The organism is Streptomyces sp. NPDC088553, assembly GCF_044752965.1.
Taxonomy (GTDB): domain Bacteria; phylum Actinomycetota; class Actinomycetes; order Streptomycetales; family Streptomycetaceae; genus Streptomyces.
This window is the reverse complement of the sequence record NZ_JBIVMG010000001.1, coordinates 1-111,133: the sequence shown is the minus strand read 5'-3', so window position 1 is coordinate 111,133 and position 111,133 is coordinate 1. Positions and strand designations below refer to the sequence as shown.

At 71.2% G+C, this 111,133-nt stretch carries 101 protein-coding genes and 8 pseudogenes; 45 read left to right on the top strand and 64 right to left on the bottom strand.

Annotated features, from left to right (window positions below; genetic code table 11):
- The first annotated feature begins 116 nt into the window (after positions 1-116).
- The 3 genes from ACIP8Z_RS00545 to ACIP8Z_RS00535 all read left to right on the top strand — a co-directional run bounded on the left by ACIP8Z_RS00545 (position 117) and on the right by ACIP8Z_RS00535 (position 2,620).
- Positions 117-830 (top strand): TetR/AcrR family transcriptional regulator, encoded by a 714-nt coding sequence (locus ACIP8Z_RS00545; RefSeq protein WP_402076898.1) that lies wholly within the window; start codon positions 117-119, stop codon positions 828-830.
- A gap of 276 nt (positions 831-1,106) precedes the next feature.
- Positions 1,107-1,751, top strand: a complete 645-nt coding sequence (locus tag ACIP8Z_RS00540; RefSeq protein WP_402076895.1) for a GAP family protein — start codon at positions 1,107-1,109, stop codon at positions 1,749-1,751.
- A gap of 320 nt (positions 1,752-2,071) precedes the next feature.
- Positions 2,072-2,620, top strand: a complete 549-nt coding sequence (locus tag ACIP8Z_RS00535; protein ID WP_402076892.1) for a DUF1062 domain-containing protein — start codon at positions 2,072-2,074, stop codon at positions 2,618-2,620.
- Between the two features lie 254 nt (positions 2,621-2,874).
- Here the strand turns inward: ACIP8Z_RS00535 and ACIP8Z_RS00530 are convergent, their stop codons facing one another.
- Positions 2,875-3,471 (bottom strand): hypothetical protein, encoded by a 597-nt coding sequence (locus ACIP8Z_RS00530; RefSeq protein WP_402076890.1) that lies wholly within the window; start codon positions 3,469-3,471, stop codon positions 2,875-2,877.
- Positions 3,472-3,609: 138 nt separating this feature from the next.
- Positions 3,610-4,818 carry a hypothetical protein gene (locus tag ACIP8Z_RS00525; protein ID WP_402076887.1) on the bottom strand — a complete coding sequence of 403 codons (1,209 nt, stop codon included), beginning with the start codon at positions 4,816-4,818 and terminating at the stop codon, positions 3,610-3,612.
- Positions 4,819-4,906: 88 nt separating this feature from the next.
- Here ACIP8Z_RS00525 and ACIP8Z_RS00520 point away from each other — a divergent pair, with 88 nt between their 5' ends.
- The gene (locus ACIP8Z_RS00520) at positions 4,907-5,773 is read left to right on the top strand and encodes an arginase family protein (RefSeq protein WP_402076884.1); all 867 of its coding nucleotides are present in this window, start codon (positions 4,907-4,909) and stop codon (positions 5,771-5,773) included.
- A 300-nt stretch (positions 5,774-6,073) separates the two neighbouring features.
- Here ACIP8Z_RS00520 and ACIP8Z_RS00515 read toward each other — a convergent pair whose 3' ends face one another.
- Entirely contained in the window at positions 6,074-6,715 is a 642-nt protein-coding gene (locus tag ACIP8Z_RS00515; protein ID WP_402076882.1) for a hypothetical protein, read from the bottom strand.
- Between the two features lie 257 nt (positions 6,716-6,972).
- Positions 6,973-9,036 carry an RICIN domain-containing protein gene (locus ACIP8Z_RS00510; RefSeq protein ID WP_402076879.1) on the bottom strand — a complete coding sequence of 688 codons (2,064 nt, stop codon included), beginning with the start codon at positions 9,034-9,036 and terminating at the stop codon, positions 6,973-6,975.
- 642 nt (positions 9,037-9,678) lie between these two features.
- On the opposite strand from ACIP8Z_RS00510, the pseudogene ACIP8Z_RS00505 reads away from it, so the two are divergent.
- The 3 genes and pseudogenes from ACIP8Z_RS00505 to ACIP8Z_RS00495 all read left to right on the top strand — a co-directional run.
- A pseudogene (locus ACIP8Z_RS00505) lies at positions 9,679-10,212 on the top strand (ATP-binding cassette domain-containing protein); the annotation flags it as partial.
- Between the two features lie 222 nt (positions 10,213-10,434).
- Positions 10,435-11,535, top strand: a pseudogene (locus tag ACIP8Z_RS00500) (SpoIIE family protein phosphatase); the annotation flags it as partial.
- Between the two features lie 572 nt (positions 11,536-12,107).
- Entirely contained in the window at positions 12,108-13,910 is a 1,803-nt protein-coding gene (locus ACIP8Z_RS00495) for an NAD-binding lipoprotein (protein WP_402076877.1), read from the top strand.
- A 74-nt stretch (positions 13,911-13,984) separates the two neighbouring features.
- Here ACIP8Z_RS00495 and ACIP8Z_RS00490 read toward each other — a convergent pair whose 3' ends face one another.
- Together ACIP8Z_RS00490 and ACIP8Z_RS00485 are read right to left on the bottom strand one after the other, a co-directional pair.
- A complete protein-coding gene (locus tag ACIP8Z_RS00490; RefSeq protein ID WP_402076875.1) occupies positions 13,985-14,980 on the bottom strand; it encodes an NEW3 domain-containing protein in 996 nt (331 codons plus the stop codon).
- A gap of 31 nt (positions 14,981-15,011) precedes the next feature.
- Entirely contained in the window at positions 15,012-16,451 is a 1,440-nt protein-coding gene (locus ACIP8Z_RS00485) for a Gfo/Idh/MocA family protein (protein WP_402076873.1), read from the bottom strand.
- Between the two features lie 533 nt (positions 16,452-16,984).
- Between ACIP8Z_RS00485 and ACIP8Z_RS00480 the strand changes: the two genes are divergently transcribed.
- Positions 16,985-17,305, top strand: a complete 321-nt coding sequence (locus tag ACIP8Z_RS00480; protein ID WP_402076871.1) for a hypothetical protein — start codon at positions 16,985-16,987, stop codon at positions 17,303-17,305.
- A gap of 236 nt (positions 17,306-17,541) precedes the next feature.
- On the opposite strand, the gene ACIP8Z_RS00475 is transcribed toward ACIP8Z_RS00480, so the two are convergent.
- Positions 17,542-18,177: a TetR/AcrR family transcriptional regulator gene (locus ACIP8Z_RS00475; RefSeq protein WP_402076868.1), complete on the bottom strand. Its 636-nt coding sequence runs from the start codon at positions 18,175-18,177 to the stop codon at positions 17,542-17,544.
- A gap of 64 nt (positions 18,178-18,241) precedes the next feature.
- Here ACIP8Z_RS00475 and ACIP8Z_RS00470 point away from each other — a divergent pair, with 64 nt between their 5' ends.
- Both ACIP8Z_RS00470 and ACIP8Z_RS00465 read left to right on the top strand, forming a co-directional pair.
- On the top strand, positions 18,242-19,852 hold the full coding sequence (locus tag ACIP8Z_RS00470; RefSeq protein ID WP_402076866.1) for an FAD-binding oxidoreductase: 1,611 nt from the start codon (positions 18,242-18,244) through the stop codon (positions 19,850-19,852).
- A gap of 418 nt (positions 19,853-20,270) precedes the next feature.
- The gene (locus ACIP8Z_RS00465) at positions 20,271-20,690 is read left to right on the top strand and encodes a hypothetical protein (protein ID WP_402076863.1); all 420 of its coding nucleotides are present in this window, start codon (positions 20,271-20,273) and stop codon (positions 20,688-20,690) included.
- Positions 20,691-21,018: 328 nt separating this feature from the next.
- Here the strand turns inward: ACIP8Z_RS00465 and ACIP8Z_RS00460 are convergent, their stop codons facing one another.
- Both ACIP8Z_RS00460 and ACIP8Z_RS00455 read right to left on the bottom strand, forming a co-directional pair.
- A complete protein-coding gene (locus tag ACIP8Z_RS00460) occupies positions 21,019-21,549 on the bottom strand; it encodes a hypothetical protein (RefSeq protein ID WP_402076862.1) in 531 nt (176 codons plus the stop codon).
- Between the two features lie 232 nt (positions 21,550-21,781).
- Positions 21,782-22,062 (bottom strand): annotated as a pseudogene (locus ACIP8Z_RS00455) (hypothetical protein); the annotation flags it as partial.
- A 156-nt stretch (positions 22,063-22,218) separates the two neighbouring features.
- Here ACIP8Z_RS00455 and ACIP8Z_RS00450 point away from each other — a divergent pair.
- Entirely contained in the window at positions 22,219-22,716 is a 498-nt protein-coding gene (locus ACIP8Z_RS00450) for a hypothetical protein (protein ID WP_402076859.1), read from the top strand.
- 73 nt (positions 22,717-22,789) lie between these two features.
- Here ACIP8Z_RS00450 and ACIP8Z_RS00445 read toward each other — a convergent pair whose 3' ends face one another.
- Entirely contained in the window at positions 22,790-23,185 is a 396-nt protein-coding gene (locus ACIP8Z_RS00445) for a hypothetical protein (protein WP_350716650.1), read from the bottom strand.
- Positions 23,186-23,749: 564 nt separating this feature from the next.
- Between ACIP8Z_RS00445 and ACIP8Z_RS00440 the strand changes: the two genes are divergently transcribed.
- Complete coding sequence (locus tag ACIP8Z_RS00440) at positions 23,750-24,490, top strand: class I SAM-dependent methyltransferase (RefSeq protein WP_402076856.1); 741 nt, start codon at positions 23,750-23,752, stop codon at positions 24,488-24,490.
- Positions 24,491-24,714: 224 nt separating this feature from the next.
- Positions 24,715-25,077, top strand: a pseudogene (locus tag ACIP8Z_RS00435) (DUF6221 family protein); the annotation flags it as partial.
- Here the strand turns inward: ACIP8Z_RS00435 and ACIP8Z_RS00430 are convergent.
- Positions 25,034-25,438, bottom strand: coding sequence for a type II toxin-antitoxin system PemK/MazF family toxin (locus tag ACIP8Z_RS00430; RefSeq protein WP_402076853.1), 405 nt, complete (start codon positions 25,436-25,438; stop codon positions 25,034-25,036). The pseudogene ACIP8Z_RS00435 and the gene ACIP8Z_RS00430 sit on opposite strands and share 44 nt — an antisense overlap.
- Before the next feature lie 231 nt (positions 25,439-25,669).
- Between ACIP8Z_RS00430 and ACIP8Z_RS00425 the strand changes: the two are divergent.
- Positions 25,670-26,002: pseudogene (locus tag ACIP8Z_RS00425) on the top strand (transposase); the annotation flags it as partial.
- 39 nt (positions 26,003-26,041) lie between these two features.
- Here the strand turns inward: ACIP8Z_RS00425 and ACIP8Z_RS00420 are convergent.
- Positions 26,042-26,659: a hypothetical protein gene (locus tag ACIP8Z_RS00420; protein WP_402076851.1), complete on the bottom strand. Its 618-nt coding sequence runs from the start codon at positions 26,657-26,659 to the stop codon at positions 26,042-26,044.
- Between the two features lie 58 nt (positions 26,660-26,717).
- On the opposite strand from ACIP8Z_RS00420, the pseudogene ACIP8Z_RS00415 reads away from it, so the two are divergent.
- A pseudogene (locus ACIP8Z_RS00415) lies at positions 26,718-27,270 on the top strand (transposase); the annotation flags it as partial.
- Between the two features lie 219 nt (positions 27,271-27,489).
- Here the strand turns inward: ACIP8Z_RS00415 and ACIP8Z_RS00410 are convergent.
- A complete protein-coding gene (locus tag ACIP8Z_RS00410) occupies positions 27,490-28,395 on the bottom strand; it encodes a S41 family peptidase (protein WP_402076849.1) in 906 nt (301 codons plus the stop codon).
- A gap of 57 nt (positions 28,396-28,452) precedes the next feature.
- Here ACIP8Z_RS00410 and ACIP8Z_RS00405 point away from each other — a divergent pair, with 57 nt between their 5' ends.
- Positions 28,453-29,040 (top strand): ArsR/SmtB family transcription factor, encoded by a 588-nt coding sequence (locus ACIP8Z_RS00405; protein WP_402076846.1) that lies wholly within the window; start codon positions 28,453-28,455, stop codon positions 29,038-29,040.
- Between the two features lie 126 nt (positions 29,041-29,166).
- Here the strand turns inward: ACIP8Z_RS00405 and ACIP8Z_RS00400 are convergent, their stop codons facing one another.
- Positions 29,167-30,342 carry an MFS transporter gene (locus ACIP8Z_RS00400; protein ID WP_402076844.1) on the bottom strand — a complete coding sequence of 392 codons (1,176 nt, stop codon included), beginning with the start codon at positions 30,340-30,342 and terminating at the stop codon, positions 29,167-29,169.
- A gap of 55 nt (positions 30,343-30,397) precedes the next feature.
- On the opposite strand from ACIP8Z_RS00400, the pseudogene ACIP8Z_RS00395 reads away from it, so the two are divergent.
- The 3 genes and pseudogenes from ACIP8Z_RS00395 (at position 30,398) to ACIP8Z_RS00385 (ending at position 34,506) form a co-directional block, all read left to right on the top strand.
- A pseudogene (locus ACIP8Z_RS00395) lies at positions 30,398-31,140 on the top strand (AraC family transcriptional regulator).
- A 307-nt stretch (positions 31,141-31,447) separates the two neighbouring features.
- Complete coding sequence (locus tag ACIP8Z_RS00390; RefSeq protein ID WP_402076841.1) at positions 31,448-33,142, top strand: alkaline phosphatase D family protein; 1,695 nt, start codon at positions 31,448-31,450, stop codon at positions 33,140-33,142.
- 143 nt (positions 33,143-33,285) lie between these two features.
- On the top strand, positions 33,286-34,506 hold the full coding sequence (locus ACIP8Z_RS00385) for a metallophosphoesterase (RefSeq protein WP_402076839.1): 1,221 nt from the start codon (positions 33,286-33,288) through the stop codon (positions 34,504-34,506).
- A 173-nt stretch (positions 34,507-34,679) separates the two neighbouring features.
- Here the strand turns inward: ACIP8Z_RS00385 and ACIP8Z_RS00380 are convergent, their stop codons facing one another.
- The 4 genes from ACIP8Z_RS00380 to ACIP8Z_RS00365 all read right to left on the bottom strand — a co-directional run bounded on the left by ACIP8Z_RS00380 (position 34,680) and on the right by ACIP8Z_RS00365 (position 41,702).
- Positions 34,680-36,158, bottom strand: coding sequence for a hypothetical protein (locus tag ACIP8Z_RS00380; RefSeq protein ID WP_402076836.1), 1,479 nt, complete (start codon positions 36,156-36,158; stop codon positions 34,680-34,682).
- 237 nt (positions 36,159-36,395) lie between these two features.
- Positions 36,396-37,499 (bottom strand): phosphatidylserine/phosphatidylglycerophosphate/cardiolipin synthase family protein, encoded by a 1,104-nt coding sequence (locus ACIP8Z_RS00375; RefSeq protein WP_402076834.1) that lies wholly within the window; start codon positions 37,497-37,499, stop codon positions 36,396-36,398.
- A 418-nt stretch (positions 37,500-37,917) separates the two neighbouring features.
- Positions 37,918-40,269, bottom strand: coding sequence for a collagenase (locus ACIP8Z_RS00370; protein WP_402076831.1), 2,352 nt, complete (start codon positions 40,267-40,269; stop codon positions 37,918-37,920).
- Between the two features lie 686 nt (positions 40,270-40,955).
- Positions 40,956-41,702, bottom strand: coding sequence for a phosphotransferase family protein (locus tag ACIP8Z_RS00365; RefSeq protein WP_402078836.1), 747 nt, complete (start codon positions 41,700-41,702; stop codon positions 40,956-40,958).
- Positions 41,703-42,196: 494 nt separating this feature from the next.
- On the opposite strand from ACIP8Z_RS00365, the gene ACIP8Z_RS00360 reads away from it, so the two are divergent.
- Entirely contained in the window at positions 42,197-42,988 is a 792-nt protein-coding gene (locus ACIP8Z_RS00360) for a hypothetical protein (protein WP_402076829.1), read from the top strand.
- A gap of 171 nt (positions 42,989-43,159) precedes the next feature.
- Here the strand turns inward: ACIP8Z_RS00360 and ACIP8Z_RS00355 are convergent, their stop codons facing one another.
- Positions 43,160-44,689, bottom strand: coding sequence for an N-acetylmuramoyl-L-alanine amidase (locus ACIP8Z_RS00355; RefSeq protein ID WP_402076827.1), 1,530 nt, complete (start codon positions 44,687-44,689; stop codon positions 43,160-43,162).
- Between the two features lie 769 nt (positions 44,690-45,458).
- On the opposite strand from ACIP8Z_RS00355, the gene ACIP8Z_RS00350 reads away from it, so the two are divergent.
- The 4 genes from ACIP8Z_RS00350 (at position 45,459) to ACIP8Z_RS00335 (ending at position 48,078) form a co-directional block, all read left to right on the top strand.
- Positions 45,459-45,680 (top strand): hypothetical protein, encoded by a 222-nt coding sequence (locus tag ACIP8Z_RS00350; RefSeq protein WP_402076824.1) that lies wholly within the window; start codon positions 45,459-45,461, stop codon positions 45,678-45,680.
- A 284-nt stretch (positions 45,681-45,964) separates the two neighbouring features.
- The gene (locus ACIP8Z_RS00345; RefSeq protein WP_402076822.1) at positions 45,965-46,393 is read left to right on the top strand and encodes a VOC family protein; all 429 of its coding nucleotides are present in this window, start codon (positions 45,965-45,967) and stop codon (positions 46,391-46,393) included.
- Between the two features lie 289 nt (positions 46,394-46,682).
- Positions 46,683-47,873, top strand: a complete 1,191-nt coding sequence (locus ACIP8Z_RS00340; RefSeq protein ID WP_402076819.1) for a cytochrome P450 — start codon at positions 46,683-46,685, stop codon at positions 47,871-47,873.
- 13 nt (positions 47,874-47,886) lie between these two features.
- Entirely contained in the window at positions 47,887-48,078 is a 192-nt protein-coding gene (locus ACIP8Z_RS00335; protein WP_402076816.1) for a ferredoxin, read from the top strand.
- 95 nt (positions 48,079-48,173) lie between these two features.
- On the opposite strand, the gene ACIP8Z_RS00330 is transcribed toward ACIP8Z_RS00335, so the two are convergent.
- Complete coding sequence (locus tag ACIP8Z_RS00330) at positions 48,174-49,220, bottom strand: hypothetical protein (protein ID WP_402076814.1); 1,047 nt, start codon at positions 49,218-49,220, stop codon at positions 48,174-48,176.
- A 292-nt stretch (positions 49,221-49,512) separates the two neighbouring features.
- Between ACIP8Z_RS00330 and ACIP8Z_RS00325 the strand changes: the two genes are divergently transcribed.
- Positions 49,513-50,487, top strand: coding sequence for a hypothetical protein (locus ACIP8Z_RS00325; RefSeq protein WP_402076811.1), 975 nt, complete (start codon positions 49,513-49,515; stop codon positions 50,485-50,487).
- Between the two features lie 766 nt (positions 50,488-51,253).
- Here ACIP8Z_RS00325 and ACIP8Z_RS00320 read toward each other — a convergent pair.
- The 3 genes and pseudogenes from ACIP8Z_RS00320 to ACIP8Z_RS00310 form a co-directional block, all read right to left on the bottom strand.
- The gene (locus ACIP8Z_RS00320) at positions 51,254-51,799 is read right to left on the bottom strand and encodes a flavoprotein (RefSeq protein ID WP_402076808.1); all 546 of its coding nucleotides are present in this window, start codon (positions 51,797-51,799) and stop codon (positions 51,254-51,256) included.
- Positions 51,800-51,909: 110 nt separating this feature from the next.
- Positions 51,910-52,177 (bottom strand): annotated as a pseudogene (locus ACIP8Z_RS00315) (dienelactone hydrolase family protein); the annotation flags it as partial.
- 45 nt (positions 52,178-52,222) lie between these two features.
- Positions 52,223-52,675 carry a phospholipase gene (locus ACIP8Z_RS00310; RefSeq protein WP_402076805.1) on the bottom strand — a complete coding sequence of 151 codons (453 nt, stop codon included), beginning with the start codon at positions 52,673-52,675 and terminating at the stop codon, positions 52,223-52,225.
- 463 nt (positions 52,676-53,138) lie between these two features.
- Between ACIP8Z_RS00310 and ACIP8Z_RS00305 the strand changes: the two genes are divergently transcribed.
- The 4 genes from ACIP8Z_RS00305 to ACIP8Z_RS00290 all read left to right on the top strand — a co-directional run bounded on the left by ACIP8Z_RS00305 (position 53,139) and on the right by ACIP8Z_RS00290 (position 55,515).
- The gene (locus ACIP8Z_RS00305; RefSeq protein WP_402076802.1) at positions 53,139-53,540 is read left to right on the top strand and encodes an MmcQ/YjbR family DNA-binding protein; all 402 of its coding nucleotides are present in this window, start codon (positions 53,139-53,141) and stop codon (positions 53,538-53,540) included.
- Positions 53,541-53,748: 208 nt separating this feature from the next.
- A complete protein-coding gene (locus ACIP8Z_RS00300; RefSeq protein WP_402076799.1) occupies positions 53,749-54,414 on the top strand; it encodes a glyoxalase in 666 nt (221 codons plus the stop codon).
- A 78-nt stretch (positions 54,415-54,492) separates the two neighbouring features.
- Positions 54,493-54,927 (top strand): YdeI/OmpD-associated family protein, encoded by a 435-nt coding sequence (locus ACIP8Z_RS00295; RefSeq protein WP_402076796.1) that lies wholly within the window; start codon positions 54,493-54,495, stop codon positions 54,925-54,927.
- A gap of 126 nt (positions 54,928-55,053) precedes the next feature.
- On the top strand, positions 55,054-55,515 hold the full coding sequence (locus ACIP8Z_RS00290; protein ID WP_402076794.1) for a DoxX family protein: 462 nt from the start codon (positions 55,054-55,056) through the stop codon (positions 55,513-55,515).
- Between the two features lie 192 nt (positions 55,516-55,707).
- Here ACIP8Z_RS00290 and ACIP8Z_RS00285 read toward each other — a convergent pair whose 3' ends face one another.
- Positions 55,708-56,334 carry a TIGR03086 family metal-binding protein gene (locus tag ACIP8Z_RS00285; protein ID WP_402076791.1) on the bottom strand — a complete coding sequence of 209 codons (627 nt, stop codon included), beginning with the start codon at positions 56,332-56,334 and terminating at the stop codon, positions 55,708-55,710.
- 62 nt (positions 56,335-56,396) lie between these two features.
- Between ACIP8Z_RS00285 and ACIP8Z_RS00280 the strand changes: the two genes are divergently transcribed.
- Positions 56,397-57,353, top strand: a complete 957-nt coding sequence (locus ACIP8Z_RS00280) for a helix-turn-helix transcriptional regulator (RefSeq protein ID WP_402076788.1) — start codon at positions 56,397-56,399, stop codon at positions 57,351-57,353.
- A gap of 53 nt (positions 57,354-57,406) precedes the next feature.
- Here ACIP8Z_RS00280 and ACIP8Z_RS00275 read toward each other — a convergent pair whose 3' ends face one another.
- The 3 genes from ACIP8Z_RS00275 to ACIP8Z_RS00265 all read right to left on the bottom strand — a co-directional run bounded on the left by ACIP8Z_RS00275 (position 57,407) and on the right by ACIP8Z_RS00265 (position 59,859).
- A complete protein-coding gene (locus ACIP8Z_RS00275) occupies positions 57,407-58,669 on the bottom strand; it encodes a DUF6357 family protein (protein WP_402076785.1) in 1,263 nt (420 codons plus the stop codon).
- A 78-nt stretch (positions 58,670-58,747) separates the two neighbouring features.
- Entirely contained in the window at positions 58,748-59,401 is a 654-nt protein-coding gene (locus tag ACIP8Z_RS00270; RefSeq protein ID WP_402076783.1) for a hypothetical protein, read from the bottom strand.
- Positions 59,402-59,505: 104 nt separating this feature from the next.
- Positions 59,506-59,859, bottom strand: coding sequence for a hypothetical protein (locus ACIP8Z_RS00265; RefSeq protein WP_402076781.1), 354 nt, complete (start codon positions 59,857-59,859; stop codon positions 59,506-59,508).
- Positions 59,860-60,238: 379 nt separating this feature from the next.
- On the opposite strand from ACIP8Z_RS00265, the gene ACIP8Z_RS00260 reads away from it, so the two are divergent.
- Positions 60,239-61,366, top strand: coding sequence for a hypothetical protein (locus ACIP8Z_RS00260; protein WP_402076779.1), 1,128 nt, complete (start codon positions 60,239-60,241; stop codon positions 61,364-61,366).
- A gap of 115 nt (positions 61,367-61,481) precedes the next feature.
- Here the strand turns inward: ACIP8Z_RS00260 and ACIP8Z_RS00255 are convergent, their stop codons facing one another.
- The 3 genes from ACIP8Z_RS00255 to ACIP8Z_RS00245 form a co-directional block, all read right to left on the bottom strand.
- Positions 61,482-62,339 carry a phosphatase PAP2 family protein gene (locus ACIP8Z_RS00255; protein WP_402076776.1) on the bottom strand — a complete coding sequence of 286 codons (858 nt, stop codon included), beginning with the start codon at positions 62,337-62,339 and terminating at the stop codon, positions 61,482-61,484.
- 62 nt (positions 62,340-62,401) lie between these two features.
- Positions 62,402-63,355: a YihY/virulence factor BrkB family protein gene (locus tag ACIP8Z_RS00250; RefSeq protein ID WP_402078834.1), complete on the bottom strand. Its 954-nt coding sequence runs from the start codon at positions 63,353-63,355 to the stop codon at positions 62,402-62,404.
- Positions 63,355-65,229 carry a diacylglycerol kinase family protein gene (locus tag ACIP8Z_RS00245; protein WP_402076773.1) on the bottom strand — a complete coding sequence of 625 codons (1,875 nt, stop codon included), beginning with the start codon at positions 65,227-65,229 and terminating at the stop codon, positions 63,355-63,357. Before ACIP8Z_RS00245 ends, ACIP8Z_RS00250 begins: the two co-directional genes overlap by 1 nt.
- Positions 65,230-65,412: 183 nt before the next feature.
- Here ACIP8Z_RS00245 and ACIP8Z_RS00240 point away from each other — a divergent pair, with 183 nt between their 5' ends.
- Positions 65,413-65,727 (top strand): hypothetical protein, encoded by a 315-nt coding sequence (locus tag ACIP8Z_RS00240; protein ID WP_319312968.1) that lies wholly within the window; start codon positions 65,413-65,415, stop codon positions 65,725-65,727.
- Positions 65,728-65,754: 27 nt separating this feature from the next.
- Here ACIP8Z_RS00240 and ppk2 read toward each other — a convergent pair whose 3' ends face one another.
- A complete protein-coding gene (ppk2, locus tag ACIP8Z_RS00235; protein ID WP_402078831.1) occupies positions 65,755-66,759 on the bottom strand; it encodes a polyphosphate kinase 2 in 1,005 nt (334 codons plus the stop codon).
- A gap of 677 nt (positions 66,760-67,436) precedes the next feature.
- Here ppk2 and ACIP8Z_RS00230 point away from each other — a divergent pair.
- Together ACIP8Z_RS00230 and ACIP8Z_RS00225 are read left to right on the top strand one after the other, a co-directional pair.
- Positions 67,437-67,703, top strand: coding sequence for a DUF4235 domain-containing protein (locus ACIP8Z_RS00230; protein ID WP_402076771.1), 267 nt, complete (start codon positions 67,437-67,439; stop codon positions 67,701-67,703).
- A 247-nt stretch (positions 67,704-67,950) separates the two neighbouring features.
- Positions 67,951-68,220 (top strand): hypothetical protein, encoded by a 270-nt coding sequence (locus tag ACIP8Z_RS00225; RefSeq protein ID WP_402076768.1) that lies wholly within the window; start codon positions 67,951-67,953, stop codon positions 68,218-68,220.
- Between the two features lie 147 nt (positions 68,221-68,367).
- Here the strand turns inward: ACIP8Z_RS00225 and ACIP8Z_RS00220 are convergent, their stop codons facing one another.
- Both ACIP8Z_RS00220 and ACIP8Z_RS00215 read right to left on the bottom strand, forming a co-directional pair.
- On the bottom strand, positions 68,368-69,102 hold the full coding sequence (locus ACIP8Z_RS00220; protein WP_402076766.1) for a restriction endonuclease: 735 nt from the start codon (positions 69,100-69,102) through the stop codon (positions 68,368-68,370).
- Positions 69,103-69,622: 520 nt separating this feature from the next.
- The gene (locus ACIP8Z_RS00215; protein WP_402076764.1) at positions 69,623-70,357 is read right to left on the bottom strand and encodes a hypothetical protein; all 735 of its coding nucleotides are present in this window, start codon (positions 70,355-70,357) and stop codon (positions 69,623-69,625) included.
- A gap of 601 nt (positions 70,358-70,958) precedes the next feature.
- On the opposite strand from ACIP8Z_RS00215, the gene ACIP8Z_RS00210 reads away from it, so the two are divergent.
- A complete protein-coding gene (locus tag ACIP8Z_RS00210; protein WP_402076762.1) occupies positions 70,959-71,762 on the top strand; it encodes a lysostaphin resistance A-like protein in 804 nt (267 codons plus the stop codon).
- A gap of 149 nt (positions 71,763-71,911) precedes the next feature.
- On the opposite strand, the gene ACIP8Z_RS00205 is transcribed toward ACIP8Z_RS00210, so the two are convergent.
- From ACIP8Z_RS00205 to ACIP8Z_RS00095, 23 genes are all read right to left on the bottom strand, one after another.
- A complete protein-coding gene (locus ACIP8Z_RS00205) occupies positions 71,912-72,418 on the bottom strand; it encodes a DUF5134 domain-containing protein (protein WP_402076760.1) in 507 nt (168 codons plus the stop codon).
- A gap of 7 nt (positions 72,419-72,425) precedes the next feature.
- The gene (locus ACIP8Z_RS00200) at positions 72,426-73,031 is read right to left on the bottom strand and encodes a sigma-70 family RNA polymerase sigma factor (RefSeq protein ID WP_402076758.1); all 606 of its coding nucleotides are present in this window, start codon (positions 73,029-73,031) and stop codon (positions 72,426-72,428) included.
- Positions 73,032-73,128: 97 nt separating this feature from the next.
- On the bottom strand, positions 73,129-73,410 hold the full coding sequence (locus ACIP8Z_RS00195) for a DUF6059 family protein (protein ID WP_402076756.1): 282 nt from the start codon (positions 73,408-73,410) through the stop codon (positions 73,129-73,131).
- The gene (locus ACIP8Z_RS00190) at positions 73,407-74,267 is read right to left on the bottom strand and encodes a 4'-phosphopantetheinyl transferase family protein (protein ID WP_402076754.1); all 861 of its coding nucleotides are present in this window, start codon (positions 74,265-74,267) and stop codon (positions 73,407-73,409) included. Before ACIP8Z_RS00190 ends, ACIP8Z_RS00195 begins: the two co-directional genes overlap by 4 nt.
- Positions 74,268-74,325: 58 nt before the next feature.
- Positions 74,326-76,329, bottom strand: a complete 2,004-nt coding sequence (locus ACIP8Z_RS00185; RefSeq protein WP_402076752.1) for a 3-hydroxyacyl-CoA dehydrogenase NAD-binding domain-containing protein — start codon at positions 76,327-76,329, stop codon at positions 74,326-74,328.
- A gap of 5 nt (positions 76,330-76,334) precedes the next feature.
- Entirely contained in the window at positions 76,335-77,222 is an 888-nt protein-coding gene (locus ACIP8Z_RS00180; RefSeq protein ID WP_402076750.1) for an alpha/beta fold hydrolase, read from the bottom strand.
- A complete protein-coding gene (locus ACIP8Z_RS00175) occupies positions 77,203-77,937 on the bottom strand; it encodes a 2-hydroxychromene-2-carboxylate isomerase (protein ID WP_402076748.1) in 735 nt (244 codons plus the stop codon). The genes ACIP8Z_RS00180 and ACIP8Z_RS00175 overlap by 20 nt, the downstream gene beginning before the upstream one ends.
- A 19-nt stretch (positions 77,938-77,956) precedes the next feature.
- Positions 77,957-78,703 (bottom strand): 3-oxoacyl-[acyl-carrier-protein] reductase, encoded by a 747-nt coding sequence (gene fabG, locus ACIP8Z_RS00170; RefSeq protein ID WP_402076746.1) that lies wholly within the window; start codon positions 78,701-78,703, stop codon positions 77,957-77,959.
- A 12-nt stretch (positions 78,704-78,715) separates the two neighbouring features.
- Positions 78,716-79,219, bottom strand: coding sequence for a beta-hydroxyacyl-ACP dehydratase (locus ACIP8Z_RS00165; RefSeq protein ID WP_319312994.1), 504 nt, complete (start codon positions 79,217-79,219; stop codon positions 78,716-78,718).
- Complete coding sequence (locus tag ACIP8Z_RS00160; RefSeq protein ID WP_402076744.1) at positions 79,216-79,632, bottom strand: 3-hydroxyacyl-ACP dehydratase FabZ family protein; 417 nt, start codon at positions 79,630-79,632, stop codon at positions 79,216-79,218. The genes ACIP8Z_RS00165 and ACIP8Z_RS00160 overlap by 4 nt, the downstream gene beginning before the upstream one ends.
- Positions 79,629-79,892: an acyl carrier protein gene (locus tag ACIP8Z_RS00155; RefSeq protein ID WP_319312998.1), complete on the bottom strand. Its 264-nt coding sequence runs from the start codon at positions 79,890-79,892 to the stop codon at positions 79,629-79,631. Before ACIP8Z_RS00155 ends, ACIP8Z_RS00160 begins: the two co-directional genes overlap by 4 nt.
- Positions 79,893-79,956: 64 nt before the next feature.
- Entirely contained in the window at positions 79,957-81,069 is a 1,113-nt protein-coding gene (locus tag ACIP8Z_RS00150; protein ID WP_402076742.1) for a beta-ketoacyl synthase N-terminal-like domain-containing protein, read from the bottom strand.
- Positions 81,069-81,926: an SDR family oxidoreductase gene (locus tag ACIP8Z_RS00145; RefSeq protein ID WP_402076740.1), complete on the bottom strand. Its 858-nt coding sequence runs from the start codon at positions 81,924-81,926 to the stop codon at positions 81,069-81,071. The genes ACIP8Z_RS00150 and ACIP8Z_RS00145 overlap by 1 nt, the downstream gene beginning before the upstream one ends.
- Positions 81,907-82,938: a beta-ketoacyl synthase N-terminal-like domain-containing protein gene (locus tag ACIP8Z_RS00140; RefSeq protein ID WP_402076738.1), complete on the bottom strand. Its 1,032-nt coding sequence runs from the start codon at positions 82,936-82,938 to the stop codon at positions 81,907-81,909. The genes ACIP8Z_RS00145 and ACIP8Z_RS00140 overlap by 20 nt, the downstream gene beginning before the upstream one ends.
- Positions 82,932-84,131: a beta-ketoacyl-[acyl-carrier-protein] synthase family protein gene (locus tag ACIP8Z_RS00135; RefSeq protein ID WP_402076736.1), complete on the bottom strand. Its 1,200-nt coding sequence runs from the start codon at positions 84,129-84,131 to the stop codon at positions 82,932-82,934. Before ACIP8Z_RS00135 ends, ACIP8Z_RS00140 begins: the two co-directional genes overlap by 7 nt.
- Positions 84,131-85,078 carry a hypothetical protein gene (locus ACIP8Z_RS00130; RefSeq protein WP_402076734.1) on the bottom strand — a complete coding sequence of 316 codons (948 nt, stop codon included), beginning with the start codon at positions 85,076-85,078 and terminating at the stop codon, positions 84,131-84,133. The genes ACIP8Z_RS00135 and ACIP8Z_RS00130 overlap by 1 nt, the downstream gene beginning before the upstream one ends.
- Before the next feature lie 47 nt (positions 85,079-85,125).
- Positions 85,126-85,896 carry an alpha/beta fold hydrolase gene (locus tag ACIP8Z_RS00125; protein WP_402076732.1) on the bottom strand — a complete coding sequence of 257 codons (771 nt, stop codon included), beginning with the start codon at positions 85,894-85,896 and terminating at the stop codon, positions 85,126-85,128.
- The gene (locus ACIP8Z_RS00120; protein ID WP_402076730.1) at positions 85,893-86,912 is read right to left on the bottom strand and encodes a beta-ketoacyl synthase N-terminal-like domain-containing protein; all 1,020 of its coding nucleotides are present in this window, start codon (positions 86,910-86,912) and stop codon (positions 85,893-85,895) included. Before ACIP8Z_RS00120 ends, ACIP8Z_RS00125 begins: the two co-directional genes overlap by 4 nt.
- Position 86,913: 1 nt before the next feature.
- A complete protein-coding gene (locus ACIP8Z_RS00115; RefSeq protein WP_402076728.1) occupies positions 86,914-88,053 on the bottom strand; it encodes a beta-ketoacyl synthase N-terminal-like domain-containing protein in 1,140 nt (379 codons plus the stop codon).
- Complete coding sequence (locus ACIP8Z_RS00110) at positions 88,050-89,333, bottom strand: beta-ketoacyl-[acyl-carrier-protein] synthase family protein (protein WP_402076726.1); 1,284 nt, start codon at positions 89,331-89,333, stop codon at positions 88,050-88,052. The genes ACIP8Z_RS00115 and ACIP8Z_RS00110 overlap by 4 nt, the downstream gene beginning before the upstream one ends.
- 5 nt (positions 89,334-89,338) lie before the next feature.
- Complete coding sequence (locus ACIP8Z_RS00105) at positions 89,339-89,608, bottom strand: acyl carrier protein (RefSeq protein WP_266899425.1); 270 nt, start codon at positions 89,606-89,608, stop codon at positions 89,339-89,341.
- Positions 89,609-89,651: 43 nt separating this feature from the next.
- Entirely contained in the window at positions 89,652-90,581 is a 930-nt protein-coding gene (locus tag ACIP8Z_RS00100) for an LLM class F420-dependent oxidoreductase (RefSeq protein WP_402076724.1), read from the bottom strand.
- A 32-nt stretch (positions 90,582-90,613) separates the two neighbouring features.
- On the bottom strand, positions 90,614-91,045 hold the full coding sequence (locus ACIP8Z_RS00095; protein ID WP_402076722.1) for an SCP2 sterol-binding domain-containing protein: 432 nt from the start codon (positions 91,043-91,045) through the stop codon (positions 90,614-90,616).
- Positions 91,046-91,341: 296 nt separating this feature from the next.
- Here ACIP8Z_RS00095 and ACIP8Z_RS00090 point away from each other — a divergent pair, with 296 nt between their 5' ends.
- Together ACIP8Z_RS00090 and ACIP8Z_RS00085 are read left to right on the top strand one after the other, a co-directional pair.
- Positions 91,342-92,598, top strand: a complete 1,257-nt coding sequence (locus ACIP8Z_RS00090) for an NAD(P)/FAD-dependent oxidoreductase (protein ID WP_402076720.1) — start codon at positions 91,342-91,344, stop codon at positions 92,596-92,598.
- Positions 92,595-93,842, top strand: coding sequence for a cytochrome P450 (locus tag ACIP8Z_RS00085; RefSeq protein ID WP_402076718.1), 1,248 nt, complete (start codon positions 92,595-92,597; stop codon positions 93,840-93,842). Before ACIP8Z_RS00090 ends, ACIP8Z_RS00085 begins: the two co-directional genes overlap by 4 nt.
- Positions 93,843-93,915: 73 nt before the next feature.
- Here the strand turns inward: ACIP8Z_RS00085 and ACIP8Z_RS00080 are convergent, their stop codons facing one another.
- From ACIP8Z_RS00080 to ACIP8Z_RS00070, 3 genes are all read right to left on the bottom strand, one after another.
- Positions 93,916-94,752, bottom strand: coding sequence for an ester cyclase (locus ACIP8Z_RS00080; protein WP_402076716.1), 837 nt, complete (start codon positions 94,750-94,752; stop codon positions 93,916-93,918).
- Entirely contained in the window at positions 94,749-95,948 is a 1,200-nt protein-coding gene (locus tag ACIP8Z_RS00075) for an NAD(P)/FAD-dependent oxidoreductase (protein ID WP_402076714.1), read from the bottom strand. Before ACIP8Z_RS00075 ends, ACIP8Z_RS00080 begins: the two co-directional genes overlap by 4 nt.
- Positions 95,949-96,024: 76 nt before the next feature.
- On the bottom strand, positions 96,025-97,119 hold the full coding sequence (locus ACIP8Z_RS00070) for a hypothetical protein (protein ID WP_402076712.1): 1,095 nt from the start codon (positions 97,117-97,119) through the stop codon (positions 96,025-96,027).
- A gap of 153 nt (positions 97,120-97,272) precedes the next feature.
- Between ACIP8Z_RS00070 and ACIP8Z_RS00065 the strand changes: the two genes are divergently transcribed.
- On the top strand, positions 97,273-98,508 hold the full coding sequence (locus tag ACIP8Z_RS00065; protein WP_402076710.1) for a cytochrome P450: 1,236 nt from the start codon (positions 97,273-97,275) through the stop codon (positions 98,506-98,508).
- 54 nt (positions 98,509-98,562) lie between these two features.
- Here the strand turns inward: ACIP8Z_RS00065 and ACIP8Z_RS00060 are convergent, their stop codons facing one another.
- Complete coding sequence (locus ACIP8Z_RS00060) at positions 98,563-99,021, bottom strand: MerR family transcriptional regulator (protein ID WP_319313034.1); 459 nt, start codon at positions 99,019-99,021, stop codon at positions 98,563-98,565.
- Between the two features lie 72 nt (positions 99,022-99,093).
- Between ACIP8Z_RS00060 and ACIP8Z_RS00055 the strand changes: the two genes are divergently transcribed.
- The 6 genes from ACIP8Z_RS00055 (at position 99,094) to ACIP8Z_RS00030 (ending at position 106,203) form a co-directional block, all read left to right on the top strand.
- The gene (locus ACIP8Z_RS00055; RefSeq protein ID WP_402076708.1) at positions 99,094-100,038 is read left to right on the top strand and encodes an FAD-dependent oxidoreductase; all 945 of its coding nucleotides are present in this window, start codon (positions 99,094-99,096) and stop codon (positions 100,036-100,038) included.
- A gap of 6 nt (positions 100,039-100,044) precedes the next feature.
- Positions 100,045-101,556, top strand: coding sequence for an MDR family MFS transporter (locus ACIP8Z_RS00050; protein WP_402076706.1), 1,512 nt, complete (start codon positions 100,045-100,047; stop codon positions 101,554-101,556).
- A gap of 74 nt (positions 101,557-101,630) precedes the next feature.
- Positions 101,631-102,323 (top strand): methyltransferase domain-containing protein, encoded by a 693-nt coding sequence (locus ACIP8Z_RS00045; RefSeq protein WP_319313040.1) that lies wholly within the window; start codon positions 101,631-101,633, stop codon positions 102,321-102,323.
- A 73-nt stretch (positions 102,324-102,396) separates the two neighbouring features.
- Complete coding sequence (locus tag ACIP8Z_RS00040) at positions 102,397-103,191, top strand: class I SAM-dependent DNA methyltransferase (RefSeq protein ID WP_402076704.1); 795 nt, start codon at positions 102,397-102,399, stop codon at positions 103,189-103,191.
- Positions 103,188-104,681: a flavin-containing monooxygenase gene (locus tag ACIP8Z_RS00035; RefSeq protein WP_402076702.1), complete on the top strand. Its 1,494-nt coding sequence runs from the start codon at positions 103,188-103,190 to the stop codon at positions 104,679-104,681. Before ACIP8Z_RS00040 ends, ACIP8Z_RS00035 begins: the two co-directional genes overlap by 4 nt.
- Positions 104,682-104,835: 154 nt before the next feature.
- A complete protein-coding gene (locus ACIP8Z_RS00030) occupies positions 104,836-106,203 on the top strand; it encodes an aspartate aminotransferase family protein (RefSeq protein ID WP_319313046.1) in 1,368 nt (455 codons plus the stop codon).
- A 54-nt stretch (positions 106,204-106,257) separates the two neighbouring features.
- Here the strand turns inward: ACIP8Z_RS00030 and ACIP8Z_RS00025 are convergent, their stop codons facing one another.
- The 3 genes from ACIP8Z_RS00025 to ACIP8Z_RS00015 are packed head-to-tail and all read right to left on the bottom strand — an operon-like array spanning position 106,258 to position 108,088.
- The gene (locus ACIP8Z_RS00025; RefSeq protein ID WP_402076700.1) at positions 106,258-107,139 is read right to left on the bottom strand and encodes a M56 family metallopeptidase; all 882 of its coding nucleotides are present in this window, start codon (positions 107,137-107,139) and stop codon (positions 106,258-106,260) included.
- 58 nt (positions 107,140-107,197) lie between these two features.
- Positions 107,198-107,596, bottom strand: coding sequence for a BlaI/MecI/CopY family transcriptional regulator (locus ACIP8Z_RS00020; protein WP_402076699.1), 399 nt, complete (start codon positions 107,594-107,596; stop codon positions 107,198-107,200).
- A gap of 18 nt (positions 107,597-107,614) precedes the next feature.
- Positions 107,615-108,088 (bottom strand): hypothetical protein, encoded by a 474-nt coding sequence (locus tag ACIP8Z_RS00015; protein WP_402076697.1) that lies wholly within the window; start codon positions 108,086-108,088, stop codon positions 107,615-107,617.
- A 157-nt stretch (positions 108,089-108,245) separates the two neighbouring features.
- Between ACIP8Z_RS00015 and ACIP8Z_RS00010 the strand changes: the two genes are divergently transcribed.
- Positions 108,246-109,556 (top strand): hypothetical protein, encoded by a 1,311-nt coding sequence (locus ACIP8Z_RS00010; RefSeq protein WP_402076696.1) that lies wholly within the window; start codon positions 108,246-108,248, stop codon positions 109,554-109,556.
- 77 nt (positions 109,557-109,633) lie between these two features.
- Here ACIP8Z_RS00010 and ACIP8Z_RS00005 read toward each other — a convergent pair.
- On the bottom strand, positions 109,634-111,133 hold a 1,500-nt coding region (locus ACIP8Z_RS00005), incomplete at its 5' end, for a condensation domain-containing protein (RefSeq protein ID WP_402076695.1).

The window sequence follows — 111,133 nt, the reverse complement described above, 5'->3', positions numbered from 1 at the left end:
CTTTCTCGGTGAGGCGGGTGCCTCAGGGGGCTGATGGAACCCGGCGCTCCGAGTTAAGGTCAATGATGTTGGCATAAGGCGGGGGGACCCGGACGGCGACACGGAAGAGTGTGGCGATGGCTAAGCAAGTGGTTCCCGAGGAGGCCCGCAGACGGCGGCGACCCACTCGGCGGGGGACGGTGCTCTCCGAGGCGCTCATAGTCGAGACGGCTCTGCGGATGGTGCGCGAGCACGGGAGCGCGGGCCTGTCCGCCCGGCGGCTCGGCGCCGCGCTGGGGGCGGACCCCAGCACCCTGTACCGGTACTTCGACGGCATGGACGGGCTCACACGCGCCATCGGCGAGGAACTGATCGGCCGGGCGCTGGCCGGCTGGGTCGCGACGGGGCGGTGGCGCGCGGACCTGCGCTCACTGGGCCTGCGCATCCACGGCGCCTACCTCGCCCATCCACAGGCCGCGCTGCTGACCGCGAGCCGGGTGACCGGCCGGCCGCGGGAGATCGCCGCCGACGAGGCGATCCTCGGGAGCCTCCGCGGGGCGGGGTTCGCGGATGCGGACGCGGTGCGGATCTATCACGCCTACATCGATCAGTGCCTGGCCTTCGCGGCGCTCGACGCGGGCGCGCTCGCGCTGACGGCGAAGGCGCGCGAGGCGGACGAGGAGATGTGGGAGACGACGTACGCCCGGCTGCCGGCCGACGCCTACCCGAACATCGCGGCCACCGCGGGGCTGCTGGCCGAGCGCATGCCTCACAGCGCGTACCCGGTCGCGCTGGACATGCTGCTGGAGAGCGCCGAACGCCAGCTGGCCGCCGGGGGCGCGGCCGGCTGAGCGGGCGGGGCTCGTGCCAGCACCGTCGACCCCTTCTCCGTCCGCCCCGCGGTGCCGGGAATGCTGGCGCTGGACCCCCGCTGACCGCACCTCCTGCCTGGCGACGCATCGTCCCGACGGACCGGCTCAGGGCTTCTTGGGCGTGGCCTGCTTGACCGGCCGAGCCGCCGCCTGCAGAGTCGGGATGCGCGCCGTGGCAATGCCGCTTCCTCGGCAGGCCCCCGTCCGCAAACAGCAAACAGCGAACAACCCTGAGATTCAGGAGCGACTGTTCCGATGGTCCTCGACCTGGTGGTGATCGGTACGGCCATCACTTTGGGGCCTTTGCACAACAGCGCCTTCATCCTGCTGCTCTCCTCGCGGCGCGGCGTTCGTCAGGGTCTGGCGTTCCTGTTGTCGTGGCTGGCCAATCTGGCTGCCGTGATCGCCGCCGTGGTGCTGCTGACCGGCGGGCAGCCCCCGGCCCGTCACAGCGCGCCGTCGACCGCCGCGATCATCGTGAAACTCGCCATCGGTCTGGCGCTGGCGGTGTACGGGGTGTACCGGCGGCGCCGGCCACCCCGCCCGCACGGCCCGCCACGCTGGGCCGCCCGGATCGACAACGCGTCTCTGGGTGCGGCCGCCGGTCTGGCGTGGGTGCTGCAGCCCTGGGGACTGGTCGGCGCCGGTGCCGCGACGGCCCTCGACGCGAACCTCTCCACGCTCACCGACTGGCTCGCGCTGACCGGCTACTGCCTCCTGGCCACGCTCAGCCTCATCGTCATGGAGATGTACACCGTCTGGGTACCCAGGGCCGCGAACGCCAGGCTGAACTCCCTACGGAACTGGCTCGGGGACCATCAGGAGCAGCTGATCGTCACCCTTGCACTGCTCGTGGGCCTGTGGCTGACCGCCCGGAGCATCTACGAGCTGGTCGCCTGACGCAGACGGCTCCAGCGGCCGCCGCCGGGCCCGGTCCGCATACCGTCCGGCAGGCGGGTGTCCACGGCGGGCACGTCTTAGTGGGTGTCATCAGACAGGGCGACTACCCGTGTCAGGCGACCCCTTCGGACGGGAGCCCCGGGAAAACCTGTGGAACGGCGGCACCGTGCGCCCGTACCGTGCTGCCGAGCCACGTCGTCGAGCCAAGGGCAGACCGTTGTACACCGTGTGAGACCCCCGAGCGCTGAACCGTCGCGCGTCGCGCTTCCGCGCCGCGCTCCTTCTTGCTGCGGATTTCTCACTGAAACCGGTGTACTCCTGTGCTCAACAGCTGGGTGGTCATGCCCACCTGCCTTCCTGCCGTCCTCCGCCGTTGCCACACCTGTGCCTCCGAGCGCTTCCGGCCGAACGGCAAGTTCCGCGTCAACGCGAACCACAAGCTCCTCGACGTCTGGCTCCTCGTGCTCTGCACGGCCTGCGGGGAGACGGCGAAGCTCACGGTCCTGGAACGGACGCACGTCCGCTCCGTACGACCCGAGCTGCTCGACCGGATGCACGACAACGACCCGCTCCTGGCCGCCGAGTTGCTCCAGGATCCGGTCCTACGGCGCCGCAATCACGTCGCCCTCGACTGGGACGGCGCCTGGCGCCTCGACACCGGCGGATCGGATCACCTGGGCGGCGAGGCCGTCGACGTCTCGGTCCGCTTCGCCGCCCGGATCCCCGTGCGGCCGGTCCGGCTGATCGCCGAAGGCTTCGGTCTGTCACGGGCCGAGGTCGAGAGACTGATCGCGGAGGGCAGGCTCGTCTCGGCTGACCGGCTGAGCGGTCGGCTCTCCGCCGACTTCACCTTCGTGCTCAAGCGCTGACCCTCCAGGGGCCAGGGGCCTGTCCGGCGGCATCCGCCGCCGGACAGGCCCAAGGCATCCCCAGAGCCTGTCTCTTGGAAGTGCCGTGCGCAGGGTGCGGCATGCCGGATTGACAACCCGTGTCGGCGTCGGCGGCAAGGTGTGAAACTTCGGGCCATGAGCCACCCGAGCTCAGTGACCCGGACCATCTCCGGGAGATCGAGCGCGCCTGGCCGAGGACCGGCCTCTGGTCCGCCTCGTCGGCGTGTCCCGGCTCAGCGAAGACCGCGCTTCTCGCGTTCGGCTTCGATCAGCTCCTCCATGAGTTCCGCCGGGTCCACCCTGTACTCGGTGTCATCGAGGGCGTCGTACTCCTGGGTGCTCAGTGCTAGGCCGAGCTCGGCCAGTTCGGCGGCCAGTTGTGTGAACGCGATTCGCTCGTCGGGCTCATCCTGGTAGCTTGCCCGCTCGGCAGCGGCCCCCTCGGTCAGGGTGAGGCCGACCAGGCGCCAGAAGCTGAACTCGGTGTCCAGCTCAGTGAGATGCCAGGCACGGTCCGCCGGTTCGTCGGGGTGCAGCCAGTAGCCGATCCACCCCTTTCCGCCCTTCGCCACGAGCTTGACGTACTGGGCCATCTCCGCCGCTGCGGCGTTGACGGCCTGCATCTCCGGGTCCGCGCGTTCCTCTTCGCTCAGATAGCTGGTGTCCAGGAGCGGGTGGACCTCTCCCGCCTCGAAGAATTCGAGTTGGAGAAGGTGGGTGAAGTCGGTGCGGCCTCCCCACTGCGCAACCAGCAGAACGCGCAGATCGTCGGGTATCGGACGGCCGTCCAGCCGCTCGCGGGAGAACTCGGCGAGCCGTTCGTCGTACATGCGCCCTCTCCAGAGGTTGAAGCAAGATCCTCACGTCAACGTAACAGCGGCGTCTGACAAGGGGCCGCGTATGCCGGCGACCGCCGACCACCCCCGCGATCCGGACCCAGACCCCGCGATCCGGGCTCAGAACAGGTCCTAGTCCTGCCAGTAGAAGAGCAGCGCGTCGACCGTGAGGGAGTTCCGTCCGCCGAAGTAGTAGACGCAGAGGTCCGTGACCCGGATCGCGCCCGTCTCCCCGTCGATCCAGCGGAAGCCCGCCGATTCGAGGGCACGCCAGGCGGCGTCGGGGGCGTCCTCCTCGGCGGTCGCGAACGGGCCGAGGGTGCTGATCTGGAGCCGGTACCCGCCGACCTCGATCACGTGGTACGTCCCGTCCCCCTGCTGGTTGTCCTCGCCGCAGGAGACCGGGGGCCCCGGCGCCAGCCCGGCCGCCGTGAGGGCTGCCGTCGCACGGCGGAGCTGGTCGTCCACATCGGGACGGACGGGCGGCTCGGCGCACACGGCCTCGAGCCGCCACCGCGGATCGCTCAGGCGCTCACAGCCGGGTCCGTACTCGTGGACGATCGCACCGCGGAGCTCCTCGTCCAGGCCCTCGACCTCGACGCGGGGCCGCCCCAGGCGTTCGTAGACCGCCCTGGCCTCGGCCCTGTCCTCGGTGAGGCGGTACAGCGCGTACGCCGCCCAGACCTTCGCCTCGGTCGTCGGCGCCTCGTCGAGGCAGGCACGCAGACGGTCCGGGTCGGTCGCGAGCGACTGGGCGGCGTACGCGACCCGCCGGTCCGGGTCCGCCAGCGCGTAGGTCACGTCCTCGTCTGCGCGGTACCGCATCCAGACGCGGAACTCCCGGTCCTCGGGGCGGTCCTCGCCGAGTTGCGCCAGGATCGCGTCCGCTCCGTACCGGTCCACGAGCCCGTCCAGACCGGCATCACCCTCGTCGCGGACGCGCTGCCACGGCGAGGCGGCGAGCGTCGCCAGTTCCCGCGCGGCCGAACGGTCGCCGAGCAGCCCCCGCGCCTTCAGGAAGGCCTCGCCCATGCCGTACGAGGTGTCGGACGCACGATCCTCGTGCCGCAGCCACGGCAGCAGCTCCGTCCGGTCGGCGAGCAGGTCGAGGAGAGCCCTGCGCACCTCGGAGGTGTCCTGGGGGTTCTGGACGCACGCGATCAACTCGGGGACGTACCGCTCGGGGACGCGGCCGGTCAGCGCGAGCACGCACGGCCTGCGGCGCCACCACGGGTGCCCGGGGTCCGCCACGTACCGGGCGAGTTCCTCCGGGGCGACCTCCCGCAGACCTGCGGTGTCCTGGGATCCGGCCTGCGGTATCAGGGCCTCGATGCTTCGCATCCGGGGATGCTACTGCCCGGGCAGCGCTCTGAGCAGGTCGATTCCACCGAGGCGCGCACGGTCTGCCCGATGGGGACACCATGGACGTATGACGCTGCCGGGCGAGCGTGGCCTCGCCGTCGTCGAGGCGCCGTCCGTGCTCGGGCTGCGGCCGTCCGGGGTGCAGGAGCTGCCGGATGCCGTGCTCGGCGGAGTGGCGCGGGCCGCGCGGGTCGAACCACCCGCGTACGACCCGGTGCGGGACGCCGTCACCGGGGTGCTCAACCCCGGCGGGATCGCGCGGTACTCCGTACAGCTGGCGGACGTCGTCGGCGAGGTGCTCGACTCCGGGCGCTTTCCCGTCGTCCTGGGCGGCGACTGCAGCATCCTGCTCGGGAACCTGCTCGCCCTGCGGCGCAGGGGACGGTACGGGCTGCTGTTCCTCGACGGGCACACGGACTTCTACCAGCCGTCCGCCGAGCCCACCGGCGAGGTCGCGTCCATGGAACTCGCCCTGGCCACCGGGCGCGGCCCCCGGGAGCTCACCGATCTGGAGGGGCGGGGGCCGCTGGTGCGGGACGAGGACGTCGTCGCGTTCGGGTTCCGGGACGCCGACGAGTCAGCCGCGGCGGGGAGCCGGCCGCTTCCGCCGGGGCTGTACGCCCTCGCCCTCGACGACGTGCGCGCGGCCGGCGCGGGGCAGGCCGCGCGCGGCGCCGTCGCGCGGCTCGCCGAGCTGGACGGGTTCTGGGTCCACCTCGACGTCGACGTCCTGGACGACGCGATCATGCCCGCCGTCGACTACCGGCAGCCCGGCGGGCTGAGCTGGGCCGAACTGGAGGACGTACTGAGGACGGCCCTGGGCCACGAGCGGGCCGTCGGGTTCGACGTCACGATCTTCAACCCGCGTCTCGACCCCGACGGGACGACCGCCGACCACCTGACCGTCTGCCTGCGGCGGGGCCTGGCGGTCTAGCGCCCGCGGGTCCGGCGCCCGAAGGTCTAGCGTTCTGGCGGTCTCGCGCTCTGGAGCCCTGTCGGCCCCCGGGCCGGCAAGGGAGACCGACCAGGCTCGCAATCGCCGGAAGCTCGGCTCCTCCTCCTCATGCGGCGGCTGACCGCCGCACTCCGACTCGCCTTCCTACGAGGAGACCGTCCACTTCGCCCTCCTCGAACGCTGATCTGCCGGGGGGAGACGGGCAGTCCTCCCCGCAGCAGGCACGCGTTCGTCAAGGCACGCGCCCATCCATGCCGGACAGCTCGGGCCCGGCCGAGGTCAGCGCCGTCCTCCCCGCCTGCGCCGTATCCAGATCCCGGCTCCGGCTCCGGCGAGTGACGCGACCACGAGCCCGACCGTGGTCAGCCAGGGACCCCAGGTCTGCTCGTCCTCGTCCTCGGCCCCGGAGCGAGACGTCGACGGGGACGAGGACGGGGAGTCGGACTGGGAAGCCTTTGGAGCCGGCGATGTCTCCTGTGCCACTGGAGGAGTGTGGGTCGGCGTGGCTGCGGTCCCGCCCGGAACCGACGAGGCACCGGCCGGTGAGGAGACCGCCGCGACCGTCAACTGGCGCTCGGCGTGCCCCAGTGCGGGCTGACCGGCTGCCACCGTGACCTTCCAGATGCCCGTCGGCAGTGCTTCGGCGGTGGTCCAGTCGGTGGGGCGGGTGCCGCGGACGAGTTTCCACGGGCCCGCCGTACGGCTGCCGTCCGCGCTGACGGCACTGACCAGTGCGGCGACCTGCTCGTCGACGGCGTCGCCGTCGTTCTCCCAGGTCACCTCGGTCAGGACGTGGCCGTTCCGGTGACCGGTGATGACCACTTCCAGGTTGTCGCCGTGTGCGGCGGCGGGCTGCGGCAGGGCGAGGCCGAGGGCGAGTGCTGCGGTGAGGACGAGTGCGGGGCGGGTGGTGGCGTGCATGGCGGTGCTCCGGTCCGATGCTGGAGGGAAGGCGGGGGCTTGCGCGGCTGGGGCTGACGAGGCGTGGGGCCCGCGGGCCGCGCAGGGGCTCGGGTGGCGCCGGGCTCGCGAGGCGCGTGGGGTTCGCCAGGCGTGTGGCTTCGCGAGGCGCCGGGCTCGCGAGGCGCGTGGGGTTCACGAGGCACTGGGATCGCGAGGGCGGGCCGCCGATCGGCGGCCCGCCCGAGGTGCGACGCGGATGCGACCTGCGGGCCGGCTCAGCCGGCCCGGCGGGCCGTCCAGGTCTGCGCCGGCCGTCCGTCCACGCGCTGGAGGTCGAGCAGCCAGGCCCCGTAGTACGGGCGACTGCTGACGGTCAGGGCGTAGGCCCCGCTCCGGTCGGTGAGCGTCACCGCGCCGTTCACGACCGTCATCCGCCACTGCTGGGCGGAGGAGCCGGCGGCACAGGGCTGCTGGGCGACCCACATGCCGGGGGCAGGCGTGGCGCCGGGCTGCAGGCACTTGGCGGAGGCCGCCGACCGGACACGGACGAGACCACCGCCCGCGTCGTCGAAGTACCACTGCTGCTGCTCGTACCCGTTGCTCTGAGCACCGACCAGGACCGTGCCGTCGGCGCTCCGGCCGCCCCACAGCTGGGCGCTCAGCCCGGTGCTGCCGTTGGAGAGCAGATAGCGGGTGCCGGGGGTGGTGGTGCCGCCCGCCCCGGCGGTACGGAAGCTCGTCGCCCGTCCCGGTCCGCTGTCACGGCCCTGGCCGTCGCGGACGGAGACGGCGGCGGTGTGCGAGCTGCCCGGCCGCAGGTTGTAGATCCGCAGCGCGGTGCCCTGGACCCAGGTCAGGTGCCTGCCGTCGAGGAGTACCTGGTACCAGGACGCTCCGCTGACCCGCGGCCAGCTCACCACGACGGAGTCCGCCTGGATCTGGCCGACCGTCACGTCCGGTCCGGCGCCCGGCCGCGGCCCGGTCGGGGTCGGTGTCGGCGTCGGCGTGGGCGTGGGGGTGGATGTCGGACTGGGTGTGGGGCTCGGTGTCGGGTCCGGTCCGGTACCGCCGCCCTTGGTCCGCATGAGGAACTGGTTGTCGGCGATGTTCCAGTGCGTGGCGAGATAGCTGCCGGGCCGCGGGCTGGTGTGGAAGTAGTCGTCGTGGTTGCAGTCGAGGATGTTCTCGGAGGCCCGGTTGGTGCAGACGTTGCGCATCTGCGGGTAGTACGGGGTGTCCGAGTAGCACATGACGTCCCACTCGTCCGTACAGTGCGCACCCCGGCTGGTGTTGGGCGCGCTGTTGTTGACCGCGCCCAGGTTGTGGCCGAGTTCGTGGGCCGCGGTGTGCCCGCCCCAGCAGCCGCTGTCGGTGCGCCCGTACGAGGGGCCGAAGTTGCTCAGGTTGGACTGGGCCGGCCGCTCGTCCCCGGCGAAGGTGCCGATGCCGCAGTACACCTGCGCCTCGGCGAAGATCATGTACTTGCGGTCGCGTCGGTCGAGGCCCTTGGCGGCCAGCGCGCGGTTGGTGGCGCTGAACTCGGCCATCGCGGAGTCGGGGAGTTCGATGTTGAGGACGGTGGGCGTGCAGTCCGCGGCCGTCACGTACCGGATGTGGCGGACGCCGCCGGTCTCCTCGGCGCTCGCCGAGTAGATGAGGTCGGCGTCGGCGGCCCACTTGCGGAAGGAGGCGAGGTACTCGGAGTACCGGTCGCGTCCCGGGCCGTGGACGTACACGACCTGGACCCGGTTGCCGGTGCTGCCGTCGCTGTCGCACTGGACGGTCTGCCCGGCGGGCCCCGCGGCGGTCGTGGTGGTCCCGGTGGCGGCCGGAGCGGCGGCGGTGGAGGGGCTCGGCGACGCGGCGGCGGCCGTGGTACGCGGGGCCTGCGCGTCGACGGCGGGCGTGTCCTGCGAGGGTCCCCGGCTCTTACGGGGCGCGGGCTGCGGCGCGGCCGGCTTGGCGGGATCGGCCGCGGGCGGCACGGACTTGACCGCGGGCGGGGTGTCCTTCTTGATGTCGACGCCCTTGGGCGGCGCGTCGGGGCCGTGGGTACACAGACCGGTGGCTGTGGCGTAGACGCCCGCGCAGCGGTCTCCCTCAGGGGCCACCTTGAGCCCGTCGTACACCATGCCCCTGGCCGGCTCGTTGGTCGGCTTCTTCTGGATCGGCTCCGGCTCCACGCTCCTGGCCGGTGCGGCGGCGGGGACGGCGATGTCGGTGATCTCGGTGACGGGGGTCTCGAGGCGGGCGAGCGGGGTCTCTCCCGAGTCCGCGCGTCCCGCCCCGTAGGCGATCGCCCCGGCTATGACCGCCGCGACGGCCATCGCGGCGGTCACGCCTATGAAGGGTCTGCGAGGCCGTACCTCGCGTGCCCGACTCTCCTTCGGCTTCCTATGTCTAGGCATGCACACCTCAACTCTTTGGTCAGAAGACTGGGTGCGCGGAAGCCTGTCAGAACCTCCCGGTGAAGAATTCGGACAAAGGGGAGAGCGCTCAAAGAATCCATTCCGTTACCTACGCTTCCGTTTCTGATGAACATTCAACTCGCTCTGAAATAAGGGAAGTTGATTCCACGGCAGAGTCTTGGTCCAGGCCTTTCCGGCGATCCTGTTATGTAATCGAAATAAACGCTGATGGCTATTGACGCGAATTCAGTGAAGGATTCACCTAATTTCTCACCTCGCGAATCCCTTCGATCACCACCCGTGAGCAGCCGGCCCTGGCCCAGTCGGCCGACGACGTCCAAGGACCGTGTCGACCGGCAGTCGCGGCGGTAGCGGGGTGACGAGGGGGACGGGCGGCAGCAACTGCGAGACGTCCCTGGAAAGTGGGACGAGTCGGAAGGAACGTGCCGCCGAACGGGGCGTTCTCGCGTGTCCCGTGACCACCGTTCACCGGGCGGGCGCCGGGGTGGACAACCCTTGACGCAGGCTCCTCGGAAGGTTCGCCAGGTCGGGCCGCGGACCGGGTGCCGTCCGATGGGCTGCGGAGAGGGTGGAGGTGGGCGAGTGCCCAGGGGGCCGCTCTTGTCCCTGCGCGGGATCACCAAGCACTTCGGCGGGGTCGTCGCTCTCGACTCCGTCGACCTCCAGGTGGACCGGGGGCAGGTGCTCGGCCTGGTGGGTGACAGCGGAGCCGGCAAGAGCACCCTGGTCAAGGCGGTGTCCGGGGTGGCCCCGCCGGATGGGGGGACCATCGAGTGGCAGGGCGTCCCCGTCGAGCTGCGCCGGCCCGCCGATGCCCAACGGCTCGGCATCGCCACCGTCTACCAGGACCCGTCGCTGGTCGACCGCCTGGACGTCGTCGCCAACCTCTACCTCGGCCGCGAACTGCGCAGGTTCGGGGTTCTGCGGCAGATCGAGATAGAGAAACGGTCCATCGCGCTGCTCGAACGACTCGCCATCAGCATTCCCAGTATCCGAACGCCCGTGAAGGCACTCACCCTGGGCCAGCGTCAAACCGTCGCCATCGCACGGGCGCTGCTGGGCGGACCTCAACTGGTCGTCCTCGACGAGCCGACCGCCACGCTCACCGTGGACCAGACCTCGCGGATGCTCGACCTCATCCGCCGGCTGCGGGACCAGGGGCACGCGGTGATCATGGTGAGCCACAACCTCGACGACGTCCAGGCTGTCGCTGATCGCATCACCGTGCTCCGGCTGGGCCGCAACGGCGGCGAGTTCGAATCCCGGTACACCAGCCAAGAGCAGCTCGCGGCCGCCATCAGCGGCGGCCATCCGCTCGCGGTGACTCTCCAGCAGAGCCTGCTGCCGCGCGGGCTCCCGGCGCAGGACGCCGTCGAGGCCGCTCACCGGTACCTCCCCGCACACTCGGGGGTGGGCGGAGACTGGTTCGACGTGATCCCGCTGTCCGGCGCCCGGGCCGCACTCGTGGTCGGAGACGTCGTCGGACACGGCCTGCACGCCGCCGCCACCATGGGACAACTCCGCACCGCCGTGCACAACCTCGCCATCCTCGATCTGCCGCCCGATGAACTCCTCACCCACCTCGACGACGTCGTCGCCCGCATCGACGAGGAACGGACCGCCGGCGGCCGCGAGGACGCCGTCATCGGTGCCACCTGCCTGTACGCGATCTACGCCCCGGTCACCTGCCGCTGTCAGCTCGCCCGCGCCGGACACCTGCCGGCCATCCTCGTGAGCCCCGACGGCACCACGGACATCCCCGAAACGCCGGTCGGACCGCCTCTGGGGCTGCGCGGGCTGCCTTTCACCACGGTCGAGTTCGACGTCCCCGAGGGCAGCCAGCTGGTCTTCTACACCGACGGGCTCGTGGAGTCACGGACCCGCGACATCGACGTGGGCCTGGAGCGGCTGCGCACGGTCCTGTCCCACCCCGGGCGCAGTCCGGAGGAGACGTGCCAGGCCGTGCTCAGGGGGATGCTTCCGGCGGATTCGGCCGACGACATCGCCCTGCTGGTGGCGCGTACCCGCGCGTTGCCCAGCGACAGGATCGCCGAGTGGAACGTCCCGCCCGACCCATCGGCGGTGGCCGCCAGCCGGGCCGCTGCCACGGCCCAGCTGCGCCGCTGGGGTCTGGAGGAACTGGTCCTCGGTACGGAGCTGATCCTGAGTGAACTGGTCACCAATGCCATCCGGCACGGTGGCAGCCCGATCGGCGTGCGTCTGGTGTACGCGCGGACGCTGATCTGCCAGGTCGCCGATGGCAGCAATACCTCGCCACGGGTGCGGCTGGCCGCGGACACGGACGAGGGCGGACGCGGCCTCTTCCTGGTCGGGCAGATCGCCCAGCGCTGGGGGACGCGGTACACCGAGACCGGGAAGATCATCTGGGCCGAACTGCAGTTGCCCTGACCACATGGCCCCGCGTGTTCGTGGCTCGCCGCGACGCATCCCGAAGTCCGCAGTCCGCAGTCCGCAGTGCGAAGCCCGCAGTCCGAAGCCCGCAGTCCGCAGTGCGCCGGGAGCCCGGGAATGCCGTCCCCGCGCGGCCTCCGCACGGGTGGGCGACGACGATGCGGCGCACGGCGTCGGCCGACCGAGTCGGGGGCACGGGCGGGGCCATTCCGCAGGCCGCCGAGCGCGACCCCGCTGCTTCTGGTCGTCCTGCGGCGTGCATGGGGCGATCCCGGCCCGGTCGAGCGCCCGGGCGCACGCAGGAGCGCGGAGGCGCCTGCGGGTCGAACGCCTGACTCCCGGCCGCCTGCCCGAAAGGATGAACGGCGCCCGTCGACGGCGTTTCTCCCCGGTGCCGCCGTCACCCTGCTGACGTGCGCAAGGAGCTCGAATTCACGGTCCCGCCCCAGCGGCCGGCCCGGCCGGCAACCGCCCCGGCCCCGCTCACCCCCGGCCGGTCCCGTCACCGGCCGGCGCCCTCGCTGCGGGACCGGACGCGGTACTGGGTCGATCGGACCGTGGTGAAAGGCATGACCACGGTCGCGGGCTGGCTCGCGCTGGTCTGCCTGGCCGTGGTGGCACCGGCGAGCGCCCTCCTCGTCTGGACCGACAGCCGCTCGCCCGACACCGTCCAGGGCAAGGTGGCGACCGTCTGGCGGACCGTCGGCCAGACCCTCCGGCTCGGCGGCGAGGTCGGCCCGCCGCTGCGGATCGTCCTCTCCGTCCTGCTGGCCCTCGTCTCCCTTCTCTACGTCTCCACCCTCGTCGGCCTCGTCACGACCGCGATGACCGACCGCCTGACCGAGCTTCAGCGCGGCCAGTCGACGGTCGTGGAGCGCGGCCACTCACTGGTCCTCGGATGGTCCGAGCAGACCCCGACGCTCGTCGCCGAGCTGCTCGCCGCTCATGCCCATCGGCGTAACAGCGCGGTCGTGGTCCTCGCCGACCGTGACAAGCTCGACATGGAGCGGGAGTTGCGGGCGGCCCTCACCACCGTCGGCGGACGACGCGTCCGGCTGCTCTGTCGCCGGGGCCGCCCCGCCGACCCTGCGGCTCTCGCCCGCGTCAGCCCGGCCGCCGCCGGAGCGGTCGTGGTGCTGCCGCCGGACACCCCCGAGGCGGACACCCAGGTCGTCAAGACGCTGCTCGCGCTGCGGGCCGTGGTCGGCGACGCGAGCCCGGTACGCGTCGTGGCGGCGGTCCGGCAGACCCAGCACGTCGCCACCGCCCGGCTCGCCGCCGGGCCCGGCGCGGTCGTCCTCGACGTCGACGGCCTCGCGGCCCGGACCCTCGTGCAGTGCGTCATCGAACCCGGACTGTCGCGCGTCCTGGAGGACCTGCTCGACTTCGCCGGTGCCGAGCTGCACGTCCACCGTGTCCCCGGGCTCGGCGGCCGGACCTTCGAAGACCTGCGGGCGGCCTGCGCGGACGCGTGTGTGGTGGGCCTCGTACGCCCGAACGGCGCGCCGCTCCTCAACCCGCCGCCGCAGACAGTCCTCGGCCCCGGCGACGCCGTCGTCGTCCTGGCCGAGGACGAGACCCCACCGACCTGGGCCGCGCCCCCGGCGACACCGTTCCCGCCGCCCTCGGCCGCGACGGACGCGATGGCGGCGACGTCCGCGACGTCCGCGACGGACGCGATGGCCACGCCGGCCGCCGATATCCGCGCCGCCCCCCGCCGCGTTCTGGTCCTCGGCTGGAACCGGCGCGGCCCGGAGATCGTCGACGGCCTCGCCCGTAACGGCTGGGAGGCGGTCCGTGAGAAGACCCTCCCCGCCCCTGACCCAGCGCACCACATCCTTGTCCTCGGCGGGCCCGACGGCCACCCGGACCCCGACGAGCACACCCTCGTCACCCTCCTCCGGCTCCGCGCCGCCGAGTGCGAGTCGGGCCGCCGGAGCCCCACCGTCGCCGAACTGACGGACGCCCAGCACCGCCCCCTCGCCCCGGCCGGCGCGCACACGGACCTCGTGGTCGGCGGACGGCTCGTCGGCCTGCTCATGGCCCAGGTCTCGCAGACCATGGAACTCGCGGCGGCCTTCGACGAACTCTTCTCCCCGGCGGGCAACGCGGTCCGCCTCCGCCCCGCCACCGACTACGTCCCCGCCGGGACCGAGGCGCCCTTCGCCACGCTCGTCGAGGCCGCCGGACGACAGGGCGCCACCGCCCTCGGCTACCGCCCCGGCGACTCCCGGATCCCGCTCCTCAACCCGCCGAAGACCGGAACGCGCCGTTGGTCGTACGAGGACACCCTGATCGTCGTCACCACGTCCGGAACCCTCCAGCCCCAGGACGGCCCCGCCAGGCCGGCCGGAACTACGGTCCTTCCCTGAGACGGCACGGAAGAGGGCGTGGCGCTCGACGCGGCGCCAGTGGGACGTGACCGGCCACGGCGCGGCGACCTGTGTCAGGAGGCGACGGCCATGTCGAAAATATGGATGTCGCCGTTGCCCGGCAGGACCACGAAGTCGACCTGCTTGGCCGCGTCGAGCGGGATCGAGTGGGCGAACACGCGGTAGGCGATGCCCGCGTTCCCGTATCCGCTCGGGCGGTTGCGGCCGTCGGACGACGCGACCAGCGTCGCGCCGTGGTCATCGGCGGGGGCGAATGACCAGTTGGGGAAGCCGAACGAACCCTTGGTCGAGGTGCCGTCCTTGTAGTACACGGTGGCAGTGCCCGTCGCACCGCTTCCGATGCCCGAACCGAGGAAGACGAGTCTGACGCCCTGGCCGCTCAGGTCGACGGCCTGTCCGGCGCTCGACACGTTGTCCTTGGTGCCGCTCGGCACGTCCGGCCAGGTGAGCTTCGCGCCCAGCGCGCTCACGGACGCGCCGGGGGTGAGGCCGACCGCCGCGAGCTTCTGTGCGGAGAAGCTGTTGCCCTCACCGTCGTAGTCGCCGGGGGCGGTGTCGCCCTCGTCGGTGATCGCGACACCGTTGTAGGCGGCCTTGAGGTTCGCCACGGGTTCGCCCGTGGCCTGGGACAGGGTGCCGGTGGCGGACCCGACTCCGTCACCGCCCTGGTACGTCACGGCAGCGGTGAACGTCCGGACGGTGAACCCCGGGCGCTGCTCCGGCACCTGGATCCTGAACTCGGTCTCGACGGCCTGCCCCTTGGCCACGGCGCCGCTCACGCTGCGCTCGGCCGGCTGCACCGCCCAGCCCACCGGCCCGGCGAACGACACCTTCAACGACCGCATGCGGTCGGGCCCCGCGTTCTTGACGGTCACTTTCACCGCCGAGATGGCCGGCCCCTGGAGGTCGACCGGCGAAATGGCCACCTCCGTCTTCGCTGCGGCGGGTGCCGGTTCCGGTCCGGCCGCGACCGCCTGCGCGGGGACGAGAAGCATCGCCCCTGCCGCGGCCGTGGCTCTGAGCAGGGTGATCACTCGGGCTGATCGCACGGTCTGTCTCCTTCGCGAGAGTGCGGGATTGTCAGGCGACCGGGGGCATCTCGGACGCGCGTGAGTCCAGGCCCATCCGCAGGTTGACCCAGGCCCCCCGGGTGAAGTCGGGGATCTCGACCGGACGGCCGCCCGCGGCGAGGGACTTGGCGCTCAGCGGCACGGGGGAGCACCAGGCTGCCGAGTCGTAGACGTCGATGTCCGGGACGAGTCCGGCGCGCATCAGCTGGACGGTGCGCCACTGCAGCACGTAGTCCATGCCGCCGTGGCCGCCGTTGTTGGCCGCGTCGTCACCGATCTTCTTCCACAGCCAGTGGTCGAACTCCTTGCGGTAGGCGTCGAAGGCACGCCAGGAATGACCGCCGTGGTCGGGCTCGACGTAGATACGGCCGCCGCTCGTCGCCATGACGCCCGCGTAGTCCTCGAAGATGCCGCGGCTGCCCGCGATGCTGTTGATCCGGCTGTAGGGGCGCGGCGAGCTGACGTCGTGTTCGGCACGGATGACCCGGCCCTTGGCGGTGTCGATCATGCAGGTGACGAGGTCGCCGTTGACGTACGTCTCCTTCCACGACGGGTGCGACCTGGGCACGAAGCGCTCGCGGTAGTCGGCGAGGCCCTTCGGCTCGGTGGCGGTGGCCCGCAGCACAGCCATCCGGTCGCCGCGGTTGATGTCCATCGCGGCGGCGATCGGAGCCAGCCCGTGCATGGCGTAGAAGGACGCGGTGCTGCGGGTGTGCCAGAGGCGGCGCCAGGCGTCGGTGTAGTACGTGTCGGAGAAGAGCAGCTCACGCAGGTCGTGCAGATAGCCGCCGTGCCCGTTGGTGATGTCGCCGAACAGGCCTTCGTGGGCCATCTTGAGCATGGCGAGCTCGTTGCGGCCGTAGCTGCAGTTTTCGGCCAGCATCAGATGACGGCGCGTGCGCTCCGAGGTGTCGACGAGGTCCCACAGCTCGTCGAGCTCGGTGGCGATGGGCAGTTCGACGATGACGTGCTTGCCCGCCAGCAACGCGGCCTTGCCCTGGGGGTAGTGGAACTCCCAGGGCGTGGCGATGTAGACGAGGTCGATGTCGTCCCGCTCCAGCATCCGCGCGAAAGACTCGTCCGAGCCGCCGTACTCCGCGGGGCGGGGCTTGCCGTTCGCGACGAGCCGGTCGGCGGTGCGCCGGGCGCGGTCCGCCCTGATGTCGCAGACGGCGGTGACGGTACAACCGGGGACGACGGACCATCCCTCGGCCATGCCCGAACCCCGGTTACCGAGTCCGATGACGCCGACGCGGACGGTCGTGTACGAGTCGTACGGCACGTCGATCATGGACTTCTGACCCGGCCTGCGCCGCGGCACGGGAGCCGGTACGGCACCGGCCTGCGCCACCGGGGCCGCCTGAGCGGCGCCGACACCGGCTGCGAGCGCCCCGGTGGCGAGGGCTCCTCCTAGAAGCAGACGGCGTGATACTGCGGGGATGTGAGGCATGCGGAAACGCTCCTCGTCCGTATCGGTGCGTGATCGGCATCACTGACGGGTCAAGACTCTGGCGGGATGAACGCGGGCATGTCAAGAGATGCTCATTAGCCCCGGCTTATGAACAAGAACAAGCATCCTGGTTGCGTGTCGAACGCAGACGCGTGCTGTGGAGCCACACGCCGGGCGGTCGGGCTGCCGGGCCCGTTCCGGACGAGCCCAGGCAGGCGCGGAAGGGAAGGCCGAGCGGGGCGAGCCGACGGCCCTCAGGGCCGCGTGGGCTTCGCATACGTCGGCGCAGCACTGTGACGAGCCCCGAGACGACCGGCAGTTGAAGAGCGCGGTGGGTCCTCATCGCGAGTCACGGGGCCGGCCACACCGCGACCGGGCGCCCAGACCACTCCGGTGGCCGAGCCGGTCGGCGCGGTCCGCCGGGCGGGCAGAACCGTGCGGCGGCCGGAAGGCGTCTCGCTCGGGCAACCCACCGGAACGCCTCGACGTCCCACCCCGTGACGGGCTGCTGCCGATCATGCGGGAGAGAAGACGTGGCGAAGAAGGACCGGACGACCGACGCGGCGGGAGAGAAGGACCGCGAGAAGTGGATGGCGCGTTTCCAGGTAAGGCTCGCCATGCAGCCGGGCGTGGACCGGGCGGTCGTGCTCCAGGCGGTCAAGGAGGTCACGGCGCACTGCGCGGAGACGGGCGAGCACCCGCGGGCCGCCTTCGGCGACCCGGACGCCTGCGCCGTGCGGACCGCCGAACGGTTGGTTCCGGAGGACCGGGCGGCGCGCGCGAGGCGGCGCGACAGCGGCGTGGCCGCGCTCGACTCCGTACTTCAGCGGGCGAGGGACATCACCGGCATGTGACCGGTGAAGAGAGCCGCACGAGCGCGGACGGCGCCCTGGTGGCTGCTGTGGTCGCGTACGGCATGCGGGTGGACCTCGGCCCCGTACGCCTCGTCGGTCTCCAGTCCGGGAGGGGTCGGTGCCAGGTGCCGGGGCCTCGCACCGGCACCGCCTGCGGTCCGATGGGTCGGAACTTCCGATAGTCCGGCGCCCCGGTCCTTCCGGTCGTCCGGTCCTCCGTCCGGCCGGCCCTCCGGTCAGCTCGGGCGCGCGGGGTCGACCGCGAGTGCGGCGGCGACGCTGAAGAGGCGGGCGCAACGCCGGGTCATGGCCTCCGGTGTCTCCTCGGGATGCTTGACCCACCAGCGGACGAGCGTGCCGACCAGGTCCGTCCAGACGTGACGGAGCGCGTCGGCGTCCATCGGGTCGGTGGAGCCGGCGGCGCGCAGCAGCTCGGCGGTGCCGTCGGCCGCGAGCCCGTCGATGGCCGCCCGGTAGACCGCCGCCGTCCGGGCGGCCTCACCGCCGGGCGGGAGAGAGCGGTCGTAGAGGACGAACCACGCCTCCCGGCGTCCCTCCAGCGCGACGAAGATGCAGCGGAGCACCCGCAGGGGGGTGTGGGGGGTCGTACCCTCCTCGCCCATGGCCGTGCGGATCGCGTCGAGCAGGCTGTCCCCGACGGGCGTCAGGCAGGCGACGTACAGGTCTTCCTTCGTGCCGAAGTACTGGTGCAGCAGCGTCTTGGTGACCCCGACGCGTTCCGCGACGGCGGCGAGGGAGGCGGCGGCGTACCCGCGGCCGCCGAACTCCTCCGTGGCGGCTTCCAGCATCTGCTGCCGACGCACGTGCCGGGGGACGCCCTTGGTGCCGGCCTTCGAACGAGGGGTTGCCATGCACGGATATTATCAGTAAGTAATTTACCCCTTGGTAAATTCACTCGCGGCCACTGGAGCGCCCATGTCCGGCACGACGACGCAGTCGATCCCGTCCGCCCCTCTCCGGTCCTGGTGGGGCTGGGGGTGGGAGAGCGCCCACCCCGACGACGCCGAGTGCGTGGCCATGGGCGCCCTGCTGCCCGGAACCCTGGCCCGCCCGCTCCCCGTACCCCGTATCGCCGATCTGGGCATCGGGGCACCCGCCGTCCAGCCATCCGCGAGCCTGGCGCGGCTCATCAGCACCGATCCGGCCGACCGCGCGGCCCACGCGATGGGCAAGGCGTACCGGGACGTCGCGCGCGCCCTGCGCGGCCGTCCGGGCCGGATCCCCGACCTGGTCGCGTTCCCGACGGGGGAGCGGGAGGTGGCCGACCTCCTGGACTGGGCCGGCGAACACCGGGTCGCCGTCGTGCCCTTCGGCGGCGGGTCCTCGGTGGTGGGCGGGGTCGAGTACCGGGGCGACCGCCATCGCGCGGTGCTCTCCCTCGACCTCACCGGGATGGACCGGGTGCTGGAGGTCGACTCCGAGGGCAGGGCCGCCCGCATCCAGGCGGGGACGCTCGGACCGAGCCTGGAGAACCAGCTGCGTCCGCACGGCCTGACGCTCCGGCACTTCCCGCAGAGCTTCGAGTTCTCCACCCTCGGCGGCTGGCTCGCGACCCGGGCCGGTGGCCACTACGCCACCGGCCGCACGCACATCGACGACTTCGTCCAGTCGCTGCGGGTGGTCACCCCGGCCGGCACCGCGGAGTCGTGGCGGCTGCCCGCCTCGGGCGCGGGGCCCTCGCCGGACCGGATGTTCCTCGGCTCGGAGGGCGCGCTCGGCATCATCACCGAGGCGTGGGTACGGCTCCAGGCCCGCCCGGTCCACAAGTCCTCCGCCTCGCTCGCCTTCGACGACTTCGGCGCCGCGCTCGGGGCGGTCCGCGCCCTCGCGCAGTCCGACCTCGCCCCCGCCAACTGTCGGCTGCTCGACTCCGGCGAGGCCGCGCTGGCCGGTGCCGCGCGGGACGGCTCGGCCGTCCTCGTCCTGGGCTTCGAGTCCGCCGACGCCCCGGTCGACGCCCGGCTCGCACAGGCCGTCGACCTGGCCCGCTCCCACGGGGGCCGACGCGAGCCGTCCGAGGCCGGTACGGACGGCGCTCCCGCCGACGAGGCGGTGAACGCGTGGCGGTCGGCGTTCCTGCGGATGCCCTACCTCCGGGACGGCCTGGCGCGGATGGGCGCCGTCGCGGAGACCTTCGAGACGGCGGCCACCTGGGACCGTGTCCCCGCCCTCGTCGAGGACGTTCGCAGGACGGTCACCGAGGCGGCGCTCAAGATCTCGGGCCACCCGGCCACAGTCAACTGCCTTCTCACGCACGTCTATCCGGACGGTGCGGCGCCCTACTTCACCGTGCTCGCCGCGGGCCGCCCGGGGGAGGAGGTCGCCTTCTGGGACGAGCTGAAGGCGGTGGCGGGCGAGGTGCTCCACCGCCACCGGGCCACCATCACCCACCACCACGCCGTCGGCCGCGACCACCGGCCGGGCTACGACCGCCAGCGGCCCGAGCCCTTCGCCCTCGCGCTGCGCGCCGCCAAGGGCGCCCTCGACCCACACGGCATCCTCAACCCGGGGGTGCTGGTGGACTGAAGCGACCTGGCCCCACGTGGCGCGGCGGTGTGCGGCCCGGCGGGTGGCCGACGGGTCCTGGTAGCCGTGTACATGCCCCGGTGCGTGCCGGTCACCGTGTTCCTGGAGGCGACCCGGCCGCCTCCGACGACCGCTGCTCGACGACGACGTGGATGCCGGGGACGTGGATGCCGGGCACGTCCCTCGGGAGGAATACCCACGCCCTCGCGGGGGAGCCTGGCCCCCGGGCTGCGTGGCGGGGCCGACGGAGCCGTTGTCCGGCCGTCACCCGGCCGTCAGGGACCACCGGCGGCCTCCTTCGGCAGCGGGAGCGAGATGAGCGGCTGAGGGCCCTCGACCGGTGGGCGGACTCCGCCAGGCGGCCTTCCCTGGCGCCACGGCGAGGCGCGGGCGGCCGGACGGGGGGAGAATGGCTTCGATGATGACCGTGCTGATAGCAGGCCTGCCCGAGGGCGCCGAGTTGGAATCGGTGCGCGCCCGCGTCCACTCCAGCCCGCACTTCCGCATCGTCGCCCACGCCTACGAGCCCCGGGTCGCCCTGGCCCAGGCCCGTGTGCTGCTGCCCGACATCGCGGTGATCACCCGCCACCTGCCCAACCCCGAGGCTGACCTCGCCCGCTACCGTCTCGTACGGGATCTTCGTGCCCTGGATCCGCCCACCGGGATCGTCCTCCGCAGGGACGCCGGGGAGCCGGACCGGCCGCTGGGCCCGGGCGCCGAACCCCTGGACGGTGCGATCCACGAGATTCGCCGAGGCGAGGCCGACGCCCTCTGGGAGGCCCTGGTCACGATCGGCCGACGCCGCGCCTCCTGCGACACCGACCGGACGGAGCTCTGACACTCACAAGGCGATGCCCACCTCGGCGAGCTGCTCCGGCCAGTCGCTGAACGCGGTGACGATCGCCTGCCGCTGCGATGGGCCTCGCGGCCCACCCGGGGAAGGCAGGGCGCGCCGCGGCCCGAGTCCGCGGAACGTCAGGTGACGGTCGGGCGGATGACGAACACTGGTCGAGTGGCATGTGGCGTGCAGGGGGGGGTGGAAGGAAAGAGCCCCAGCACACCGAATCCCCCAGCCGTCACCGAACCCGATGCCTACGCGAGCAGTCCGCTTGCCGAGGGGGCAGGTAGCGGATGGATCGATCTCGGTGGCGAGAATCAACCGGTGGTCAGTCCCCCGCCTCTGGTGCCGACCGCTCGCTGAGAAATTGCTCAGCCGCCTCAACCGCTTCCCTGTTGAGTTCCTCGATAGGGACTCCCCAGCTCTCCTCCCAGCCGGCCAGGTCGTGCGCGCAGCGGACAAGGGGTTGTAGCCCTTCGGGGTAGCCGAGGTCGTAGGCGATGTCTGCCCAGATGAGGTGGGTGCCGACGGAGGGATCCAGGGATCCGTCGGCGATCTGACCGGCGACCCAGTAGGCCATCGCCCATTTCGCGGCCCGAGGGTCAGCGGGCGGGTGGAAGAACAGTCCCAGCTCCTCCAGCACCTGGTCGAAGAGTGCCGGAGCCTCCGGCTCCTCGCTCCGGAGGAGACCGGCCAGCATGGCGAGGGAGGGACTCTCAACCCCGGCAATCAGAGCGTTCAGCCCTGCCTGGATGAGCTGGTCAGACCCGACGTGCCTACCGAATGCCCTCTCGCGCGCGATGTGGCTGAGTTGTTTGAGGGCGTCGTCGCGGGTCATCACAGTCTTCTCGATCGGCATCGGGAGAAGGAGGGTCGCACATTCGCGGACGGCGCTGCCATCGAGTTCCTCCTTCTCGATTCGACGATCAGGACATGAGAACCCGTCTCCGCAGGAGGGTGAAGCCTCGACCGAACATCTGGCGCTCGCAAGCAGAGGCCCGGCAGGCGAACCGGGCGCACCCGCAGCCTGAGTACAACCCTTCGCCCCGCACTCGGAACATCAGTGGGAAATCGCAGGCACGAACGCCGTGGTTGAGTAGGCGGGGATGGCCTCGTGTCAAGCGGTGGACAACATCGCGGACCGTGTCCTCGTATCGTATGCGGCCACCAGGCGGGCGATGGCCGGGACGATGTTGCCGCCCGCTGAGGCCGACAGCGTCATCGCCCGCCGGTAGCGCACACTGTTCGTGTTGCCCCGCCGGACGATCTGCTGCCGCTTCTTGCCCTCGTAGTCGGCGATGGCTCCGACGTGAACCCCTGGTGTCACCAGATCTCCTGACGCTGGATCGGTCGATTGGTCCACCAGAGGCATCGGCGATGAGGATCTCTGAAATCGGGGGCCTGTTGGTCGGTGACGGTCAGGCGAAGTCGTTGCCCCCTTCCGATCGGACCCCGTGCTGAGCTCTCCGATATGTTCTTCCGGGCTCACCTCGCGTTGGTGGGTCCCACGCGTATTCGAGGGGGAAACGTGCCTGGTGAGCGGCTTGACGCGGAGTGGGTCAGGTCCTGGTGGGAGCAGGCCGACGCGGCGCTGACGAAGCTGATGCAGTCCTTCCACCCGACACACGGCTTCCCGCCCGGCCACAACGCTGTGATGCTCGCAACCGACGACAGCCACCAGGCGACGGACGCACTCGTGGATCTGACACCGATCCCCTCCGACCTGACCACTCTCTACTGGGTGATCAGCGAGGCTTCTCTGCCCGACGTCGAAAGCGGATACTTCATCCACTCACCTGCGACGGTGGCAGAGCACTTCCGCGACTACGGCCCCGCTCCGATCGACGGCGAATCGATCGCGCTGCTCTTTGCCAGCGACGGTGGGGGCCATCTGTTCGCGATCGGAGACAGCGGACAAGTCTGGAATTCCACCACCCCTTCCTGGTCTGACGACTTCGAGGTCGCCGCGTCCAGCATGCAGGAGTTCCTCGAACAACTCGGCCGGCGCATCGCGAACCAGTCCTGATCATCGGCCGAAGGAACAAGCCGCCTCCCTGCCCTATGGGGCGTCTCGCTTTGGTCACCGGGCGCCTATAGGTCTATGCCCAGCTGCTGATGGTGAAAGTACCGTCGCAGCCGTCATATCCGATGCCGATGATGACCTTGCATTCGACCCGGATGTAGTAGCTGTGGGCGTTCGAGACCGGAACTCGCTGATTGATCACTTCCCCCATATTGAGGTAGTCGGTCACGAACTGGTCGGTGACATTCCGGCCATCATCGCTGTAGATGTCGAATTCGAGCCGGGTGTGGAACAGGTCCGCGCTGCTGTCGGTGTTCTTGCCGTAGACGCCCAGTCCGCCACCTGCGGGAACGCTGACCTTCCGGGTGGTTTTGACCGTGCCGTCAGGTGTTCCGCTGAACGTGATCGTGCTGGCGTCCAGCGGCGAGGTCGCCGCCGACGAGGTCGGCGTTCCGAGAACGATCGAGGCCATGAGCACCGCCGAAGAACAGGCAGCGCGAGCAAATCTGCGCATTCGTCACTCTCCACGTCGTGCGAAATGAGACTGCTTACGGATTCACCGCACACTCTTATCACCGTCCGTCTCCACCGGGACTTCATTGGCTGAAATTCAGAAGCATTTCGGCGCGTACCCGGTCGCTGGCCCGCGCTCGGGCCGCAGACGGCGCCGTACGAACTCCTGGACGGTGAATCCTCTGCCGGCGGGCGGGCGGGGTGTCGGTAGGGTCGGTGGCCGCGAGCACAGGACCCCGGGCGTATCGGCCGTCATATCTGAGCAGGTCAACGCCTCCTCCCGGCTCCACTCGCGCCGTTCGACCTCGATCACGCAGCGCTACATGTCTGTCTGCCGTAGCAATACGAGTGCCCCCAGACAGGGGTATCGCGAGCAGACGTGGGGTCACCCCTGGGCAGGGGTAGCCGATTTCGTAGAGCGTCGTCATCGGCGGCCAGACGGGACACCCGTGAACCGGTGAACCATCCCGGTCGCAGCACAATCGTGTTGACCGCCCCAGGCAGGCAGTGTTTGAGTCGGCGCGTGGACAGCATTTCTGCCAACCGGCGGTTCTGGAACCAGATCAGCAGCGCCTACCAGCACAGGCACGACCCGCAGATTGGCGCAACGCCCCGGTTGTGGGGCACGTACGCCATCCCCGACGCGCACCTGCGTGCCCTGGGCGACGTCACCGGCAAGCGCGTCCTCGAACTCGGCTGCGGCGCCGGCCAGTGGTCCAGGACGCTCGCCGCCGAGGGGGCGACCGTGGTCGGGCTCGACCTGTCCGAATCCCAGCTCGCCGCGGCAGTTCGCGCGATGGGTGCGGCCCGCTACCCGCTGGTGCAAGGCGCCGCCGAACACCTCCCCTTCGCCGCCGACAGCTTCGACCTGGTGTTCTGTGACTACGGCGGGCTCAGCTGGGCGCCCCCGCACCTGGCTGTCCCGCAGGCCGCACGCATCCTCCGCCGCGGTGGGCGCCTGGTCTTCAACGTCGCCAGCCCATGGTTCGAAGCCTGCTACGACGAAGCCGCCAGCCGCGCAACCACGACGCTGCACAAGGACTATTTCGGGCTGGACACCATCGCAGAAGGCCAGGGCGCGGTCAGCTATCAGCTCACCTACGGCGACTGGATCAGGGTCCTGCGCGGCGCGGGTCTCGTCATCGACGACCTCATCGAGCCGCGGCCCGACCCCGGAACAGCCAACGGCTACAACCAAACCGACCCGCCTGACTGGGCATACCGCTGGCCGGCAGAAATGCTCTGGGTAACCCACAAACCGTAAGCACCGCCGCACCGAGACGCGAAGGTGTCCCCTCCCCGGTGGGCCCCAGTACTCCAGCTGTGGATCGCGATCTTCATGTCTGGCATGCGGCTTGTCGCTGGTAGTGGCTGGTGCGGGATCGCTGCTGATGGCGACGTCGCCAGTCGGACAACGGCCGAAGTCCCCGCCGGAGATCATCTCCCCGCGCGGGGCCGGGTCGAGGATGACGTCCGAGGTGTCGACGAGAGGTCGAGGCGAAGCGACGCGTGCTCGCCCGCCATGAGTTCCGTCCCGCCGTAGGCGACCCAGAACTACCGTGGGACAACTGTGATGATTGCCAGTACGACGGCGAGCCCTGGCCATGCGACGACCTGCTCGACGTCGCCCTACCGCATGCCGATCACCCTGACTGTCCCGGGCAGCCCTCAGCAGAGATCGTTCATGGGGCAGCCCGTAGTACTCCAGCCGTAGATCGTGATCGCGATGGTGAGGGGCGCCGAGGCGACCGTCGGACCGCGTCGGCCATCTGGCCGAGACCGCCCACGCCGTCGGCTCCTGCTCCCTCTACCCGAGTTCACCGAGACGGAGGGCCTCCCTCATCTCGCTGAGCTTCGCGGTCGTTGCCGGGGTCTGCTCCTGCGCTTGTTCAGCGAGTCGGAGGGCATTGTCAATCTCGCTGAGCTTCGCCGAGGACAGGACGGCCGCCCGCTCCATCAGTTCGTCCCGCGACACAGTGGTCAGCCACGTGCAAGGGGTGAAGCCCGGACGCGGGAACGCGAGCCGCAGCACGCCTTCGAACGGCACTCCTTCACCGGAGCCCACCGTCACTTCGATGCCCAGACCGCTCATGTCGACGCCCGCCGGAGCGACGACCTGCATCACCCGGATCCCGGACGCGTCGTCTCCCGACAGCAGTACGACCAACCTCCGCTCGTCGAACTGGACCCACCAGACTTCGCCACGTTGCACAAGTCCTCCAGACACAGGACGGCAGACAGACGCTGCGCCGGCCTGACGCGGTGTGAAGACGGGTGCCGCCGCTGTTGATCATCGGTGCGTGAAGCCTGAAGACCACGCGGTGGCCGCAGGTCACAGCGTAACCCTCCCCCTGGCAGGAGGTGTTCGAGAGCCTGATGAGCCGGATAGGGGGACGGTTCACGCGGGTCGAATCCCGGCGCCGACCCGGAAGTTGGTACGTCGTTGAGTGCTGCCCAGTGGGCGAGGATCGAGCCGTTGCTGCCGGACCGAACGCCTCGGCGGGGTGGATGGTGGTGTGATCCCCGGCAGGTGATCGACGCGGTCGCGTTCAAGTACCGCACCGGGACACCGTGGACGGACCTGCCAGAGCACTTCGGCTCGTGGAAGCGCGCCCACAACTGGCTGCGGAAGTGGGCCGCCGACGGGACCTGGGAGAAGGTCTCCACCACGCTGCTCGCCCATGCCGGCGCCGAAGGCGACCTCGACTGGGTCGTCGCGGTCGATTCCACGATCGTCCGCGCTCATCAGCACACCGCCGGGGCCCGTCAGAAGGGTCCACATCGCCGGGATCTTCATCCGGGCCGCGAGGTGACGTCAGTCGTCGAACCAGACGACCAGCCTGACGTCGTCGTCCCCGTGGAGTTCGGCGAGGGTGCGCATGACGGTCCAGACGGGGCCCCACTCATGGTCCGGCACTGCGTCGCGGCGCCTGAGACGCTCAACACGGAACATCTGGTCTCCATCGATCCACTGGGAGCCCTCCGGGAAGTGCAGCTTGGGTCGGACCGCGATGTGAGCCGGCTGTCCGCAGAGGTCGACGAATCGCTGAGGGGCGGAGTGGTGCCGTTGGAGGAACTGCCAGTCGCCTTGCGGATCACGGTAGTACTCGCGGATGTAGGCATCCGGCTCGGCGGACTCCTCATCCCAGTCGACCCGCTTGATCTCTGCCCAGCTGACCCAGCTCGCGCTTCGCCCGGCCGTCGTCTCATGGCCGTCGCGGACACGGTTCGACGCGTCGGCGGGCAGTCCACGGACAGGAGCCACCGGCACGAACTGTTCGTTGTCACAGACGCCGAACAGACAGCCGAAGGTCTCGTAGTTCCTCGGCACCTTCAGGTGGTCCAGGTCGATGGTGGCATGCCAGAACGAGTCCATCTCATGATCTCGATAGTCACGGTGGCACTCGATGAAGCCCCAGATGTCCTTACCCATGCCGTGATGATGCCGGGCTAGCCTCCCCCAGACCAGGCATTACTCTCCCCCGGACTTGATCCAGAAGACACTCCTAGCCGTTTACGTCGCCTACTCGCTCCCGCGAGGGCACGCGGCGATCGTCCGGGAACTCCATGTTCCGCGTTCCTGGACCTCCGGCCTCCGACCGCTGCCGGGTCGCCGGACTCGGTGACAGGACGGAGTTCGCGACCAAGCCAGAGCTGGCTGCCCGCATGGTCCCCCGATTCCTGGACGCCGGCCATCGGGCCGCATGGGTCGCGGGAGACGAGGTCCACGGCGGCAACCCGAGGCTGCGCGCCGCGCTGGAGGAACGCGGCACCGGCCACGTCCTAGCGGTGGCCTGATCGCACGAAGTCACCACAGGCTCCGGGAAGTTCCGCGCGGATACGTCGGCCAGGAAGGTGGCCAGGAGAGCCTGGCGGAAGCTGTCCGCAGGGGTCGGAGCCGAGGGCCACCGCTTCTACGACTGGGCCGTCATCGACCTCACCAACCCCCGGCCCGGGAGCCGGCAGTTGCCGATCCGCCGCAACCGCGGCACCGAACTGGCCCCCGCACGCGCGAGGGCCTCGCGGCCATGTGCAGAGCCCGTTCATCCGTACGCCACCCTGCACGTTCGCCTGTACGCCGGCAATGGGTCCCTGAAGGGAATGAAGTCGTGCGCGGTGAGCACACGGAGGCCGCCGGAGACGCCCCGCCGCCGATGCCGGCCGCTGACGTCAGAGGATCTGCGCGTGCGCCATCGGCCGCTGTGTGGTCAGGGGGAGGGGCGCTGAGCGTGTGCCGTCGATGAGCTGGACCGGTGGGCCGGTTCAGCCTGCCAGCCGGGCCAGGGCCAGTGCGTGCGCCTGGTCGAGGGCGTCGACGGCAGCGCAGGGGATGTCCGGCTGGACACCGGTGCCTTCCCAGTTCGTGCCGGAGACGGGATTGACAGCCCGGCCCATCGGAACGGTGACTTCCAGGTGGGGGTGCACCGTCCAGCCCTTGCAGGGGTGTGCCCCGCCGCGGGTGCGTTCGCCGACGACCACGGCACGCCCGAGCTGCTGGAGGTTGTACGCGAGCTCTTCGGCGGCGGAGAAGGAGCTGGCACTGGACAGCACGTACAGCGGCTTGCTGCCGCCGAAGCGGGCGCCGGGAACGTGCGGCTGGCTCCAGGACTGCTCAATGCGCTCGCCGCTGCGCCAGTGCATGGTGTTGAGGTGGGTGCGCTGGTCAAGGAGGTGGCTGCAGACGAAGGCGACGGTGTCGGGGTCGCCGCCACGGTTGGCACGGAGGTCCACGATCAGTGCCTCGGCGCGGGAGGCGAGGGTGAGCGCCGCGCTCAGCGGTTCTGCGGCCCACTCCAGCGGAAACAGCATGGGTGCCAGCTCCACCACCGCGACGCCTCCGCCGAGCAGCTGCACCAGGGGCGCACCGCCGAGCGAGGTGTCGAAGTCCCGGCGCATGGCGTCCAGGGTGGCCGCCCCCTGCTGCGGGGACACCGGGTCGGCGTGGTGCTTCAGCCGCAGGTGCCGGTCGCCGTTGACGGACTGCAGGTCCGCGGTGACCAGACGGGCGAGCTCCTCGGCACTGTCAACGTCGTACGCGCCCTCGGCGAGGCGCTGTTGCAGCAGGCCGGCGACCTGCTCGGCCATCTCGGGGAACACGTACTGCTCACGCACCAGCCGGGCCGTCTCGTCGATAACAGGGGCTGGGACAAGCATCGTTGAAGTCGTCATGGCAGGGATTACAGCACCACCCTTGCGTAAGCGTCAAAGAGTTTAGACACTTTTGCTATGTCTGATCAGCCGGCCTACCTGCCACCCCCCGAGGACGTCCTGGAGATCGGCGCGCCCGAGCAGTTCGCGGCACTCGCCCACCCCTTGCGCCAGCGGCTGCTCTTCGCTTTGGGCCACCGGCCCGCCACCACCAGCCAGCTCGCGGCGCAACTCGACGCGAAGAAGGGCAATGTCGCCCATCACCTCAAAGTCCTCCGCGAAGCCGGTCTGATCCACATCGCCGAGACCCGTCAGGTCCGCGGCGGCACCGAGCAGTACTACCAGCGCACAGCTCGCCACATGATCGTCGCCCACCCCCAAGCGGCAGGCACCGCCGCGATGCTCACCGCCGTCGCCCAGGAACTGGACCGCTCACCCGTCGACGCCCACCTGACACTGCGCCACCTTCGTCTCAGCCCCGCGAAGGCGAGAGAACTCGGCGAGACCCTCACCCGACTCGTCGACGAAGCCGAAGAGAGTCCAGAGGACCAGCCCGTGCACGGCGTGCTGGTGGCGCTCTACCAGCAGGCCTTGCCCACCAACAGCACCCCCACCGCCAGCACCGCCAGCACCGCCAGCACCGCCAGCACCGCCAGTCCCGCCTAGATCCTGTCCGGCAAGTGATCTTGAGCATGCTTGCGGAGCCAGAGGACGAGCGCGTGGGGGACCTCGTGCCCAGGCACGTCCCCGTCCGCCCGGCAGGCCGTACGCGTGCCGCTGATCCGTGCAGGTCTACGCGTCTTGCCGTACGGGTGCGGCGGTCCGGGGCTCGGGGGCGGTGGGTTCGGGCAGGGCGCGGAACAGCAGCCAGCTCAGGGCGGGCATGGCGATCAGAGGTGTCAGGGCCGTCTGCAGGGAGGTGGAGTCGGCGAGGTGTCCCAGCAGGGGGCTGACGAGGCCGCCGATGCTGACGGTGAGTCCGAGGGTGACGCCGCTGGCGGTGCCGATGCGGGAGGGCAGGTAGTCCTGGCCGAGGGTGACCTGGAGGGAGAAGGGGACGTACAGGCCCGCGGAGGTGAGGGCCACGAAGAGGAACATCGCCGGGCCCGGCGTGTAGATCACCCCGGTGACGGCCGCGATCGAGAGCAGGTAGGACCACCGGGAGACGCGGACGCGGTCGTAGCGGCTGGCCAAGGATCCGCCCAGGACCGAGCCGACCGCGCCGCCCAGGAACAGCAGGAACAGGGCCATGGTTCCCGCGGCAGTGCCGGCCTGCGTACGTTGCTGGGCGTAGAGGGAGATGAAGGTGCTCAGGCCGGTGAAGACGATGGAGCGGAAGACGACCGCCAAGGACAGCCTCACGAACGAGGCCACATCGTCGGCGCGCACCGTCGTCGGCGCCTTGGAGGTGCCGGCCCGAGGACGGGCGAGCATCCGGAGGACGGGCACGCACAGGGCCGCGCCGGCGAGCGCGGGCAGGACCAGGACCGGTGTCCAGCGCAGTGAGCCGTGCCCGATCGCGGCCGACACCATGATCGGGGCGAGCGCGAAGCCGATGTTGCCGCCGAGGGAGAACCAGCCCATCGCCCTGTGGCTGCCGCGGCCGGCCAGCCGGGCCACGCGGGCGGACTCCGGGTGGTAGGCGGCCACGCCGATCCCGGAAATGGCGACGAAGGCCAGAGTGAGTCCGTAGGAGCCGCTCAAGCCGCTCAGCGCGATGCCCGCGCCGCCCAGCAGCGTGCTGACCGGCAGCAGCCACGGCATGGCCCACCGGTCGGTGAGCGCGCCGAACACCGGCTGCGCCACTGATGACAACACGGACGCGGCCAGCACGATGCCGGAGGCGACCGCGTAGGTGTAGTCCCGTTCGGCTACGAAGAACGGGATCAGCGCCGCGACGGCGCCTTGGTAGATGTCGACACAGGCGTGTCCCACGGCGAGCAGGGAGATCGATGTATTCCTTCGCACCCGTCCCATGCTGGGAGACACGCCCGCTGTCGCGCTTCCGATAGGTTGCCAGGTGATGCAGAAAATCCGCCACACCCCCGTTGCGCCGACCCGGACCCAGCGTCTCGCGCCCGGCGGCGAGATCGACGCACACCGCCATGACGACCACCAGATCGCCTAGCCAGCCAGGGCACCATCGCGGTGACCACCGACGCCGGCTCCTGGGTCGCCCCCGCCACCCGCGCGATCTGGATCCCCGCCGGAACGGTCCACCAGCACCAGGCCCACGGCGAACTCGAACTCCACCTCGTCGGCCTGCCCGCCACGGAGAATCCCCTCGGCCTCGACAAACCGGCCGTCCTCGCCGTCAGCCCCCTCCTCCGCGAACTCATCGTCGCCTACACCCGCGACCCCGGGAACGACAGCCCGCCCCACCTGCGCCTGCGCGCCGTCATGCTGGACCAACTCAAGACCTCCCCCGAACAGCCCCTGCACCTGCCGACCCCCACGGACCCCCTGCTCCGGGAACTGCACGCCCTCCTGCGCGCCGACCCGGCCGACAACCGGTCCCTCGACGACCTCGGACGCCAGATCGGCGCCAGCGCACGCACCCTCTCCCGCCGCCTCCACGACGACCTCGGCCTCACCTACCCCCAATGGCGCACCCAGATCAGGCTCCACCACGCCCTGATCCGCCTGGCCGACAACACCCCCGTCACCACCGTCGCCCACAGCTGCGGCTGGTCATCCGCCAGCACTTTCATCGACGTCTTCCGCCGCACCTTCGGCCACACACCCGGATCCCGCCCCGCCACCTGAGCCGGCACCGCCGAAGGCCAGGGTCTCGAAGGCCGCGACGCCCCGACGCCGTCCCCGCAGCCCTACGCCGTCGGGAAACCCATCCCCCTCCGCCGCCCTGCCGACCACGGGCCGTACCGGACGTGACCATGCGCCGTGGTGGTACGGAGGCGCTGTCGGCGGCCCCGTTCAGTACCGTACGAGGAAGGCTTGTCCGTACGGTGGGCTGGTCCGTGAGAAGGGTCGGTCCGTACGGTGGGCCGGTCTGTACGAAGAGTCGGTCCGTACGGCGGGCCGGCGCGTACCGGGTGGCGGAAGGGGACGCGCGATGGCCGGTCTACGGCTGGGGCCGCTGGTGCGGTACGTCGACTGGGAGTCGGGGACGAGCGCGACGGTGTGGGTGGAGACCGACCGGGCGTGCACGGTCGAGATCCGGTGCGAGGGCGGCGGCCGGGGTTCGGCCCGTACGTTCCTCGTCGCCGGGCACCACTACGCGCTGGTCGTCGTGACCGGTCTGACCCCGGGGTCGGCCGCGGAGTACGAGGTGGTGCTCGACGGCGAGCGGGCTTGGCCCCTGGCGGACTCGCCCCTGCCGCCCAGTACCCTGCGCACGCCGCCGGTCCCGGCGACCGGCGCGGTGGTCGCCTTCGGCTCGTGCCGGTGGGCGGCGCCCGCCGTGGGCGGGGCCGATCCGGTGGGCCCCGACGTCCTCGACACCCTCGCCGCCCGGCTCGCCGCCGACCCGGAGGACGGCCGCCCGGACGTGCTGGTCCTCCTGGGCGACCAGGTGTACGCCGACGAGACGTCAGCCGCCACCCGCGACTGGATCGCCCGGCACCGGCGGTCGGCCGGCACCGGCTCCGACGCCCCTCCGGACCAGGTCGCCGACTATGAGGAGTACACCCATCTCTACGACGAGTCCTGGGGCGATCCCGAACTGCGCTGGCTGATGTCGACCGTACCCAGCTGCATGATCTTCGACGACCACGACGTCATCGACGACTGGAACACCAGCGCTGCCTGGGTGGCCGAGATGCGGGCGACGCCGTGGTGGCACGAGCGGATCACCGGCGGCCTGATGTCGTACTGGGTCTACCAGCACATCGGGAACCTCTCCCCGGCCGAGCTCGCGGAGGACACGCTGTACGCGGCGGTCCTCGCCGCCGACGACGGAACCGAGGTGCTGCGCGCGTTCGCGGAGCGGGCCGACGCCGATCCGGCGTCGGTGCGCTGGAGTTACCGCCGGGACTTCGGCCGCACCCGGCTGCTGATGGTCGACACGCGGGCGGCGCGGGTGCTGGAGGAGCAGCACCGGGCGATGCTCGACGCCGAGGAGGCCGACTGGCTGCGGACGCAGGCCTTCGACGACCCCGCCGGCGTCGACCACCTGCTGGTCGGTACCTCGCTGCCGTGGCTGCTGCCACCGATGGTCCACTTCGCGGAGGGCTGGCACGCGGCCCTGTGCCGGGGCGAGCGCGGCCCGCGCTGGGCCCGGTTCGGCGAGTGGCTGCGGCGGCGCGCGGACCTGGAACACTGGGCGGCGTTCACCGCCTCGTTCCACCGGCTGACGGACACGGTCGCGGAGGTGGGACGGCTCGACGCCGCCCCGGCGACGGTGTGCGTGCTGTCGGGGGACGTCCACCACGCGTATGTGGCCGAGCCCGTCTGGCCCGCCGGGCAGCAGCCGCGCTCCCGCGTCTTCCAGTTCACCTGCTCACCACTGCACAACTCGGTACCCATGGCGATGCGGGTGGGCTTCCGTTTCGGCTGGAGCCGCTTTGCGCGGGGCATCGGACACCTCCTGGCCCGCCATGGCCGTGTCGAACGCCCGGCGGTGCGCTGGGAGCGCGCGGGCGGGCCGTGGTTCGGCAACCAGCTGATGACCCTGACCCTGCGCGGCCGCACGGCGCTGCTGCGGCTGGAGAAGGCCTCGACGGGCGGGGAGCGGGCACGACAGAAAACGGACCGGGCGGGAGCACGGCTGGAGCAGGTCATGGAACGGGGGCTGACGGAGGACAGCTGACGCTGCCGCGTACGGCCGCCCCAGGCCGGATGGCAGATCATGTCGAGGCCACGGGCGGATGGCTGGTACGACGACCGCTCCGTGGCCACCACCCGGATCCGCTACGGGTGCGGCCCTCCGGACAGAGCCCCAGGAGATGAAGCGTGACCGAGACCAGCGCCCCCCGATCCGCCGCCACCGAAGCTCGACGGGAGCCAAGGAGCCGACTGCAGCGTCTCTTGCGCTACCTCCCCTTGATCGCCCCCGTCCTGCTGTGGACCGTGCCGTGCTGGGTCCTCGTGTACTCAGGTCAGCACTGGCCGCTCCCCGGCACTTTGATCTCCACCGCCCTGTTCGCCCTCGGCCTGATCGGCATGCCGCTCGCCATGATGCGCGGCCACGGCCGGCGCCAGCACGACCGGGCGGCGATCGTCGGTGACACATTGCTGGGGAGCAGCTGGGTCCTGTTCACCTGGTCCGTCCTGCTCGGCGTCCTGCTGAGGCTCGCCCTGACCGTGGCAGGCGTCGGCGACGGACAGGACCGCGCGCGCATCGTCACCTGGTCCGTCCTCGGCGTTTCCGCGGTGCTGCTCGCGTGGGGGTACGTCGAGGCCAGGCGCGTGCCACGCGTGCGCCGGCTCGACGTGGAACTCCCGCGTCTCGGAGCCGGGTTGGATGGCACCCGGGTCGTTCTGATCACCGACACCCACTACGGTCCGCTCGACCGCGCCCGCTGGTCGGAACGGGTCTGCGAGACGGTGAACACCCTGGAAGCCGACCTGGTCTGCCACACCGGCGACATCGCCGACGGCACGGCCGAACGCCGTCGCGCCCAGGCCACGCCGCTGGGCACCGTGCAGGCGGCGTGGGCCCGTGTCTACGTCACCGGCAACCACGAGTACTACAGCGAGGCCCAGGGATGGGTCGACCTGATGGGCGAGCTGGGCTGGGAGCCTCTCCGCAACCGGCACCTGCTGTTCGAACGCGGCGGTGACACCCTCGTGGTCGCCGGCGTCGACGACGTCACCGCCGAGGCCTCCGGGCTGGCTGGGCACCGAGCCCACCTCGCAGGAGCCCTGCACGGTGCCGACTCCGACCTCCCTGTCCTCCTCCTCGCCCACCAGCCCAAGTTCATCGAGCGCGCGGCAGCACAGGGCATCGATCTCCAGCTGTCCGGTCACACCCACGGCGGTCAGATCTGGCCTTTCCACCACCTGGTACGCCTCGACCAGCCTGCCGTCGCCGGCCTCAGCCACCACGGCACTCGCACCCTGCTCTACACCAGCCGCGGCACCGGCTTCTGGGGCCCGCCCTTCCGGGTCTTCGCCCCCAGCGAGATCACCCTGCTCGTCCTGCGCTCCCCTCGGCAGCCCGCGTCGCCCTGACGTGGAGAGCGCTAAGAGCGGGGCGAGCGGGAGGAACGGTCGCCGACGCAGTTCGTTGAAGGATGGGACCCAGAGACCGGAGGAGTCCAGACAGCTGCGGTCTGGAGACGACGGCAGCTGGACGTACCGAAGCTCCGCCAGTGTGCCTGTCGAGCCGGTTGGGCTGCTGCTGATCAGGTGGTGGTGCCGAGGCAGTGGTCGAGGAGTGCGTGCATGCGGGGGACGGCTAGCGATGGGTTGGCCGCGGCGCCCTCGGCAGTGCTGGGGTCAGTGAGGAGATTCTCCAGGGCCCCGGGTGTGAGGCTGGGGTTGGCGGCGGCCGCACGGCGTACCGCGTGGTCGGGGTCGTGCACCGGGGGGTCGGGCAAGGCGGGATCACCTGCGGCCAGGGCCCGTACCTGTGGGTCGGGATGGCTGATGAGGTGGGCCCGGCCGGTGCGGGGGAACGCGGGCAGGGTCAATAGGTGCGGGCGGTGGGCCGGGCGGGTCACGAAGACGTCCAGGAGGAGGTGCGGTGGAGCGAGCGGGTGGTGGCAGGCCAGCCGGATCCGCACCTCCTCGTCGTCGTCCTGCGCGAGTGTCGCCACGAGTTGTGCGGGCAGGCCGGGCCAGCTCGCCGCAACCCGGCGCAGCACCGGCTCCTGGGATACCGCGCAGGCGGCGAACCAGTCGGGCGACGGGGCGGTGGACAGCTCGGTGATCGGGCAGGTGCAGTCGGGGCCGTGCCCGTCGACCCGGTGGATCGCCTCGTACTCGTCCCAGGTGCGGGTGAAGGGGTGGAGGCGTGCACGCGTCCGCACGTCCTCGTCCGGGTCCTCCCTCAGTTCCGCAGCCACGCCAGGTGCGAGATCGGGCCGGGCTGCGACCATCGCGCGTACGTCTGCTCCGGGGTGGCGGGCGAGCCGATTCACCGTGTCGGCCGGGGTGTGGCGGTTCCAGGTCAAGGGGTACACCCTGCCGTCCGCGAAGCACTGTTCGATGAGCGCGGGGGACAGGGCACACGTGCCGAGCACATGGGGTCTGCTGTGCGAGCCGATGGACGGCAGCATGGCCTCCACCGCCGCCCCGTCCAGCTCCCAGCTGCTTTCTTTCGCCCTCTTACGAACCGTGGGGTCGGGGTCGTCGAGCAGGGCGCTTCGCTGGGCGTCGGTGAGCGACTGCCATCTCCAGATCGCGTGTTCACGGACCTTGGGATGCTCGTGCTCGGCCATGGAGCGGTAGAAGGACTGAGGGATCTGCCAGGAGGCACTGAGCTCCTGGACGATCTCCTGTTCGGTGAGCATGCCGTCCTCGCCCCCGTCCCGGGCGGTCAGGAGGGTGACGAGAATGTCGTCCGGCAGCGGCCGGACCCGTCGGGGACGGGGGTGGGCGCCGCCGGCGAGCCGCCCGCGGACGAGTCCCGACGGGTCCGTGGCCAAGGGGGCGAGTCGTGCGGGGTCGATGTGCCGGTTGCCCGCCAGCGCGCGCCGGATCTTCACGACCGGGTGGCGAAGAGTCGTGTCGATGACGGGGTCGGGCAGGTCACGACCCTGGCACATCAGCAGGCAGGCCTCACCGGCCGCTTGATCCACCAGGCGTATCAGGACGTCGGAGGGCGCCGCCGGATTGAAGGCGATGCCGCGGAGCCACGGTTCATGCAACGAGTCGGACACCGAGTCATCCTGCCACCTCGCCTCCTGCGCTTCGTATCGACGTCCTCGTCCCGCCACACGCTGCCCACCTCACGCTGCCCGCCACACTCTGGCCAGGGACCGGCACCGGCACACGCCCGCCTTGTCCGGTTGACGTACCGTCGCGTGCTCGCGTCGCCCGGGCACCCCCGGCGGGGCCGTCGAGACGCCCGGGCTGCTCGGTGCCGTCCGGCGTGCCGGACGGCACCGAGCGACCGGTCATTGCAGAACGGCCTCGGCCCGCATGGCGAGGAAGTTCGCCTTGTAGGCATCGTGTGCCGCCGCGCCGGCGAGGCGGATCAGCGCCTCGTCGTTCTCCCGCAGGGAGGAGGTGTCCAGGTTGTGCGAGCCGGTGAAGGTCCACTTCGTGTCCGGGTGGCCGGCGTAGTTTCCCTCGACGAGCAGGTACTTGGAGTGGACGAAGTAGCCGTCGGCGTCGAGGTGGTAGGGCTTGATACGGGCGTGGCCCTGCAGGGTCGGGAGGTCGTTGGAGTCCTTGTAGACGATCTCGATCCAGCAGTCCTGGTCGGCCAGCGAGCGCAGCTTGGTCGCGATCTCGTCCCGGTGCAACGCCCACGCGGAGATCCGCACGATGGTCTTGTGGGAGGTCGTGCCGGTGGTCGTGTTCCCGGTGCAGGAGACGTTGTTCAGGAACCCGAGCACGACGTCGCCGCTCTGCTGCGGGAAGAAGTAGTACTTCGCGTCACCGGCTTCGCCCGTCCGGTAGTAGTCGCTCGTCTTGCTCATGGCGGCGAGATCGTTGAAGTACCCGGTGTACGCCGTGTAGAGGGCGGTGTTGCCGACCACGGTGTACGCGTTGTTCCACTGCCGGGTGGTGGCCGACACCGTCTGGTTGGCGGAGCTCTGGATCACCACGTCCTCGGCGACGCCCGCGTCGCCGACGCGCGAGAAGGTGAAGAACTTGTTGTGGTTGATGGGGTTGGTGCCGCCCGCCGCGATGCAGGCGCCGCCCGCGGTGCACACCTGTACCCAGGAACCCTGGGACCTGTCGGTCCCCAGGGCGGCGATCAGGTCCTGCGCGGGCCCCGGGTTGGGCGATTCGACGGACTTGTGGTCCAGGACCACGCGGACGTTGACGCCGCGCCCGTGCGCGGCGACCAGGGCATCGGTGAAGTCCTGGTCCTGCATGACGTACAGGGCCGCCCGCAGGGTGCGTCCCCCCTGGGTGTTGTCGATCGCCTCGATGATGTGGTTCTTCACGGCGTTCTGCTCGGCCGCCGTCCCCTTCGGGTTGTTGAAGACGGCACCGGTGACGACGGGTGGCACGTCCTCGGCGGCGGCGGGGGCGATGCCTGAGAACACAAGGGCGAGGGCGACCGACACGGTCGCCCAGAAACGCTGGCGGATGACTCCTCCTCGGCTGGATGGGTGGCATGAGCCTGCCATGAGCCGTTCGCGAGCAGGAACGAAGGGTCCACCAAGACACCGGATGCGGAGCAGTGGTGGCCTTGACCGGCTGGCGTGGCGGGGGAGAGGGGAGGGCTGCGCAGGAGGGCCGGTGTCCGGAGGGACCGGCACCGTTCCCGACGAAGTACGCCGGGAGCGGTGCCGGCCCGCCGCGTGAAGTGGTCAGCATCGGGAGAAGAGGTCGCCCGCCTGGTGATCCCGTGACCTTGAGCCGGCCCAGCCGGCCTGGTCTACCCGGCCTGTCGGCCAGCCTGCCGGCCTGGCTGGCAGGCCAGACCGACCAACCCGGCCCGGCCAGCCCTGGCCATCCGGCTCACTTGGACTGCGTGGACAGGCTCACACTGCTGAAGTCCTGCGCGGCGGCGAGGCTGAAGTAGACCCACCCGGACGGCGGGTTGTCGATCGTCAGCGTCTCGCCGTTGCCGGCTTTGACGGACTTCGCCACGTAGCTGCCGGTGGTGGCCCAGCTGCCGCCGCCGTAGTACAGGTCGGCGTTGCCGGTGCCGCCGCTGCTCGTGATGGTGAGCTGCTTGACGCCGGCGGGCAGGTACACGAAGTGGTAGCTGTAGTTGCCGGTGGCGGCCGCGAGATTGTCCCGACGGCAGTTCTGGTCGAACTGGCGGGAGTCGCTGATCGTGCAGAGCGGAGCGGGCGCGGTCGAGGCGGCCTCCGGCAGCGGACCGCAGTCGTCGGTCGCGCAGGTGGTCGTCAGCCAGGTCGCGAACCCCGCGTCGTAGCGGGTCCCGATGGTCTCCTTCAGGAAGGTGCGCGCCCCGGTCCAGTCACCGGCGCGGTACTCGTTCAGCACGGTCTCGACGTCGGCCGGGTGCGCCTGGAGCATGTAGCGGACCGCGAGGAAGCCCCAGCGGTAGACCCGGTTCGAGTTGACCTCGGGATCCTCGCCCTGGCCGTAGACGGTGTCGAACAGCTCGCTCAGCTTGTACGTGTTCCTGCGGGCCTCGGCGATCGCGTCGGCGTTGCGCTCACCGCGGTAGCCGAACGAGATGTTCTCGGCGATGCCCTCGACCCACCAGATGGTCGGCGTGGTCATGCCCGCCTCGAAGTCTCCGTACATGTTGTAGCGGCCGTCGAGGTAGTGGGTGTACTCGTGGTTGAGGTTCCAGATCTGGAAGTCCGGGCGCAGCCAGTGGGCCTCATGGGCGATGAAGCGGGCCTGGTTGCCGACGGTGGCCGGGTCGCCCTCCTCGTACATGCCGCCGTTGTCCACGTCGATGTTGTAGATGGCCCAGGCGTACAGGGCGTACTGGGTGTAGTCGTCGAAGACGGCGACCTCCAGGTTGGTGTTCACGTCACCGGGGATCGCGCCCTTGTCGCCGATGATCCGGTGGAAGTACGCGTCCTGGTTGACGAGGCTGGTACAGGTGCTCGCCAGCTGGCCCGGGGACATGTCCTGGGCGCGGATCTTCAAGCCCGGGGTGCACGTGTGCTGGATCGGGAGGATCGCCGGGAGCACGCGCTCGCCCAGGTCGCAGATGGCGTAGGCCGCGCAGTTGTTCCTGTCGTACTGGCGCGTGTACCAGCCGAGGTTCATGGTGATCGGCGCGGTGGGGCCGACGTTCGGGTAGCGGTTGATCAGGTCCTTCAGCAGCGGCCGGAGACGGTCCTTCAGCTCGGGCACGTCGAGTGCGTAGCCGAGGTAGCGGCCGACGTTGCTGACGACGTCCAGGCGGTTCAGCTGCGCGCCGTTGCGCGTGATGAAGCCGGCCCAGGTGTCGAGGATCGTGGGGTCGGCCTTGAGGGCCGCCCGCCAGCCGCGACCGTCGTCCTTGGCCTTGAAGCCGTTCTCGACGACCCACTCGACGTGCTGCATGGCCAGGTTCATCTGACCCGGCCAGGCACCGTCGTACCGGCCGAGCATCCACTTGACGACACCGGCGTACCGGCCGGCCGTGTGGGTGCTGTCGATCAGCGTGACGACCTCGTTGAGGATCTCGCCGTTGGCGTCGGTGACGTCCCTGCTGCGCGGGGAGGCGAAGAACGCGTCCAGCGCGCCACGCGCCGCGGTGTCCAGCGCCGTGCCGTAGTCGCCGACGACGTCCGCGTTGTTGTCCTGCACGTAGTAGCCGGCGCGCAGGAAGAGCACCAGCTGGCCGATCGCGGCGTTGTTGTTGCCCGCGTACGTGGCGGAGGCGGCGCGCAGCGCGTTGGCGACGGTCACCATCTGGGCCTCGTGGAAGGCCTTGCGAGCGTTCTCCCCGGTGAGGCCGAACAGCGGGTACGTGCAGTTGATCCGGGGGAGGGACGTGAGCTGCTGGACCAGCGCGCTGCCGGTGGCGTTGATGACGCCGGAGAGGTCACCGCACTCGTCCGCCGCGGCGCCGGAGGACTGCTTGTCGAGCTTGTCGACCGCGCCGACCTTGACGGTTGGGACGGTCGGGGCGGGTGCCGGTGCGGATTCCTCGGCGCTGTCCTGCGAGGAGATACGGAAGCGGGGGCTGTTGCTCATCGCGTCGGGCGACTTGGGCACCGGGATCGACCGGGGCGCCGAGGCCGTGGGTCCCTGCGTGGTCGTACGGGCCGGCGTGGTGGCGCCGACGGAGGCGGCTTGGCTCTGCGGGGTGAACAGGCCGAGCGTGATGAAGACGGCTGCGCCGAGTGCGGGAAGTCTGCGCGCGTGGGCTCTCGATATCCGGAACGGATGCATCTGTGGGGGCCTCCGGGGCCGTTGAAGCCACGTGTCGGGGAAACGTGACGATGATGTGTGACATGTAAAATTGCATAGACCTCCGCGTGTCGGAAGGGTTTCGGCCGGATTCATCGGCCTCAGCAACGGAAACGCCGTCAACTTCCGGCGGGGGACCTCCGCCGACCACCCGCGCGGCCCACGAGCCGGGGGGCGGGGCGTGCGGTGCCGCGCGGCCAGGCCCGGAACCGCACGCCCCGGCGCCTCGATGCCTGGACGTACGGCGGTGCAAGCGGCCGCAAGAGCCGCCGCGAAAGGTCCCCGGAGCGCGACGACGGACACGGCTCCGAGGGCGCGCAGGGGCCCGCCCTCACTGGGCAAGCGCCCGGATCTCCCGCCCCCGCGGTGTGCTTCAGTCCGTCTCCGCCACGGGGTCCCGCGTCAAGCGAGGCTCTGAACGCCGGGCCCGCGGTGCGGCTTTCGCCGCAGCGGCCTCCCGCGCCACGCGCTCGGTCAGCAGACGCACCCGAGCTTCACGCTCCGCACCGGTCAAGCCCGTGAGGCCCAGCCTGAAGTCACGTTCCTCCTGGGACACGCGCCTCTCCTCTCCCCAGCCGACGCCATGGACCAGACACCTGAACTCGACTCACTCCCGCCAGTGGTCGGCGAACGCCGAGTTCTCGATGGTCCACCCCTGCGGTACGGCCTCACATCCGGGATCTCAGCACGTCGACTTCACAACCTGGCGCGAACGGGTCGAAGCCGTGCTCGACCAGCCAGCGAACTGCCAGCAGGCTTCGCAACGACCACCACGCGCGAATCACGTCGAGGTCAACGTTGCTGCCGTAGCCGGCGAGGACGTCGTCGAGGTGCTCCTCGTGGCCGAGCGTGAAGGTGGCGAGGTCGTACAGGGAATCACCCTGGCCGGCCTCGGACCAGTCGATGATGCCCGTCACCTCGTCGCCGTCGACGAAGACGTGCGCGATCTGCAGGTCGCCGTGCGTGAACGCCGGAGTCCACGGCCGGAGCGCGGCCTCGGCGACCCGGCGATTGCGGGTGACCAGGTCGGCGGGCAGGAGACCTTTCGTCACGAGCAACTCGCACTCGTCGTCGAGTTCCGCCGCCAGTGCGACGATGCTCCGCCCGGCCCGGCCGGGCTGGGGCGGCAGCGGCGCGTCGTGCAGCTTCCGGATGGCGGCACCCGCCGCGGCCCACGCCGCCGACGAACCGGTCGACGGCCCGCCGAGGCGCCCGAGCGTCGTCCCCGAGACCGCCGCGATCGCGAGCACGGGCGGCTTGCGCCACAGGACCTCCGGGGTCGGAACCGGCGCGAGGGACATCGCCTCGACCTCGACGTCGATACGCGCCTGATCTGCGTCCACCTTCAGGAACACGTCGCCGACGCGCAGGGTGGCTCGCTCGGAATGGGCGGCGACGACTTTGACCTCATCCATGGGCGCCCAGTATCCCGGAGACGATCGCTGACGTCGCCAGATTTGTCGCATGCGATCACGCGGCTGACCGGTCCCGCTGCGCGACAGCCTCGTGCGCGACATCGCCCCTCGACCGGGTCAAGTCCGCTACTTTTGTGAGGAGTTCTCAGACCATGTTCGGAGGATCAGTCCACGCCGAGCACTTCTCCGGCCACCGTGACACCCCCGGCATGCGGTGCGGCGCAACGCATGCTCGTCGAACGCCTCCCACCGGACGGCTTGTTCGCACGTCTTGTCCACCTCGGCCATCGCGAGGGAGGCCCGGGGAGTCCAGGGACGCCCGGTGTGCTTCACGCACGATGCGATGCTGCTCCAGGGGTCCTTGCGGACGGCCCACCCCGCGCGATCGAACGGCAGGCCCTGAGATCGAACCGCCGTCACGTGCTGTCCGGGAGGAGCCTGCGAGGGGCATCCCGGGGCACGCTAGGCTGCCGATCTTCGGCGAATGGGGGGGCATGGGCATGGGGCAGTGGGGCATACGTATGGTCGTGCTCGGCACGGCCCTGGCGTTCCTCGCCGGCTGCGGTTCCAAGACGGTCGAGACCGTGGAGGAGGCACCGGGCGCGGAGTCAGCCTGGACGCTCGCCGCGCCGATCCGCATAGACGGTGTCCGTACCGCCGACGGCGGCAGGTCTCTGGTGGTCGACGCCGAAGTCCCTGACGGTCCACGCGACTGCGTCCGCGGCCTGCGCGGTGAACTCGACACTGTCGAGCACGGCACGATGTACGTGAGGGTCACGTTCGAGACCCGTTCCCTGGACCGGGACTCCGGGTGCACCGGGACGCGGCGGGGCGAAGCCACGGTGAAGCTGGGCGAGCCTCTGAACTCCCGCAAGGTCATGGTGAACAGCCGGGACGTGTACACCACCGCCGGTGCCACCCCGCCGGCTCTGAGGCAGTGCGGTGAGAACGGCTGCGACCCCACGCCCCCGCGTTGCACCTCGGCCTCGTACCAGCAGGCGGTCAACGACACGGACATCCCCAAGCACACGAGTTGGGAGGAACGAGGCTGCGACGACACGTGGCTGGTTCTGGACCTGTCGACCCGGATGGGGCCGGTGTGCGGTGACGCCGGCGACGGCTGCTCCTCCTCGGGTGTCTCCCAGCGCTGGTTCTACAGGGCCGAGGCCCCGGGCTGGCGGCCGGTCACCACGAACGGCGACGCGGGTTGCGCGGGCATCCACAAAGTCCTGCCGGAACTGCCCGCGCGCCTCTGTGCGTCGCTGCCGCGGCTCGACCGCGGATGATCCGCCGAACACACGGCCGTTCGGCTCCCGGAACCGAACCTGGTCCTGTTCACGAGAACGGGCTCTCGCACAGATTCCGCCCCCCGACACCACAGGCCCTCAACCCGATCACGTTCGCCAAGCCAGGCGACGGCCCGAATGGGCTTGGCCACGGGCTCCTGGGTGATCAGGTCAGCCTGTCTCCGCGGTGTTCACGGTAGCCAGGCGCCGGTTGTACTGGATCACGTCATACGTCTGGTCACCGGTGACCACAACCTCCGGGCGCGTGGGTGTGGCAGGGAAGAAGTCGTCGGCGTCCACCGGTGTGCGAGCGGCCACGTACGCCTGCCCCTGGGGAAACGCGTACACGTCGAATCGCGTCTGTGCCGATGCGGGCAGTCCCTGGGGGTACTCGGCTGCTCGAGGGTAGGCCGTTGTGTAGACGGAGACCGACGTCGCCCCGCTCGCGGGACGGACGATCCGCGCGTCCGGCGCGGGGCGGGTGTTCACGCCCGCCGGGTTGTGGATCCATCCCTTCCGCCCACCGAACCAGATCGCCGTCCAGTCCCCTCGCGTGTCGGCGACCACGAAATCCTGCCCCCACATCACGGTGGATCCCCAGTCGTCGATGCGGTCGCTTCCCGCAGAGCCGTCCGGGCGAAGGGCGAGGTCGGACACGAGCGGAGCGTCGGCGCGGGGTTCCGTGCGCACGTAGAGGAAATTCGAAGGCTGTGTCTGGGACCGGCACGTCGGGGCGCACACCGTCACCGTCTGCACGTTCTCGCCGTACGCCGGGGCGATCGTGACCGCCTCTCCGATGCCGATGTTCCCGCGCGCCTCTCCGCCCTCGGCCTCACGCTCCTGGCGATGATCGGCGTCGAGGAGACCCATGAACTTCTCCCAGTCCCAGTAGGGTCCGGGGTCCCAGTGCGCGTCCGGCGCGCGGGCCGGCCTCGGCGGAAGGACGTTGTCGTGCCCGATGATGTGCTTGCGGTCCAGCGGGACATCGAAGCGCCGCGCCAGGTAGACCACCAGCGCGGCAGTCGCCTTGTACTGGGCGGGAGTGAACCAGGTGGGCCCCTGGGCGGCGTATCCCTCCATTTCGATACCGACGCCGTGCAGGTTCATCCAGTAGTTTCCGGCGTGGAAGGCGATGTCCTTGGTGGCGACCATCTGCGTTGCCGCACTGCCGTCGGCCTTCATCACGTAGTGCGCGGAAACCCCGCTGACGGGATCCTGGAACCAGCTGACTCCTCCGTCGTAGGACCCTTCGAGGTCATGGATGACGATGAAGTCGACGTCGATGCCGTTCGAGTTCCGCGTGGACACCTGGTAGTTCGAGGCGGCAGCGGGAACGAACCGGCAATTCAGCTCGCCGGGGCACTCCGGCACCGCCGCCGCGGCCGTCGTACGCAGCCCCAGGGACGCGAGCTGTGACCTCGTCGGACGGACGGACGGCGTCTCCGGCAAGGAAACCCTCTGGCCGTCCTTACGCACCCTCTGCTTGCCGGTGCGGATCACTGTGAACACGCCATCGGCGAACCGTCCGGCCGTGGCGGTGTCGGCGGCCTGGCTGTACTGCGCCACGGCCCCGTACCAGCTACCCGGGTCGGGTGACATCTCACGGGTGATCTGCCGTTGGTACGAGGCGAGCAGCGCGGCGCCGCCTCGAAGGTTCTGCAGCTCGTCCCGCTTGAGAGTCGAGGGCGCGACGCCGATCATCGCGGCGGCGGCCTCCAACGTGTGCTCGGACGGGTCGTCGGTGCCCGTGGCGTCCACCGGCCCCTCGCCCGGGCGATGGTCGTACGTTCTCCCGGACGTCGTGTCCGTCAGGTGCATCGGACCGTAGCCACCCTTGGTGCTCGGGCGGCCGTCATGGGCCTCCCACCACGAGGACTCGTAGGCGACGCCGAGCAGTACTTCCTTGGGCACGCCGAACTCTGCTGCCGCCTGCTCGGCCGCCTGCTCGAAGCCGCCCGGTGCGGCATCGGAGGGCCGGGCATTCCCAGCGGTGGCACACCCCCAGAGGAGGGCCACCGCCACCCCCGCAACGCCGAAACGCCGGTGGCCGTGGCGACTGCGTCTTCTGGTCACACCATGTCCATTTCGCTGTGGCGGTCGTGGTTCGGTCCAGGGCCGAAGCCGCGGCCGTCACAGCGAAATGGACGGAGACCGCTCGGTCCCCCCGACACGCCCGACACACACAGCCCCGTCACCGCACCGGAGCAGCGATCCCACGCCCACGCGCCGTCGCGCTCGTCAGCTCTGGAAAGGCTCTCGTGGCCATGAGCCTGCCCGCCGCCTCGATCCGGTCGCCCTCGGCACCTCCGTCGCCGTCGCCCGCGGCCCCATGAGCGCTCCCAGAGCCCATCTGCCACCGCCTCGGGGGCTCATCGACCGGGGCACCGACACTGGCTGCGTCGCCACTGTCCGGAGGCTTGACGCCGCCTGCGCGGCGCGGTGCCATGGGTCTGACTCGAGGGGGCGTACGATGCTCGACGCGGAAGACGACGACGCGGGCCAGGGCGCTGAGGGCGACGGTGATCGCCAGGATCGCCTTCCGGACCCGTACCGTCCAGGGCCCGAGGACCACGTCTGGGTGGCCGTGCTCGTGGTGATCGTGGTTGTCCTCGTCCTCGTGGGCATCATGTCGAACATGGACGTGAACAACAGTGGTGACCCGGCCCAGGACTGGGACACCGTCTGGCATTGAGCACCGCGTTGTCCTTGTGCGATGAAGTCCATGAAGGGGCACCTGGCCCCGGTGCCGACGCCCGCTGAGAGGCCGACCCGGGCCGCCGAATTGGCCGCCTGGCACCGCCCCGTCCGCGGGGGAGTGGTTCACCCACCGCATCAGTGGGGGCGTCGACGCCACTCCCGCGTCAATCCGGCGTCGGCAGGGACCGAAGCTGCCGACGGTGGTGCGCAGAACGGGCGACTACGCGGATCGGGACGTGCACCGGCATGGCTACGGGCCCGCGGGGGCAGACGGGATGCATGGCTGTCCTCAAAACCAGTGTCCTCGTCCTCGACTCCACCGATCCGGAACCCCTCGCGCGCTTTTACGCGACCCTGCTCGGTGCCACCGTGCAACCAGCGAGGGACGACCATGACCTGCTCCTCGTCTCCGGTCACGCCGGAGTGGTACTCGGGATCCGTCGTGACCTCGGGCAGGCGCCGCCGAGTTGGCCGCGTCCCGAGGACTCCCAGCAGGCTCATCTGCAGATCCTCGTGGCCCCTGACGCCCTCGATGAGGCGGAGCGTGAGGCGGTGTCGCTCGGCGCTCGTCCCATCGCCGCCGAGCGCGACGGGACCCGGACCGACCGGCGCACCGACGTGCGCCGCTACACCGACCCCGGTGGTCACGCCTTCGTCCTGGCCACGATGCCCCCCGCCGATTCCGGCCCACCGCCGCAGCGCTCCTGACCTTGCAGACGGCACCTGCCGTTCCAGGCCGCTGCCCGGATCGGGCCCGCTGACCCGATCCGCCGACGAACGGCGCACGGCTTCCGCGTGCGCACGGGGAGGGTGGCGAGAGCTGTCGAGCTCACGCAGGGCGCGTACTGAGCTGACCACGTCCTCCCGGGCTGCTGCGAATGGACGACCCCGTTCCGGTGGAATGGCCGAACTCTGCGTAGACCAGATAGGTGCCTGAGGCATGTAGTGGATACGGCATCAATCTCCGAGCCGCCGATTCGCCCCTTGCGAGGCCCCCATGACGGAAGCCGTGGCGTTCCCCCAGAGCCGGACCTGCCCCTACCACCCGCCCACCGCCTATGACCCGTTGCGCGAGGAGCGCCCGCTGTCGCGGGTGACCCTGTGGGACGGGCGCTCCGTATGGCTCGTCAGCGGACATTCAGCCGGCCGGGCGCTGCTCTCGGACCCGCGTCTGTCCACCGACTCCACCCGGCCCGACTTCCCGCTCACGACCGAGCGGGCCTCGTCCGTGCGTCGACGCCGACGCGCCGCGCTGCTCGGCTGGGACGACCCTGAGCACAACGTCCAGCGCCGGATGCTGATCCCGAGTTTCACCCTCAAGCGTGCCGAGCGGCTGCGCCCGCGCATTCAGGAGACCGTGGACCGGCTCCTCGACGCGATGGAGGCCGCGGGCCCTCCGGCGGAGCTGGTGAGCGCGTTCGCGCTGCCGGTGCCTTCGATCGTGATCTGCGACCTGCTCGGAGTCCCGTACGCGGACCACGACTTCTTCGAGGAACAGTCCGCTCGGCTGCTCCGCGGACCGACGGGCGAGGACACCGAGGACGCGCTCGCCCAGCTCGAGGGCTATCTGGGCGAACTGATCGAACGCAAGCGGCGCAAGCCCGGCGAGGGCGTGCTCGACGACCTGGTGGCACGGCAGCTGGAGAACGGCGGCCCCGACAGCGAGGAGCTGGTACAGCTCGCCACGATCCTGTTGATCGCGGGGCACGAGACCACCGCGAACATGATCTCCCTCGGTACGTACACACTGCTGCGCCACCCCGAGCGACTGTCCGAACTCGCGGCCGATCCCGCTCTCGTACCGGTTGCCGTCGAGGAGCTGCTGCGGTTCCTGTCGATCGCGGACGGGCTTCTGCGGGTCGCGCGCGAGGACGTGGAGATCGACGGCACGGTCATCCGCGCGGGTGAGGGCGTGGTCTTCTCGACCTCCGTCATCAACCGGGACGCCGCCGCCTACGCCGATCCCGACACCCTGGACTGGTCGCGCCCGGCTCGGCACCACCTGGCCTTCGGCTTCGGCATCCATCAGTGCCTGGGGCAGAACCTGGCGCGCGCGGAGTTGGAGATCGCGCTCGGGACGCTGCTCCGCCGGCTGCCGGGGCTGCGGCTGGCCGTCCCCGCCGATGAGATCCCGTTCAAACCTGGCGACACGATCCAGGGGATGCTCGAGCTCCCCGTCACATGGTGAAAGGACCGCACGGATGCGCATCTCCATCGACGGGGAGCTCTGTATCGGCGCCGGGCAGTGCGCCATGACCTCCCCGGACGTCTTCACCCAGGACGACGACGGGTTCGGGATGGTGGTTCCGGGCCAGGACGGGGGCAGCGGAGGCCCGCTCGTACGCGAGGCCGCCCGCGCCTGTCCGGTCCGGGCGATCAGCGTCGAGGGGTAGGCAGGAGGCAGCGACAGGGGAACGGGACAGGGACAGGAGACAGGAGACAGGAGACAGGGGACAGGGGACAGGGGACAGGAGCGGACCTCCGTGTCTCACCCGTTCTCGGCCCAGTACGCGGCCCGCACATTTCCCTCTGCGAAGTCGCGGCGCGGCAGACGCAGACCGAGGGATTCTTCCAAGGCGTGGAAGTACAGCTCGAACGTGTTGGTCAGTTCGGGGTGGTCCAGCTCGGCACGCCGCAGTCCCTGGTTGAGGAAGTCCAGTTCGCCGCCCCGCAGATAGGGGGCGCGGCCGCGCTCGTACCAGATCAGCTCCAGCATGCCCCAGTCGTCGTCGACGCGGCGGCCGTCCCGCATGTAGTCGAAGGAGTAGATGGCCTTCGCGGAGGTGGCGGTCAGCCAGACGCTCTCCTTGATCCCGAGCGCGGCGTACGCCTCCTTGTCGGCGTAGGCCCCCGGCGGCGTGTCGTGGTGCAGCAGGAACGTCCACCCGCCCGCCTCCCCGAAGCAGCAGCTCTCCCACTGGCGGTCCCAGTGGGCCCGGCCACCGTCCACGGCCTGGAGGTCCGCCAGACGCGTACCGGCCGCGACCTGAGCGGGGTCGGCCCCGTACAGCAGGGCAAGTCGCTCTGCGTCTACGGGTTCCCCGGGCGCTGCGCGGAAGAAGGCGAGCGTCGTGTACGGGGCCTGGTCACGCCAGGACTTGGCTATCCAGGCGAGCCCCTCCAGCGGGTCGCGTCCGCACACCTCGACCGGCCCTGTGTCGTCACCTGTGACGCCCAGGCCGCCACTGCGGAACCGTCTGCCCCAGGCCGGATCGATCCGGTCCAGTGCGACTGCCGTCTCCTCGGGCCCGCCGAATTGCCGACGCATCGCGGCCTCGGCGATCAGGTAGAGCACCTGCTCCATGTCTCGGGTGGCGAAGACCTCCCGGTAGGCGCCGTGATGGCCACGCACCGTGCCGTCCTCGTCCAGCAGCAGACACAGGCCGCCGTCCTCCACCTCCTCGGCGCGCTCGGCACACGCCTCCAGCTCGTCGTCCGAGAGGGCCACGGGCGGCAGCCCGACCTCGCGGAGCAGGGTGTGTCCGGCGGCCGTCCGCCGCCATGCCTCGGCAAGTGTCCGCTTGGTGATCTCCATTGCGTCAGCATAAGAAGGGCCACTGACAGTCGGCCCATGGGACCTGTCGACGCGACGACGAGCGGTACCGGGGGAGTCGGTCGACGTCATCACCGTCTCCACCATCTCGCGAGGATCGACCCCGGACGTCGATCCTCAGCCGGCCGCTGAGGCCGGAGGCTTCGGAGGAGCCCACGGTGCCCCGGAAGGGGCTGGTCGGGCAGATGATCACCGGGTGGCTGTGGGAGGCAACTTCGACGCCCGATCCCACGTCTGGCAGTCCGTACCAACCCTTCCGGAACGGAGCCACTCGGTGCTCATAGGACTGCTGACCGCCATCGCCGCTTCGATCTGTTACGGCACGGGATCCGTCCTGCAGGCCGTCGGGTCGCGCAAGTCCGCCCGGCGTGAGGCGGCCGCGGGTCTGCTTACTGAGCGCGGGGGGCCGAGTCTGTCCTCCACGGCGAAGGCGGCGACGACCTGGGAGTTCGTCGTCGGCACGATCCTGGACTTCATCGGTTTCGGTCTCGGGGCGCTTGCGGCCCGGCTGCTGCCGCTGTTCCTGTCCCAGACCGTGATCAGCGCGAATCTGGTCGTCACGGCGGTCCTGAGCGTCCGTCTGCTCGGGATCCGGCTCACCCGCGCGGAGTGGACGTCGATCGGTGTGGTCTGCTCCGCGCTGGTACTCCTGGCGAGCGCCGCGGGCCCGGAGGGCAGTGGGCACACCCAGGTCGCCACGCACTGGTGGCTGCTGGCGATCGCCCTGCTCCTGATGGCGGGCGGAACAGCTCTCGTACGTCTCCTGGGCGGGCGGGCGGCCATCCTGGCCGGCCTGCTCTCCGGGCTCGGCTTCGGCGCACTGGGCGTCGGGGTGCGGATCCTGAACGGCGCCGACCCCTTCGACGTCGGCACGCTCCTTGCGGACCCGGCACTGTACGCGATTCTCGTCGCCGGTATCGGCGGCATGTATCTGCACACCGTCGCGCTCCAGATCGGATCGGTGAACGGGGCGACGGCGGCGTTGGTGGTGGGCGAGACGGTGCTCCCCGGCATGATCGGGGTGTGGTGGCTGGGTGATGCCTCACGCCCGGGTTTCGCCTGGCTTGCCGTCCTCGGCTTCGTCCTCGCTGTCGTGGGCGCGGTCGCGGTGGCGTGGTTCGGCGCGCCGGAGGGCCACGGGGCGGAGGCCGAGGACGCGCCGGAAGGCCTTGGGGCGATGCCCGGGAACGCGCCGGAAGCCCTTGGAACGGCGCCCGGGAGCCTTCCCAGTCCCGTACGTCTTCCCTGACTCGACCCACACCGGACCGGCCGGACGGTGCCGTCGTCGCGATGGCCGCGGGGGCCGCAGTGGCCGCGTCGGTCCGCTGGAACGGCGCGGCCGTCAGGGTTGGCCACCTCGGCCCGTGAACAGGAGCTTGGGCCTGGGGCGGTGAGGAGTCCGACCTGGTTGCCGTCGCCCTCAAGGCGCCCACAACAAGGACCTCGCCGGGTTCTTGAAGGTCATCTTGGCGAAACAAGCCACCGACAGCGCGCGGGTCGAAGGGGAAGCCGCCACGAAGGCCGCCGATCAGGGAGGATCCTCCGCCCCACCAACTGCTCGTTGCGCGGGTACCGATGGCGCCGCACTCGGTCGGTGCCGGGGGCCCCTGCGGCAACCGGATCGCCACTGGTGCCCCATCAGAAGCTGCGTCGGCGAGGCCGGGATCGTAACGTCGTGAGGGTGGCGCGCAAGAGGGCGTCCCACCGGTTGCCGCCGGTCCCTTGTTTCCCCGAGCGGGGGCCGGCGCTCTCGGTGGACCGGTCAGTTGCTCCTTCGCGGTTCGAACATCGCCCGGTGATCGTGCCACCTGTGCGGGGCGTGGAACTGCGTGAGAACGCCCCTTGAGCTCTGCGGCGATCGGCCACGTCCCCGTGCCGCCCCGCGCAGGAACCTCGGAGATGGCTCTGACAGCCAGGAGTGCTCATGGCGAGGCGGCTGGTCGGTCTCGACTTCCTGCCGGAGGCGTGACCCCCGGGCCGGCGGTACCGCCGGCCGTGGTTGGTCGTGTGCGTGACTAGGCCCGGTCCAGGATGTCGGCGACCGCCTCCAGAGCAGCCTGCCAGGGGTACGTCGCCGGGTCGCCCTGCCCCGGTTCGTGCGGCACGAACCCACCCTCGCCGTAGACGACCCGGACACCGGCGCTCCTGAGCGTCTCGAGCGACCGGTCCCACTGAGGATGTGCCGTGTACGCCCGGTTCACGCACGGCATCACGGCGATCGGGATCTTCTTCCCGATGCCTTCGGCGACAACGCCGACCAGCCATTTGTCCGTGATCCCGAGGGCACAGGCGTTCACTGTGCTGAAGGTTGCCGGCGCGACCACGATGGCGTCGGGCTTGGGCCAGATGTCCGGCTGACCCGGCATGCGGTAATCCCACCTGACGGGGTGGCCGGTGAGCACGGCCAGGCCGTCCAAGGATTCGCTGAGCCAGCGCGCTGCCGTCGGCGTGAGGCCGAGGCACACGTCCCAGCCGTCGGCCTGTGCCTCCTCGATGATCCGGGCGACGTCAAAGACCGGTGTGGCCGCGCTGCTGAACAGGTACAGGATCCTAGTGTTCATGATCCTTATACGATCACATGGAAGCGCCTCCGAATCGGGGGAGTCGGGTCGAACGCATCCGGCGCGAAGTGGGGCGCGAGTGGCGTTTCGGATGGACGAGTCGGGTACGCGGGGTCGGTCCGCGGGTCGGTCCGCAGCATGTCGAGCGCCGCATGGCCGATGCCCGGCGTCCGGTCGGGGTCGGTGAGCAGTGGCAGGCAACGGGCCGGCATCTCCTCGGGGTCGCCCGAATGACGCCCGCCGTGACGGTGGAAGGCCAGCGCCACTATCCCGGTTCGGCGAGACATCGGCCCGGCGGCGCTCGAAGTCGCTGAGCCCCACGCCCTCTGGTCCGAGGAGCACCGCGGGCCGGCGGTCGACACGGGCCGGGAGCGCGATGTGGCGGGACGGTGGGTGCGGGGCGTGGCGGCGCGGCGCGGTCGATCAGCCGAAGGCTTTGACCGCCTGGTAGTAGGTCCATGCCGTGCTGTTGCACGCCGTCTTCGTGGCCCCGCTGTAGTTGAGGCACACGCGCTTGAGGTCCTCGTACAGGGCGCTGTCCAGGCGGGACTTGTTGGCGCTGAAGGTGCCGGCGGCCTTGTAGTTGCGGTAGCCGAAGTCGTGTCGGGCGCACGACATCGAGAAGGGGAACCCGAAGGGGTTGTCCGGCGAGGTGGAGCAGTAGTCGGTCGACCAGTCGAAGGCGTAGGCGGACCATGCGCCCTGATTGGCTCGGGCGGCGGCCCAGAGGCTGTAGCTCGACGCGCTGGTCTGCGTCCAGCTCGAAAGCACCTGAGGTTTGTCGGCGGGCGCGGCGGTGGCCACAGTGGCTGTGGCGACGGTGGTGAGCAGGGCAAGGGCCGAGGCGGACAGGCCGACGGCAAGTCTTTGGTGCATCCCACACCTCCATGAGGCTGCGGCTCACCTGGCAAGCCGCAGGTACATGACAAGATGATTGACGGGTCAACAGCGTTTGTACAGCCCTTGGCGTGTCGGCATTCCTGCGGAGATTTCGGCGGGAGCGGCCACGGGAACCGGGCGGCCTTCCGATGTCATCGGGCGGCCAGGCCTTGTCGGCCGAGCACGCGGCCTGGATTCCGGCAGTTCCTTCTGCCACCGTTCGCGGACATCGAGCCCCTCCGTGGGGATCGGTCCCACCGGCGGTTTCCGTAGGCGCCGCGACTGATGATCACCAAGCGCTGGTTTCGCGAGGGGCTGGGCGGGGCTCAGCGGGGCCAAAGAGCGGCGTCCCGCCAGGCGCTGGGGCCTTCGCGTTGTGTCGCGGGTTTCCCTGCCCGGCCGCGTCTGGCGTGCGATTCGCGATGGTCGGTAGGGTCGGCCCATGTCCAGTCCTGGAGACGTGCCGCCGGAGATCTTGAACAGGTTGCGGTCGATCTGCCGGCAGCTTCCCGAGTCGTACGAGGAACCGGCCTGGATCGGCGTGCGCTGGCGGATCCGTACGCGGACGTTCGCCCATGTCTACACGCCGGACGTGGATCGCTCCCCGGTCTACGCGTCGTATGCAACCGCAGGTCATGAACCGGTCGTGATGACTTTCCGGGTACCCGCCGACGACCTGCTCGGCCTGACCGCCACGGGTTTCCCGTTCTTCCGTGCCCACTGGGGCCACAACGTCGTCGTTGCCGTTCTCGGTGACCACACCGACTGGACCGAGCTTGCCGAACTGATCACGGACAGCTACCGCGGTATGGCTCCGAAGTTCCTCGCAGCCAGGCTCCCTCCTCTGCCACCCCTCAGCTGACCGGCGGTGGGCCTCGCCTCCCGCCACGCCTGGGAAGCGGGGGAGGGGCCGGCGCGGTGGGGTGCCCCGCAGCCGAATCCCTCGCGTTGACGCCCTTCGCGGGGCGTGCTGCTGTGGGCGTCGGCATGCACCGTGACCAGGGCCAGGTGCACGGCGGCCGACCGGTCAGGAATCGAGAAGCCCCGGCTGCCGCCCGGCCCCTAGCGTGATGGTCATGGCAACCACCGCTTCCACCGCAGCCCACACGTCCCTCACGTCCGTCACCCTTGAGGTGGCCGACCTTGAGGCCGCTCGCCGTTTCTACTGCGCCTTCGGCGTGGACACCTACATTCGCCTGCGGGCGTCCGACGAACCCACCACCGGGTTCCGCGGCTTCACCCTTGCGCTGACGGTGTCCGGTCCGGCCACCGTGGACGGTTTCGTCGGTGCCGCCGCTGCGGCCGGGGCCACGGTGCTGAAGCCCGCAGCGAAGTCGCTGTGGGGCTACGGCGCTGTCGTGCAGGCCCCGGACGGGACGATCTGGAAGATCGCGACCTCGGCGAAGAAGGACACCGGCCCCGCCACCCGTGAGATCGACGAGGTCGTGCTGCTGATCGGCGTCGAGAACGTGAAGGCCACCAAGGAGTTCTACGTCGGCCGGGGCCTGAGCGTAGGGAAGAGCTTCGGTGGCAAGTACGCCGAGTTCACCGCCGGCCACTCCAGTCCGATCAAGCTGGCGCTGTACAAGCGTCGTGCCCTGGCCAAGGACCTCGGCGTCGCCGTTGACGGCACCGGATCGCACTGCGTTGTCCTGGGCGGCACGGCCGGCGCCTTCACCGATCTGGACGGTTTTGCCTGGGAGCCTGCTGTCTCCCTCGCCGCCCACACGTCCTGACCCCCGGCCCTGGCACACCGACCGACCAACCGACTGATCGGCCGAACGCGCCGACGCGAGAAGGACAGGAGAAGGATCATGAAGTTTCGCACCCTCGTCGAGCCGCCCGAGCCCATGCGGGGTCTGGAGGTTCCGCCCGAGGTGGTGGCAGCGCTCGGCGGGGGAGCGCGGCCGCCCGTGACGATCACGCTCAACGGGCATTCCTGGAAGAGCCGGGTCGCCCTCTTGCGAGGTCGTCACCTCCTCGGCCTCAGCAATGCCAACCGGCAGGCCGCAGATGTCGCAATCGGCGAAGAGGTCGAGGTCGAGCTGGAGCTCGACACCGAGCCCCGCGTCGTCGTGGAGCCCGCGGACTTCGCACGGGCCCTGGACGACAACCCCGTCGCCCGCGCCGCATACGACAGCCTTCCTTACAGCCGTAAGCGTGAGCATGTGCGCGCCATCGAGAGCGCGAAGCGGCCCGAGACGCGGCGGCAGCGCATCGAGAAGGCCCTCACCACCCTGCAGGGCTGACCCCGCTCCGGAAGCGCAGCCCCCGCCGCGGCACGGCAGATCGCACGCGGCACCGCAGAGCCCCCGCGGCACCGCAGACCGCGGGGAGGCAGGCCCGACCCTGCCCACCTCCCTCGAAAGGACGACATGTCGAAGCGACTGATGACGGGTCTGTACTGGTTCCTGGCCTTGGAATTCACCCTGGGCGCCGTCACCAAGTTCTGGCCGGGCGACACCGTGTTCAGCTCGGCCTACTCCACGAAGTTCGCCGACTGGGGCTACCCGCCCTGGATGCGTTTCGCGGTCGGCGCCCTGGAGGGCGTCGCTGCCTTCCTGCTCGTGATTCCAGACCGGCGAACACGCTTCCTCGGCGCCACCACGCTGATGTTCGTCCTCACCGGCGCCGTCACCACCCACATCGTCAACGACGACCCGGCCATCGAGAGCTGGGCCGCCCCGACGCACCTGTTCATCATGGGCGTCCTCGCACTGGCCAACTGGCCGGCCGACTGGCGCGACCTCCTGAGGACCCCCGGCGTGCCGACACCACGAACCCGGCGCACACGCCACGAAACGACCAGGCCGCGGCACTCCACAGGCAATCCCTGACCGGCACCACCCCTGCGGCGTCGGTCGCTCGCCTCGGCCGGTCGTCGGCGATCTGCTCTCGCGCCGCGGACGCCGGGGCCTCTGCCGCTGTCGGCACGGGCAGGCGGGGCTCGTCCGCGCATGTGATCGGCCACATGCCCCGTGGCGAAGGATGGGACGACAACGCCGCCGCCCGCCACGTTCGGGTGCCGACTACGGCTTGCGGCCGCACCATGCCACGAGGCGGTCGATGGCCGGCGCGTCCGCGTCGACGTCCACCGCGGCCCCGAACGGCGCGCCGTCACGCGGTCCGACGGGCAGCCCGCGCCTCATGGCGGCGTACGAGATCGCCACGAGCTCGGGGTCCCAGTCCGGGAGTTGACCGGTCGCGGTGGCCACGTCCCAGGTGTGCACGGTGAATTCCGAGGTCCAGACGGCTGCGGCGGCAGCGCCCGGAAGGCTACCGAACGGCAGGGTCAGCGTCCGGCCCAGGATCGCGGGATCCGCCCACGCCGCCTCGACCTCACGCACTGCGGCGTCCCACGCGCCCTGCCATTCGGTGTCCGCGAGGTCGTCGGCGACCGTGGGGAGACTCGTCACGTCGCCGCCGCGTCCGGCGAGGGCGATCCGGCGCAGGACGGCGACGAGGTGCCCGGCCAGCCGCCGGACAGTGAATTCGGTGCAGGGCGTAGGCCCGTCGAACTGCTCGGGGCGGACCGCGGCGACGGTACTTCCGGCCAGCTCGATCGCCTTCAGTAGATGCTGACGGGGGTCGCCGGCGACGTCAGGGGTGACATCAGGCGTGACAGTGGACCGCGGGGTGTTCTCGGTGTGAGTCATGACCTCATCCTGGAAGCTGAACAGGTCACCTCCTGGCCTCTTTCCCGAAGAGAATGTTCGGCATGAGAGCCGATCGCCTGGTGGCAACCCTGTTGTTCCTCCAAACGCGCACCCGTGTGACCGTGGCCGAGGTCGCCGCCGAGCTCGAAGTGTCGCCGCGGACCGCACGCCGCGACCTGGAGGCCCTGTCCACCGCGGGCATCCCCGTCTACTCACAGCGTGGCCGCGGCGGCGGCTGGTCGCTGGTCGGCGGCGCCCGTACGGACCTCACCGGACTGACCGCCGAGGAGATCCGGGCACTGTTCCTGCTCGCGGGCCCTTCGTCCACCACGCCCGAACTCCGTACGGCACTGCGCAAGTTGGTACGTGCGCTGCCCGCACCTCTGCGCTCGGGCGCCGAAGCCGCGTCGCGGGCCGGCCTCGCCGACGGCAAGGACTGGTCGCGCGCCGACGTCACGGCCACCGGACCGCACCTCGACGCCCTCCGTCGGGCCGTGGTGGACGGGATCCAGGTCCGGCTCGGGTACGCCGGCCCCGGCAAGCCCGTCGGCGTCCGAACCGTCCATCCGCTCGGCCTCGTGGCCAAGGCGGGTCGCGACTACCTCGTCGCCGAGACGGAGCAGGGTCTGCGGACCTTCCGGCTCAGCCGGGTCGCCTCGGTCGAGGCGACCGGCGACCCCGTCGTAAGGCCACAAGGCTTCGACCTTCCCACGGTCTGGCGCTCGTTCGCCGCGCGCTTGGAGGAGCGGCTGTACGCGGCGACGGTTCGGGCCCGTGCCGAGCCGGGTGCCATGGAGATCCTTGAGAGGCTGTTCGACGGGCGCCTGCACGTCGGTCCGACGCTCCCCGACGGGTGGACGGAGATACGGGTCGACGGGCCGACGCCCGAGGTCGTCGCGACACAGCTGGCCGGGCTGGGGGACCGCATCGAGGTGCTGGACCCGCCGGAGGCAAGGGAGCGGCTCGCACGTCTGGCGGTCGAGCTGGCCGGCGTGTACGGACCGCCGGGCTCTCTCTGAGGGAGAGGGCACGAGCTGACCCTACGGGTGGCCTCCGGTGCTTCCGGCTGGGACTACCGGGCGTTGCGCCGCCGACGCGCGCGCTCGAACTCGGCGACATCCGTCATCCAGGGACCGTGCGGTTCGAGCGCGGCGCAGCCGCCGCGGACGAAGGCGCTCACCAGGCTCCGGTACCCGCCGATCCCGTCGACCAGGCTGTATTCGACCCGGTACTCCGGTTCCCCATTGCCATCACCCTCGCGCAGCGTCGTGACCCGGGCGAGGGAGTCCGCGTAGAAGTGGAGCTGGATTCCTTCGCCCATCTCCTCGTCCTCGATGGTGAACACCTCGTTGTCCGCGGCAGAGCGATCGCCGACGAACTCCCAGAACTCCGCGGCGGCAGTGCGGGGACCGTCCTGTAGCCACTTCTTCTCGACGCCCTTGTCGTCGGTGAACGTCAGGGCCGTCTTCCTCGCACTCCCACCGAGGTCGGCGCCGTGGCCGGCAGCCTCCTCGTCGTCCTCCATGGGCGTGTCCCTGGAACGGTCCGCGGCTTCCGAGCACATCAGAAAGCTCACCGTACGCACCGCGTCGTCGACGAGCTCGGGGTGGGCACGGCGGACAGCCGCTTCGGCCGTCGCCTGCATCCGATTCCAGTCCCGCTTGTCCGTGGCTCGCTTTCCCCGGTGCGGATCGCGGCCGATCCGCATCCCGGCGCACGCCTGCTCCGCGGTGGCGATCACCCGCATGACCTCGGGGAGCAGTGCGGGGTCGACGGCATCGGGCATCCGTCTGGGAACCGTCGCGCCGTGCAGATACCGGCCCGTGTACCTCAGCATCGCGGCGTCGAGGGGACCGAGTACCGTCCCGCGCTCGGTGCGACGGCGGTCCGCGTGGTACTCCTGAGCTCGTTTCCCGTTCGACGTCTCCGTCGCCGCGCGCATCGCCGCGCATACCTGACCGCGCTCCAGCAGACCGATGTCGGCCCCGTGGGCGATGAGCCGGCTCATGTCCCAACGGATGCGCTCGAAGAGCGCGTCGACGTCAGCGGGCGCGGCGAGGAGGATCGGGTCCAGGAGTGCGACGGCGGCGTTCTCGTCGAGCCGGCCCCGGGTTCCGGCGGCGTCGCACAGCGGAAGGACCGCGCTCCACAGCAGCAGGTGTCTGGCCAGGTCCATCCGGATCACCGCAAGATGGGCTTCGGTGATCGTGAACGTGAACGTGCGCGGCTCGTGGTTCGCGTCGGCCCCGGCACCGAGAGTCAGCTTCAGCTCGCCGTCCTCGCGGATCACGTTCGGGATCCAGCCGCTCTGGCGCGTGAAAACGATGTCTCTCATGGGCTCAGTCTTCCTCGGAACGGCACCGGCCGACATCGTGGCGATGTTGCATCCCCGCCCCGCCCCGCACCGTCTCGTTCACGACCACCGTGCGAATTCGACGTCGAGGCGTGGATCCGTGCGCACCCAGACTTCGCCCCCGGCGGCCTCGGCCGGTGCGTCGACTCGTTCGACACCGAGGAACTCGATCAGCTTGAGCAGTTCGGCCCGCTCGGCTCGGTCATCGTCGGCACCATGCGAGTCGAAGAAGACGTAGTACTGGTCGCTGGGGTCCACGTAGCCCGAATCCACCCAGATCCGGGCGACTTCTTCGACCGCTCCTGCTTCCGTCGTGAACGTGGCAGCGCGTGCGGCACCGCGCGTCTCCGGTGACGCGTCGAGGTCGGCGAGGTCGGAGAACCACTGGCCGAAACGGTCCAGGCCGGCATATCCGTTCTCGAAGAACAGCATCGCGCTCGGAAGGTAGCGATTGCCCCTGTCGACCTGGAGATGTTCCGAACAGGGATGCTCCGCATCCTTGATCCGGGAGATCACCCCTTGCCCGGGCATCAGTACCAGACTCTGCCCCGACGCTTCATCATGGATGGTGTAGGTGTCGGACGCTCGACCACGGAAGAACGCGGAGAACGCTACGTAGGCTTCCTGAGGGCCGCCCACGGAGACCGCTTGGTCGTTGCCGTCACCGGCTGCGAAGACGAACTGTTTCGGTCCGGGGTGGTAGGGGCGAGCCATGTGCGTCCTTCGTCTACGTGTGATGGCTCCATCAGCGTAGTCGCATGGTCAGTACAGGGACGAGGGGTGCTCCGAGCAACCCGCGCACCCACGGGTGGGCGCGGCTACTCCTTGCACGGCCTACAGCTGCCACCACCACGACTCGAGGTCCTGAGTGTCGGCGGATTCCACGGGGTTCGCGTAGGGGGAGGATCCGGGAGGGACAGAGCCTCGGTACGGCGGACGACGGCGCGCAGATCTTGTACGGCGGTCATCGCGATGAGGTCGTCGACGTCGTACGGGAAGCCCGCGGGGCCGCCGAGGAGGGTTTCGCAGCCGAACGAGTACCACAGGCCGATGAGCTCGCGGTCCTGCTCCGTCTCCGTGGCGACGGCGATGTCGCGGACCACGTCGATCAGGGGAACGGGACGGAGCGGGGCGGCGTCCGGGCCGTGGACGCGCCGAGCAGTGGCGATCATGGTGGTCTCGGGCGAGGGCTTTGAAAGGCCCGGGTGCGCCGGCGTGGATGTCCTGGGTATGGGTGGTCGTCGTGGTCGTGGTGCGACACGGGTGCTCCTGGTCGGCAGGACGAGCCCCGAGCACCGTGGCCCGGGGCGGAGGGCACCCCGCCTGGCCTGCCCGTACCCACCCCCGGCGGGCAGGCCGCCCGCAGCCGCCGCCAGGCCGTCACTTTTCATGACACTTCATCAAGACAATTGCTGTACAACAAACTTGAGGTGATCGTGCTCGCTGCCCGGACCCAAGCCGTTTCGAAGACTCATGAAACATCTCCCGCCGGTCAGCGCGTCAATGAGGTGAGACACGTACGACACCCGACTCCCAGCGAGGAATCCCGCCATGAACCTTTCCCTGCCCCGCGCGGCCACCGCTGCCGCCGTCGGCCTCGCCTCACTCGTCGCCGTGGCCGCGGCCCCCGCCGCCGCGGAGACACAGAACTGGCGGAACGTCAGCCCGCCGGGAAGCAGCGGCAGCGTGCTGTTCGACGTCGAGACCGCGGGCGGCGCGACCTGGGCCGTCGGCAAGCGCAACGACGCGACCACCCGGCCCTTCGCGCCGGTCGCGCTGCGCTGGACCGGAACCCGCTGGCAGGCGCCCCCGCAGCCCGCCGAGCACGGCCGCCTGGAGGACCTCGCGGTCGGCGCGCCCGACCAGGTGTGGGCCGTCGGCACCCGCAACGAAGCCGTCGGCGAGGACGACTGGGACCAGGGGCGCGCGCTGCTCCAGCACTGGAACGGCAAGGCCTGGAGCGCGGTCGATCTGCCCTTCCCGAAGGGGGCGGACGGCACGTCGCTGTCGGCCGTCGACGTGGACGCGCGCGGTGCGGTCTGGGTGCACGGCGGATACACCGATGAGACCGGCGAGTACCGGCCGGCCCTGTTCCGCGGGAGGGCGGACGGCAGCGGCGGTTGGACCCGGCTGCCGGCCGACACGGGGCTCGCCTGGGTCTCCCAGCTGGAGGTGGTACCCGGCGGGGTCGTCCTCGCCATAGGCGACGGCGTCTCGCGGTTCGACGGCACGGCGTGGACGAAGCAGGAGCTGCCGAGCGGGCTCGACGGCGCCATGTTCGACGGCATCGAGCGGCGGTCGGCGAACGAGATCTGGGCCGTCGGTCACATGCGGGACGAGAACCTGTGGCGCCGTCCCGTCGTCGTCCGTTTCGACGGCCGGGCCTGGTCCACCGTCCGCACGCCCGCCGAGACGGGCCAGCTGTTCGACATCGCCTTCGACGGCTCCGGCCGCCCGGTGATCGTGGGGGAGACCATGAACCCCGAGGTCAACCCGGCGGGGAACTACGTCCTGACGCTCGGACGCGACGGCTTGCTCAAGCGCACGGAGAACCCGCGCGGAGCCGGGTTCCTCTACGGCGCCGCCACCGACGCGGCGGGCCGGGTCTGGACGGTCGGCGGCGCCGAGGGCGCGGAGGGCGGCATCTCCCCGTCGGCGTACGCGGGCATCCGCCGCTGATCCGGCACACCGGAGGAGCCGCTTCGGTCTCGTGGACGGCGGCGACGGCGTGCGGAGGTGCCGTGTGCCGACCGTCCCCGGGCCGAACGGCTCCTGTGAGCGTGGGCCCCTCCTGTCACCCGGAGCGATGCGTGCCGGGCGGATCGCTCGGCTCGTCCGGGGCATCCGGAGCGTGGCGCAAGGCCAGGGGCGGTTCCGGCGCGGTCGAGGAGATCTCGGGTTCCAGGCCCTGTGCGGGCGTCGTGCGTCGGCGCCCGGTGTCGAGCCGCCAGGCTTCGAAGACCAGGGTCGTCGCCGTGACGATGGTGATGCCGAGCAGCCAACCCCCGACGACGTCGCTCACCCAGTGCACCCCCAGCGCGACCCTGGTGTACCCGACTCCCAGGACCGCCGTGACGGCGAGCGCCCAGGGCAACCCGCGCCACGCCCGGGGCACCAGAGGAAGCAGGACGAGCAGGAGGACGGCGCAGGAGGTGGTCGCGGTCATCGCGTGACCGGAGGGGAAGGAGAATCCGGGAGCGTGGGACACGGGATCCGGCAGGTGCGGGCGGGCACGTTCGACGACGTGCTTCGTCAGCGTTCCGATCAGACCGCCGGCCACCGCCGTGACGGAGGCCCAGGCGGCCAGCCGCCACGCGCGGCGCGTCAGCAGCCACACCACCACGACGGCGACCAACAGGCGCATCACGACCGGGTCCCATACGTAACTGGTGAGGAACTCCAGGAAGTCCACCCAGCCCGGGTGTTCGAGGGCGGTCTGGTGCAGCCGCTCCGCCGTGGTCCGGTCGAGCCGGTACAGCGGCGGCCACCGGGACTCGACCAGGACCACCGCGAGCGCGAAGGGGACGGCCGCCGCGGCGGTGGCGATCGCCGCCAGGACGAGCCGCGTCCCGAAGGTCGCGTCGGCACCGGGGTGCCGGGGGAGCAGGGCCCGGACGGCGGGCCTTCGGACTCTCGTGGTGCGTTGTGCCATGGGGAAGCCGATTTCCTTACGTGTCGCGTGGGTGAGCCGCGGCCGGCTCGTGGGGCATGTGGTCAGACTCCGGGGTCCCGCCCCACCGGCTCGTTCACGCCCGCGCGCGTGGCCTCCAGCTGTGCGGCGAACGCGAGGCCGAGGAAGAGGGCCAACGAGGTCAGGTAGGACCACAGCAGCAGCGAGATGATCGCGCTCAGGGGTCCGTAGACGGTGGTGAACGAGCCGCTCGCGCCGACGTACAGGCTCAGTGCCCAGGTCGCCGTGATCCACAGGAACAGATAGACCACGGCACCGAAGGCGAGCCAGGTGTAGCCCGGTTGGGCGCGGCGCGGCGAGAGGCGGAAGATCGCGCTGGTCGCCAGGACGGCCAGCAGGACCCCGATCGGCCAGCGCAGGACCTCCCAGGCCCGGACGGTGCCGGCCCCGAGGTGGTAGACCTCCGCGAACGCGTGCGTGAGATCACTGCCGAGGACCGTGACGACGAAGCTGAGCCCCAACGGGAACCCCGCGAGCGCGGCCATCACCAGCCCCCTGGCGTACTTGTGGAGGAACGGCCGGTCGCGCTCGTTCCCGTAGATGCGATTCGCGCCGCGCTCCACCTGGCACAGGCTCGTCGTCACGTTCACCAGGGAGAAGAGCAGACCCAGCCAGAGGGCCGCCTCACCGCCCTCGTCGGCGTGGCGACGGCTCTCGCTCAGGGCGTCGTCGACCAACTGTCGACTCGGCCCACTGGTGATCCGGCGTATCGTCAGCTCCGCGACACGGCCGATGTCCTCGGTGTGCAGCACGCCCGACAGGCCGATGGCGGCGATGGCCAGCGGCACGATGGACAGCACGGTCTGCAGGGCCAGAGCACGGGAGTGGCTGAAGCCGTCGGCGTAGCGGAACCGCACGAAGGAGTCCCGGGCCAGCCGCCAGCCTCCGTAGCGGCGCAGCGCGGCCCACGCCTCGTCGCCGGACAGTTCCTCGCCCCGGACGTCACGTCTCTGCGGTACACGAGTTGCGGTGCCCATCATGATCCTGACTGTGTGTGCCTCGGCGCGAGCGGCGCGAGGACCTCGGGCGGGACGGGATGGTCCGGGGCCCCGGCGGTGCGGGGCACCCCGTCGCCCCTCGCCGTACGGCGAGGGGCGGGGGCGTCGGGCCGCACCGCGGTGGAACCCGGAGCGCGAGGGAGCCGTACGCGCAGCGCGCCGGGCTCCGTCTCCACGGTCAGCCGGCGGCCGTCGGTGAGGGTGTCCCCGTCGATCTCACGGGGCTGCGCCCCGGCGAACCGGATGTCGACGCGTCGGCCGCTGTAGTACGTCAGAGCGCCGCCGGCGACGGACCGTCGGCCGGCTTCCGCCGGGTCGGCCGCGGTTCGTGCCTTCTCCCGCGGCTCCGCGGTGCGCGGGCGCAGGGCCCGGGATATCAGGTGCCCGGTCGCGGCGAGCCACCCGGCCGCGCCCTCCGGGTCGAACAGCACCACCTCCAGCCGCCCGCTGTCGGGGCGCGCCCCCGGCAGGAGCTCGACCCCGCCCTGCAGCGTGCCGACGTTGCCGACGACGACCATGCGGGCCCGGTGGCGGCGGCGCCGCCCGCCGTCCACCCGGACCGACACCCGGGTGCGGGGATCACGGACGTGCCGGACCGCCGCGAGGAGGTAGGCGGCCCAGCCCAGCCGCGCCTTGAGCCGCGGCGACGCGTCGCGGACCATGGCCGCGTCGAAGCCCGCCCCCGCCATGACGGTGAACCGCGTGGGCCGGAGGCGGTCGCCCCACACGCGCCCCACGTCGATGCCGAAGCAGTCCCCGCCCAAGGCCTCTTCCAGCGCCGTCGCCGGGTCCAGAGGGAGCCCCAGATTGCGGGCGAGGAGGTTCCCGGTGCCGCAGGGCACGACGGCGAGCGCGATCCCTGTCCCGGCCACCACGTCGGCGCAGGCCCGTACGGTCCCGTCCCCTCCGCAGGCCACGACCAGGTCGACGGGGACCGGCCCGGCACCGCCCGGCGCCGGGGCGGAACAGGCCTCGGCGAGTTCCCCGCTCGGCCGATCGACCGTGGTCCCCGTCCACCGTTGATCCCGATGGCCGTGGGTCTCCAGGACGGCACGCACACGGTCGGCGAGCCGGTCGTCGCAGGCGTGTGGATGACGGACGACGACGACCCGGCCGGCCGCCGGTCCGCCCGGGGGCCCCGAGGGGGCCGCGCCGGGGGAGGACCGGCGGCCGACCGGGTCGTCGTCGCCGCCCGGCGCTCGTCCGGCGAGGAACACCGAGCCGACGACCAGCAGCGTCAGCGCACCGTTGACCAGGCCGCCCACGACGTCCGTGGGGTGGTGCATGCCCCGGTACAGCCGCGAAAGCCCCACCAGCGGGGGGACGAGCAGCAGAGTGACCACGGCGACGTACTGCCGTGGGCCCCTCAGACGTGTCAGCGCCAGCAGGGCCAGCCCTCCGAACAGCGCGACGGAGGCCCCGACATGGCCGGACGGGAAGCTCGACGTCGGCGGCGCCGCGTCGAGGTGTGGCACGGCGGGCCGGGGTCGCTGCACGCAGACGGACACCGCCAGGAACACCGCCGACTGTACGGCGACCGACGCCCCGAGGAACACCGCCTCGGCCCACCGGGGTGAACCCGGCAGGAGCAGCAGTGCGGCGACGCAGAGCAGCGTCACCGCGACGATCGACCCGGTCCCGGCCAGTACCGACAGCCCACCCGAGACGACGTCGGCCACGGGGGCGCGGCCGGCGGCGAACGCGCGGCTGACCCGGTCCTCCACGGGGGTGAGCAGGCCGGCCAGCGGATCCCTTGTCAACAGCAGACCGAGCCCGACCATCAGGCTCACCTGCGCCGGCACCAGCACCAGAAGCCGGGAACGTCTCGCGGCCGCGTCCGTCTGCGTCGTCATGACAGACCGCTTTGCCCGTCGCGGCCGGATGATGTCAGTGCCGGGCAAAGTCCGCGCCGGGCGAGCGAGGCCCCCGAGCCGGCGGTCGGCGCCCGGACGGGCTTGAGGAGGCCGGCAGCCGATGTGCGTCCGTCGATCGGCGTGGCCGCGTCGATGCCGCCGCGAAATGCCTACGCTCATCGTATGACCGAGAGTGAGATCCAGCTCAAGGCAATCGCGGCGCTCACGGCCCTGCGCGGGGGAGTCGCCCAGGACTACGTCTCCGACCTGCTCGGTGAGGTCATTCCGACGCGTTTCCTGGTTCCCGACACCGATGACGCGGTGGAGGTCGGAGCAGCGGTTCTGACCCAGCTCACCGGCCCGGTCAGTGCTCTGGTCCGCGGGTTCATCCTCGCCTTCGAGACGGTGGCCGACGCGTACGACCAGACGGAGTCCGGAGAACCCACCGAGCAGATCTTGCAGGCACTGGCCCTGGAAATCGCCCGTGACACCGAGTGATCTGCCTCCGGGCCGCGGAGGCGAGCCCTACGTGTCGCTGTCCGTCTCCGGGTGGGCCCCCGGGCCTTGCTGGCGCGGGGCCAGGGGCGTGGGAGAGAGGGTGGAGGTCTCCTCGCCGGGCTCGAGGAGGGTGTCCGCGGCGCCGACGACGAGAGGGTCGGGTTCCCCCACGGCCGAGGGGTCCTTGCTCGCGTAGTCGATGCGCCAGAGGAGGCTGCGCATGGCCTCCAGACGCGCGCGGCGCTTGTCGTTGCTCTTGACGACCGTCCAGGGGGCGTGCGCGGTGTCCGTCGCCCTGAACATGTCGACCTTGGCGGTGGTGTAGTCGTCCCACCGGTCCAGCGATGCCAGATCGGTGGGGGAGAGCTTCCACTGGCGCACCGGGTCGACCTGCCGGATGGCGAACCTGGTGCGCTGCTCGGATCGCGACACCGAGAACCAGAACTTGACCAGATGGATGCCGTCGTCGACCAGCATGCGCTCGAACACCGGGCACTGGCGAAGGAACAGCGCGTACTCGTGGTCGGAGCAGAACCCCATGACGCGCTCGACACCTGCCCGGTTGTACCAGGAGCGATCGAAGAAGACGATCTCGCCGAGGCCGGGGAGATGGGCGACGTAGCGCTGGAAATACCATTGCCCGGCCTCCCGCTCCGTCGGCTTGTCCAGAGCGACGATCCGGGCGCTTCGCGGGTTCAGGCGCTCGGTGAACCGCTGGATGGTGCCGCCCTTGCCGGCGGCGTCGCGGCCCTCACACACGACGACCACCCGCGCGCCGGTGTCCCTGGCCCATCGCTGCAGTTTGAGCAGCTCGATCTGCAGGATCCGCTTGGCCCGCTCGTACTCCCCCCGCCGCAACTTGCGGTCGTAGGGGTAGTTCTCCCGCCAGGTACGGATCGGGGCGCCCTCGGCGCTGAGGAGAACGGGCTGCTCGGGGTTGGTCTCGTCCACGCTCAGGCCGCTGAGCAGATCTTTCCGGTCTCCGTCCCGGACCCCGTCCCCGTCTCCATCCCGGCCGTCGGCGCCACTCATTCCCGTCACACCATTCTCCTCGTTGTCGTGTCACCGGCTGCGGGCCCGGCCCTGTCGCCAGGACCGGACTTCTCCTCAGCGCTTCTGCCCCGATCATGAAGGGCCATCGCCCGAGGCGGCGGCGTTCGCCGAACCCCCGCCGCGAGTCCACCCGGTCGTTGGGCAGCGACGGCGCCGCGGCAGCAGAAGAGGACGCGCCCCCGCGACCCCCGGCGTAGTGGGCCCTGGGCCCTGGACGGATCGCGAGCCAGGAGGTGAACGGGTGGCCTGCCGGTGACGGGGTAGGCGCGTAAGCGGAGGGCGCTCGCCCCGGGGTATCAGGGCCGCGGGACGGCGGGTGCGTCCCGGACGAATCCGTGGACGGACCGGATCCCCCGACCGAATCATCGCCAGCGTCACGGTCGATGTCGGCGAGATCGAGGAGAAGGCACACCGATGAGTCATCAGCCCCGAGGCGACACATCCGCACCGTCGGCGGAGGAACCGCGAAAGACGCTCGTGCAGCCGCGTGGCACGGCTGCTCGTACGAGGCAGCTCGCCGCCGAGCGGACGCCGGCCCTCGTCGCCGACAAGGTCGGTCAAGGAGCGGCCGCAGCACGCCCCCACCGAACCCACCTGCCCGTGCGACCCGCCGCGCTCGGCTTTCTCCTGCTCGAGCGCCGGAGCCGGAGGCACCCATGAATACCGCCAAACTCGCTTACCGGCCAGTAGGCCTTGCGTTCGGCTTCGCCGGCGGCATCCTGGCCCGCGCCGCCTTCAACCAGATGTGGAAGTGGGCCGGGCACACCGACGACGCCCCGGGCGCGATGGACGAGGAACGTACGTGGCGAGAGATTCTGCTCGCCGCGGCGCTGCAAGGAGCGATCTTCGCCGTGGTCAAGGCCGCCGTCGACCGCGCCGGAGCGACCTCGGTCCGGCGCGTGACCGGAACCTGGCCCAGCTGATGCCTGGGTGCCGCCGCCCGGACCGACGGCGGCACCCGTCCCCGTGACAGTGGCCCCGCAGCCCTTCGGCGAGAGACGGGCACGGGCACGACGTGGCGCGGCGGGCGTATGTGTGTACCGAACGGTGCTGCGGTCAGCAGCCCAGGGATGGGGCCGGGGTCCGAGCGGCGCGGCCCCAGGGCGGTTGCTGCCCGCCGCCCGACGGCTCCGCCAGGCAGGAGCCGCCACAAGAGGAAGGTGAGCCTGTATGAACACCCAGCAGGAGCCCGACAGGACGAGCCGGCGCCATGAGACGGACACGCGCTACGAGCCGGACGAGCCCGAAGAGGCGGACGAGCCACTCCCTCGCGACCCGGAGAACCAGCAGGCGAAGCAGGGCGAGGATCCTCTGGCGATACCCGTGGCGGACTGGCCCGACTCCTCGGCACCCGAGTCCGACGTTGCCGGAAGCGGGCGCAGGGGCGGCGCCGACGAGGCGGAGCACGAGACCTCCGACGTCGACGAACCAGTGGACTGACGCGATCGTCCGCCTTCCCTCCCGCAGCGCCAGGCACCGCCCTCGACGCCGACCACGGCGGAAACCACAGGCCCGCGAGGCGCGACGGTGCCCCGGCCCGCGCCCCAGGCTCCGTCCGCGGCCCGGCGACTCGGGCCGGGCCGCCGCTCAGCGGGACGGGACCGGCGGCTCCGGGGCGTGCACGTCCCAAGGGGCGGGCGTGACCTGGTCCGTCCACGCGGCCAGTGCCTCGCCGTCCACACAGATGATCCCGCACGTGGCGGCGTACTCGACGGCCGGCGCGGTGAAGGAGCTTGTGGTCACGATGACGGCCACGTCCGCCTCATGGATGCTGAAGCAGGTGCCTCCGAACCGCTGCAGATCCTGGGAACCGACTCGGTTGTCCGGTGCGTAGTGCTTGCACTGGAGCACGACACGCCGGCCGTCGACGGTGACCGCGACGACATCGGCACCCAGATCTCCCGCTCCGCCCACCACTTCCACGGGGGTACAGCCGTCCCTCGCGCAGAGCGCGGCCACCGTGTGCTCGAAGCCGTCGGCGTCGACGGCCGTGTGGTCCAGGGCCTCGCCGCCGATGTCGGGGGCCGGGGCGGGGACCAGGTCGTCCCGCCGGACGTCCGGCGCACGCCCGCCCATGCGGAAGGACGCCATGCCCCTCTTGGCGGTCGACAGCCCGACGGACAGCACTCCCAGGGCACCGAGCGCCACGAGGAGGGCCGCGACGACCCCCGAGCCGCGGCTTCCCGCCGTCTGGGCCGCTTTGAAGAAGAGCATCAGACCGGCGGCGCATATCCCCACGAGTCCCACGGCCAGGACCAGATCGCGCCAGACAGCCCCGGGGCTCCTTCTGACCGCACTTCTGCCCACACTGGTCGCCTTCATCCGAACCCCTCCCTCGCTCACGCGTAGACGAACCGTCTGTCCGTGCACGAGGCCTCGAAACGTGGCAGCCGAAGGCAGGTCGTCGCCCTCGCCCAGTGCACGACAGGGATGGGGAAAAGGAGCGGGTCCGAGGGCGTAGCCTGCCCCCGGACCCTGTGGATGCCGCTCACATCACACGCCGGCACACTTGAGGACCCGGGTCATTCGTCATTGCGTCGCGTCCTGCCTTTGGACCACCGCCGATCGAGCTCGGCGGACCAGATTCGAACTGGCATTTCGACGCACCAGGGCCCGGGCCCGGTCGATCCGGCGATGAGCGGCGCATGCTGAGTCTGGAGCAATAGTCTGAGATTGACCGCGGTCTGCCTCTGCCTGATTGGGCCATCCCGGCGGGAAGTGCCGGGAGGAGGACTCGAACCTCCACTGGAACCGCGGATGTCACGACAAGGCTCAGCTTCAGCTTTGCGCTCCTCGCGCACCCCGACCGCTTTCCGCGGCCGGGGAGTCTGTGGTGCTCCGGCTAGCCGAACAGGTAGCCGAAGACGGCGTCGCCGACCCGCTGGTCGGTGACCTCGGAGCTGTTCGCCTCCTCACGGGCGAACTTCACCGCCTGCTGGAGCTTCTCCACCCGCTCCAGAAGCTCGTTGACACGCCGGGCGGGCAGCGCACCCGAGAACTTCACGGTGGTCCAGTAGCCGACCGGCACGTCCTCGTAGTAGACCTCGACCTGCGCCGGGTGCTTGTCCGTGGCCTCCGCCTTGACGTGGTTGCGCGGCACCTTCTTCGTACGGACCGTACGCACGACCTCGGTCTTCCACGAGTCGGTCGACGGGTCCTGCGTCCAGGACTCGGCGGCGTCCAGCACCGGAAGCTTGCGGACGAAGGTGTTGATGTCCGTCAGCTGCTTCTCCAGGAAGAGCAGATAGGCGACGGGCACCTGTTCCACCAACACCCGTCCGTCGACCGTGACGTCGGCGCGCGCCTCGCAGTTCGCCCAGTCCTTGGTGGCCGTCACATCGAAGAGCCGGGTCAGCGCCCGCGCGGTGTCACGCAACGCGTCCTCGGCCTTCACCTGCACCAGCGTCGACTCGGGCGGCAGCTGCTCGCCCTCCTCGTCCTTCGGCTGGTACGTACGGGAGATGCCGGCGAGCAGCGCGGGCTTCTGCAGGCCGTGATGGGCCGCCGTCAGGTCCTGGTGCGCCCTGGACTTGACGCCCTTCTCCACTGCGATGATCTGATTGAGTTTCGTTGCCACGTCGCCGACCCTAGAGCGAGCAGAGACGTTTGATCGAACGATTTTCCCCTGCGAGGTTCCGGTAGCAGGGCGGCCGCCGGTTCCGCAGGTCATGCCGGCGGCGGGCAGGTGGGGGGAGAAACGGCGACGGGGGATCGGCACGACGGCGGTGACCGGCGTCAACGACCTCGCCCGTCACCAGGTCAGGCCCAGCAGCGAGAATGGTTCGGTGTGCGAGGCCTCCGCTCCCGTGCGGCAGCGTCCGGCCCCCAGGCCCGACGACTCCCTGACGACGAGTTCGGCGAACCGCTTCGCATCGCCTCGGTAGCCGACCAGACCTTCCCCTTCGCAAGTCTCCAGAAAGCAGACGATGTCCGACCCGATACCAGGACCTCCCCACCACCCCCAAGGCCCTTGGACGCCCCCTGCGCAGGGGGCGCAGACCTGGCCCGTTCCACCGGCCGCGTGGGGCCCTCGGACTCCCGTGCCGCCGACACGCGCGCTCGGCCCGGTGGCTGCGCCGCCGGGGGCCGCTTACCACGAGCAGGGGCGCAATGGGCGACAGAATGCTTGGGCGCGGGTAGGGGAGTTCTTCCTCGCCCTCGCGCTGATGCTGGCCGGGATGATCGGTGTCCTGGTCGGCTCTGCCGTCATCGGCATGCTTCTGGGCCTCGCGTGGGCCCCGGACGACAGCGACAGCATCTTCGCCGATCCGCTGTTCGACAACGCTGTACTGCTCGTGAGCCTTGCCGTGTGGATCCCGGCCGTGCTGATCGCCGTCCGCGTGAGCGGGAAGCGGCCCGCCGGTACCCTCGCGTCCGTCACCGGACGGCTACGGTGGGGATGGCTGGGACGGTGCCTCGGGCTGGCCGCCGTCGTCCTCGTCCTCCAGAACCTGCTGCTGCTCGCGTGGAGCCTGTTCCAGGACGGCTCTGCGACCGTGATGGGCGAGACCCCCGGCTGGTCCGAACTTCTGCTGAGTCTGTTGGTGCTGTGGGCGCTCGTCCCGTTCCAGGCCGCCGCCGAGGAGTTCGTCTTCCGCGGCTGGCTGGTCCAGCTGTTCGGTGGATTCCTGCGCTCGCCCTGGCCCGGAGTCGCCGTCGCCTCGCTGCTGTTCGCCTTCGCCCACGGCTTCGGACAGCTGTCGGGGTTCCTGCTGTTGTGCTATTCGGCAGCCTGGTGGGGCTGGCTCGCCATCCGTACGGGCGGCCTTGAGGCGGTCATCGCCGTGCACACGGTGAACAATCTGATCGCCTTCTCGCTCTCCGCTTTCTTCGGGGAGCTGGCCGACGAGAGTACCGCCGCGGACGCGCCCTGGGAGGTTCTCGTCTCCGAGCTGATCTTCGCGCCGGCGTTCTGCCTGATAGCTGCTCGGCTCGCCGACAGACGGGGAATCACCGCTCGTACGCCGAGCGTCAAGGACTGATCCCCGGCGAGCTGCCTCGGTGTTCGGGCGGACCGCGGCGTGCCCGTGCTGGTGGGTCGTCGCCGCCCCCCGTCCCCGCCGCCGGGCCCACCCCGGCCACCCGTGAACGGAGGACCGTGTCGACGACGTCGGGCCACGCCGCGGTGATCTCACATCGTCATCAGCATGGTGAACATCCCGACCCCCATCGACAGCCGGCAGGCAGCCGCCAGGTCCGCCCCCACCAGCCGGCCGCCGGCCCACAGCACGTACCCGGCGTAGTACGTCAGCAGCAGACCGGTCAACAGCGTCGCCCCGCCGGGGCCGTGCCCGCCATGGGCGCCGCCGGCGGACGTGGCCATCGCGACGGCCATGTACACCATGGCCAGAGAGCCGACGGCGTGGTGCAGATGGCGCCGCTCGCCGCGCGCCGACCACAGGGCCCGTAGCGCCGCGCCGCCGAAGACCACCGCGTACACCGTCCAGACCCACCGGGGTGGGGTGAACGCCAGGGCGGGAACCGCCATGGCCGCCATCCCGAAGCCCATGAGGGCCTCGTCGCCCACCGTTGCGGGACTCTTCCCGGCGCCGCCGCGCCACCTCAGCAGACAGGCGGTGGTCCCGACCGCCGCGCACAGGGCCACGAGCAACCAGCCTGCCGTCACCGGTCCGTGCATCACGCACCTACCCGTCCGCCGACGAGCCGAGGCGTTCGGCGGCGTGCAGATCCTGGAGCAGAGCGGTGCGGGCGCGGGACACGCGGGAGCGCACCGTACCCACGGGACAGCGGCTGACCATGGCCGCCTCGGCGTAGGGCAGGCCCAGCAACTGGGTGAGGACGAAGGCCTCGCGGCGTTCGTCGGGCAGCGTGGCGACCAGGGCGGAGAGCGCGACGCCGTCGTCGAATCCGGGGACGTTGCGCGGCTGGGCCCGCTCGGCGGCGGACTGCCAGTCGTCGGCGGGAGAGAGCCGGGGGAGGGTGGCCGAGCGCCGGAAGCTGTCGACCACGGCGCGCCGGGCGATGGACAGCAGCCAGGTCCGCGCGGACGAGCGGCCCTCGAAGCGGCGCAGTCCCACGAGCGCGCGCAGGAAGGTCTCCTGCGTCAGGTCGTCGGCCGACTGGGCGTCGGCGCTCAGATGTGCCACGAACCGCCACACGTCCTGGTGCACGGCGCGGAAGAAGCGGTCGACGGCTTCGGGATCGCCGCCGCGGGCGGCGAGCGCCCAGCCCGTCACCGTGGCGTCGGGCGGCGCCGACGCGGTCTCGCGCGGACCGTGGGTCACGGCCATGACAGCTCCTCGTCGTACGAACGTGAGGGAGGGGGCGGGAGGGGGAGGGGCGGGGGAGTGCGGAGGAGAGGCGACGGGAGGGTCCCCGTGCGCGGGGTCAACGCTCGGGCCCCGGCGCGTACAACCGTTGCTGCAGGGAGAGTTCGACCGGGCTCAACGGCACGTCGGGGGTGAGCCGCTCGGGATGGGACGCGGGCGGTTCGGCCACGAGGGCGGGTGCCCCCGCCGGGGGCGGCCAGGACGGCTCCAGGAGCTCCGGCACCACCTGGGGGGTCCACAGGCTGCCGTGGGCGACCAGGGCCCTCATGACCGGCCGCCAGCAGCGGGAGAGGAGTTCCAGCAGGCGGGCCATGGCGTGACGCCCCTTCCCTGTGGTCATCGACGGGATCCCGAGGCGTCGTGGCCGGGAACGGCACCGTACGGCGCCAGCACGCCCTCCACCCCCAGCTCCCGGAGCACCACCCGCCCCGGCGCCGTACCCCGTACGGCCGCCGCGACGTGCGCGGTCCCGACCGGCAGATCGACCAGCTGCCACCCGGCGGGCGGGGGCGGTGCCCCCGGATCCCCGCTCGTGCAGTCGAGGTTCGGCGCCCGCCCCAGACCGCTGCCGAGAGCCTTGAGGTACGCCTCCTTGCGCGCCCACAGCCGGGTGAAGACCGCGGCCCGCCGCTCCGGGGCGGCGGCCGCGATCCCGTCACGTTCACAGGGGTGCAGCAGCCCGGAGACGGCCGTGACGGTGTGCGCCTGGGGTCGGCGCTCGACGTCCACGCCGATGGGCACCTCCGCCACGCCGATGAGCACCAGGTCACCCGCGTGGGAGAGCGAGAAGTACGGCGGGGACGAGTCGAGCAGCGTGGGCCGGCCGTGCGGGCCGCCGCAGCACGGGCACGGGTCCCTGCGATAGCGCACCGACCGCGCGGGGACCCCGAGATAGGCGCCCAGGAGCCGGCGCAGAGCGACATGGGCGGCCACGTATCCGGCCCGGTCGGCCGGATGGATGAAGGCCGCCGCACGCCGCCGCTCGGTCCCGTCCAGGACGGCGTCGTGCAGCGGCGTCCCCGTCAGCCAGGCCGACGGCACCCGGAGCAGCCAGATGTCCGCGTCGCTCCCCGCGGGGACGGTCAGGGTGACCGGCCACGCGGCGGGCTCGAACACCCCGACCGTCTCCTCCGCGGCCGCGTCGACGCGCGCGGCCGCGTCGACCGGCGGTCCGGCCTCGAAGTTCTGCAAGGTCATCGACGGCTCCCAGGTCGTGTCCGGAGATCAGGGCCAGGCGGGGCTTTCCGGACGAGACCTAGGCGTCCGGGCCCGGGGCGGTCGGCCGCGCGGGCCCCAGTCGGCGGCCGACGGTCTTCTCGGAGATGCCGCTGTCGTCCAGGCGGGGAGTCACGCCGCCGAGATGGAACGGCCAGTCCCCGCAGGTGAGCAGAGCGAAGTCCACGTCCTGCGCGTCCGCGACGACTCCCTCGTCGATGAGCCGCCCGATCTCCTGGGCGAGTGCGGCCAGCGCGCCCTCCAGCGGGGCGCCGGGCGTGACGCCGCCGCCGGGAGGGCCTCCGGGCAGCGTCTCCAGGAGTCGGCCGAACGTCTCCTCACCGAGCTCCCGCAGCAGGCGGGACGGCGGCACGGGCAGGGCCAGCTCCCCGCATTCCGCGTCGAGCGCGGCGGCCGCGTCCCCGGTCCCGGGCGCTTTCCCCGCCGCGGCGAGCAGGGTGCCGAGGAAGCGGGCCCGCAGCCGGTTCACCACGAGCCCGGGTGAGTCGGCCACCGGAAGACACTGCATGCCGAGCTTGCCCGCCAGCAGCCCGGCGGTGGCCCGTGCCGCCTCGTCCACCTCCTGCGAGCAGGCCAGTTCGGCCAGCGCCCCCGTCTCCGCCACGTTCGGGAAGTGCAGACGCACCAGCCGCTCGGGGGACTTCAGGACCGCCGCCAGCTCACTCCGTGACGATGCGGCAGAGGTGGACACCAGCGGACACGTCGCGGCGACGACGGCCTCGGCGCGGCGCAGCGACTCCCGTACGGCCTCCAGGTCGCCGGCGGTCGCCTCGATCACCGCGTCGGCCGCGGCCAGGGCGGTCGAGTGCTCCGTGCTCACGCTGATCAGCCCGGCGCAGCTCTCGGCGCCGTCGGCGCTGATCACGCCCTCGGCGGCCAGCCGGCCCAGTTCCTTCCGTACGTGTGCGAGCGCCGCGTCCACGGCGTCCTGACCGTCGTCGACCAGCACGACGGGGATGCGGAGCTTCGTCAGGCACAGCAGGGCGAGCCGCCGAGCCGCCGCTCCCGAGCCGAGGATCCCGATCCGCCCCACGGGCCGTGCCCGGCGGGGATCGGGCTGCCCGGGGTGCCCAGCGGCGTGCGTCTGGGTGAGCCGGAGGGCGTAGAGGCTCGCACGGAACTCCCGGCTCATGAACAGCTCGGTCGCCGCCTCCTCGGCCGCCGCGAACACCTCGTCGGGCCCGCCGTGGCGGGCGAGTTCCAGCAGTTCCAGCAGGTGTCGCGGCGCGGGCAGCACGTCGTGGGTGCGGGACGCGACCACCTGGCGGCCGCGGGCCAGGGCGGCGTCCCACGCCGCGCCGTCGAAGGTGCCCGCGCGTTCGACGACGGTTGCGCCGGACAGCACGTCCGCCGCCCATCGCAGCGAGAGCGGGAGGAACCCGCCGGGCTCGACCAGCGTGTCGGCGAGACCGAGGCCGTGTGCGGTCGGGGCGTCGAGCATCCGGCGGCCCGCCAGGGGGTGGTCGAGCAGGAGCGTGACCGAGGTGTCCGGACCGACCAGCCGAGGCAGCAGCCAGGCCCCGCCCCAGGCCGGGACGAGACCGAGCGAGCACTCGGGCAGCGCGAGGGCGGGAGCGCTGCGCGACAGGGTCCGGTACGTGCAGTGCAGGGCCAGTTCGAGTCCGCCGCCGATGGCGACGCCGTTGACGAACGCGAAGCTGGGCACCGGGAGTTCGCCCAGCCTGCGGAAGACCCGGGTGCCTTCACGGAGCGTCCGGGAGGCTTCCTCGCGGGCTGTGACGGCCGCCGCGAGCGCGAGATCGGCGCCGGTGCTGAACACGAACGCCTTGCCGGTGATCCCGACCCCCGTGATCTCGCCCGCGCGGGCCGCGGCGGCCACGGTGTCGAGCGCCGCGTCGAGGGCGGCGAGCCCTTCCGGGCCGAACGTGGCCGGCCGCATCGCGGGACCCATCGGGGGAAGGCCGTTGTCGAGCGTGATCAGCGCGAAACGCCCCGCCTCCCCGGGCAGGTCCAGGAATCGGACATGGGCCGCCGTGACGGTCTCCACCGCGGGCTGTCGCATGGTCGTCACTGATCCTCCAGGGCTGGTGTGGGCGAGGACTGCGCGCCGGACGCGAGGAACTCCCTTATCAGGCGCAGGAGTTCATCCGGTCGTTCGACCGGCGGGGTGTGGCCGGTGTCCGTGAGCCCGACGAGCCGGGCGTGCGGGAGGAGCGCCGTGTAGCGGGCGGCGACCGGAGGCCGGATCGGTACGTCGCCGCTCCCGTGCACGACCAGCGTCGGGACGGTGATGTCCGGCAACTGGTCCGCGATGTCACCGCGCGTGTAGACCGAGTTGCAGGCCTGCTCGATCCGCTCACCCGTCAGGGTGCGGAAGTGGTCGATCCAGTACCGGGCGGATTCGCTGCCCTGGAACGAGCGGTGGAAGTTCAGCCGCGCGACCATCCGGGCGAGATCCTCGCTCATCCCGTAGGTCCGGACCGTCTCCACCATCGCGAGGAACGGTCGCGCGGTGGACTCCGGCTCGGAATAGGGCTGGGTGTCGACAAGCACGAGTCCGGAGACCAGGGAGGGGTGCCGCAGGGCCATCCGGAGCGCCTTCATCCCGCCCATCGAGTGGCCGATCCAGACGGTGGGGCGGCCGTCGCCGAGCGCCCGGTAGGCATCGGCGAGCCGGTCCACCTCCTCCTCGAGCGTGTAGGGGGTGTCACGGGCCGGGGCGAGACCGTGCCCGGGCCCGTCGACCGCGACCACGGGGTGCTCGTGGCGGAGCCCGGCCATGACCGGGAGCCAGACCCTGCTGTCGGTGAGCAGCCCGTGCAGCAGCACCACGGGCGTCCCGGCGCCCTGCCGATGGACCCCGAACGCCCAGTCGCCGGACGTGACGATCTCGGACACGGTCCCGGGGCCGAGGGACTCGAACGTTCTCGACGGATCAGCCGCATCCACCCGCATGGCCGATGTCACCTCCCGGGCGTGCGTCCGCCTCCGGCGAGGCCGGGGAGCCGGGACCGCCGCCCGCTTCGGCGTCCGGGGAGAGCGAGGCGAGGAAGGCGGGGAGCCGGTCGACCCCCCAGTACTTGTCGTGACCGTTGACGAAGAACGGAACCCCGAAGACGCCTTCGCGGATCGCCGACCGCAGCGCCTCGGCGCCTTCCTCGCGCAGCGCGGGATCGTCGGCGGCCTCGGTGAGGACGCCCCGGTCCAGGCCCAGCCGGTCCGCGATCCCGGCCATGGTCTTCCGGTCGCAGAGGTCCAGCCCCTCCTGCCAGCGGGCCCGCTGGGCCTGCTCGACGAAGGCGGGTCCGAGACCCCGGCGGCGGGCGGCGAGATACGCCAGGTGGGGCACCTCCCACACCGGTGCGTGATCCACCGGCCAACTGACCTTGAGACCTCGTGAGTTCGCCAGTCGGCGTACATCGGCGAGGATGTAGAAGTGCTTGGCGCGCGACATCTGCGTGTACACGAACGTGCTGCCCGTGTCGGCGAGAAGAGCCGTGGTCCGCTCGTCGGGCTCCCAGTACGGCACCCACTCCAGGGTGTCGGCCACGTCGGGGTGGCGGTCCATCAGATCGTGGTGGGCGAGCCAGGAGTAAGGGCTGCGCAAGGAGAAGTAGAAGCGGCGCTTCCGTACGGCCGTCCGGCCCGCGCCGCGGTCGGGTGGTGCCATCACCGTCCCCTTTCGGAGGTCAGAGAGAGATGCCGCCGTCGATCTGAACGACCTGTCCCGTGATGTACGCGGCCCGGTCGGAGACCAGGAACGACACCAGGTCCGCGACCTCGTCGGGCTCGCCGAAGCGGTCCAGCGCGATGCGCTCCCGCATCCGCTCGGCGACGGCACCGCTCAGTTCCGCGGTCATGTCGGTGGCGACGAACCCCGGCGCGACGACGTTCGCGCGGATGCCGTAGCGCCCCAGCTCCTTGGCCACGGACCGGGTGAAGCCGATGATCCCGGCCTTGGTGGCGGCGTAGTTGGACTGCCCGACGTTGCCGTACACGCCGGCCACCGAGGAGAGGGTCACCAGGGATCCGGCGCGGCGCTTGATCATCGGGAAGACCGCGGCCCGGCAGATGTTGTAGGTGCCGTTCAGATTGACGTCGACGACGTCCTGCCAGTCCTCCTGGGCCATCAGCACCAGGGGCTTGTCGCGGATGATCCCCGCGCAGCTGACCACCGTGGCGACCGGCCCCACTTCCTTCTCCGTCAGCGCGACGAAGGCCCGGGCGGCGGCGGGATCGGCGACGTCGGCCCGATGGGCGAGGACGCGCGCACCCGTCGCACGGGCCAGCTCCGCGGTCTTCTCGGCCGACTCGGGCTGGGAGCGGTAGCAGAACGCGACGTCGTAGCCGTCCTGGGCCAGCCGTTGCACCACCGCGCGCCCGATCCCCCGGGAACCACCGGTGACCAGTGCGACGGGACGGTCCTGTCCGGGCATGCTCGTGACTCCTCAGTGAAGGGACTCGGGATGGGCGAGAGCGGAAAGCGGGCGAAGGGCGACGATGAAGTTCCCGACGTCGAGCGCCGTGGAGCCGCCGACGAGCGTCCGTCCGGCGAGCAGGGTGGTGTCGCCCACCGCGCGGACGACGTGCACCTCGTGTTCGAGCACGTCACCCGGATACACGGGGTGGCCGAACCGCATCCGGTCCAGCGCTCCGGCGAGTTCCACCTTGCCGGTGGTCACATCGGGATTGGGGGTGTCCCAGACCGCGAGCAGGACCGCCGCCTGCGCCCAGGACTCCACGAGCAGGGGCAGCGGATAGCGGAACCCGGCCGACGGGGCACCGGCCGGCACCCGGCGGTAGTGCGGCTCGTTCACCGTGACGGCCTTGACGGCGGTGAGCCGCTCCCCGGGTACGGCGGCGGTCACCCGGTCGACCAGGAGCATCGGGTACCGGTGCGGAATGATCCGAGTGATGCCGGCGACGTCCGCCGACTCCGGTGTCCGGGTCACGCCGCACCTCCGGGCCCGGCCGCCGGCCGGCGCTCGTGGACGATCCGCAGGTCGGCGGCGCGGCCCCGCCCGGTGTCGATCGCCACCGTGGAGCGCACCCCGGTGTCGTCCGGACGCGGTGCGTGGTACGTCACCCGGATCGTCAGTTCGTCGCCCGGGAAGACGGGTTCGCGGAACCTGCAGAGCTCCACACCGACGAGCTCCACGGCACGGCCCCGGCGTGCCTGGTCGGCCGTCACGGTGCCGTCGGCGAACTCGATGAGGCCGACCCCGGGGAACACGGGGAATCCCGGATAGTGCCCCGGGAACGCCTCGTACCCGGGATCCACCGTGGCCAGAGCCGTCACCGTGTCGTCCGTGAACTCCAGCGTCCGCGAGGTCAGTCCGAGCAGCGAGGGCGCGGTCACCGTCATGACGCGGCCCGCAGCGTCTCTTCCAGGAGTGCGTGGGTCGTCGCCAGGGTGGAGATCTTCTGCAGTTCCTCCTCGGCCAGCGTGACCGAGAATTCCTGTTCGAGGCGGACGGTGATCTCCAGGGCCATGAGCGAGTCCACGCCCAGGTCGTTGACGAAGTGCGCGTCGTCGGAGACCTCCGCGACGTCGACGTCCAGGATCTCGGCGATCAGGACGCGCAGCGCTTCCAGGTCGAGGTCGGTGCCGGTCTGCTCGGACATGGGCTTTCCTTTCCGGGGGAGGGACGAACGGGGTGCGGTGGGCGGGCCACGACACGGTCAGGGGTCACAGCAGGCGCAGGACCGTACAGGCGACGAGGCCGTCCCCGTCGAGGGAGGTCACCAGGGCGACGCCGCCGTCACCGGGCCCGGTCGGACCGACCGCGAGCACGGCGGCGATCTGCAGGGCGGCCGAGGCGGCGGAGGCGTCCCCGAACAGGTCACGGACCCGGACGAGTTCGGTCTCGGTGCCGTCCATCGCCTCGGTGAGGGCTTCCGCCTCGATGCCGGCCGGGCCGCCGGCCGCGTCCGACGGAGCCGCGAGACGTACGTCGGTGGGACCGACCCCCGCGTTCCGCAGGGCATTGCGGATGCACCGTACGAGAGTCGGGCGCAGGTCCTCCGGCGAGTGGAACGCGGCGAACCGCGCGGAAAGGATCTCCGCGCGCGGCCGGCGGCCCTGCTGCGCGGCGGAGTCCGCGTCCTCCAGCAGGAACATGGCGCACCCCTCGGCGAGCGGGGTCGTGCCCCGGTCCGCGGGCTCGCTGGTGTGCCAGTCCAGCCAGGCGCGCTGCACCGAGAACTCCTCGACCGCGCCGCACAGCACGGCCTCGCAATGCCCCCGCTCGCGCAGGCGGGTCGCGTAACGCAGGGCTTGCAGGCCGGTCAGCGGGCCCCCTGCGAGGGTGGCGTTCGGTCCCTTGAACCCGTACCAGATGGCGCTCTGGCCGGCGGCCCGGTTCATCACCGTGTTCGGGAAACGCGCCGGGTCGACGTAGAAGGGCTTGGCACCGGTGAGGGAGTCCCGGGTGAAGTCCATGGTGCTCTGCACGCTGCCGGAGCCCGTGCCGAGGACGAGCCCGACCCGCTCGGGGGCCGCGGAGAGCGGCTTGCGCGATCCGAACGGTTCGAGGAGCGAGCCGAGCGTGGCCACCGTGATGCCGGTGAGCCGGTCCATGGAACGGGTGCCCCGGCTGCCCAGCGCCTCGACGACGTCGAACCCGGGGACCAGACAGACCTGGTCGGAAGGGGCCTGCCATTCCTCGCTGTTGAGCCGGGGGACGACGGTCCGTCCGGCCCGCACCCCTTCCGTGAACGCCTCGCCGCCGATGCCGTACGGCGACAGCGTCGACCAGTCCGAGATCACGGTGGACCTGCGGGCCGGTGAGATGACAGCCATCAGTGGGCGCCCCTTCCCTCGTGCGGCGCGTCGCCGCCGCGGTTCCTGTTCCAGGTGGTTCCCGCCGCGACCAGCTCCGCGCCGTCGACGCCGATGGTGTTGCCCGTCAGCCACGAGGAGTCGGCGCGCGAGAGCATGACGACCACGTCGGCCACGTCCTCGGGCAAGGTCAGCCGGCCGTGCGGGTTGACGGAGGCGGACCGGTCCACGAACTCGGCGTGGCCCGGGATGCGCAGCAGCGACGGGGTGACGGTGACACCCGCCCGCAGCGCGTTGACCGAGACGCCGTGCGGCGCGAGTTCGCAGGCGAGCTGACGCACGTGCGACTCCAGCGCCGCCTTTGCCGCCGACACGGCCCCGTAGCTCGGCAGCACCTGACTCGTCCCGGCGCTGGTCATGGCGAGGATCTTCGCGCCCTGGCGCAGCAGCCCGGCGGCCATCAGATCCTGCGTCCAGTAGACGAGGCTGTGCGCCATGACGTCGAGCGTCATGTCCATCTGCCGCGGGGTGAGGACGGTCTTGTCGTCGTCGCGTGGAAGGAACGGCACCAGGGAGCCGAAGGCCAGCGAGTGCAGCACCGTCAGCAGCCCCGCGCCGCCCGTCAACTCCGTGATTTCGGGAATGAGTTGCTGTCTGGTGCGGACGGCCGCGGCATTGGCGTTGAACAGGTGGGCCCGGGACCCGAGCGCGCGCAGCTCGCCCTCCAGCTCCTTGGCCCGCGCCGCCGCTTCGCCGTGGTCGAAGTGCACCCCGATGATGTGGGCGCCCTCCTCGGCCAGCGCCAGCGCGGTCGCCCGGCCCATGCCGCTGGAGACTCCCAGTACCAGACACCAGCTGTCACGCAGAGACTTCGGCATCGATCCCTCCCGCCGAGTGATGGTGAGTGGCGGCGCCGCCGACGCGGGCCGCCGCGAGCTGTCCGGTCGCCGTCGCGGTGACGACGACGCAGTCCCCGGCCCCGGTGGAGAGCAGGGCCGCCGCGTGCAGCAGCGGGGCGAGGCACCCCGCGCCCGCGGTCCTCTCGTGCAAGGGCTGCGCCCCGGCGGTCAGCCCCGCGAGGTCGCGGGCGACGGCCCGGCTGCGTGCCGAGCCGTCGAGGACCGCGTACACCGGCAGGGGACGTCGCTCCCACTCCGGGCACAGCGCGTGGACCAGGTCCGCCACGCGGCGGCTGAGCTCCCCGCCCGGTGCGTCGTGCCCGCCGGACGGCGGCACGAACGCCGAGCGGACCCGGCACACCCCCCGGATGTGCGCACCGCGCCGCTCCGCGTGGCCCCGGGGTTCGAGGACGAGACCCACGGCACCCTCCTCGCCGCTCCCGGCGCCGGGTTCCCCCTGCGGGACCCGGTCCTCGGCCGCGGTGACGAGCACCGTCCGGGCCCGGCCGAGGCGCAGCGCGCGCGTCGCGACCTCCACCGCCTCAAGGCCGGCCACGACCGGCGAGGTGAGCGTCAGGCTGAACCCCTTGAACATCTCCTCAGAGGCGAGCCTGCTGGCGAGGACGTTGATCGCGAAGTAGGGAGCGGTCGCCGGACTGAGCCGCTCCGCGCCGCTCTCGATCACGGTCCGGTCCATGTCCCGGAACAGCGGGGCGAGGGCGCTGTTCGTCCCCAGCACCAGGCCGCGCAGCTCGGGCGGCACCTCGTCCGCCGGGCCGGCCGCCCGCAGCGCGCGGCGGCCCGCGGCCAGCAGATAACGGGCTCCCGGCGGCAGGTACTTGTGGCCGCGCGGCCCGAGCTCAGCCCGTGCGTCGAACCACTCGGCGTCCGTCGCGGCGGGACCCGAGTCCAGCACGCCCTCCGGGGTCCGCCGGGGCGACACCAGGCCGATGCCCGTCACCACCACCTCGTCCTGGGCGTCCGTCAGCACGGGACCGCCTCCCTGACGACGAACGAGGCGTTGTTGCCGCCGAACGCGTAGGCGTTCACCAGCACCGCCGGGTTCCCGAGCGGGACCGGGGCCGGGGACACCGGGACGGGGCACTCCGGGTCCTGCCGGCCCAGGGGCACATTGCCGGGTACGGAGCCGTGCCGCACGACCAGCGTCGCGGCGACCGCCGCGAGCCCGGCGGCGGCGCCACCGGTGTGGCCGATGAGCGCCTTCAGGCTGTAGAGCGGCGGCACACCGTCGCCCGCGCCGGCGAACACGCTGTTCAGCGCCGCGCTCTCCACCTGGTCGTTGAGCCGGGTGCCCGTTCCGTGCGGGATGACACAGCCGATGTCGTCGGGACCGAGCCCCGACGCGCGAAGCGTCTGCCGCATCGCCCGGGTGATCTGCTCACCCCCCGGCTCGGGCGCGGTCGGATGGTGGGCGTCGCAGGTCCATCCGCAGTCGGCCAGTTCGGCCGACGGGCGCGCCCCGCGGGCCGCGGCGTGCGCGGCGGACTCCAGGACCATCACGGCCGCACCCTCGCCGAACACCGTCCCCGCCCGGTCCACCGCGAACGGACGGCAGCCCCTGGGGTCCACGGCTCCCATCCGGTTGAAACTCGCCAACGCGATGCGGGAGTAGGCGTCGGCGCCGCCGCTGATCACCACGTCGGCCTCGCCGCAGCGGATGAGGTCGGCGGCGATGCCCAGCGCGAAGCCGCTCGCCGCACAGGCGTTGCTCACGCTCGTGGCGACGCCGCCGACGCCGAGGGCCGCCGCGAGCCCGGAGGCGACGTCGAAGCCGGGACGCCACTCCTCCGCATCCGGCGACGCCCCGGCCGGCCGGTCCTCGACCCGGTCCCGCTCCTGCTCTCCGGTGGACCCCATGCAGGTGCCGAAGACGACCGCGGTCCGGCTCGCGGGCAGGCGCCCCGGCTCGATCCCGGCGTCGTCCAGCGCCTCCCGTGCGGCGGTCAGCGCGAACGACGTCGCCCGCCCGGGCCCGTCCGCGGCCCGCTCCGCCGGCCCGTCCTCGGGCACCAGGTACATCAGCGGCAGATCCATCCGGGCGTACGGATCGGGCAGCTCGTCGGGCGCCCGGGCGACACCCTTCGCCATCGCGTCCCACAGCGCGCGCGTCCCGGGGCCGTGACAGGTCACGGCCCCGGTGCCGGTGATGAGGACGGGCTCCATCAGCCCTGCTGCCCGTTCAGGCCGCGGATCATCCGGTCGTCGAACTCCGCAAGGCTCCAGTCGTGACGGCTCTCGATCTTCGCGTAGCCATGGGTGATCCGGCCCGTCGCCGTGTGCACCGGAACGCCGTCCCGCAGTACGTAGCAATCCATCCGGGCCGTGTAGGTGAGCCGCTTGAACACGTTCTCGACCGTGAGGACCGTGTACAGCTCCTCCTCCATTCCGACCTCCTCCAGCATGGAGACCGAGTTCTGCGGCACCACCGGAATCCAGTCCTGCTCGTCGAGGAGCCGCTTGATGGAGATGCCGCGGTCCTCCAGGAAGAGGTCGACCGCCTCCTCCATCAGGCGCAGGTAGCCCGACATCTGCAGACGCTCGGTGAAGTGGCAGTAGAAGTACGGGACCCGCCACTTCCATCCGTAGGCGTTGGAGTGGCCGGTCAGCGTGGCGAGCAGCGCGTCACCGTCCTCGGCCGTGGCCGGCGGTGCCGCGGCGACCGGCACCTGGACGAGCGCGGTGCGGTCGATCCGGTCCACGGCGAACGGCTCGGCCGGAGCGGGGATCGGTGCGGCCCCACCCCCGCGCGGGTCGACGCGCAGGGCCACCCGCACCTTCGCGGCGACGGTCTTCACCGGCGTCGGGCCGTCCACATGAAGGGTGACGGAGAGCGCCACCTCCCCGTCGACGGGCTGCTCCTCCGGCACGACCTGGGCGGTCACGTCGTCGTCGATGTGCGTGGCGGACAGGATCCGGGCGTTGATGTCCACGATGTCGAGACAGAGCCCGTAGGCCTCGTACAGCTTCCCGGCGGCCCAGCCAGCGCGCCGGAAGTGTTCGAGTACGGCTTCCTCCACCAGGTAGTTGACGTGTTTGAAGCCGATCCAGGTACAGATGTTCGACCCCTCGAAACGAGGCCTGAGCCGGACCGTCGTGGTGCGCCGGGTCACCGGGGAGGTGGTGGGCAGCGGGCGGGCAGAAGAGACAGAGGCCTCTATCACGTCATCTCCAGTGGGGTGATGGCCGGCGGCGGGCCGCCGGGGCGATGGGGTGCGGCGGTGAGCGAACCGAGGAACTCCGTGAGGAGCTCACCGAACCGGGCGGGCTGCTCCGCCATCGGGAAGTGCCCGCAGGACGGCAGGATCTCGAGACGTCCGTCGGGCAGTGCCCGGTCGAGCGCCACGGCGTCCGCGGGGCGCGCGGCGAAGTCGTCCTCGCCCGCGACGGTGAGCACCGGGAGGCGGACGCGGTGTACGGCGAGACCGGGGGTCCGCAGATAGGCGCCGAAGAAGTCCATCCATCCGTACGGACCGATCCGCTCCCGGACCCGAAGGGCCATGGACTCCCGGGTCACGGGCGGCAGCCGGTCGCCGGACGAGACGCTGAGCCCTTCTTCGAGGATGAGATGAAAACGGTTGAAGTAGTGGGAGATCGCCGCCCAGTCGAAGTCCCGCTGCCGGGGCCGGTAGAACGGCGACACGAGCACCGCACCCCGCAGACCGCTGTCGCGCTCTCGGACGAGGTACTCCAGCAAGGCGTTGGCCGCGAAGGAGTGCGCCACCACCACCTCGGCCCCGGTGGTACGCACCGCCCGCGCGACCAGCTCGGCGGGATCGCCCGGCGCCCCGGGGTGCGCCGAGCCGTCGACCGGCCAGTCGATGTCGACGGGGAGCGGCTCCACCCGGTCGGGCGGCTGTGCGCACCACCGCTGCCACAGCGCGGTGCTGCCCGCCAGTCCGTGTAGCAGCGCGACCCGTAACCCCGTCACGGCGCACCCCCCGACGCGGAGGAGGAGAGAAGCAGCAGCGCTGCCGCCGCGTCGTCGCCCGTACCCGGCCGCCCCGGCTCGGTGCCGTGGCCTGCCGAGGTCAGCACGGACGGGTGCCCCGTCCGGGCCAGTTCGGCGGTGGCCGCCACGCACTGCAGGACGCCCAGCGCTCCCGAGCAGCGGCCGAACCGCGCACTCAGGTCGTGGGTCGGCACGGAGCCCGGGTCCGGGTGGGCCGGCGCGACGGTCCCGAGCGGCGCCTCGGGCAGGTACCACAGGCCCGGAGGCGCCGTCTCGTGGCGCCGGACCTCCGACACGGCCGCGGCCAGGCCGGAGCGGCGTGCGTAGGGGCCGACGGCGGCGAGCGACCGGCCCCCGCGGGCCGGCACGGCCTCCTCCGCCTCGGCGACGAGCGCGACGGCGCCGTCCAGGAGCCGGACGTCGTCCCCGCCCCCGCCGACGAGCCGCTCGACCGGTGCGTTCACCGGCTCGACGCCGATCACCAGCGCACGGGTCAGACGGCCGGAGGCGATGAGGTTGCGGGCCCAGTGGACCGCGTCGAGCCCGGACGTGGGCCCGTTGCACAAGGTCATGTTGGCACCGCGCAGCCCGTGGGTGATCGCCACCCAGGAGGCGGTGACATTGCTCGCCGTGTTCGGCAGCAGCATCGGACTCGTCGCCGCGTAGCCGCGCTCCCGGATGGTCGCCGAGGTGTCGCAGACGGTGTCCACGTTCCCCCAGTTGGTGCTGACCACGACACCGAAGTCCGACCGGTCCGCGCCCGAGCCGTCCGCCACCGAGCCGTCCGCGTCGAGCAGCCCCGCGTCGCGCAGTGCCCGCTCGGCCGCGGCCAGCGCGAGCTTGGTGGCACGGTCCTTGTACCGCAGACCGGGACCCCGCAATTCGCTCACCGGGTCAGGGCCGTCCGCGGGGCCCCCGGCTCCGAGCAGCGCGCCGGGACCCGACACGCCGGCCAGTGCCGTGCCCAGCCCGCTGATCACCACGCGTGTGCGCACCTCAAGCCATCCTCTCCACCACGGCCACCGCGTTGAGGCCGCCGAACCCGAACGAGTCGATCTGCGCGAGGCGGAGCTCCGGGTCGGTCGCCGGCTCACGGCTCAGCCGGAAGTCGGCAACCTCCTCGATGGGCAGCTCCAGACCGACCGTCGGCGGCACCCGGCCCGACCGCAGCGACTGGACGGCGGTGATCAGGCTGTGCAGCCCGGACGCCCCCGCGGTGTGCCCGATCATCGACTTGATCGCCGTCATCCGGGGCGAGCGCGGCGCGTCGGAGAGAACGGTCCGCAGCGCCACCGCCTCGGCCTCGTCGTTCAGCGGCGTCCCGGTACCGTGCAGCAGCACCAGGTCGATGTCGCCCGCCTTGACGCCGGCGCGCCGGTACGCCTCCCGCATGGCCCGCTCGATGCTCGCGCTGTCCGGCGCGGAAGGGTGGTACGCGTCGCAGTTCAGCCCGACACCACGGACCCGGGCGTGCGCCCGGGCCTCGTACCCTCCGGACTCGCGCCGCAGCACCACCGCCGCCGCCCCGTCGCCCTGCAGCATGCCCCGACGGTCCCGGTCGAAGGGACGCACGGACTCCGGGGCCTCCCGGTAGACCCGGTCGAGGATCCCGTAGGTGCTCTCCGTGATGGTGTCCACGCCGGCCACGACGACCGTGTCCGCCTCACCGAGCGCGAGCAGGTCCGCGCCGAGGCCCAGGGCGTACAGGGAGGCGGCGCAGGCGTTCGCCACCGTGTACGTACGGTCCGCCCCGAACCGCTCGCGCAGCGCCGTACCGAAGTGCAGCGCCGACGGGTCGAACGGGGCGGCCTCACACCAGCCGAGCTCGACCGACCGCAGCTCACGCAGGGTCGTGCCCACCAGCACCGGGATGCCGGTGAGGTCCTCGGACAGCTCCGCGTCGCGCAGCGCGGCCGCCACCGCGTCGAGCAACCAGCCCGTCGCCCGCAGCGGCACGTCCACCCCCGGCGCCGGCCGGTCGTCGATCTCGTAGGCGTGCCGCGCCCGGTACTTCGTCCGGTCGAAGCCGCGCAGCTCGGCCACCCCGCTGCGCCCGGCGCACAGCGCGTCGAAGGTGTCGTCCACGCCGGCGCCGACACTGGTGACCGCGCCCATGCCGGTGATCAGGACGCTCATCCGCCGCCTCCGCCCGTACGGGGCGGGCCGGCCGGGTAGGCGCCGAGGATCAGCACCGCGTTGTTCCCCCCGAACGCCAGGGCGTTGTTCTGCACGACCCGCAGCTCGGCCGGCCGGGGCGCGTTGGGCACGCAGTCCAGGCCGCACTCGGGATCGGTCTCGACATGGTTGATCGTCGGCGGAATGAACCCCTCCGAGATCGCGAGAGCGCACGCGGCCGAGGCCAGCGAACTCGCGGCACCCATCGTGTGGCCGATCATCGCCTTGATGGAGATGGTGCTGGGCGGACCGTCGCCGAACACCTGACGGATCGCTGCCGCCTCCGTCACGTCGTTGGCCCTGGTGCCGGTGCCGTGCGCCGAGATGAAGTCGATCTCCTCGGGCTTCACCCCGGCGCTCGCGTGCGCCAGTTCCATGCACCGGGCGATGCTGTCCCGGTCCGGCGCCACCGGGTGGTGGGCGTCGCAGTTGAGCCCGTACCCCAGCACCTCGGCGTAGATCCGGGCGCCTCGGGCCAGCGCGGAGTCCAGCGTCTCCAGGAGCAGGACGCCCGCGCCCTCGCCGGTGAGGATCCCCTTGCGGTTGACGTCGAACGGCTGGCACGCCTCCGGAGCGATGGTGCCCAGCCGGTAGAAACCGGTGAACGTCTTGCGGCACATCGCGTCGGCACCGCCGACCAGCGCCACGTCGACATCGCCACCCCGCAGGGCGTCGAGGCCGTAACCGATGGCGTAGTTGCCCGCGGCGCAGGCCGTCGCCAGGGTCGTGGCCTCCACGTCCACCAGCCCCAGTTCGCCCACCACCGCGGCGGTGAGCCGCCCGGCCGGCACCCGGCGGGCGACCACCGCGTCTAGCCGCTCGGGTCCGTCGGCCAGCTGGGCCTCCACCAGCCGGTCGAGATCCGCCGACTCCCCGTCGGTCGTCCCCACGCACACCAGGGCACGACGCTCGCGCAGCTCCTCGACGGGCATGGCGGCGTCCCGCACGGCCATCACGGCCGCCGCGACCGAGAACTGCGTGGCCCGGCCGAGGGTTTCGGGAGCGACATGGGTGATCCACTCGGCGGGGTCGAAGCCGGTGACCTCGCAGCCGTTGGCGTGGTCGAAACCGGTGGTGTCGAACGCGGTGATGGGCTGAGCGCCGTTGCGGCCCTCGCGCAGCCCCGCGAGGAACTCCCCGACCCCGATGCCGATGCTGGTGACGGTGCCCAGACCGGTGATGACCACCCGGACGGGCTCGTGCCGTTCCCGGTCGTTCCCGCCGGGCGGGCTGGTGGACACGGGGGTCACCGCGCCGACTGAGCCTGGTCCACGACCGACTCGACGCCCTCGAGATTGACCATGCGGCTGAGCTCGGCCTGGTCGATCGTGATGTCGAAGGTGCGCTCCAGGGCGGCGAGGATCTCGATCGCCCGGAGCGAGTCGGCCCCGTGGTCCTCCTTGAACAGACTGGTCTCGGTGATCTCCGCCGGGTCGATCTCCAGGATGTCGCAGAGCAGCTTCGTGATCTGCTCGCGGCGCTCGGAGGTGCTGGCGGCGTTGTCCGACGTGGTCATCTCATCTCCGTAAGTGAGGGGTAGAGGGGGCGGCGGGTGACGTTCACAGCAGCACGAGTACGTCTTTGACCAGCCATTCCATGGTTTCGACGATCTCGGACGGGCGCATGGAGAGGTCCAGCACCATCATCGAGACGCCGCACGAGCGATACGCGTCCAGCTGCTCGGCCACCTGCTCGGCCGTGCCCCGGATGCTGACCCGGTCGGACATGAAGTCCATGACCTCGAAGGGCGGAACGAGCGCACGGCGCACCGTGATCTCGATGGCCGCCGGGTCACGGCCGGCCTCCTCCGCGAAGCGCGCGAGGGTGTCCCGGGCCGCCGGCAGTTCCTCCGGATAGACCTCGTGGGCGAGCCATCCCTCGCCGTACCGGGCCACGCGGCGCAGGGCGGGATCGGTGTTGCCGCCGACATAGATCGGCGGTCCCTTCTGCGTGTACGGCCGGGAGGCCAGCCACATGTCGTCGAAGTCGGTGAACCGGCCGTGGAACGAGGTCGGATGCCTGGCGGCCCACAGCGTCCGCATGACCTCGATGGCCTCGTCCGTGCGGACCCCGCGCTCCTTGCGCGGAACGCCCACGGTCCGGAACTCCTCGTCCATCCAGCCGATGCCGGCGCCCAGGATCGCCCGGCCCATCGACAGCTGGTCCAGCGAGGCGAGTTCGGAGGCCAGGATGACGGGGTTGCGGTACGGCAGTGCCAGGACGTGGGTGCCGATCCTGACGCGCTCGGTGGCGCCGGCCACCAGGCCCATCACCGCGATCGGCTCCAGCCAGGCGACGCCCCAGTTGTAGGCGTCCGCGGTCTTCGCCCTCGGATACAGGCAGGTGCTCTCGCGCTGCCGGGGGAGCGCGACATGGCTGCTGACCCAGACGGAGTCGAAGCCCAGCCGGTCGGCGGCCCGCGCGACCTCGAGTACATAGCGGCGCCGGCCCGGCGGGCCGACCGTGGGAAGTGCGATGCCCAGTTTCATGGCGTCCCTTCGGCGCGTGGAGTGGTACCGGGTCAGGCCGGCCGCTCGAACCAGTGCTCCAGCTTCGCGGCGTACAGCGTGTTGCCGGAGAGCTTGACCTTGCCGCCCAGGAAGGCCTGCATGCCGTTGAGCCGGCCCGTGAGCAGCTTGAGGAACGTGTGCAGGGCGAGGGAGGTCGTCAGCTTCGGGGACTCGACCCGGCCCCGGCCGGTCTCGCAGGTGTCGCCGGAGACCTTCACGAAGTACTCGTGCACTCCGTCCGGGGTCCTGACCTCGTACTGGAAGGAGGCCTCCTGACCCTTGGCGCGATCCGCGCGGAAGGCGTCGGGCATGTTGCCGAAGACATCGTCGAGAAACCCGTCGATGCCGCCCTCCTGCCTCCGGGCGAAGGCCACGACGTCCTCCTCCTTCTTGCTTCCCGCTATTTCCTTGATCTCTTCGAACCTGCTGGTGTCCAGGGCCATGGGTCACACTCCTCGTGATCGCCTGCGTCCGGGGCGACGGCCCCGGCCGGAGTCCCGACGCGGGTCGGACGGTCCCTCACGCTGCCGGTCGCGGGGAGCCGGTGGCAGAGCCGTCAGGGCGGTGGATCTGTGCCCCGCCGGGAGCGGCTGGTGCGCCCGACCGATGGGCCCGCCCGAGTGGGCACCCCCTTGGGGGCTGTGGGCGTGCCCCGGGCGCCGCTTTGCTGTGCGGGGCACCGGCGGTCGTCGAGCCGCCCGCGGGGCGGCCGCCGCCTGGACGTACCCGCGGAGGTTGTATGTACGACGTCATTGTCGTGGGAGCCCGCTGTGCGGGATCCCCCCTCGCGATGCTCCTCGCGCGCAAGGGGTACCGGGTCGTCGTGCTCGACCGGGCGTCCTTCCCCCGCGATACCGTCTCCACCCACTACGTACAGCCGAGCGGCCTCGCCAGGCTCCAACGCTGGGGCCTGCTCGACCGGTTGAGGGCCACCGGCTGTCCACCGGTGACCGAGGCCCTGTGGTGGTTCGGGGACACCTCGGTCCGCGGCTTCGCGCCGCCGCACGGTGACATCGGCATGGCCCTCGCGCCACGCCGCACCGTCCTCGACGCCCTGCTCGTCGACGCCGCACGGGAGGCCGGCGCGGAGGTCCGGGAGCGCTGCACCGTCCGGTCCCTCGTCCGGGACGACGACGGGCGGGTCACCGGCGTGCGCTGCCAGGAGCAGGGCGGCGCCGAACACACCCTGAGCGCACCGCTCGTGATCGGCGCGGACGGACGGGACTCCCTGGTCGCACGGGAGACCGGCGCCGAGCGGTACAACACCCGGCCGCCGCTCACTGTCGTCTACTACACCTACTGGCGGGGGCTGCGGCCCGAACGCCGCCACCGCAACGAGGTGTTCCTGGAAGGCGACAAGCAGATCGGCGTGATCCCCACCCACGACGACGCCTATCTCATCCAGGCGGCGCGCCCGCACGACTTCTTCGGCGAGTACCGCTCGGACATCGAGCGCCACTACCTCAAGGCCATCGAGGAGGCGGCGCCCGCCCTGGCGAGCGAACTCGCCGACGGAGCAGAACGCGTGGAGCGCTTCCGGGGCAGCGCGGCGCTCGAGAACTTCTACCGCAAGCCGTACGGGCCCGGCTGGGCCCTGGTCGGCGACGCCGGCTACCACAAGGACCCGCTGACGGGGCAGGGCATCAGCGACGCCTGGCGCGACGCCGAGCTGCTCGCCCACGCCGTCCACGAGGTGCGGTCCGGCCACGCGGACTGGGAGACGGCGATGGCCGGCTACGAGCGGCTCCGCAACGCCGCCTCGGAACTCATCTACGAGTTCACCTGCGAGGCGGCGAGTTTCGAGTTCGATCCCATGACGCGACAGCTCGTCCGGGTCCTGGCCGAGAACCGCGACGAGGCCGACCGGTTCTTCGGAGTCATCGCCGGCACCGTGCCCGCCGAGGAGTTCTTCGCCCCGGACAACCTGCTGTCCATGCTCGCCCGGCTGCCGGCCGAAGCGCTGGCCGAGATCACCGGTACGGAAGGGACCCGATGACCGACCACCAGGACCACGACACCCCACCCTCCCTGAAGGACTTCGACCCCTACACACCGGAGTTCCGCGCCGATCCCTATCCCGAGTACGCCCGGATCCGCGACCTGGGCGGGCCTGTCCACTGGGACTACCTCGACTCGTACGTCGTGAGCAGCCACGCGGACGCCTCCGCGGTGCTCGCGGATCCGCGGCTGCTGCTCCGCCCGCCCGCGCCGGTCGCGGACCTGCTGGCCACGATCGTTCCCGAGTCGCTGCGCTCGATGAACCAGACGCTGCTGTTCCAGGACCCGCCCGACCACACCAGGCTGCGCAACCTGACCCGCCGCCCCTTCGCGTCACCGCGGCTCCAGGGCGTCCTGGCCGACGCGCGGGAGGCGGCCGACCGCATCCTCGGCGAGGCCCGGCGGCGAGGCGGCCTCGAGGTCGTCGACGACCTGGCGTTCCCCGTGTCGCTCCAGGCCATCGGCGATCTGCTCGGCATCCCGCGCGAGGACCTGCCGCAACTGCGGGACTGGGGCCAGGCGATGTCCCCCGCGGCCGACATCCCGGCCGACCCGGGTTCCATCGAGCGGGCCGTCGAGGCGTTCGAGGCGTTCGACGCCTACATCGGGCGACTTGCCGAGCGGCGCCGCGCCGCACCCGGTGACGACCTCTTCTCCTCGCTCCTGGAGGCCCACAGCGAGGGACTGCTGACCCGCGACGAACTGCACGCCAACGTCATCCTGATCTTCATCTCGGGGCACGAGACGCTGGTGGCCTTCACCGCCAGCGCCGTCCTGACCTTCCTGCGCCATCCGGAACAGCTGGCACTGCTGCGCGCCCGGCCCGAACTCGCCGCCACCGCGGCCGAGGAGGTCATGCGGTACGAGAGCCCGCTGCAGCTCGCCACGGCCGGCGGCGGGCGCTGGACCGCCGAGGACATCGAAGTGGGCGGCAGGGTCATCCCCGCCGACAGCCGGGTGCTCACCTTCATCGGCGCCGCCAACCGGGACCCGGCGGTCTATCCGGACCCGGACCGCTTCGACATCACCCGCTCGGGGGCGCGCCATCTCGCGCTGGGTCACGGTCTGCACTACTGCCTCGGGGCCGCCCTCGCCAAGCAGCAGGGCACCCTGATGATGGAGGCACTCGCGGCCTGGCCCGTCGCCCTGGAGTCGGAGGCCGTCGACCGGCCCCAGTGGCTCCCGCTGTTCATGCAGCGCCGGCTGGCCGAGCTGCCCGTGACGGTGACCCCGCTCGGCTGAACCCGGGCGTTCCCGTCCGTATCGCACAGGAAGGCCCCGGAATCATCCGGGGCCTTCCTGCTGTGGGTGGCCGTCAGCCGTTCTGCGGGGCGACCCCGAAATCGGCGACCGCCGCGTAGTCCATGACGTCCCAGTGCTCGGCTATCAGCCCGTCCTGGACGCGCAGGAGATCGGCGGTGTGCAGCAGGAGTTCACGGCCGCTGGACTGCTCGTGACCCCGCCAGACGCAGAAGACGCCCACCAGGTCGTCCTGCGCGATGATCTGGGTGATCTCCCCGGTCAGATCGGGCGCCAGCGCGAACAGACCCGCGAAGAAGTCCTTCATCCCCTTCAGCCCGCCTCCCGACTGGGCGGCGAAGGCGTTGTGCTGGATGTAGTCCTGCCGGTAGTACTCGTCCGCGCGGTCGAGCAGGTGCTGCTGCATCAGCTCGTCCCAGACCTTCAGGACCAGCCTCATGTTGGCCTGCTCGGTCTCGGTGGCCGCCCAGTCGGGCTTTCCGGCCGGCTGGGTCTGGTCGCCCGCCGGCATACCGAACCGGGTGAGTCCGGACTGGTCCACCACGCTCCAGTGTTCGGCGATCTCACCGTCCCGGACGCGGTAGAGGTTGGCCGTGTGGAGCGTCATCTCCTCCTCCGAACCCGTCAGATGACCGGTCCAGCGCAGGAACACCAGCACCCGGTCGTTCTGGGCCACGATGTGCTCGACCTCGGCCACCGCGTCGGGAAAGGCGGTGAACATCATGCCCACCCGGTTGCGCAGGGCGTCCGCGCCCACCTCGCCCTGGCCGCCGTGGTTGAGGACGTCCTTCGCGTAGAACTCGGGCATGCGGTCGAGCCGGTGCACGTTGTACACCTCGGCGTAGAGCCGCTTGATGAGTTCGGCGTTGCTGCTGCGCGTCGTATCGGTCATGTCGTCCTCCCGGCATTCGCCCGTTCGATGAGTTCAGGGGTGAAGAACGCGTCCCAGGTGAAGAGTCCGGCGATCAGGCCGAAGAACCGGTCCACCTCGTCCTGGTCGCCGGAGATCACCCGCAGGATGTCCAGCAGCTCCGGCATCGGATCCAGCTGCGCGGCCTGGAGGTTGAAGAAGTACTCCGGCATGGCGTCCTCGTCGCGTTCGACGGCGAACGTCTCCAGGGCCCCGTCCAGCGGCTGTTCGCCGCCCAGGGCGGGGCTCAGCAGCCCCGTGAGGAGTTCGGCGTGGCGGATGGCGTCGCTGATGCCGAACGCCCCCACGGGATCCTTGTGGAACCCGGAGTCGCCCACCAGCGCCCAACCCGGCCCGCTCGCTTGCCGGAAGAAGTTGGGCAGCCTGCCCGTGCCGTTGAACCGGGCAGTGCGCTCCCCGGCCCGCGCCCGCTCGGCCAGCTCCGGCGCGGTCGCCTCCAGCGCCTTGAGGTAGGAGCCCTCGACGTCCTTGCGGACCTCGTCGAACTCCGCCCGCGGCCACTGGATGCCGATCATCACGTTGTCGTCGTTGGTGGGGACGACCCCGATCGCGCGGCGGCCCGTGACGTACACCTCGTAGTCGGCCTTGAGCCCGCCCCAGTACGTGTAGTACAGGCAGTTCAGGGTCGGGGCCTCCTCGTACTTGCGGGCCCCGACCGCACGGGCCACCGTCGAGTCGACGCCGTCCGCCCCGATCACCACCCGCGCGTGCTCGGTGTACTCCCGGCCGTCCGTGCCGCGGGCCCTGACGCCCACGACCCGGTCGCCGTCCCGGAGCACCTCGGTCACCTTGGTCTGCTCCCGCAGCTCCGCACCGGCCTCGCAGGCCGCGCTCACCAGCAGCGAGTCCAGGACGAACCGGCGCGGACCGTACGCGGACCTGATGCCGTCCACCGGCGGCGCGCAGCCGGTGATCGTGACGTCGTTCAGGGTCCAGCGGGCGATGTCGAGCGGGGGACAGCCGGTGGCCGCGAGGCGTTCCAGCAAGCCCCAGCGGGCCAGCCGCGCGACCGTGGGCTGATGGACGTAGTGGGTCGACATGGTGTCGCTGGGAAACCGGGCCCGGTCCAGGAGCAGAACCCGGTGGCCGGCCCTGGCCAGCAGCATGGCGGTGGTGGCTCCCGCGCACCGGGCACCGACGACTATCGCGTCGTACATGGGTATCACGCCTCCTCGGCGTTGGTGGCGGACGGCTCCGCCGGACGGTGGGTGATGCCCTTCCGGGAGCCGGAGCTCACCGCAGCACCGCCGCGACGGACCTGCGCGGCGCGGCGGCCGCCGGCTGAGCCGGGTGGCCGATGCGGAAGGTGACGAGGGCCTCTCGGTCCGGGTCGGCGACGAGCTCGGTGAGCACGGAGCCGAACCGGGGCGGCTGTCCGGTCTGACGTTCCCGGTCGGCGCGGACCGTCATCATGTTGAGATGCCCGACGGCGAGCCCCCGGGCGGTCGCGAACAGATGGATGCGCTGGAGCAACCGCCCGCCCTCGATCCGGTCCCGCGGACTCGTCGCGTCCGGGACGGTGACCATCCCGAACGCGGCCGCGGTGGGCAGATGGACCTCGCGGGTCTGGCGCAGCCAGAACCGGTCGGCGGTACGCCGGGACGGCGAGGGCAGTCGCTTGCCCAGGGCGCTCAGCAGCGGCGGCATGCCCTGGGTGTCGACGGTCATCCCGTCGGGGCTGCGCTCGATGTCCCGGTCGCTCTTGCGGAACCACCGGTGCCCGGCGAGGGACTGGTCCTCGTCGGCGATGATCGCCTCCGTCGCGGCCGTCAGATGCGCGGCGATCCGCGCACGGTCCTTCTCCTCGGAGAACCAGAGCAGCGCCGGCGCGGACAGATCGGCCCGCCCGAGTCCGGCGATCTCCTGGAGCACGGGCTCGGGCAGGGGCTGCGGACGGAACGGGCCGCGGTTGGTGTGCCGGTAGGGGATGGCGTCGTACAGCTCGGACGCCGTCGCCTCACCGGGCTCCAACCGTACGGTGGCGGCGTGTGCCGCGTCCTCTTCGTCGGGGAGCAGCTCGACGTGCGGGGTGAACCCGCGGGCCCGGGCGGCCAGGACCATGTTCTCCAGGGCGCAGCCGAGGCCCACGTACAGCTCCCGGTCGAACGGATCGAGAGCGCCCTGACGGCGCGACAGGTCGGCGTACAGACGCAGTCGGCCGCCGCCCTCGTCGTCCGCGTCGACGGCGAACCGCCACGGCTGTACGTTGCGGGCGTTGGCCGCCAGGATGCCGGCGGCGACGATGCCCTCGGCACCCTCGTGGTCCCGCCAGTGTCGCCAGGCGTCGAAGGCCGTGCCCTTCGGCGGCCTCGCTGAGTGTGTGGTCATCGCGGAACTGAGCGCAACGGATCCCATGGACGGCTACCCTGCGGCCGTCCCGGGAGCCACGGGAGTCCCCTTTGGGGGGTGCACGCGAGGTGCCCGAACGACCACGGCGTCGGTGGGTGTCTCCCGGGGCTCCCGGGAGACACCCTCGGTCTCATGACGCAGACGACCCCGGCCCAGACCCCGGAAGACCACCTGGCAGCCTTCTTCGACCCGGCCAACCGCGCCGACCCGTACGCCCACCTGCATCAGCTGCGCGAGGCGTCGCCGTTCCTGGCCATGGACGGGGCGTTGATGGTGCTGGGGCGGCACAAGGACGTGGACGCGATGCTGCGGCATCCGGCGGCCAGCGCCGACCGCAGCAAGTCGAAGATCCTCAGCACGGACGCCGTGGAGTCCCGGAAGGAGGTCATGACCTTCCTCGACCCGCCGGACCACACACGGCTGCGCGGGCTGGTGACCCAGGCGTTCACCCCCCGCATGGTGCAGAGCCTGGAGACCCACATCCGCGGCATCGCCGACGACCTCGTCACCCAGGTGGCGCGGAGCGGGTCGCCGGTCGACATCCCGAGCGTCTTCTCGTACCCCGTGCCGGTGCGCGTCATCTGCGAGATGCTCGGCGTCCCCGCGGAGGACCACAAGGTCTTCGGCACCTGGTCGACGGTCCTCGGCCGGGCGCTCGACCCGCTGATGGCCGCCAACCGCTCGCCGGAGATCGACAAGGAGGACACCGAGACCAGGGCCGCCTTCTACCAGTACTTCCGCGACCTCATCGCCGACGGCGGAGCCGACGACGACGGCCTCCTCGCCCGGCTGGTGCGCGCCGAGGCAGAGGGCGACCGGCTCACCGAGACCGAGCTGCTCGCGACGCTCGCGCTGCTCGTGATGGCCGGCCACGAGACCACCGCCAACCTGATCACGCACGGCATCCTGCTGCTGCTGCGCCACCCGGAGCAGCTGGCGCTGCTGCGGGAGGACCCCTCACTGGCGTTCTCCGCGGTCGAGGAGATCCTGCGCTTCGAGCCGTCCGTGCAGATGCTGCACCGCATGGCGAAGGAGCGCATCGTGCTGGACGACTTCGAGATCCCGGAGGGCATGGACGTCCTGCTCCTCGCGGCGGCCGCGAACCGGGACCCGGAGGTGTTCCCGGACCCCGACCGGTTCGACATCACCCGAGCCACCGGGCAGCGTCTCGACCACCTGTCGTTCTCAAGCGGTCCGCACCGCTGTCTGGGCGCCAACCTGGGCAAGCTGGAGGCCGTCATCGCCCTCCAGGCGTTCGTGACCCGGATCGTCGACCCCAAGCTGGTCGAGGAGTCGCTCGAGTACCGGCCGCACGTGATCCTGCGCGGCCCCGAACGGATGTCGGTCTCCTTCTCCGGCATCCGCTGACGCGTCGCGCCAGGGCCCGGCAGCCTCAGGGCTGCCGGGCCCTGGCGTCTGAGCTCACCCGGGGAGATGGCCGCGCAGCCCCCCGGTCTCCACCGGAGCCTCCGCCGTGCCGTTGGCCAGCTGCTCCACCAGCTTGCGGAAACCGGGGCACTCGGTGAAGTCCTTCGCCTTGCACTCGAGGGCGTGCTCGATCAGCGTCTTCGACGCCGCGATCTCCTCGATGCGCCGCTCCAGCTCCGCCCGCTGCTCCAGCAGCAGCACGCGCCGCTCCGCCGCGTCGGTCGCGTCCAGCACGCCGCGCAGCTGCTCCAGGCTGAAGCCGGCGGCCTTGCCCCGGACGATCATCGCCACCCGGGCGATGTGGCGCGTGCTGTAACGACGGCGCCCGTTCACCCGTTCCGCGGGGGACAGCAGCCCCGTCGCCTCCCAGTGCCGCAGCACATGGGTGCGCAGGGCGAACCGGTCGGCCAGCTCGCCGATGGTCATGGATGTCTCGTCGGCACTTGACTTCATGTTGACATTAACTTGCAGAGTTGGGTCCAGGTCAAGGGGACGGCTCACGTCTCCGCTGAGACAGGAGGAATCATGCTGGACGTGATCATCGTCGGCGGGGGACCCGCCGGAATGTCCGCCGCGCTGACCCTGGGCCGGGCCCACCGCACGGTGCTGCTCCTGGACAGCGGACAGGGGCGCAACGCGCCGGCCGACGCCGTGCACAACTTCCTCACGCACGACGGCACGCCCCCGCAGGTGCTGCGCGACCTGGGCCACGAGAACCTGCGGCAGTATCCGACGGTCCAGTCCGTCGCCACGGCCGCGACCTCGGTGCGCCGCCTCGGCGACGACCACTTCGAGGTCCGGCTGGAGGACGGCGGGCTGCACGAAGCGCGCCGACTCCTGCTCGCCACCGGACTGCGCGACGAGCTCCCCGACGTCCAGGGCGTGGACGTGCTGTGGGGCAAGAGCGCCTTCCACTGCCCGTACTGCCACGGCTTCGAGGCGAGCGGCAGCCGCATCGCCGTGCTCGGCGCGGCACCGGAGCGGGTCAGGCTGGCGCTCCACCTGAGCCGTTTCACCGACGACATCGCCCTGTGCACCGGCGGAGCCTCCCTGGAACCGGTCATGCAGAGCGTCCTGGAGGCCAACGGCGTCGCCGTGCAGTGCGCTCCGGTCGCCCGGCTGGAACACGAGGACACCCAGCTGCGCCGGATCGTCTTCGACGACGGCACCTCGCTCGACCGGGACGCCGTGTTCATCAAGACCACGCTCCACCAGCGCTCCGACTTCGCCGAGCGGCTCGGCTGCACGGACTTCCCCGACGGCTGCGTCGAGGTGAACGAGTTCGCCCAGACCAGCGTCCCCGGCGTCTACGCCGCGGGCGACATGGCCCGACGCGCCACCGTGCCCATACCGCTCGCCGCCGTCGTCGCCGCCGCGGCCAGCGGAACCGTCGCCGGAAGCGTCATCGACCAGGACCTGGTCAGTGCCGACTTCAAACTTCCCAACCCGTTTGCGTCCGGGAGGGCGTGACCCACCATGTCCGATCGCACCACCGCCGAAACCTCCGCCGACCGGCCCGGGGACACCGACTCCGGGGAACCGCCCCAGCGCAGCATCGTCCCGCTCGCTTCCGCGGGCCTCGTACTGGGCATGCTGCTCTCCGTACTCGACCAGACGGTCGTCGCCATCGCCCTGCCCGACATCGCCGCCGACATCGGCGGCGCCGACTCCTTCAGCTGGGTCGTCACCGCCTACGTCCTCGCATCCACCGCGACCGGCACCCTGTACGGACGGCTGAGCGACCGGTACGGGCGGCGCCCCCTCTTCGTCATCGCCGTCCTCCTCTTCGTCGTCGCCTCCCTGCTCTGCGGCATGGCCCAGAGCATGCCCCAGCTGATCGCGGCCCGGGTGCTCCAGGGCATCGGCGCCGGCGCCCTCTTCGTCATCCCGACCGTCACCCTCTCCGAGCTGTACCCGAAGCATCTGCGCGGCAAGGTCCAGGGCCTCACCGGAGCCGTCTTCGCCATCGCGAGCGTCGGCGGTCCCCTGGTCGGCGGAGCCATCACGGATTCCGTCGGGTGGCGCTGGATCTTCTACATCAACATCCCCCTCGGCATCCTCTCGGTGCTCCTGTGCGCCTTCGCGCTCCGGCTGCCGCGCGCCGCCGCCGGCGAGAAGGTCGACCTGGGCGGCTCCGCGCTGCTCATCGGCGGTGTGGTGAGCCTGCTGCTCATCACCGAGTGGGGCGGACGCGACCACGCCTGGACCTCCGGGCTCATCCTCGGCCTGATCGCCGGCTGCCTCGCCCTCTTCGCGCTGTTCGTGTGGTGGGAAGGCAAGGCCAAGAACCCCCTGCTGCCGATGCGGCTGTTCACCAACCCCTCCCTGCGGCTGGTACTGCCCGCCACAGCCATCCTCGGCATGCTCCTCTACGGCTCCGTGGTCTACATGCCGACCTTCCTGCAGACGGCGTACGACATGAGTGCCACCACAGCCGGCCTCGCGCTCAACCCGTACTTCATCCCGTTCCTCGTGGTCTCCGCCGTCGCGGGCGGCAAAGCCGGTGCCAGCGGACGGTTCAAGCCCTATCTCCTCACCGGAGCCGCGGTGCTGGCCGTCGCCTTCCTGGTGCTCGGCATGCTCGACCTCGACAGTCCGTACCTCCTGGTCGCGGGAGCCATGGCGATCCTCGGCGTCGGGTTCGGCCTGCTCATGCAGAACCTCGTGGTGGTCTCCCAGAACGCCGCCGCGCCGCCCGACCTCGCCGCCACCACCGCCGCCAACCTCTCCATCCGGGGACTCGGCATGGCGATCGGCGTCGCCCTCTTCGGCAGCCTGCTCAGCCGCGAGATCGGTGACGGCCCGGTGACCCCGGAGTCCACGGCGGCCGCCATCCCGGAGGTGTTCGTCTGGGGCGTGCCCCTGGCCCTGCTGCTCACCCTCCTCATCGGTCTGCTGCCCCGGACCGGCGCCGCTCAGCAGCGCACCGACCAGGACGCCGACGACAGGAACCCCGCCGGCGGTTCGCCCGAACCCGGCACCGCCTGACCACCAGGCAACCGGCGGACGAGAAGCCGTGCGGGCTTCTCGTCCGCCGCCCCTCCACACCGAAGGCCAACCAGATGCGTACCCTCTTCCAAGCCGCCCACCGGGGACTCCACCGCCTCGCCGACCGGCGCCACGACCACCGCGGACACGAGGCCGAACCGGGAGGCATGGGCATCAGCGGCGAAGCGTACGACCGCCTCTCCGGGAGACTGCTCAGCGGCCTGTACCGGCGTGCCGCCGACGACGTCTGCCGCGCCCCCGAGGACGCGCTCGTGGTCGACATCGGCACCGGACCCGGCAGGCTCCTCCTCGACATCGCCCGCAGGCGTCCCGACCTGCGCCCGCACGGCGTGGACGTCGCGCCGTCCATGACCGAGCGGGCCCGTCACAACGCCCGGGCGCACGGCTACGGAGACCGCATCACCCTCCACACCGCCTCGGCCGACGCACTCCCGCTCGCCGACGCCAGCGCCGACGTCATCGTCTCCACGCTGAGCATGCACCACTGGGCCGACGTGCCCCGGGCCGTCACCGAGATGGCGCGGGTGCTGCGCCCCGGCGGGCGGCTCGTCATCTACGACTTCCGCGCCACCTCCGACGCCCCGCTCACCCGGACCGTCGCCGCGCGCCCCGAGTTCGCGGGCCGCACCGTCGAGCGCACCCTCGTCACCGGCGCCCCCTGGATCCCCTTCCCGCTGTTCGCCCGCATGACGGTCGAACGTGCCCCGGCCCCCGCGAACCCGTCCCACGCCACGGCGGGGAACTGACCGGTCGGCCACCCCCGAAGGCCGGGCCTTTCGTGCCTGGCACCCCATCCACCGACGGAGGTTGACTCCCGGCATGGCCACTCAGGAGAACTACGGTCCGACCAGCTACGGCGACGAGCTCGCCGACATCTACGACAACTGGATCGTCCGCCTCCAGGACGACACCGATGACACCGTGCGTGTCCTCGGCGAACTGGCGGACAGCGCGGCCCGCGCGTCGGGCGCGAAGCGCATTCTGGAACTGGGCGTCGGCACCGGCAGGGTGGCCCTCCCGCTCAGCGAGCGGGGCCTGGAGATCACCGGCATCGACGCCTCGCCCGACATGCTCGACCGGCTCCGGGAGAAGCCCGGCAGCCACCGGGTCACCCTCGTCCAGGGCGACTTCGCCGACCACACCGCCGAAGGACCCTTCGCCCTCGTCTACATCGTCTTCAACACCCTCTACAGCCTCTCCTCCCAGGAGGAGCAGCTCAACTGCCTCTCCAACGCGGCCCGACTCCTCCCCGACGACGGTCTCTTCGTGGTTCAGGGCTTCGTGCCGGACACCGCACGCTTCGAGATGGCCCGGCAGAGCCAGCAGCTCATGGAGGTGGCCAGGTCCGAGGAGAGCAGCCTCAACCTCGGGGTGGCCCGCCACGACCCGGTGACCCAGCGGATGTGGCCCCACTACAGCCTCCGTGACTCCGCCAACTCCCGCGACCACATCGTCCAGTTCCGCTACGTGTGGCCCAGCGAGCTGGACCTCATGGCCCGGCTGGCCGGCCTCACCCTGGAACAGCGGTACGGAGGGTGGGACCGGTCCCCCTTCACCGGCGAGAGCCAGCAGCACGTCTCCGTCTACCGCAAGACGGGCGCCGCGCGGCCGTGAGCAAGGAGCGGAGGCGCCACACTCAGGTCGCCGTCATCGGCGCCGGGATAGCCGGGCTCGGCGCCGCGATCCAGCTCAAGCGGCGCGGGCTGGACTCCTTCACGGTCTACGAGAAGGGCGGCGACCTGGGGGGCACCTGGCGCGACAACACCTATCCCGGCGCCGGCTGCGACATCCCGTCCCACCTCTACTCGTACTCCTTCGCCCCCTACCGGGACAGCGACGTCCGCTACCCGCGGCAGCGCGAGATCCTCGCCTATCTGCACCGCTGTGCCGCGGACGGCGGACTCGCCCCGCACCTGCGGTTCGGCACCGAGATCGCCGAGCTGCGGTACGACGACGACACCGGCCGCTGGCTGCTGCGCACCACGGACGGCGAGGAGCACACGGCCGACGTGGTCGTGACGGCCGTGGGGCAGCTGTCCCTCCCGAAGTACCCGGCGCTCGAAGGGGCGGAGGAGTTCGCCGGCACCGCGTTCCACACCGCCCGCTGGGACCACGACCACGACCTCACCGGCCGCGACGTGGCCGTCATCGGCACCGGTTCGAGCGCCGCCCAGGTCATACCCGAAATAGCTCCACTGGTACGGAAGCTGTACGTGTACCAGCGCTCGGCGAACTGGGTGCTGCCCAAGCCCGGCGAGCGGTTCCACCCCCTGATGGCCGCGGTGCTGCGCCGGGTGCCCGGCGCCCACCGCGCGTACCGCTCCCTGCTCTTCCGGCGCTCCGAGGCCGTCCTGCTGCCCGCCCTGCGGCGCAGCAGGATCTCCGGTCTCCTGCGCATGATGGCCGGACGGCACCTGAAGTCCCAGGTGACCGACCCGGAGCTGCGCGCCAAGCTCACCCCGGACTCCGCCATCGGATGCAAACGGATCGTGCTCGCCGCCGACTACTACCCCGCGCTCGCCCGCGACAACGTGGAAGTCGTCACCGAGCCCATCGAGCGGGTGACCGAGAAGGGCATCCAGACCCGGGACGGGACGCACCGCGAAACCGACACCATCGTCTACGCCACCGGATTCCGCACCACGGAGTTCCTGGCCCCCCTGAAGGTCACCGGCAGGGACGGCCAGGATCTCCACGAGACCTGGCGCGACGGCGCACAGGCTCATCTCGGCATCCACGTGCCCCGATTCCCGAACCTGTTCCTCATGTACGGCCCCAACACCAACCTCGGGCACAACTCCGTGACCCTGACCCTGGAAGCGCAGGCCGGGTACATCGCCCAGTGCGTGGAGCTGCTCGCGGAGCGCGAGGAACGCTCCGTGCTCGACGTCGGCCAGGAAGCACTCGAAGCCTGGCAGCGCCAGGTGGACGACGGCTCCCGCCGCACGGTCTGGACCGACAGCTGCACCAACTGGTTCAAGACCGAGGGCGGTGCGCTCACCAACAACTGGCCCCACCCCACCACGCTCTACCAACGCCTCACCGCACGTCCCGATCCCACCGTCCTCCGCCTCGTCCCGGCCGGCCGGCCCCTGCACCCCTGACCGTCGCGCACCCACGGACCGCACCCCGCCATCCAGCCGGGGCGCGGTCCGTCCGCGGTTGCGGCCGGGGCGCGCACCGCCCTGGCCGACCTACCCGATCAGGTCGCCCGAACGGATCTGGGGCCCCCCGATGACCCGCCCTAACGTGCTTGGCATGACAACTGAGCAGGCCACCAACGGCCTTGAGGCCGCACAAGCCGTCCTCGCGGACGAACAGGCCCACCTCTTCCGGGGCTGGGTGCAGCAGGGCGCCTACCGCGGAATGCCCGTACAGGGGGCGCAGGGCTCCTGGTTCTGGGACTACGCGGGCAACCGCTTCCTCGACTTCTCCTCCCAGCTCGTCTACGCCAACCTCGGTCACCAGCACCCGCGTCTGGTGGCCGCCGTCAAGGAACAGGCCGACCGGCTCTGCGTCATCGCCCCCCACTTCGCGGAGGCCAGCCGTTCCACCGCCGCCCGGAAGATCGCCGAGGTCGCCCCCGAGGGCCTCGACCGCGTCCTGTTCACCAACAGCGGCTCCGAGGCCATCGAGAACGCCGTACGGCTCGCCCGGCTGCACACCGGCCGGCACAAGCTGCTGTCCGCCTACCACTCCTTCCACGGAGCCACCTCGACGGCGATCCACCTCACCGGAGACCCGCGCCGCTGGCGCAACGACACCGGCGCGGCGGGCGTCAGCCGCTTCTTCGCCCCGTACCTCTACCGCTCCGCCTTCTACTCCGAGACCGAGGAGCAGGAGTGCGCACGCGCCCTGGACCACCTGGAGCAGGTGATCGTCCTGGAGGGCGCGCAGACCATCGCGGCCATCGTCTTCGAGCCCATCGGCGGCACCAGCAGCGGCGTCCTCATCCCCCCGGACGGCTATCTGGCCGGTGTCCGCGAGCTCTGCGACCGGTACGGCATCATGCTCATCCTCGACGAGGTCATGGTCGGCTTCGGCCGCACCGGCACCTGGTTCGCGGCGGACCACTGGGGCGTACGCCCCGACCTCATCACCTTCGCCAAGGGCGTCAACTCCGGCTATCTGCCGCTGTCGGGCGTCATCGTCTCCGACGAGATCGTGGAGACCTTCTCCAAGACCCCCTACCCGGGCGGCACCACCTACTCCGGCCAGCCGATGGCCTGCGCCGTCGCGGTCGCCGCCATCGACACGATGCGCGACGAGGGCGTCCTGGAGCACGCGGCCAGGCTGGGCCGGGACGTCTTCGGTCCCGAACTCGCCAAGATCGCCGAGCGGCACCCCTGTGTCGGCGAGGTGCGGGGAATCGGCGCCATGTGGGCGATCGAACTGGTGAAGAACAAGGAAACCCGCGAGATGTACATCGGCTACGACGCGCCCGACCGGTTCAGCCCCCAAGGAGCCGAACTGATGGGCGCGTTCATGTCCCGCGGTCTGAACCTCATGGTCTACCTCAACCGCGTCAACATCACACCGCCGTGCAACATCAGTGAGGCGGACGCCCGCGACGGCCTCGCCCGCATCGACGACGCGCTCAGCGTCGCCGACCGGCACTGCACCTGACGCGGCTGTCCCGGCGGCCGCGCGGCCGCCGGGACCCGAGGGCGTAAGCGCTCTCTAGAACAGCGGAGTGAACAGGCCGCGGCCGGCCGCGGCCACGGTTCCGTACACCAGCAGACCGCAGACCGTACAGAGCAGCAGCACCGCCCGCCGCAGCGAACGGCAGCGCAGCGCCCGTGCGGACGGCTTCGGCCCGTGCTCCAGCTGATGCACACGCGCCTCAAGCGTCGTCGTGTCACCCATCAGCGTCCCCGCGGCGGCCACCTCGGGCTCCGCCAGTGCCTTCACCAGAGCACCCGCCAGCGTCGAAGGGGCGGCGTGGGACAGCGCCGCCCGGTCGGCCGACAGCTCCTGCCGTACCGCGGCGTGCCGGCCAACGGTGCGCAGCGCCGGCAGGAACCACAGTGCCGAAGAGGCGAGTTCGGCGGCCAGCCGACCCAGCGGATGCCGACGACGGGCATGGTGCGCCTCATGACGCAGCACCGCCGCAAGCTCCGCGTCGGAGGTCCGCGCCACCAGCAGCGAACTGATCGCGATCCGCGGGCGCAACGCGCGGTGCGTCACGGCGACGGCGTGCGCCACGTCGATCTGCGCCACCTGGATGTCACCGGCGACCGCGCGGGCGATCCGCGACAGCCGCTCGCAGGGCGGCACCGAGTTCTCGCTCACCCACCGGGAAAGCGCCGCGGAGTCGAGCAGACACCGCAGCATCGTCCGCGATCCGGCGATCACGCTCACCAGCGCGACGGCGAGCCCGCAGGCGATGACCAGCGTGTCCACCATCCCGATGAAACCCGACGAACCGCCGGCTCTCGCATGCCGAGGAAGCTCCGCACCGATGTGCCACGCCTCCAGACCGCAGGCGAGCGTGAGGCCGAGGCAAAGGACGAGCCCTACCAGACAGGCAGGGCTCCGTCGTATTTCGCCGAGGTGTTTCACCGGTGAATCCCCCTGAGTACGTGCGGATCTGGTGCGGAGCGGCGGAGATGACGATGCCTCAGCCGGACTCGGTCTCGTCCGAGTCCGGCTGCATGAGGTTGAGCAGCCGGGACCGCAACTGCGGCTCCGTCCGGCACTGATCGACGAAGTGCGCCACCGCGGCGATCCCGTGATCCCTGATCACGTCCCGCACGGCCACCTCGGCGGCATCGGCGACGAGGGGCTCGTAGAGGAAACCGCGCCCGGCCGGCGTCCGCCGCAGCACGTTCCTCGCCGCCAGTCGGCTCAGCACGGTCATCACCGTGGTGTAGGCGAGCGGCTCGGGGCGTTTCCGGTTCAGCTCCTCCTGAACCTGCCGGACGCTCAGGGGCCGGCCGTTGCGCCACAGGGCCGTGAGGGCCTCTGCCCCCAGCGGCCCCAAGAGCTTGCTCAGCGTTCCGGCTGTCTTATCGGTCATGAGAACCACGGTCCTCGGTCAGTCCGAACGATGGGCGTCACTCACGTGGATGCGACGCATTGCCTCCATACGCACCGTACCGACAACGACGAGGCCGAATCCATACCAGACGAGATCGTGGTAGAAGTCGACGGACGTCCCCTGCGAGTGCTTCCACATATCGAGGAAGAATCCCGCCAGCTCCACCCCGCCGCCGGCCGCGAGCAGCACCCCGGCCACCCGGAACCCCGCGCGGAAGGCCAACGCCCCGCCCGTGGCCAGCACGATCGCGGCGCCCAGGTAGATGCCGAGATGGATCGACCACAACGCCCGCGGAGGCTCCGGGACGAAGGAGACGTTCTTGGCGTGCCAGTACGTGTCGAAGGCCTGGCCGAACAGATAGATCGCCACGGCCGCGAAGGCGACAGTGCGGAGCCGGCCGGTCGGATCGGCAGGAGGTGCGGAGTTCCCCGCTTCGTGTTCCGAAGCCGACCGCGTCTCTGTGGAGTCCATGCTCCATACGGTGCAACACGCGCGTCCACGGTGAGACCCGACTCCGGACGAGGAGAACGACCGCCCGATCGGCCACCCCCTTCAGTCCCTCCGCGTTCGTCGAAGGTACGGCCTACGGAGTCTCGCCCCGGGACCCGGCGGGCCCGATCGTGACGGGATGTCCTACGACGTCTACCTTGCCCATGTCGTCGGTCACCGCGACGGCCCCATCCCCCTCTCCTACGCCCTCGTCGCCGGAACGACCGCCCTCTACGCCTCGTTCGACGCCCTGCGGCTGCGCTGGCACGAGCGCCGCTTCGACGCCCGGCGGGTCTGGCGCGCCGTGCCCCGTTTCACGCAGCAACTCTGCGACCACCCACTGCTCCGGCGCACGCTGCGGCTGTTCGGTCTCGCCCTGACCGTGCTCACCCTCACCGTGCTGACCACGGGATACGGAGGCAAGGAGCTGGGCCCGGGCATGGTGTTCGTCCTCTTCTGGGTCGGACTCGTCCCGGCCTCGCTGTTGTTCGGACCGGTCTGGAGACTGCTCAACCCCCTGCGCACCGTCCATGAACTCCTCGCCCTGCTGCTGCGCACCGACCCCGACAAGGGCATCCGGCCGCTGCCCGAACGACTCGGCCACTGGCCGGCAGCGGCCGGACTCCTCGCCTTCGCATGGCTCGAACTGGCCGCGCCGGCCCGTGGCTCCGCCTCGACGGTCCTGCTGGGACTCTGGCTGTACGCCGCCGTCCAGCTCACCGCGGCCGCCGTGTTCGGCTCACGTTGGTTCGAGCGCGGGGACGCGTTCGAGGCGTACTCCTCCCTGATCGCCTCCCTCTCGCCGCTGGGCAGGTCACCGGCCGACCGTCGCCTGGTGCTGCGCAACCCCTTCAACGGGCTGAGCGCGGTGCGGGCCGGGCCGGGCCTGACGGCGACGGTCGCCGTGATGCTGGCGGCCACCGGCTTCGACAGCCTGGCCAATCTCGGCTGGTGGAAACAGCTCACACAAGGCGCTCCCGAGCCGCTCGCCCGCTCGGCGGGGCTGCTGGCCACGGTGCTCTTCGTGCTGGGACTGCTGTGGGTCTCGGGCCGAGCCTCCGGACGGCTCTCCCGCGACGGCTCGTGGACCGCCGCCCTGATGGCCCCCTCACTGATCCCGATCGCCATCGGTTACGTCATCGCCCACTACTCCTCCGTCCTGGTCCTGGAGGCCCAGCGCTTCGTCGACGTCTTCTTCGTCACCGGTGAGCACGGTTCCACCCACGACGGCGGCATGGAAGCCGCGTCCTATGTCGTCCCCGGTGCCACCCTGATGTCCCTCGTCCAGGTCACCGCCGTGGTCACGGGCCATGTCCTCGGGGTCGTCAGCGCCCATGACTCGGCGGTGGGGGTACTGCCGCGCGACCGCAAGGTCCTCCCGCAGGTTCCGCTCTTCGCCGGCATGATCGGCCTGACACTGGGCGGCCTCGCGCTCCTCTACAGCACCTGAGAGGAGGCGGTACGGCACGAAAGGTGGGGGCCGCTCCCGGAGCGGCCCCCACCTTCGTCACACCCGCGCCGGGCCGGCTACTCCCGGGTCTCCGGTGTCTCCCGTGCCCAGCGGGCCAGCTCCGTCAGTTCCGCGACGAGCGCGTCGACGATCCGGCGCGCGGTCTCCGGATGATGGCGGTTGCCGCTGAACCCGACGGTGAGGTTGAGCCGCCCCGCGACGACGAAGCCGATCACGTCGACCAGCCGGAACCGGGTGCCCACATCACTGCGCTGGCGTCCGTACGCCATCCGGGGAACGCTCAGCAGGTCGCTGCGCATGAACACCTCGTCGACCTGCCCCAGATAGTTGACGCCGATCTCCGCCTGGGGCAGGGACCGCAGCACCGCGGCCTCCGGGTCGCCGGACACGTACCGCAGCAGCCCGTGGCCGGCGCCGCGGCCCGGCTGCGACCGGGCCTGGTCCACGGTCCGGTGCAGCGCGTCCACCGCCGACTCCGACGGGTCGAACGTGAACAGCACGGGGACGAGCGTCGAGAACCGCCCCACGGTGCGGCTCACGTCCGCGCCCGGCACCGGCAGGTCACGACCGTGCCGCTCCAGATCCAGCAGGACCCGTCGTGAGCCCTCCCCGGGCTCCTCGTCCGCGAAGGGCAGGGAGCGCAGGACCGCCGAGCACAGGACTTCCGACAGATCGGCCCGCACCCGCCGCGGCAGCAGCCGGACCAGCGCCTCCGTCACCTTCCGGTCGAGTCGCACGGTGTGGTTGTCCAGCGACTCGAGCGAGTTGGCCCCCGCGGTGCCGTCCAGCCGGATCACCGACGGGGACCGGCGGTCCTCGCCGGCCCAGTAGCCGAGCTCGGCCCGTACCTCCGGCCCGTCGGCGTACGCGCGCAGCCCTTCGGTCCAGGACCGGAAGGAGGAGGACTTCGGCGGCAGCTGGCCCTGCTCGCCGGCGTCCAGGGCCGCGTAGCAGGCCAGCAGGTCCTCCAGCACGATCCGCCCCGAGTAGTGGTCGACCGCCAGCCAGTGGGCGAGGAAGAGGATGCAGTGGGGGCGGTCGCCCATGTCGAAGTAGGCCAGGCGCAGCAGCGGCCCCTCGGCGAGGTCGAGGCTCGACTGGAGCTCGTCGCTGATCTCGATGCTGCGCCGCTTCTGGGCGCGGCTGTCGAGCGAGGACAGGTCGTACGTCGTGAACGGCAGGGCGTCCTCCTCGTACGGAGCGACCTCGGCCCGCCAGCCGGCTCCCGGAGCGGGCTCGCGGAAGCGAAGCCGCAGGGCGTCGTGGTGTTCGAGGACACGTCGCAGTGCCAGCGCCAACGTGGCGGGGTCCAGCGGACGCTGCAGCGACAGCAGGAACGAGGCGTCGTTCCAGTGGTGGCGCTGCGGCAGGTCCTGCGAGAGGAACCAGTGCTGCGAAGGCGTCATCCCGGTCGGTCCCACGGGGTCGTCCTCGGCGGTCCGGACCACGGCGGAGCGAACGACCAGTGCCTGTTGGGTGATGGTGGGGTTTTGGAAGATGTCGGGGAGTTGGAGGTGGAGTCCGTGGCGGTCGGCTGCGGCGGTGGCGCGGAGGGC

What these genes read in the sequence shown, in the direction of transcription:
- ACIP8Z_RS00405 (WP_402076846.1), top strand. Translation starts at nt 28,453, where the DNA reads ATGTCTGATCAGCCGGCCTACCTGCCACCCCCCGAGGACGTCCTGGAG.
- ACIP8Z_RS00345 (WP_402076822.1), top strand. Translation starts at nt 45,965, where the DNA reads ATGGCTGTCCTCAAAACCAGTGTCCTCGTCCTCGACTCCACCGATCCG.
- ACIP8Z_RS00220 (WP_402076766.1), bottom strand. Translation starts at nt 69,102, where the DNA reads ATGAAGGCGACCAGTGTGGGCAGAAGTGCGGTCAGAAGGAGCCCCGGG.
- ACIP8Z_RS00445 (WP_350716650.1), bottom strand. Translation starts at nt 23,185, where the DNA reads ATGGCCTCGATCGTTCTCGGAACGCCGACCTCGTCGGCGGCGACCTCG.
- ACIP8Z_RS00175 (WP_402076748.1), bottom strand. Translation starts at nt 77,937, where the DNA reads ATGGCACCACCCGACCGCGGCGCGGGCCGGACGGCCGTACGGAAGCGC.
- ACIP8Z_RS00475 (WP_402076868.1), bottom strand. Translation starts at nt 18,177, where the DNA reads ATGGCAACCCCTCGTTCGAAGGCCGGCACCAAGGGCGTCCCCCGGCAC.
- ACIP8Z_RS00150 (WP_402076742.1), bottom strand. Translation starts at nt 81,069, where the DNA reads ATGGCTGTCATCTCACCGGCCCGCAGGTCCACCGTGATCTCGGACTGG.
- ACIP8Z_RS00495 (WP_402076877.1), top strand. Translation starts at nt 12,108, where the DNA reads ATGACCACGGTCGCGGGCTGGCTCGCGCTGGTCTGCCTGGCCGTGGTG.
- ACIP8Z_RS00095 (WP_402076722.1), bottom strand. Translation starts at nt 91,045, where the DNA reads ATGGCCCTGGACACCAGCAGGTTCGAAGAGATCAAGGAAATAGCGGGA.
- ACIP8Z_RS00545 (WP_402076898.1), top strand. Translation starts at nt 117, where the DNA reads ATGGCTAAGCAAGTGGTTCCCGAGGAGGCCCGCAGACGGCGGCGACCC.
- ACIP8Z_RS00030 (WP_319313046.1), top strand. Translation starts at nt 104,836, where the DNA reads ATGACAACTGAGCAGGCCACCAACGGCCTTGAGGCCGCACAAGCCGTC.
- ACIP8Z_RS00335 (WP_402076816.1), top strand. Translation starts at nt 47,887, where the DNA reads ATGCGCATCTCCATCGACGGGGAGCTCTGTATCGGCGCCGGGCAGTGC.
- ACIP8Z_RS00090 (WP_402076720.1), top strand. Translation starts at nt 91,342, where the DNA reads ATGTACGACGTCATTGTCGTGGGAGCCCGCTGTGCGGGATCCCCCCTC.
- ACIP8Z_RS00265 (WP_402076781.1), bottom strand. Translation starts at nt 59,859, where the DNA reads ATGATCGCCACTGCTCGGCGCGTCCACGGCCCGGACGCCGCCCCGCTC.
- ACIP8Z_RS00190 (WP_402076754.1), bottom strand. Translation starts at nt 74,267, where the DNA reads ATGACCTTGCAGAACTTCGAGGCCGGACCGCCGGTCGACGCGGCCGCG.
- ACIP8Z_RS00470 (WP_402076866.1), top strand. Translation starts at nt 18,242, where the DNA reads ATGTCCGGCACGACGACGCAGTCGATCCCGTCCGCCCCTCTCCGGTCC.
- ACIP8Z_RS00100 (WP_402076724.1), bottom strand. Translation starts at nt 90,581, where the DNA reads ATGAAACTGGGCATCGCACTTCCCACGGTCGGCCCGCCGGGCCGGCGC.
- ACIP8Z_RS00075 (WP_402076714.1), bottom strand. Translation starts at nt 95,948, where the DNA reads ATGTACGACGCGATAGTCGTCGGTGCCCGGTGCGCGGGAGCCACCACC.
- ACIP8Z_RS00205 (WP_402076760.1), bottom strand. Translation starts at nt 72,418, where the DNA reads ATGCACGGACCGGTGACGGCAGGCTGGTTGCTCGTGGCCCTGTGCGCG.
- ppk2 (WP_402078831.1), bottom strand. Translation starts at nt 66,759, where the DNA reads ATGAGTGGCGCCGACGGCCGGGATGGAGACGGGGACGGGGTCCGGGAC.
- ACIP8Z_RS00465 (WP_402076863.1), top strand. Translation starts at nt 20,271, where the DNA reads ATGATGACCGTGCTGATAGCAGGCCTGCCCGAGGGCGCCGAGTTGGAA.
- ACIP8Z_RS00515 (WP_402076882.1), bottom strand. Translation starts at nt 6,715, where the DNA reads ATGCACGCCACCACCCGCCCCGCACTCGTCCTCACCGCAGCACTCGCC.
- ACIP8Z_RS00485 (WP_402076873.1), bottom strand. Translation starts at nt 16,451, where the DNA reads ATGCCTCACATCCCCGCAGTATCACGCCGTCTGCTTCTAGGAGGAGCC.
- ACIP8Z_RS00020 (WP_402076699.1), bottom strand. Translation starts at nt 107,596, where the DNA reads ATGACCGATAAGACAGCCGGAACGCTGAGCAAGCTCTTGGGGCCGCTG.
- ACIP8Z_RS00310 (WP_402076805.1), bottom strand. Translation starts at nt 52,675, where the DNA reads ATGCACCAAAGACTTGCCGTCGGCCTGTCCGCCTCGGCCCTTGCCCTG.
- ACIP8Z_RS00350 (WP_402076824.1), top strand. Translation starts at nt 45,459, where the DNA reads ATGCTCGACGCGGAAGACGACGACGCGGGCCAGGGCGCTGAGGGCGAC.
- ACIP8Z_RS00225 (WP_402076768.1), top strand. Translation starts at nt 67,951, where the DNA reads ATGAACACCCAGCAGGAGCCCGACAGGACGAGCCGGCGCCATGAGACG.
- ACIP8Z_RS00420 (WP_402076851.1), bottom strand. Translation starts at nt 26,659, where the DNA reads ATGGGTAAGGACATCTGGGGCTTCATCGAGTGCCACCGTGACTATCGA.
- ACIP8Z_RS00290 (WP_402076794.1), top strand. Translation starts at nt 55,054, where the DNA reads ATGTCGAAGCGACTGATGACGGGTCTGTACTGGTTCCTGGCCTTGGAA.
- ACIP8Z_RS00105 (WP_266899425.1), bottom strand. Translation starts at nt 89,608, where the DNA reads ATGACCACGTCGGACAACGCCGCCAGCACCTCCGAGCGCCGCGAGCAG.
- ACIP8Z_RS00210 (WP_402076762.1), top strand. Translation starts at nt 70,959, where the DNA reads ATGATCGGTGTCCTGGTCGGCTCTGCCGTCATCGGCATGCTTCTGGGC.
- ACIP8Z_RS00085 (WP_402076718.1), top strand. Translation starts at nt 92,595, where the DNA reads ATGACCGACCACCAGGACCACGACACCCCACCCTCCCTGAAGGACTTC.
- ACIP8Z_RS00040 (WP_402076704.1), top strand. Translation starts at nt 102,397, where the DNA reads ATGGCCACTCAGGAGAACTACGGTCCGACCAGCTACGGCGACGAGCTC.
- fabG (WP_402076746.1), bottom strand. Translation starts at nt 78,703, where the DNA reads ATGCCCGGACAGGACCGTCCCGTCGCACTGGTCACCGGTGGTTCCCGG.
- ACIP8Z_RS00390 (WP_402076841.1), top strand. Translation starts at nt 31,448, where the DNA reads ATGGCCGGTCTACGGCTGGGGCCGCTGGTGCGGTACGTCGACTGGGAG.
- ACIP8Z_RS00180 (WP_402076750.1), bottom strand. Translation starts at nt 77,222, where the DNA reads ATGCGGGTGGATGCGGCTGATCCGTCGAGAACGTTCGAGTCCCTCGGC.
- ACIP8Z_RS00365 (WP_402078836.1), bottom strand. Translation starts at nt 41,702, where the DNA reads ATGGATGAGGTCAAAGTCGTCGCCGCCCATTCCGAGCGAGCCACCCTG.
- ACIP8Z_RS00255 (WP_402076776.1), bottom strand. Translation starts at nt 62,339, where the DNA reads ATGGCACAACGCACCACGAGAGTCCGAAGGCCCGCCGTCCGGGCCCTG.
- ACIP8Z_RS00410 (WP_402076849.1), bottom strand. Translation starts at nt 28,395, where the DNA reads ATGACGACTTCAACGATGCTTGTCCCAGCCCCTGTTATCGACGAGACG.
- ACIP8Z_RS00355 (WP_402076827.1), bottom strand. Translation starts at nt 44,689, where the DNA reads ATGATCGGCGTCGCGCCCTCGACTCTCAAGCGGGACGAGCTGCAGAAC.
- ACIP8Z_RS00280 (WP_402076788.1), top strand. Translation starts at nt 56,397, where the DNA reads ATGAGAGCCGATCGCCTGGTGGCAACCCTGTTGTTCCTCCAAACGCGC.
- ACIP8Z_RS00270 (WP_402076783.1), bottom strand. Translation starts at nt 59,401, where the DNA reads ATGGCTCGCCCCTACCACCCCGGACCGAAACAGTTCGTCTTCGCAGCC.
- ACIP8Z_RS00185 (WP_402076752.1), bottom strand. Translation starts at nt 76,329, where the DNA reads ATGCGACAGCCCGCGGTGGAGACCGTCACGGCGGCCCATGTCCGATTC.
- ACIP8Z_RS00540 (WP_402076895.1), top strand. Translation starts at nt 1,107, where the DNA reads ATGGTCCTCGACCTGGTGGTGATCGGTACGGCCATCACTTTGGGGCCT.
- ACIP8Z_RS00145 (WP_402076740.1), bottom strand. Translation starts at nt 81,926, where the DNA reads ATGCCGAAGTCTCTGCGTGACAGCTGGTGTCTGGTACTGGGAGTCTCC.
- ACIP8Z_RS00200 (WP_402076758.1), bottom strand. Translation starts at nt 73,031, where the DNA reads ATGGCCGTGACCCACGGTCCGCGCGAGACCGCGTCGGCGCCGCCCGAC.
- ACIP8Z_RS00250 (WP_402078834.1), bottom strand. Translation starts at nt 63,355, where the DNA reads ATGGGCACCGCAACTCGTGTACCGCAGAGACGTGACGTCCGGGGCGAG.
- ACIP8Z_RS00070 (WP_402076712.1), bottom strand. Translation starts at nt 97,119, where the DNA reads ATGACCACACACTCAGCGAGGCCGCCGAAGGGCACGGCCTTCGACGCC.
- ACIP8Z_RS00080 (WP_402076716.1), bottom strand. Translation starts at nt 94,752, where the DNA reads ATGACCGATACGACGCGCAGCAGCAACGCCGAACTCATCAAGCGGCTC.
- ACIP8Z_RS00050 (WP_402076706.1), top strand. Translation starts at nt 100,045, where the DNA reads ATGTCCGATCGCACCACCGCCGAAACCTCCGCCGACCGGCCCGGGGAC.
- ACIP8Z_RS00340 (WP_402076819.1), top strand. Translation starts at nt 46,683, where the DNA reads ATGACGGAAGCCGTGGCGTTCCCCCAGAGCCGGACCTGCCCCTACCAC.
- ACIP8Z_RS00320 (WP_402076808.1), bottom strand. Translation starts at nt 51,799, where the DNA reads ATGAACACTAGGATCCTGTACCTGTTCAGCAGCGCGGCCACACCGGTC.
- ACIP8Z_RS00525 (WP_402076887.1), bottom strand. Translation starts at nt 4,818, where the DNA reads ATGCGAAGCATCGAGGCCCTGATACCGCAGGCCGGATCCCAGGACACC.
- ACIP8Z_RS00015 (WP_402076697.1), bottom strand. Translation starts at nt 108,088, where the DNA reads ATGGACTCCACAGAGACGCGGTCGGCTTCGGAACACGAAGCGGGGAAC.
- ACIP8Z_RS00195 (WP_402076756.1), bottom strand. Translation starts at nt 73,410, where the DNA reads ATGACCACAGGGAAGGGGCGTCACGCCATGGCCCGCCTGCTGGAACTC.
- ACIP8Z_RS00135 (WP_402076736.1), bottom strand. Translation starts at nt 84,131, where the DNA reads ATGGAGCCCGTCCTCATCACCGGCACCGGGGCCGTGACCTGTCACGGC.
- ACIP8Z_RS00295 (WP_402076796.1), top strand. Translation starts at nt 54,493, where the DNA reads ATGAAGTTTCGCACCCTCGTCGAGCCGCCCGAGCCCATGCGGGGTCTG.
- ACIP8Z_RS00260 (WP_402076779.1), top strand. Translation starts at nt 60,239, where the DNA reads ATGAACCTTTCCCTGCCCCGCGCGGCCACCGCTGCCGCCGTCGGCCTC.
- ACIP8Z_RS00330 (WP_402076814.1), bottom strand. Translation starts at nt 49,220, where the DNA reads ATGGAGATCACCAAGCGGACACTTGCCGAGGCATGGCGGCGGACGGCC.
- ACIP8Z_RS00300 (WP_402076799.1), top strand. Translation starts at nt 53,749, where the DNA reads ATGGTCATGGCAACCACCGCTTCCACCGCAGCCCACACGTCCCTCACG.
- ACIP8Z_RS00160 (WP_402076744.1), bottom strand. Translation starts at nt 79,632, where the DNA reads ATGACGGTGACCGCGCCCTCGCTGCTCGGACTGACCTCGCGGACGCTG.
- ACIP8Z_RS00155 (WP_319312998.1), bottom strand. Translation starts at nt 79,892, where the DNA reads ATGTCCGAGCAGACCGGCACCGACCTCGACCTGGAAGCGCTGCGCGTC.
- ACIP8Z_RS00010 (WP_402076696.1), top strand. Translation starts at nt 108,246, where the DNA reads ATGTCCTACGACGTCTACCTTGCCCATGTCGTCGGTCACCGCGACGGC.
- ACIP8Z_RS00520 (WP_402076884.1), top strand. Translation starts at nt 4,907, where the DNA reads ATGACGCTGCCGGGCGAGCGTGGCCTCGCCGTCGTCGAGGCGCCGTCC.
- ACIP8Z_RS00360 (WP_402076829.1), top strand. Translation starts at nt 42,197, where the DNA reads ATGGGCATGGGGCAGTGGGGCATACGTATGGTCGTGCTCGGCACGGCC.
- ACIP8Z_RS00055 (WP_402076708.1), top strand. Translation starts at nt 99,094, where the DNA reads ATGCTGGACGTGATCATCGTCGGCGGGGGACCCGCCGGAATGTCCGCC.
- ACIP8Z_RS00065 (WP_402076710.1), top strand. Translation starts at nt 97,273, where the DNA reads ATGACGCAGACGACCCCGGCCCAGACCCCGGAAGACCACCTGGCAGCC.
- ACIP8Z_RS00530 (WP_402076890.1), bottom strand. Translation starts at nt 3,471, where the DNA reads ATGTACGACGAACGGCTCGCCGAGTTCTCCCGCGAGCGGCTGGACGGC.
- ACIP8Z_RS00045 (WP_319313040.1), top strand. Translation starts at nt 101,631, where the DNA reads ATGCGTACCCTCTTCCAAGCCGCCCACCGGGGACTCCACCGCCTCGCC.
- ACIP8Z_RS00460 (WP_402076862.1), bottom strand. Translation starts at nt 21,549, where the DNA reads ATGCCGATCGAGAAGACTGTGATGACCCGCGACGACGCCCTCAAACAA.
- ACIP8Z_RS00275 (WP_402076785.1), bottom strand. Translation starts at nt 58,669, where the DNA reads ATGAGAGACATCGTTTTCACGCGCCAGAGCGGCTGGATCCCGAACGTG.
- ACIP8Z_RS00060 (WP_319313034.1), bottom strand. Translation starts at nt 99,021, where the DNA reads ATGAAGTCAAGTGCCGACGAGACATCCATGACCATCGGCGAGCTGGCC.
- ACIP8Z_RS00240 (WP_319312968.1), top strand. Translation starts at nt 65,413, where the DNA reads ATGACCGAGAGTGAGATCCAGCTCAAGGCAATCGCGGCGCTCACGGCC.
- ACIP8Z_RS00115 (WP_402076728.1), bottom strand. Translation starts at nt 88,053, where the DNA reads ATGAGCGTCCTGATCACCGGCATGGGCGCGGTCACCAGTGTCGGCGCC.
- ACIP8Z_RS00245 (WP_402076773.1), bottom strand. Translation starts at nt 65,229, where the DNA reads ATGACGACGCAGACGGACGCGGCCGCGAGACGTTCCCGGCTTCTGGTG.
- ACIP8Z_RS00370 (WP_402076831.1), bottom strand. Translation starts at nt 40,269, where the DNA reads ATGCATCCGTTCCGGATATCGAGAGCCCACGCGCGCAGACTTCCCGCA.
- ACIP8Z_RS00230 (WP_402076771.1), top strand. Translation starts at nt 67,437, where the DNA reads ATGAATACCGCCAAACTCGCTTACCGGCCAGTAGGCCTTGCGTTCGGC.
- ACIP8Z_RS00285 (WP_402076791.1), bottom strand. Translation starts at nt 56,334, where the DNA reads ATGACTCACACCGAGAACACCCCGCGGTCCACTGTCACGCCTGATGTC.